This is a genomic window from Enterococcus sp. AZ156, assembly GCF_051714165.1.
In the GTDB taxonomy this organism is placed as follows: Bacteria; Bacillota; Bacilli; order Lactobacillales; family Enterococcaceae; genus Enterococcus_B; species Enterococcus_B pernyi.
Genome location: NZ_JBIORI010000001.1, coordinates 1,049,043 through 1,164,385, shown reverse-complemented (window position 1 = coordinate 1,164,385; position 115,343 = coordinate 1,049,043). Strand labels below are relative to the sequence as shown.

Below are 115,343 nucleotides of genomic sequence, written 5' to 3'. Positions count from 1 at the left end.
GAAGCGTATGACGAACAGCATGATTGAAACCAATAAAATGATCATTAGCAACAAACTATTCGAATACAGTCCATCTCCCCAAACTGGTGTAAAGACTTGTGTCAGTTCAATTCCTAAAAATATAAATACCAGCGCATTCAATGTGAAAGCAATCGTTGTCCATGTACTATTCGATAAAGTTGACAACTCCGCATCAAAGACTGAGATTTTTTTAAATCCTGAGGCTTGTAATACCCCTGCAACCACTGCTGCAATAATTCCTGAAACATGAAAGACTTCGGCTAAAACATACGCTAAGAAAGGCAACAACAATTCAATCAATAAGTAGCCTGTTACGTCACGTGCCGATGCTTTCTCGATCAAACCAATGATTTTTCTTTTTACCCAGACAAGCAAAAAGCCGACTACTGCCCCGCCAATACTTGATAAAATCAGTGTAACGCCTGCGTTTACCGCAGAGAACGTCCCAGTGATCAAAGCAGCTAAGGCAAATTGGAAGGCTGTTACGCCAGAAGCATCATTCAGTAACCCTTCACCTTCTAAAATATGCATGGCTTTTTTCGGAATGTTCACACGATTGGAAAGCGAACTGACTGCCACCGCATCTGTCGGACCTAGTGCTGCACCAAAAGCGAAACACGCGGCTAAAGGGACACTGGGCAACAGAAATGATAACGTTGCTCCAACGCCAATCAAAGTCAAGATCACCCCACCAAAAGCGAGAAACAATATCGTATCGAAATTTTTCAGGATCGAGGCGATATCCGCTTTTTCTCCTTCTCTAAAAAGCAAGGGGGCGATGATCATCACTAAAAATAATTCAGGTTCAAAATTGATGGATTCACCCCATTCGGTCAATCCTAAAACCACGCCAAGAAATATTTGGATCAGTGGTGCAGGGATCATTGGCAAGATACGACTTGCTATGTTGGATAGCGTGATCGTGACTGCAAAAACAATCACTAACTCTGCAAATTCCATGCTTGATCCCCTTTATTTTTTATTTTGTGCAAGAACTTTCAAATATTGCTCTTTTTTCTTTAAAATTTTGTTTTCAACAATTTCCGCTTGGGTCACCCGACCATCTAACTCACATTGCACACGTTTTGATTCTAAACGGAGCAATTCGTGTTTCAAGCGTCCTAATTGACGATACATCAAGATATTCCTTTTACGCAACTTACATAAGATCTGGCGACGATCTTCCATTGAAAAAGTACCATAGTGATCAACCAGTCGTTTCTTTTGTTCTTCAAAACTCTCTCTCATTTTCAAGATCTCCTATATTCAAACTGCACCAATTATAGCAAAAAGTTTTTAGAATGCAACTAAAACCTTTTTACTTTTAGGATGAAGTATTCGTTTCAATTCCAGAAACTCATTCTAGTCCAATCACTATAAAATATCAACTGTAATCGTAAAATAAAGACAAAAGAAAAACACATGCAAAACCTATTCAAAAGTTTTGCATGTGCTATTTTTAAACGTCATTCGCTCTTATTCGAAATATTCGCCATAAACATCGTCAACACGTTGTTCTGGGTTGATCACAATGTATAAGTTACCAGTTTTTTCACTGATTTTTGTTGATTGATATTGATTATCTAATCCCTCTGTTCCTTTGTCCAAGTAAGGGAAGTATACTAGATCAGGTGTACCATTGCGATACAAGATTTCCATACGTTCAATATCTTCATATTTCAAAGCACGATTGAACATACCCATTTCCAAACCACCTAGATTGATATCATGAGTAGCTACTGAATCTCCCTCATGGAAGATTTCGATTTTAAAACCGGCACATGGATGGATCTCAATAAATTCACTCCCATTGATACGACCAAAACTTGTCGTGATTTGTTTGATCCAAAGGTCGCCGATGTGACGACGATTGATCGTCCATGTTTCGCCGTTACGGAAATAAAATTTTAGCGCTGTCATTTCTTTGCTCATTAAAAAAATCTCCTTTTTTGACGCATTATATTCTGTTTCATTACTAGTTTAGCATAAAACAACAAAAGCGGTCATCTCTCATGTTTGCTTTTCTGTCAGCTTTTTTGATAACAATCCTCCTCTAAAAGAGAAAAGGGACATGAGAAACATCCTACAAAAAAGCTAAACGCTTCTATAGATAACTCTCATGCCCTTACTTTAGCCATGTCAGTATATGATTAGCCCGCCAAACAGACGTAATTAGTGATTGTCACGATTTCGTTGACTAACCTTGTTGCTCTTTCAGATAGGTTAATAATGCAGCTTGTTCATTCTGTACCAGTCCGTTCACTACCGCTGACTCCGCAAGTGCTAACGCTTCACTGACCCATTTACCTGGTTTTTTTTCACTCGTAGCTAATAACACCTTGCCATCAATCGCCAACTCACCCATTGTCTTGATAGGAAGTGCATGATAGATGTCTAGCACAGTTGTTGTGTCAGGGGTTTGTTGGAAGTAAATCATCAATTCTTCCACATCCAACGATGCGTCTTTTCCAAGATGATAAATCTCCAATGGTGTTAATCGTCGTTCTTGTCGCTTCGCCAATCCTTTGACCAAACGTTGGACTTCTCGAATCATTTGGTTGGAACATTTCCATGCTTTTAAGAAAGGTGCCACCTCTTGCTCAGATCGACCGAGTTGATTGAGTAATAATGCCCAAGCTTGACTTTCTTTTTTTAATGGAATAGATGGTAAATCGGCAAATCTTAATAACGCCTCACCATCTTCTTTTAATTGTGGACAATAGATGTAACATTTTGTTTCGACAAATGCGGCCAAGCCATGATTACGAAAATCCCCTAAAAGCATTTTGATAAATTCAACATTCATTCGCTCAACAGAGATTTTGTCCAATAACGCATGGTTGTCTTCGATCGCCTTGGCCGTTTCTTCTTCCAATTTGAACCCTAACTGACTCACAAAACGAAGCCCACGCATCATTCGTAAAGCATCTTCATGAAATCGCTCGAAAGGTCGTCCAACTGCTCGTAAGACGTGATTTTCTAAATCAGTTAACCCGTCGAATAAATCAATGATCTCACCATCTTCTTTCAAAGCAAAAGCATTGATCGTAAAGTCTCTGCGCTTTAGATCCTCTTCTAGTGTACGAACAAATGAAACACTATCAGGACGCCGATAATCTTGATAAGTCGATTCCGTACGAAATGTCGTGATCTCATATTGCTCCTCTTCATGGAAGACGAGAACCGTTCCATGTTCGATCCCGATATCGATCGTTTTTGGAAACAACTGCTTGATTTCTTCTGGAAACGCACTAGTAGCAATATCTACATCATGAATTTTTTGTCCGAGTAACGTGTCCCGCACACTACCACCAACAAAGTACGCCTCAAATCCAGCTGCCTCAATTTTTCTTATTACTGGAATTGCTTTTTTATATTCGATCGGTAATTCATTTAGTCTCATTTTTACTCCTTCTATCCTCTCACTGTTCCTCATCTTTTCGGGCAAAACGATGATGGTCCCTTCGATTGAACTTCTCCATATTTTTTTCAAATACCGTCGTCAAATCAATTCCTAACGAGTTTGCCATGATCATTGTTACAAATAGAACATCGCCTAATTCTTCTGCCACTGAATTACTAGGTTCTGTTGCTTTTTTACTTTTTTCGCCATATGAATGATTGACCTCTCGTGCCAATTCACCTACTTCTTCGGTCAGACGTGCCATTTGCGCCAATGGCGAAAAATACCCAACTTTAAATTGTTGGATGTACGCATCGACCTCTTCTTGCATACTTTTTAGTGAACGCTCTTCTTTCATTAAGAACCCTCCAATCATCTCTTCCTAAAAAACTTTACAGCAAAACCGCAAGAAGTGCAATTGTGAAAACAAAGAATACATGCTACATTATGTTAGGTATACTTAATAAATTCTTAGCAACAAGCCAACTTGGTCTATTCTATAACTATAAAAATGAAGAACCAGTGTCCTAATCCCTAGGTCTATATCTAGGATATACCGCTTGTTGCACAATGAATCATATCATATAGTAGAAAGTGGGGATTCGATGACATCATTGAAAACAATGAAAGAAGTTTTTTTTATTATTTTAGGAACAAGTATTTATGCTTTTGGACTAGTCTATTTGAATATCGCAAACCAGCTAGCCGAGGGTGGAGTTTCAGGTATTACCTTGATTTTGCGTGCTCTTTTTCATATCGACCCAGCTTATTCTACTTTATTGATTAATATTCCATTGATCCTACTAGGCGGAAAAATCTTAGGAAAACGCGCGCTCGCGTATACTGTCTTAGGCACTGTCTCGCTTTCTGCCTTCTTATGGATTTGGCAAAGGATTCCCTTACAAATCAACTTAGAGCATGATTTACTGATCGTCTCTTTACTTGCAGGACTGATTGCCGGAGTCGGCAGCGGGATCGTTTATCGTATGGGAGGTACTACAGGAGGAAGTGACATCATCGCTCGGATACTTGAAAAAAATCATGGAATCTCTATGGGACGTTCCCTTTTAGCTTTTGATGTCATCGTTTTACTTGCTTCATTAACTTATATCGATTTGAAGCGGATGATGTACACGTTAATCGCTTCCTATGTATTTAGTCGTGTCATCGATTTTATCCTTGATGGTGGTTACTCTGCCAAAGGGATTCTGGTAGTCTCAAATAAAAGTGAGGAAATTGCACCTTTATTGATGACCGGCTTACAACGTGGTGTCACATTCTTGCATGGAGAAGGTGGCTTTTCTGGTGTCGATAAAAAAATGATCTATATGGTGGTAAGTGCCAGGGAATTAAACGAAGTAAAACGGATCATTCATGAAATTGACGAACATGCCTTTCTTTCAATTCTAAATGTCCATGAAGTAGAAGGAGAAGGCTTTACCTATCTTAAACCACAAACGAGGCGATTTAAAAAAATAACAGAATGATTTTGAATCAATCAACCTGATACTGAAGCTTTCTACGTATATAGAATAACGTAGTTCTGCGTACTTCATGATCAAGGAGTTGCACATGTCTACTTAGAGATATTCTCAGTTCATTCAGAAGTACCTGGGCGATTAGGCCTTTTGTACTTCCTAAAACCGAATATATGGTGCTCCACAAGCTTACCTTCATAAATAAGCGTGAAAAACGAAAATGGCTCTTCAAATTTTTGGGATTCACGCTTATTTCCCATAGCTGGATACTTATGTCACATCTTTTTTTGATCAGTAGCTTTATCGTTTCATATTTTTTTGCACAGAATGAAAGATAGATGCACTATTTAAAATATAACTGATAATATTTAAGAGAGCCTATATTACTATCTGAAAATATCACTGGAATCAAATATGTATACATTTCTAACAGATCAACGCACCTTCCAAAAATCTAGAATATGTAAAGATCTCTGGACATTTCGTTCATACGGATCAACCAAAGGAATTTAGGGAAGCGACCAGAGATATTCTGGAACAAATTTGATTATAATAAGCTTTTTAAGAAATTTTGTTATTGAAATCCATTTTTTGTTGACCAAAAAACTTAATAAAAACTAGGCTTCCTTTACGAATATTACTCGGAAGGAAGCCTAGACTTTATTATATATATTTTCACTATAGTTACTTACTTATCATAATGTTACTTTTCCCTGGTCAGCTTTCCCCACACTCAGCTCTTACTCTTCTGTGGCGCTTGAAGAATCATGCGGTTCACTTCATCAGATAGTTCAAGAAACGCATCTTTATCGCCTTCTTCTAATGCCTGATCGATCTGTTGGTAAAGCATGTTTAGTTTAGCTGCTTGCTCTTTTTCTTGGAAATAATGCTCGATTAATTCTGTTGATTCTTCGCTGATTGCATCTTCCCATGAGGCTAACGGATTATCTTCGATGATTTCTAAATATTCTTTCGTTTGCCACGCATTTTCAAAAAGGCATTCGACATAGAGTGGATTTTTCCAATTCAGACGGATTTCGTGGAAGATCTGATCAGTGTCAGTAAATTCCTTTCCATCTAAAAATAGCTTCATCGGCTCACCTTCATAGGAAAGATCGGTGATCTGTAAACCACGTCTTGTTAAGTTTGCACCTTCAACAAAACGCACATTGTGTAAGATTGCTTCATGATTTGCCAGATAGTTCAAAATCCAAAATACTTCTCTACGACTGAAAGAGACATGGTTAACCATCCAAGTTAAGAAATTCTTCTTTTCTTTAACATCAATCAACATATTCATCACCTCTCTGTTAAATCATCTAATAGCGACAATACCTCCATATCCCCTGGTTCATAAGTTAAATATTGTTCCAATAATTCTCGTGTTTTTGCTAATTGGCCCTCTTCACGTAAGAATAAAGCATATTCTTTCAAGAAATCTGGCTCATGATCTAATTCGTGGGCTGCTTGTTCATAGTGGACTGCTGCTACCGCAAAATCTTCTAATTGATTATAGGCATGAGCGAGGTTCCATTCTGCATATGGATTAGCAACTTCTTCCATTTGGTTGACTGTTTGAACAACGTCTTCATAACGTTCTTGATCCAAGTAAAGATTACTCAACGTCAACAACGTTTCATCTTGTTTGTCGCCGACGTTCAAGGCATCAAGTAGTAACTTCTCTGCTTTTTCTTTGTCATGTAGACGAAAGGCATTTTCCGAAGCTAGGTGATAAAGTTCTACTTGGAATGGATTCTCTTTGATACCATCTTCTAAGACTTGTTGTGCTTCTTCGATCATCTCTTCTTCTTGAAGGGCCTGACCTAGATAAAGGTATAAGGATTGATACTGTGGATTCAATTCCCGTAACTCTTGCAAATAATTGATAGCTTTTTCGTTCTCATGTAATTGTAGATTCGTGAACGCTAATTGGAACAAACGATCATCTGTCCGCTCTTCGGCTAAAGCTGCTTCCAGTGGTGGGATTGCTGCTTCAAAATCCCCTTGCATACTCAACGATTGTCCTAAGCGTTCTTGCATGGAAATACTAGAAATTTCTTCTATACCATTTGCTAACAACATTTCGTAAAGTGCGGAAGCTTCATTGAAACGGTCAACTGAATAATACAATTCAGCCAATGCAAATTGAATCAATGGTTCTTCTGGTAATAGCTTCGCTGCTTCTTTCAATTTTGCTTCACTTACTTCAGGAATACCGATTACTTGGTACAAGTCAGCGATTGCTAATAGTGCTTGTGGATAGTACTCACTATCTTGCTGGATTTTTTCTAAATAGTCAAATGCCTGATCGATCTCATTGTCTTCGATAGCGATCTCTGCCAACGGAATATTCCATTCATCATTTTCAGGCGATACAGTTAGCAGATGTTCAAAAATTGCTTTTGCTTCTTCTAAAAAACCGATGGCTAATAATTCTTCTCCTAACTCATGTAACACATCAGCCGGATCTTCTTGGAGCGCCTTTGCCAAATATTCATTTGCTTCTGTCAAATTTTCGTCTGCTAATGCTTGTAGCATTTTTTCACTATTTGTCATCATCTAAATCCCTCTAATCTCTTGAACGATCCTTTCATAGGACGCCATTGTTTTCAATAGTTCTTGCTCGTTTGGCAATTGATATCCATCTATTATACCAATTTTTTTGCTCTTTTCTGCTAAAACCAGCACATTTTCTAGATAATCCATTTTTGATATCTCTTCAGGCCAAATAATTGGATAACCTAGATGCTGCAGCCAGATAAAAAAATTCTTCAATTGGAAAGAAAGCGACTTGATTTCTGAATTCCAGATAAGTTGCATCAAGATACCTAAAAATTTTTTCATACTGGCGGAAAGCAAATGACTATTTTCAGTCAGATAAAAAGCTTGCTCAAATAGTTTACCATAATTTGCCACTTGTTCAGCGTCTTCTTGATAAAAATAAATGATTTCTTCTAGCATGCCAGCAAAAGGACGATTGAATAATTTTTCGCGATTCGGATAATTTTTGTAAAGATTTTGAAGAAACGGATGATCACAGACTAACCCACAACAGATAAAAATCAACAAATCGATTTGTTTCCCTTCGATTTGTTTTTCACTGATCGTCCGATCATAAATGATCCGTTCTGGAAGGTTCGTCGTTTGAAGAGCCGATTCGTTCGACCCATGTAAAATCTCGCATTGAGGATTAAGTGCCCGTGCCATGGAGCGGATCGAGACGGGGATCAACCAAAGTGTAGTCTGAAGATACGTATGTTTTTGAAAGAAGCCCGCCAACTCCATAATTCCCTCATTGCCAAAACCTATTACTAAAAGCGGTCGATTTTCAGGATAGCGTCTCGCATAGGACAAGAGGCTATGCAATTCAGATAATTGATTACACTGCGTATTGCCACAAATATACCAATCAATCGCTAACTTGTTCGTGAATGACTGTGTCATTTTCTCAGCGTATAGATCATAATAACGTTGGTTCGTTAAAAAAAGAATCGCTTGATCAATCGATTCATTTTTCAACTGAGTGACAAATGTTTCCCCATAAAAGATTGTTGTTTCTTCTTGTTGGTAGCGATAGGATAACTCCATGTTGCCCTCCCCTTTTCTTTTATTTTACCATTAGTAAGTAAAATAAAAAAAGAATAAGAAAAACGAGTGAATGAACCCATGCCTTTTTTGATCAACTCTATTCTTTTATTTGGTATGTAACGAGTTCCATTTGGTTGCTGAACTATTTGGTTGTTGCCTTTCTACTGCTTTCCGCCTCTTTTATCCATCTATATAAAAAATAAAGCGCCTGTAGCCGTAGCCACAAGCGCTTTTTCAACTGTCTTATTTAACAGCGTCTTTCAATGCTTTACCTGGTTTAAATGCAGGTACTTTGCTAGCTGGGATTTCGATTTCTTCACCAGTTTGTGGGTTACGTCCTTTACGAGCCGCGCGTTCGCGTACTTCAAAGTTACCAAAACCGATTAATTGAACTTTTTCGCCGTTAGCTAAAGCATCTTGGATAGTTGAAAATACAGCGTCAACTGCTGCAGTTGCGTCTTTTTTAGTTAAATCTGTAGCTGAAGCAACTTTTTCGATTAATTCTGCTTTATTTGCCATGGATAGATTCACCTCCTCCAACAAGAGATATGATAGGAACATCATTTTAGTTTAAAAACTTTCTGAGTGGTCCAGAAGTTTATAAGAAATATTGATGAAGTTTCAATATTCTGTTATCACGATATCATATGAATCGCTTAATAGCAAGGTTTTTGGCATTATTTAACCGCTTTTTTTAGTCATAAAAACGTAATACAAAAATATGCTTATTTTTTTTGAAAAAAACGGACTACTATGGTAAAATGCCTATTTTCTTCGACGTGGAATAATTCGGATCGAAGTTCCTTCAAACGTAAATGCTTTTCTGATTTGATTTTCCAAAAAACGTTCATAAGAGAAATGCATCAATTCTTCTTCATTAACAAAAACAACAAAGGTTGGCGGTTTAACTGCAACTTGTGTGGCATAGAAAATCTTTAATCGTTTACCTTTATCTGTCGGTGTCGGGTTGATCGCTACGGCATCCATGATCACATCATTCAAGACTGCTGAAGAAACACGTAAGTTTTGGTTCATACTCACTTCTTCGATCATTTCAGGCAAACGTTCTAATCGTTGCTTAGTCACAGCTGAAACAAACAGAATCGGCGCATAGTCTAAGTAACGGAATTCTTCACGGATCTCTTGTTCGAAGTCACGCATCGTATTCGTTTCTTTTTTTACTAGATCCCATTTATTGACAACGATGATCACACCACGGCCAGCTTCATGCGCATAGCCAGCTACTCGTTTATCTTGTTCACGGATGCCTTCTTCTGCGTTCAAGACCATTAACACGATGTCTGAACGGTCAATCGCACGCATGGCACGCATCACGCTGTATTTTTCTGTGGTTTCATAAACTTTCCCACGTTTTCTCATTCCAGCTGTATCGATCATCATGAATTTTTGACCGTCTTCTGAGACGAAGTGCGTATCGATAGCATCACGCGTCGTTCCTTCGATGTCCGAAACAATCACTCGGTCTTCACCTAGGATCGCATTGATCAAGGAAGATTTCCCTACATTCGGGCGACCGATCAAACTGAATTTGATGGTATCATCCTCTTCTTCTTCTGCTTCTTCATCAAAGAATTTCACTGCCTCATCTAAGATGTCGCCGATCCCTAATCCATGACTTCCAGATACAGGGTAAGGATCACCTAGACCTAGTGCATAAAATTCATAGATATCGTTTCTCATTTCAGGATTGTCGACTTTATTAACGGCTAAGATCACCGGTTTATTGCTGCGATATAAAATTTTTGCTACGACTTCATCTGCATCAGTGATGCCTTCACGGCCACTGACGACACAGACGATTACGTCTGCTTCATCGATTGCGATTTCTGCTTGGTGCTTGATTTGATCCATAAATGGTTCATCGCCTAAGTCGATCCCACCAGTATCAATAATACTGAAATCACGACCTAACCATTCCCCTTTAGCATAAATACGATCACGAGTAACTCCTGGAGTATCTTCGACAATCGAAATACGCTCACCGGCGATACGGTTAAAAATCGTCGACTTACCGACGTTTGGGCGACCAACGATTGCAATTGTTGGATTTGCCATATTTTTTCCTCCTCACATGTTTCCAATCTCACTTAGTGTACCGAATACTTCGCGAACTTTCAAGCTTAGATCGGTGAACATTCAAGTATTTTTCTGGATCACTGCCTATTACAAAAGAAAATGGTCTGGGGCGTAATCCCCAGACCACTTGTTTTACACATGTACAACTTCCCTTGATGCTGTAAATTCGCGCTTCGGGAACGATCATTCATTTATTTTTCAGAATCATCTGTTGCTGTTTCTTCTACTTCCCCTTTTAAGGCTTCGCCTAAGATGTCACCCATTGTAAATCCTGTATTTTCTTCAGGTAACTCATAAGACTCAACTTCTTTTGGTTCTTTATCAGAAGCAGGTTTTTCTTCTAATGCTTTGATACTTAATGCAATCCGATGCTCTTCTGGATTGACTTCTAAAACTTTCACTTGGACATCATCGCCCTCATGCAACACTTCATGTGGTGTCGCGATGTGTTTATGTGAGATTTGTGAGATGTGGACAAGCCCTTCCACTGTTGGGAATACTTCAACAAAGGCACCAAAGCTAGTTAATCGTTTCACTTTACCTTCAAGTACAGCGCCTACTGGAGCTTTTGTTTCGATATCTGTCCAAGGTCCAGGCAATGTGTCTTTGATCGATAATGAGATACGTCCTTGTTCTGGATTGATTGAAAGAACTTTGACTTTCACTTCATCGCCAACAGCTAAAACATCACCGGGTTTAGCAACATGTCCGTGAGAAATCTCAGAAACGTGTACTAATCCATCGATGCCGCCTAAATCAACAAACGCACCAAAATCTGTGATACGAGCAACGCGTCCTTCGATCACGTCATTTTCTTGGATAGTTGATAGTAATTCTTTTTTCTGTGCTTCTTTTTCTGTTTCAACGACTGCTTTGTGTGAAAGGATCAAGCGATTTTCTGATGGTTCGATTTCAACGATTTTGAATGTCATCGTTTTTCCTTTGTATTCAGAAAAATCAGCGACAAAATGATCTTCTACCATTGATGCCGGAACAAATCCACGAACACCGACATCGACAACTAAACCACCTTTAACTACATTTGTCACTGGTGCTTCGATGATGTTTCCAGCTTGGAAATCTTTTTCGATATCCTCCCAAACTTTTTTCGCATCTAAGCGTCGTTTTGATAAAAGGTAACTTCCGTTTTCTTTGTCTTTACCAATCGTGCTGATCACGACTAGATCTAACGTATCGCCAACCTTTACCACTTCGTTGATATCTTCAACCGGTAAAGTAGATAATTCTTTTGCAGGAACTACGCCTTCAACACCCGTTCCTTCGATTCCAACGATGGCTTGTTTGTCTTCAATAACTAAAACTTCTCCTTTGACGACATCGCCAACGCTCACTTCTTGAACGCTATTCATTGCATCTTCCATAGATTGGTTGTTATCTGTCTGATTTTGTTCAAATTCTGTCATAACACTTGTCCTCCTAACCAACATTCTGCCGTTAACTACGGTACTGCCTATAGTTTAATTGATTATTTAAAAAAAATAAAGCGATTTCGTTTGTTTTCCATTAAAATGGTCGGATTCTTCGCTTTTTTTCTATTTAGTCAAGAAAATATCCTTTTTGTTGAATCACTTCTTTGATCGCTTGGACAACTTCTTGAATCGTTTTACCGGTTGTATCGATCCGTATCGCATCTTCTGCTTGCTTCAGGGGTGAAACTTTTCTAGTAGAGTCATATTCATCACGTGCTTGTATTTCTTTTGTCAATTCTTCTAAGTCTGTTGGAATATTTTTTTCAAGGTTTTCTTTGTGTCGTCTTTGTGCCCGTTCAGATACGCTGGCTACCAAGAAAATCTTCACTTCGGCTTTTGGTAAAACAGCGGTACCGATATCTCGACCATCCATGACGACACCACCATCTTCACCGATTTTTTTCTGGATCGCAACAAGAGCTTCGCGTACTTTTGAATGCGCAGCTACTTCAGAGACCGCTCGTGTAACGTCTGGTTGTCGAATATCTGAAGTAACGTCTTGCCCAGCTACAAAGACATGTTGTCCATCCGCCATTTGCTCAAATGAAATCGGGTGTTTGTTGATCAAATCGACTAACTCTGTTTCATCTGAAAAAGCAATGTGATGTTTGATTGCCAAGTAAGTGACTGCACGATACATCGCGCCCGTATCTGTATAAATATAGTTCAATTCATTTGCGATGATTTTAGCTACCGTACTTTTGCCTGAAGAGGCAGGACCGTCAATTGCGATACTAATTCGTGTCATTTTTCATAAACTCCCTTTTCTCAAAAAAAAGGGGCTGTGGCTCAAGCCACTGCTCCTTATTTAATTACATTTTATGAAGATACTCTGAGGAAAAACAACTCTTCAGTATTATCTTTTTAACTCCATTTATTGGACTCTAAGTTCTTGTCCTGGATATAACATGTAGTTGTTTGGATCGATTCCGTTCAATTGGAACAATTGGTCGACTGTAATGCCTGCGCGTTCTGCTACTTGTCTAGGACCTTCACCCGCTTGAACGACTGTGGTTGAGCCTGAAACACCTGTGCCTGCCTCTGGTGTTGAAGTAGGTGTTGTTTCTTGTGGAGCCACACTGCTTGGTGTTGTTTGTTCTGGCTCTGTTACTGTTGAAGATGGTGTTGTTTCTGGTGTCACAGCACTCGTGGGTGTTGTTTCTCCAGCAACTGATTGTGTATCAGAAGTTGGTTCACTAGAAACTGTCGTCGATTCTACAGTTGATTCTACAGTCGAACTTTCTACGATCGATGAAGTCGTAGAGGAAGAAGATGCAGCGGTCGCACTATTACTTGATCCGTTTCTGATCCAGAAGTAAGCTCCTGCCGGAATGGCAATACATAAAACTAATAAAATCAAAAATAGCGATAAGAACAGGGTGTTCCCTTTCTTTTGCTGTCTTTGCGTACTTCTTGAAGATGCTTCATCCTCTGTATCGTAAATTGGTTGCTCCCATGGTTCTTGTGTTTCGTTATTTTCTGATGATTGATGTCTATCTTTTCTACTCACCTTATTGACCTCCTAAATTCTTTCCTAGTTATTATACCATAGGATAATCTTGATTGTACGAAAAAAATACCTCACACCATTTTTTTAAAATAAATTTAGTAAAATGGTTTGCCAGTCTGTTGCTTCTACGGTTGGACTAGTATGTCCAGTTTCAGAAAGAAATAAGGACGCACCATCTCGATCACAACATTTTTCAGGTTTTTCTTTGAGGGTTTCACCGAAATAATCCATCAGACGTTCTCGTCTACATGATGTTGTATGGATATAAGCAAGCATCTGCTGTAGTTGCTTGATTTTCACTTGTTCTTGTTTTTTTAATTGCAGAAGCCATGTATCAGGACTTTGCATTTCATTTACCAGCATCAGCCATTTTTGCTGGATCTCATCGAACTGGGGCGCCTCTGTTTGCCCAGTTGACAGATGTTCTTCGAAAATCTGACGTTGTTCTTTAGATAATTGTTGGAAAAAGTAATGGATCCCTTCGTCCCCTGGTTGATAAAGTAAGATAGCGCTACTTGGTTGTTGATCTCTGCCTGCTCGACCAATTTCTTGCATATAATTTTCCAGGCTATCTGGTAGATCGTAATGGATGACATACCGAATGTCTGCTTTATCGATTCCCATACCAAATGCATTCGTCGCAATCAAAAATTGCAGTTGATTTTGACTGAATTGTTGTTGAAGTTGGCGGCGTTGTGAGGCATCTAGCCCTCCATGATAATACCCCACAGCATAGTCTTTGCGAAGCAGTTGATAAAGACGTTCGACTTCTTTTTTAGTCGCGCAATAAATGATCATTGCTCCGTCTGCTTGTGCCATCAACTGACGTAATTGCTGGTCTTTTTCATCTGTATGAAAGACAAATAATGAGATGTTTTCTCGATTAACTGAATGTTTGACGAGGGCAGGTTGTGTGCGAAAGAGAATGTGTTCGATCTCTTCTTGTACCGGTCGCGTGGCTGTTGCCGTCAAAGCTAAAGTAGTTGGTGATCCTAATTCTTTTGCGACTCTTCCGAGAGATTGATACTCAGGTCGAAAATCAATGCCCCACTGTGACACGCAATGAGCTTCATCGACTACGTACAACGAGATTTTTTGTTGCTTCAGGGCATGAAGCACTTCCGGTTGCTGCAACATCTCGGGACTGACAAAGACAAATTTATATTCGGATAAATGAGCTAACACATACTGTTTCTCACTTCTAGTGAGTAAGCTATTATAGGCAACCACCCTTTTCTCCCCTCGTTTTTGCAATTGCCCTACTTGATCTTCCATCAAAGAGAGTAACGGAGAAACGATCAATACCATCCCATCTTGCAAATAGCCAGTCAACTGATAACATAAACTTTTGCCATTACCAGTTGGCAGGATCGCTAAAACATCTTTCTGATTCAATAAGGTGGAAATGATCTCTTCCTGTCCTTGGCGAAAAGAGGTAAAACCAAAGTACTGTTTCAATGGATCAAGCAAATCCATTTTTATCCCCTCCTTTAAATGCCTCGATTTGTGCCAAACGAAATTCTCCGTAATCGATCGTTTGTCCTTCAAGATCTTTATATCTGAGCGTAAGAAGTGGTCGATCCAACGAAGCTAAAGATCTTCTTGTCTCGGAGTGGATCAGGCGTTCAAAAGGAAAATCATCAAAAAAGATGGCCCACTCAATCAAATGGTCATTGATCGTGCCTTTCTTCAGTCCTCGTTTCACCATCACTTGCTCCACCGAATCCCCAGATAAAATCAATGCTCTCGTCGTCAACATGCTTTGATTATAATTTTGTCTAAGCAACGGTGCAAGCAAATCGTATAATAAGAAATCTGAATGCTGTTCGATAATCGCTAATAAGCGATGGATACACTGATCTTGGAATAATTGCTGAGCTGTGCCATCTTCAAGGGTAGTCAGTTGGTACGCGAGTAAGCCTGTTTGCTTTTTACCAGAAAATTGGTTCGCTAAGAAGTTCGCTTGTTCGTCTGGCATCAGAGTAAAAATAGTAGAAAGTTCCTTTGATACTTGAGCAACCAGCTCCGTTTTGGTACACGTTGCTTCTTTCAACCATCTCTTAACTTGGTAAGCATAAAAAGGACCCGTCTCTACTGGTAAATAAGCTGTTTCATTGGCGGATAAGTGAGAGACGACTTGTACATAGAATTTCAGCAAACGCCAACTAACAGTAGCTGTACGTCCATACTTATCATAGTGTAGTCCAAGGAGGGATTTATTTTTTCTTCGCATTTCCCCTTTTTTCGTCAGTTGCAACTCTCGGTCTTCCCACTTTAATAATCCCTCATCTATCATCTGTTGGATCTGCGTATCAAACGTTGCTTGTTCAAGTGAAGGAAAACAACCATGAACAACTAATAATCGCTGAAAAAAGCCAAAAAGTAGTACCGAGGATGTACGCTTGCCACTTAATAATTGATAGAGTGAGCTTGCTCGTAACTTGTCACTTGAAGAAAATAAAGATAAAATAAACTCAGTCATAGTAATCCCCTTACGTTAGGATGGTGAATATGTCATTATTATGTAAATTAGTTCCTGAACGTTGTATCGCATGTGGTCTATGTCAAATCGAGGCGCCTGATATCTTTGATTATGATGAAGAAGGAATCGTCTTATTTGCACAAGAACCAGAAGCACATCAACAATTCGTTCAGCCTTTAGAAGAAGCCAACGTAACCAAAGCTTATCAAAAATGTCCGGTTCGAGCAATCTTATTGGAAAAAGAAAATTGACCGCTCTCTTACAACTAACTTTTAGCAGGACTGTCCGATGATCTACTTGTTTTTCTATGTTACAAAAATAGATGAGGTAATCGTATTCCCCTCAAGTGATAAGGCGTCATCCACGAAAATGATTCTTAAATTTTTTTGTGGATGACGCCTTATTTTTCTAGGAGCTTCCTTTGAGACGTCTGTATCCGCCGATCAGCTTGTGAAATTTTCAATTATAAACGGATCATTTCTTTTCGCCGGTCCGAAAAGTGACGCTCTTACTTGATTTGATTCAGCCAATTCATCATGGTCGTGACGATTGCTGTTTGTTGGTCTTCATTACTGATTGTTGCTTCACCATCACCTTTTTGATGACCATAACTACCAAATCCGCCATGGTTCCCTCCAGCGATGGAAACAAATTCTGTTTGTTCAGGTAAATAAGCTTTTGCTTCATCAGCTGCTTCTTGGTTCATGACTTCATCTTCACTTCCGGTGATACTGATGACCGGTAAATCAGTTTTTGCCAATGTCCCCTTTTCATCCGGATAACTTGCCATGAAATAAATACCTTTTAATCGTTCATCATCCAGATTTGCATTAGCATAACGACTTGCCATCACCCCACCTAAAGAATGTCCTCCAATCACAAAATCTTGATCTTTGAAATTCTCTCTGATTTTGTCTGCTTTGTTGCCACTCAGGATCGCCAGTTCAAAAGGCATTTTAGCAATGGCTACCGTATAGCCATTTTCTGCTAGTTGCTCTGCCCATATACTATAACTTTCTGGTTCGACGAGCGCACCAGGATAAAAAATCACCATTGGATGTTTCGCCGATTTTTGCGATTCGAATAATAAATAATCCTCTTTATCTATTCCTTGCTTAAATGATTGCTCTGCTTGAGTCGATGGTTCGTACACACTTTGTTGCCAATAAAAATAACCTCCAATAGCACCTAATCCCAGTACGAGCACTAATCCTATCAGGACTCTTTTGAATATTTTCAAAAACATCACCTTCCGTCATCTTTCATTTGATACTCTTATACACTAAATAAAATACGGTAAAATTGCAAATGATTTTATGTAAGATGTTATTATTGGATATCTTTGTAAGGAGGAACAACTGACAATGAAAAACCACCCCTATTTTGAGGAACTTTGTCAAAATAGGGGTGGTTACTTTTATGACTCTTATTCGTTTCTTAACTAACTATTGGTTTACTTCCCACACAAGCGATAAACCGCTTCTGCGTAGATTTCCATCGCTTTGTACATACTGCTTAATTCCCATCGTTCATTGGCTTGGTGCATGAAGTCTGGTGTATCAGGGAACATTGCACCGAAAGCGACACATTGGTTCATCGTACGAGCAAAGGTTGCTCCACCAGAAACAAATGGCTCAGTCATATCCCCTGTGATATCACGGTACGTTGCTAATAAGTTTTGGATCAATTCACTCTCCAAAGGAACGTATAATGAATCCAAGAAATCAAATTCTTCATATGATAAATCGTATGCTTTGATTTTTTCTGTCAGTTTTTCGACAAGTTCATCTTTTTTGAAGGTGACAGGGATACGCATGTCCACCCCGATTTTTGTTTGCTCAGGTGTGATTTCTAAACTAGCGAAGTTCATCGTCAACTCACCAGATTGTTCGTCAACAGTCTTTCCGACTACTTTTTCACCAGTCGCATTTTCTTGGACTAATTCTCCTAAAAACTTGATTGGCGCAAAATCAAAAACTTCAGACAAAGCGATCGCTAAACGAGAAATCGCATTGACACCTTCTGCGGCATCCTTTGCATGGATACTTTTTCCTAGCACTGTGATCGAGTCACCTTGATCTTCAAAATCGAAGTTGTGTTTCGTTAACGCTGCTTTCACTTCTGCCAATTTTTCACCTGAATAAGGTGCTGAATCCGGCACTACGTTTAGTGCCCCACCAGCATTTACAGAGAATTCATTTGTGCCAGGACCGGTCAAGTAAGCTTGTAGCAAACCTTTTTCTGCATAGATCAAAGGAAACTCTGCATCTGGCGCAAAGCCTTGTGTGATTCCTTCTTCTTTTTCATTGTATTTATCTAAACAACGCCAAAGATTTTCTTCGTCCGTTCCGAAGATGAAACGAATGCGCGTATTAAATTCTACCCCTGCATCCATCAATGCTTTCACTGCGTACATTGCAGCAATCGAAGGTCCTTTATCGTCTTGGGAGCCACGGCCAACTAACCAGCCATCTTTGATCGTTGGCTCAAAAGGTTTAGATTCCCAGTTTTTTTCATCGCCTCCAGGGACAACGTCCATATGGCATAAGACACCAAATAACTCGTCTCCTGAGCCTACTTCTGCATAACCATAGTAGCCTTCGGGATCTTTAAATGTTTTGAAACCTAATCCTTCACTGATTTCTAACACTTTATCTAAAGCTTCTACAACTTTTTTCCCAAAAGGATGTCCCTCTCCAGAATCAGATTCATCCAACACAGAAGGAATTCTAATCAACTCACTTAATGATTCTAATGCTTGTTCATGATGTTGTTCTGTTACAAATTGTTTCATCAACTTTGCCTCCTCATTATTTTAAAAAAAAGATGACGGCAGAAAATACTACTTTGATCCACATGTACATCTGCTCGAGTGCAATAGGACACTATTCACGAAATTTTCTGTGAAAAAGCCAACGCCTTCGGAAATAAGCGACAAAACCCAAAATCCAAGTTTCGGGTTTTGTCGCTTATTTCTTGGCGCTGGATTCTTCAGTCACCATTTCATCAACAGAGTAACTCGTTTTTTCAAAGGTCTTGTTTCTACCGACGATCTCTTACATACAAGTGATACATCGTACTTGGTGAATAAAGGATTCATGTCTCTTTATTCAGTCAATAGATATTGTTTCTTCATTTATCATAGAACTTTGGCTGTCATTTGTCTAGAATTAGAACATTGCTGCTACACCTAAGATCACACAGATAGCAACAAATAAGATGGCAATCAACTTCCCAGTGAATTTCCACCAAACGGAAATATCAAAGCGAGCAATGGCGATTGCACCCATTACGATAGCAGAAGTTGGCGTGATCAAGTTCACTAATCCAGATGCTGATTGGTAAGCAGTGATTACTAGATCTTTACCGACACCAGCAAATTCTCCCATTGGTCCCATGATGCCCATTGTAGCAGCTGCTAAGCCAGAAGTTGATGGAATCAAGAATGACATAGGGATATAGAAGATAAATGTAAGGATCAAGAAGACACTTGATGATAATGAGCTTAATCCTTGTTCTCCCCAATGTAAGATCGTATCTGTGATCAAACCGTTGTTCATCACTACTTGGATCCCACGAGCAACAGCAACAACGATTGCTACACCAATCAAGTCTGAAGCACCTGCTAAGAATTCTTTGACAAAATCAGATTCTTTCATACCAAAAGTGATTGCCACAACGATTGACATTACTAAGAATAACATTGTGATTTCAGGGAAATACCAATCACCTAGAGGCAACATGTTTTTACCTAAAACAGTTCCAATTACAGGTAGGCCAGTTAACCAATTTGTCAATGACTCAAAAATAGTGAAGTTTTCATTCAATGTTGTCCATGGAATCAAACTAATGATCATGATACCAAAAGTAAGGAAGAACAATACATTGACATGTTTTTGTTTCTTCGTGATCATTTCTTGACGATTGATTGCTTCGATATCAAAGTGTTTCATGTCTTCTTCGCGCTGATTATATACTAAAGATTTGGTTGGATCTTTTTCGATCTTCGACGCATAGCGATACACATAAATAATAGAGATTGCTAGTAAGACAACGAACATAAAGAAACGTAACCCGATTCCTTCACCCATTGAAATACCAACAGCTTGTGATGCAACTCCTGTCGCAAATGGGTTAACTGTTGATGCCAAACAACCCACTTGAGATCCGACCAACACGATGGCTACTGCTGTGACAGTATCAAAACCGACGGCCATCATAACAGGAATCAATAATGCGTAAAATGGAATCGTTTCTTCCGCCATTCCATAAGTTGAACCACCTAAAGCGAATAAAAGCATCAATACAGGGATCAACATTTTTTCTTTTCCTTTGAAGCGTTTCACAACAGTTGCGATCCCAGCATCTAATGCGCCAGTTTTATTGATGATTCCTAAGAAACCACCAACAATTAAGATAAAGAAGGAAATTGGAATTGCCGCAGGTGTTTCTTTCGTTAACTCACCCGCTGGTACACCCAACATCCCGTTGACTGGAGCCATAAAGATATCCCAAAGTCCTTGTGGATTTTGTTGGACTCTTTCGTAAGACCCTGCAATGATATTACCGGCTTCATCCACACTGTAGTGTCCTGCTGGGATAAACCATGTAAGTACAGCGATAATGGCAATAATAATGAATAAGACCGAGTACGCTGAAGGCATTTGAAATTTCTTCTTCGTTGTTTGTTCCATTTTCTTCTTCCTTTCTTGTTTCAAAAATCTTTGACACATCGGTATTTTATCAAAAAGATGATAAGAACAAAAATAATAACTAGTAGATTCGATAAATTTTATTCAAAACCCTCGTTTATTGTCCCTCCTTTGATTATTTAATTGAAATGCTTTATTCATACTAATTGTAGCGTTTCCGTCGTCTATTATATCAGGTCCATCTAACAAACAAAAGGAGAATAATTTCACATCAAAACGTATAAAATACATTTTTATACAAAAAGGCAAAAAATACTCAGACACGGTTTATAAAACGCTTACACAATGTCGGTTATTGAATTTTTTTTCATAACAAAATATTAAGAAAAACTTTAAAAAAATAAGTGTTAGCTATGCGAATACCTATGATTGGTCATTTGTTCCCCTCCCATATAACCTATCTAGTCTCTATATAAATAACTGAAAATGCTCTTTTTCATAAAAAAAACTTGAAAGTAGGAATTCCTACTTTCAAGTTTACTTGTATTCTTTGTATTATATGCTATCCTAGTCTTTTTTTTTTAAAAGAGTCATTTACTTTTATTTTACAACGCTATGCCGTTTTTCTAACTGGTGTTGTTTTCTGCTCAACCAAGGCAGTAGTTTGGCGTGTAAGACAAGGAATGCCACACTAACGATAAATCCTTTGATCAAGTTAAAAGGTACAATACCGATCAAAATGTAATTTGCCAGTGGCATACCTAACATTTGGGTTGCGTTTAGGCCTAAAAATGTTAAATAAAGAGGTGTGATTACAAAATAGTTCGCAATACTCATGAAAATGGTGAGTGCAAGTGTTCCACTGATCACGCCTAAAATTTGATTTTTTCCTTTTTGGTATTTGTTTCTTTTGAAGATGTAGAAAATCGGTAAAGTAAAGACCGCTGTTGAAAAGAAACTAGCGACGTCGCCAACTAGATTCTCGGGACTAAAACCGGTCATGATCAAATGTAAGATCGAACGTAAAAACGCGGTAACGATCCCCGCTAACGGGCCAAATAAAAACATGCTGATCAAAACTGGGATATCACTAAAATCGATTTTCAAAAAACTAAATGTTGGCATGATTGGAAATGAGAAAAATTGCAAAACCAATCCGATTGCAGCAAATAATGCGACCGCAACCATTTTTTGTACTCGGGTGTTCTTCATGTTGAAATCCTCCTGTTGGGATTCCTCTTCAGCGAACTATTCAACCACGTAAACACAAACAAAAAAACTCTATTTTCGCAGGGGAAAATAGAGTTAGAGTCATTTGTACATACGTATGCCAAATAAGCTCTATCTTCTTTATCCAGACTTTACTGTCGGTATCGGAATTTCACCGATTCAGCTACTCGCAAAAGTAGGTCGTGGACTATAACCACCGGTCGGGAATTTCACCCTGCCCCTGAAGACGAACCATATCTAATTTTTGTTTACCATTTTATTATACTTATTTCATAACAAAAAAGCAAGGTATTTAGCCTTACAAAAAGTAAGGTATTTATTTTGATTGATTCAATAACTGACTGATTTCTTTTTTATTCAGCTCACGATACTCACCAGGACGTAAACCTTGCAAGGTCAATTCGCCATATTTTTCTCGTTTTAATTTTTGCACAGGTAACCCGACGGCTTGTAGCATGTTTTTTACTTGGTGGTTACGGCCTTCATGGATCGTTAATTCTACGATACTATGATTCGTATGAGGATCAACAGATAAAATGGCATACTTTGCAGGTGACGTTTTCTTTCCTTCAATTTTGATTCCTTTTGTCAATGGGTTCAGCGCTGACTTAGTGGCGATTCCTTTGACTTTGGCAACATATACTTTATCAACTTCATGCTTGGGATGCGTCAATCGTTGCGCAAAATCACCATCATTCGTCAATAAAAGTATGCCAGAAGTATCATAATCTAGTCGTCCAACTGGATAGATACGCTCTTTGACCATTGGTAATAGGTCTGTCACTACTTTCCGGCCCTTGTCATCTGCTACAGCAGAAATGACCCCTTTTGGCTTATAAAGTAAATAATAGCCATATTCTTCTTGATAGATCGGCACTTGGTCGACTTCCACTGTATCGTGTTTGCCAACTTTTACGCCAAGTTCTTTGACGACTTGACCATTTACTTTTACTCGACCAGCCAAAATATATTCCTCGGCTTTACGGCGAGAGGTAATTCCTGCGTGAGCAATTACTTTTTGTAATCTTTCCATTATATGTTTTCTCCTTCATGCACGCCATCAAAAAATAAATCAAGGGGTGCGTCTTCTTCCAGTGAACGTTCGATATCTTGAATATCGGGTAACTCATTTAGCGATCTCAGACCAAAATAATCTAAAAAATGACTTGTGGTCCCGTAAAGGATCGGGCGACCTGGTCCATCGACTCGCCCTTTTTCTTCGATCAGTTGGTGTGCAGTCAAGCGTTGAATCGCGCCAGAAACTTGAACACCACGAATCAACTCGACCTCACTTCTAGTGATCGGTTGTTTATATGCAATGATTGCTAGTGTTTCGACTGCCGCTTGTGACAAGGTATTCGATGTCCCTTGCGCGTATCTTTTGACGATCGGCGCTAACTCCTTTTTGGTAGTCAGCACGAGTTGTTTTTCTGTTTCAAAAAGATGTAACGCTGTGTTGTCATTCGCTTCATAACTAGCTGCCAACTCTGCCACTAAAGCAGTCGTTTCTTCTCGTGTATAGGTCAGTAAGGCACTCAATTCTTCGATTGTCGTTCCTTCTTCTCCTACTATAAATAAGATTGCTTCAAGTTCACTTAATTTCGTCATGTTGTGTATCTCCTACTGCTGGATAAAGCATGATTGATTCATAATTTTTTTCTTGCTGAGCCACGATCTGTCCATTTTTCATCAATTCGAGGATCGCCAAAAATGTTGTGACGACTTCGTTTCTAGAAGGCGTTTCAAAAAAAGATTCGAACAAACAGCCATTTTTTTGAGAGACGATGCGCTGTTGGATAAATGTCATTCGTTCTTCGATTGTCGCATCATCAGGTGCGATCGTTTTTTCTTCTTTTTGAGCAAATTTCTTTCGTTCTAAAATTTTCTGCATGGCTTGAAATAAATCGATTTTTTTCACTTGTCCACGCTTCAATGGTTTTTCTTGCCCCAATAACTCATCGATTGCAGAAGGTTCTTTTGTGAAATACAAACTACGTTCTTCTGCCTTTTCAGTAAGCTTCTCTGCTGCATACTTGAATTTGCGGTATTCTAACAGCTGATTGACTAATTCGTCACGCGGATCTTCTTCCCAAAATTCTTCTTCGTCATTGCTTACTTCTTGGATAGGCAATAATGTCTTACTTTTGATTGCCATCAGTGTTGCTGCCATGACAAGGTACTCTCCTGCCACAGCTAACTCAAGCGTCTTCATCGTATGGATATAGTTCATGTATTGTTCCGTGATAGTGGCGATCGGGATATCGTAAATATCGATCGACATATCTTGGATCAGATGAAGGAGTAAATCTAATGGACCTTCAAAGACATCTAATTTGATATTGATTTCTGACACATCATTCACTCTTCCTTATTTTCATTGATCCATCTACTTAAATAAGCTTCTGTGATATCCGTTGGATGGATCAACACATCGGGGTATTTTGCTTGCAATTCATTCAACATTTGAAACCCGATATTCTCCCCCCGGTAGGAAGGATTCAACGAAATATCGTGAATCGTCATCTGATCTTTATCATTCCAATGCACACCAATGATTCCTTGGATATTTGTAGAATCTTCTGGCGTATAGAAAAAAAGTTCATAATCCTCAGCAGATTCATAGGTATCGATCTCTTTTAGTAAACTTGATTCTGCATTTAACTTTTTATGAAAGCTCAATAGTCCCATCGCGATTTTTCGGTTTTCTTTTCGATAATGTGTTAACATTTTCTCACCATCCTATAAACTAAGCCCTTGGGAAATGCTGCTTGTAGACATCTGTCATTCTTTTTTTCGTGATATGTGTATAGATCTGTGTCGTTGAAATATCTGCATGACCTAATAGTTCTTGAACGGTACGTAAATCCGCCCCATTCTCTAGTAAATGTGTCGCAAAACTATGCCTCAATGTATGAGGGGTCACGTCTTTGTAGATCCCTGCTTCTCGAACAAGTTGTTTTAAATTTTTCCATATTCCTTGTCGAGAGAGACTTGAACCATGATGATTCAAAAAAACGTGGTTTTCAGATGGATTTTTGACTAGTAAAGGACGAACCTCATCCAAATAACGTTCTAACCATTGGATCGCATAATCGCCTAAAGGAATGATTCGTTCTTTATCTCCTTTACCTAAGGTTTGAACCAGCCCTAAAGACAAGTGCAAATCGCCTAACTTCAGTCCGACTAACTCACTCACACGCATCCCTGTTGCATACATGACTTCTAAAATAGCGCGATCTCTGATCCCTAAACTTTTCGATGTATCAGGTGTTTCGATCAGCCGTTCTACTTCCTTTAAAGACAATGTACTTGGCAACTTTTGGGCTTTCTTCGGTGTCTCGATGTGTTGCATTGGATCTTGTTCTGTATACCGTTCTTGTCGCAAAAATTGATGGAATTTTCTTAAACTTGTAATCATACGTGTAATCGTTGCAGAAGCCTTATTTTCCGCATGCAACGTTTCTAAATATTGGATGACGACAAATCGATCAATTGTTTGCCAAGAGGTTATCTCGTGTTCTTTTAGATAGTGCAAGTATTGATTCAAGTCTCGTTCATAACTTTTTCGAGTATTGAACGATAATCCACGCTCGATACTTAAATAGCGAAGATATTCATTGATTTCTTCTTCCATCCTTCTCACCTCATGCTTCTTTATCATATCAGATAGCCTTTGGTTTCGGTAGTCTATTTTTCAGTAGACACTTCAAAGAAAAAGCCGTCTATCAATTCAGACGGTCTTTCTTTCTTTTTTCTTATTATAGCATTCTTGGCAGATACCATGAAAGGTCAAACGATGATCTTTGACAAAAAAGTGGTAACGCTGTTCGATCACTTGTTCAACTTCACTTAGCAGATCTTCTTCGACTTCCTCGATCGTTCCACAATCTAAGCACAGGAGATGATGATGAAAATGTTTGGCTCCTTCTTTTCGCAGATCATACCGAGCCACACCATCATTGAAGCTAACTTTGTCGATGACTTTTAGATCCGTTAGAATCTCCAACGTCCGATAAACGGTGGCCAAACCGATCTCTGAGTTTTTCTTTTTGACTAGAAAGAAAACTTCTTCTGCTGACAAGTGTTCTTTTTCGTTCTCTAAGAGGACGAGCAAGGTTGCTTCTCGTTGTGGGGTCAGTTTAAACCCAGATTCATGTAGCTGTTGTTTTGTTTTTTTCATTACTGACATTGTATTCATGCCCATTTTCTCAACCCCAACAATTTATAATGATTATAATTAAGATATCTAATCAACCGTTCTAGATTAAAATTATTATAAGCTAGACGAGAAAAACATGCAAGTCATTCTCAATTAGATTTTTTCGCTAGTTTCGTCACGCCATCCTCTTGTTTGATCAATCCTTGTTTCAATAAATTACCAATTGCTCGCTTAAATGCCCCTTTACTGATCCCAAAGGCACGCATGATCTCATCTGGATCTGATTTGTCAGTGAATGCGATTTGTTGATCTGCTGAACGTTCTAAAATCGTTAAGATCATTTGTGCATCATCAGAAATCGCTTCGTGTGCACGTGGTTTCAAAGAGATATTCAACACACCATCAGGTCTAGCCCCAACTACGCGTCCTTCTAATTTTTCACCTAAACGTGGTTCGCGGTAACGTTCTGAAGGATGGATGAACCCAATATAAAAATCATCCGTCAGCAAATACGTGCCAGTCAGCTTCAAACGATAAGCGATTCCTGAGATGTTTTTATTTTTCAATTCTTCTGAACCATGCTTACTTAGTGATTTGAAGATTCTTTCTTCTGCTAGGCTTCCCCAAATGCGATCTTTCGCGTCAACGCGCAAAGCGATCATCAACTGATCCCCTTTTTTGGGCCACAACTCAGTCATTGTAGGTAACTCATCCAGTGAAACAACAAAATCTTTATCCGGTAAACCAATATCAATAAAGACACCTAGATCTTTTCTTGAAGAAGTGACTGTTCCAAAAGCATAATGACCAATGCGACTCTTCGGGATCACCGTTGTAAAACGATTCTCTTGTTTTTGATTCTGATAACCAAAACCTTCGACTGCTTCGCCGATCGTATGCTCTCCCTCCTCTTTGCTCAAACGGAAAGTTTGTCCATTTTTTTGGACAAAATAATTTTTTTCATTTTCGTCAATCACCATTGCGGTAAAGACATTTGCTAATAATTCGTTCATCTTTTTCTCCTTTTCTAAAAGGCCTTTGTATTCCAACATTTCTTTGCTATCATAACATAACGCCATGTTTATAGATAGAGATTCTCCATAAAAGCTTAAGCCGTCAGTGTTCGACTGAAATAGGCCATAAAACCCGAAAATATCCTCATATTTTTGGATTCTAAGGCCTATTTTTGACGCTATGATAGAAAGAAAAATTGCTTCTGGACCATTGTTGTTTTGCTTTGTAGGAATAGCAAATCAGGCTGATAGAACTATACTCTAGCTAACTACCACTGATCTAGTTACTACCGTTCCCACCAAACCAACCAGTTTTACAATTGATTGTGACAATATAAAATGGTAGAGCACTTTCACCGATACCATTCATCAAAGATGATTTAGTAGAAGTCGCATAAAGGTTGTAGTATCCTTCACCGTTTTCGATGCGAGCTTTCTCTAATCGATAGCCGCCCTCTACGATGTAGCCTCGTGCAATACTTGTTGCGATCACACTTTCTTTAACTCCTGGTGCCCAATTCCAAGCAGGATTAGAAGCATCTGCGACATCACTGGCTCTTGTTTCCATGATTGGACGGTTTGCGGAGTTAGTCGCTGGCGTTGTTTGTGTCGCCTCAGTTTGTTGAGCAGCTGCCTCAGCTTGTGCTTGTGCTTCAGCCTGCGCTTGTTTCGCTTCTTCAGCTTTCTTTGCTTCTTCGGCTTTCTTCGCTTCTTCTTTTTTCGTCAAAGCTTCATCGACTTTGTCCAATTCGGTCACAAGTGCTTTGACTAATTCTGTATTTTTTACTTTCGCCACTTCTGCTTTTGCTGTGTCGTACTGCTCTTTCGTTGCTGAATCTTTTACTTGACCATCTGCATAGATCACAGCAGTTTTTTCTTTTGCTGTTTGAAGTTGTTGATACTGTTTAGTTGCTTCATCTGTCGCTTTGTCGATCAATTGACCAAATGCTGTATCTTCTGTTTCAAAACTTTGGATCGCTTGGTTAGCTTTCAATTTGGGTTCTGCGATCAGTTGATCATCTGCGATAACTGGTGTAACAAACCATTCATTGACCGTTTGGATCTGTTTGATCTTTGATTGGATATCTTCAAAGGTTTTTTCCAGATCTGCATACCCTTTTTCATCTTTGACCTCATTCAATGATGCCCTTAATTTTGATAAGTCTTGATTGATCATACTTGTACGAATGAACTGTTCATCATCATCTGAATAAAACGCAGCTAAATCTGATTGTAAATCAGCCATTTTATCTTGTTTACGTTGGGTTTCGGCAGCGATTTCTGCTTGGACTTTTTGCTGATGATCATAATACATCCAACCCCCTGCACCAAGTAAAAGCACTGCCGCACTCGTCAGGTATAATCTTTTTTTGGATTTCTTTGATCCTCGATCATTTGGCAATTCTTCTTTTTTGATGGACGCATTGCTTGTTTCTTGTTCCTCAACCTTTGTCTGTTCCGGCTGTGTTTCCACCAGTTCAGTTGTTTCAGGAGCTTCTTTTGGTTGCGGTGCATCTGTTGAAGCAGCTTTCGTACTCTCAACCTTAGAACTTTCCTCTTCGATCGGTTCAGTCGTCTCTACAGGTTCTTCCGTAGAAACTGGGGCAGTTTCTTCTATATTTGTAATTACGTCTACTTGTTCTTCTGTACTTGTTGAAGAATCTTCGACCACAGTATCTTCAATGATCGTTTCTTCTGTTGGTTCTTCCATTGGTGGCTCTTTTATTGCATCCTCTTGAGATTTTTCAGGAGAAACTTGCTCCGTTGTATTTTCCGACAAGCGAATGTCGACTGAATCCTCACCCGTTGCTGCCGCCGTTTCGATCATTCGAAGCAGCTCTTTTGCGTGTTCTTCAGTCGTATCTTCACGATGCGCCTTGATGTAAGCAGCTAGAATGGAATTTTCTTCTTCATTGTTTACTGCTTCTTTTAATTCAGCTACTCGTTTTTTCTGCTGCGCTTTTTCTCTTTGCTCAGAGGTAGCAGAGTGATCTGTCTCTGTTTTTTCTTTGCCAAGATTGGTATTTTCTTTTTTATCTACTTGATCATCCTTTGACTCAGTGCTCGTGTCACTTGAGTCAAACAACTCCATGACAGACTCCAACGGTAGATCTTTTAGTTCTGACCACTCGATTGGATCATTTACGATACTGTCTGGATAAACTTCCTCAGCTGTTTCGTCTAACGATTGATTTCCATCTGTTTGGGGTAATTGTGTCAGTTCATCTTGTTGTGGTTCAAAGTCACATTCTGGACATTTTGATTGATCTTTGATTTTTTCTGATCCACATTTTGGACATTTTTTTATCACTTAGCGATCGGCTCCTTTACTAGGTTTTCGCTACCATTAAATCTACCATAATCTAATCCACACGCCAATAGGATATCCTAAGGATTTTATAAAAAAACAAATAAGTCTTTCAGTAAAAAATAAATAACGACCGTAATGAGCTACTTTGTTTAAACGGACCTTTGTTGAAAGTTAGTCGAATTGTTTGATAAAAAACAAACCCTCAATAGCTGGAGAGATCTCCTACTTTGAGGGTTTTCTATCATTCAAGAAAAATGATCTGTTTTTTTGTTAAAAAAATTATTTCTTGATTATTCCAAGAAATCTTTCAATTGTTTTGAGCGTGATGGGTGGCGAAGTTTTCTTAATGCTTTTGCTTCGATTTGTCGAATACGTTCACGAGTCACGCCGAAGACTTTACCTACTTCTTCCAACGTACGTGTACGGCCATCATCTAAGCCAAAACGCAAACGTAAGACGTTTTCTTCACGATCTGTCAAAGTATCTAAGACATCTTCTAATTGTTCTTTCAATAATTCATACGCTGCATGTTCCGCAGGACTAGTTGCTTCTTGGTCCTCGATAAAATCACCTAAATGTGAATCATCTTCTTCACCGATTGGTGTTTCTAATGAGACAGGTTCTTGAGCGATTTTTAAGATTTCGCGTACTTTTTCTGTAGGAAGATCCATTTCAGCACCGATTTCTTCAGGCGTTGGTTCTCTTCCTAAGTCTTGTAGTAATTGACGTTGGATACGGATCAATTTATTGATGGTTTCCACCATATGCACTGGAATACGAATCGTACGGGCTTGGTCAGCAATCGCACGTGTGATCGCTTGACGGATCCACCAAGTTGCGTAGGTAGAAAATTTGAACCCTTTACGGTAGTCAAATTTTTCAACAGCTTTCATCAATCCCATATTTCCTTCTTGGATCAAATCTAAAAATTGCATCCCACGACCCACATATCTTTTGGCAATACTTACAACTAAACGAAGGTTAGCTTCAGCTAAGCGTTGTTTCGCTTCCTGGTCGCCTTCTTCGATCTTCAATGCTAATGCTACTTCTTCTTCTGCAGTTAAAAGGGAGACGCGGCCAATTTCTTTGAGGTACATCCGAACAGGATCATTGATTTTGACGCCTGTCGGTGCAGAAAGATCTTCTGTTTTCGCTTGTTCTGCTTTTTTCTCAGCACTTTTCAGACTATGGATCGATGGTTCACCATTTTCGTCAACGACGCTGATACCTGCGTCCTCTACTTTTTGGATCAACTTATCCATTTCATCTGCATTTAAAGTGAATGGTGTCGCAAGTTTATTTGATAGATCATCATAAATCACTTGCCCGTTTGGTTTATTTTCTTTAATGAACGCTGCCACTGCTGCTTCATATTTTTTAACATCTGTTCCATTTGCCATAAAAGAAGGCCCCCTTTAAGTAGCTATTCGGCTTGTTTTAACTGTTTCGTTAAATTGATGATCTCAATCGTCAATTCCAATTCTAACTGTTTGTTCCCAGTACGTCGTGCTTCTTGCTGCATCTGTTTTTTTGTTATGATTTCTTCAGCTAAGCCCGATTTACTGATCACTCTCAGTAAGTCTTGGATCTCACGTGGCGTACTTTCTTCAGCCATTCGCATATATTCGATCTCGACCACTATCCGCCTTAAATTTTCATCTTGCAAGAAGTCTAAAAACTCCGCAAGTTTGAATTCTCCATTTTGAGATACAAACGCATCAAATAAAAAATAGATTTCTGCATAAGTATCATGAATAAATTGAACGCCTTGTTCCTTGAGTAGATTACGCACAGCAAGTTCTTTGAACGCTCGATACAATAGCATTTGTTCTGCTTTTTCAACCTGAGATAGTGGGCGTTTTTGTCTGATCGTTCCAGATTTTACGGACACCTGCTCTGTCGTTGGTTGAGCTTGTTCTTGCTTGGTTGGTTGATTCTTTCGGCGCAGATCACGTATTTGTTTTTGCATCGTTTCTCGACTCAGCTGAAATTCTGCTGATAACTGCGTTAGATACATGTCTTGTTCGATTGGCGAAACAACTTTACTCAATTCACTTAGTACCGCTTCAAGATATTCAATTTTATCTTTTTCATTTTCCAGATTTTTTTCTTGCTTCAAATAACGCGATTTAAAAGCAAAAATGGTTTCTCGTCCGTGTAAAACTAATTCTTGAAAAGCCTCTTCCCCATACTTTCTCAAGTACTCATCTGGATCGAGTTTTTCTGGGATCGCTACGACAGATAATTGCATTCGACTATTTTGACGCAGTAGTTCGATGCCTCGGTTCGTAGCTTCTACACCCGCACGGTCACCATCATAACAAAACACTAATTCTTTTGTCAGTTTTTCCATCTGCTGGATCTGTTGAGTCGTCAGACTTGTTCCCATGGAGGCTAAACCAGTCTTGAGACCCGCTTGCCATGCAGCGATAACATCCATAAATCCTTCGAATAGTAAGATTTCACCCGACTTGCGGATCTCACTACGTGCTTTGTCTAAGTTGAATAAGACTTGTCTTTTGTTGAATAGATCCGTTTCAGGACTGTTCAAATATTTTGGTTGATCTTTTGCATCGTGTTCACTAGCCAAGTAACGACCAGAAAACCCGATCGTCCGACCTTGACCATTACGAAGAGGAAACATGATCCGTTGATAAAAACGATCCGACATCCGTCCATCATCATGTGTCACAAACAAGCCGGACTGCTTGAATACTTCCTCAGAATAGTCTTCATTTTGGAACACTTGTTGTAAAAATGAGCGTTCATTTGGCGCAAAACCGATCTTGAATTCTTCGATCAACTCGGTGGTCAGACCACGTTCGAGTAAATAATTTAACGCTGTCTCACCTACTTTTGTGTGCAACAACATGTGATGATAAACTTCTACTGCTTTTTCATGAGCCGCGATCAATTTACCAGTAGCTGAATCTCCGGTTTGAGTAGTCAGCGTTTGTTGTCGCCACTGATCTTCGAGTTGGATCTGTTCTAAATCAGCGACCTTGACCACTGCTTCTGGAAAAGACAGACCTTCCAATTCTTGAAGAAACGTAAAGACATTCCCACCTTTTCCACAACCAAAGCAATGGAAAATCTGCTTATCTTCCGCAACCGAAAATGAAGGAGTACGTTCTTCATGGAAAGGGCAGAGACCTAAATAATTCTTCCCAGATTTTTTCAACTGGACGTATTGCCCAATCACCTCAACGATATTCGTTTGATTACGAATCGTCTCAATGGTCTCTTGAGGGATCCTTTGAGCCATATTCTCACCCCCTGCATTAGTTGATATCTCATACTCATCGACAAGACATTTCAGGAGAATAACCGGTAAAAAATCGCACTAACGAAAATCAGTGCGATTTTAAAGGACACAATTATACATGTTTCATTGTACCATATTCCTATACTTTTTCAAGTGATAGATACTGGATTATATGACATTTTCTTCCACTTGAGTATGATGAGTTTTATTTGCATTTACTTTATTCAATAATTTGTTTTGTATGCCTAATTTCCAATATCCTAAACGTAATAACACATTCAAAACCATAAAGCCAACAAAATATGGCCAAGTATTTCCTAACCCAAGATTGACTTCTAATATATGATGGAAAAGCATCGCAGCAACATAAATACCGACCACTGTGGTGACTGCTAAGAAAATCCGTAATAGATTGAATGGCAAGCAGGCTTTGATCACTGCCAGACAGCTGATCCCAATCAATAAATAATACATCAATGTCGTTGTTTCACCAGATGTCCAACCTTGGTTGTGACCGATCAGGTAAATCGCCACAGTATTGAAAGCAACAAGCAATGCATTAGGTAATGCATTGACTAGCGCAGTAGGCAGATAGCGATAATCGACTTTTCGTTTATCATTCTCAAATGATAAGAAGAAAGATGGATACCCTTCGATAGCAAGATCGATCAACGTAATCTGGATCGGAATAAATGGGAATCCGATAGCCGTCACTGCACATAAAATCGATAAGATAAATGAATAGATTGTCTTAATAAAGAAAATACCTGAAACTTTCGTTACGTTATTCACGACTCGGCGTCCCTCAAACAATACCTCGGGCAATGTCGTAAAATCAGAATCTAACAAGACAAGATTAGCAATTTGTCGTGTCGCTCCGTCTCCTTCTGCCATCGCAATACTACAATCGGCTTCACGTAAAGCCAATACATCGTTTACGCCATCTCCAGTCATTGCAACTGTTCGTCCACTTGCTTTCAGTTCGTTGACTAAGAGTTTCTTTTGTTGCGGACTCACTCGCCCAAAAACTGTATATTGATGCGCCGCTTTTCTGACTTCTGCTTCTTCTGTCAAATCAGATAGATCAACATACGATTGATAGTTGGGCAAATCAGCACGTCGCGCAATATTTGACACCGTAAAAGGATTGTCTCCAGAAATCACTTTCAAGTCTACCCCTTCTTCGTGTAGATAAGCTAAGGTTTCTTGCGCGTTTTTACGGATAGGATCATCGATTTCAAACAAAGCAATCGGTTCAACCCCTTGAGGATCGCCTGAAGACAACGTTTGATTGGGAGCAAGACCTAACATCAATACACGAAACCCGTTGGCCTGGGCTTCCACTAAACTTTCCGGCAACTGATCGTCTGCCACTAACCGTTCCGGAGCCCCGACATAGACTACACCTAGTTCAGGAAATTCCATTGCGCCCCATTTGCGGTCAGATGAAAAGGCTAATTTTTCTCCGACATCGTAACGATTAGAAATCTCGAAATACTCTCTCAACGCACGCATTGTGACATTGTTATCGCTACTTTCAGCTAAATATGTCCCCATAATGGTTGGAATCATTTTTTCATAGGTTTTATTTAAGGGTTCGACTCGTTGGATGCTCATTTTTCCTTCGGTGATCGTCCCTGTTTTATCAAGACATAATGTATCTACATGTGCCAATGTTTCGATCGAATACATATCTTGGACTAAGATTCGTTTCTTCGCTAGTTTAGTTACACCAGTCGTCAATGCGATACTGATCAATAACACTAATCCTTTTGGTAACATTCCCAGTAAGGCCGCCGCAGAAGCAACGACTGATAGTTGGATCGACGCATTTCGAATGAACAAAGCTTCCAAGAATAAGATGATCCCTAAAGGAATGATCACAAAACTTGTAAACTTAGATACTTTGCGGATCGATTCCACAAGTTCCGAATGAATTTCCTTGTGTGTTTTTGCTTCGTTGGTCAAGCGGACAGCATAATTATCTGCCCCAACACGGATAACTGTAGCAAAGACAGAGCCACTAGTCAGGTAACTACCAGAAAGTAATTCTGCTCCTGACTCTTTGACGATCAAATCAGATTCACCGGTCAGTAAAGCTTCATTTGCCTCTGCCCGACCACTGATCACTTGCAAGTCTGAAGGAATCTGTTCACCCGCACCGATTTTTACAAGATCGCCTAAAACTAGTTCTTTCGTTGCAATCATCTGTTCTTTCCCATCACGAATGACGGTTACTTCCGCCTGTGAGACGATTGATAATCGGCGCACAAGATTACGCGCATGGATTTCCTGATAGATCCCCATGGTGATATTTACAAAAATAATTGCTAAGTAAGCCATGTTTGAATAGGCTCCAACTAGTAATAAGCATAGTCCTATTCCTAAGTTCAAAAAATTGAATAATGTTAAAATATTATCGCTGAAAATTTGTTTCGTACTTTTTGTAGCATCCTCTTGGTAATCATTCTGTTGACCAGAGGCACGTCTTTGGCTCACTTCATTTTCTGTAAGTCCCTTTAATTCTTTCATTTCCATATCACGCCAACTTTCAAAAATAATCACTTCAATTAGTCTAGCTGTTTCTACGATTAAAAACAACTCGTTTTTTTAATTTTAAAAAAAGATAGAAAAATCAAAAAACAGCGGATCTGTTTTCTATTTTTCTATCTCACCATATACTTCACCTAGAAAAATCACAGAAGAGAATCGTTTCTTCGAACCATCTATCAAGAACTTGGCTGATTGAATACAACGATCACGTGACTTTTCTTCTTGTGCTTCTTCTACTTATACTGCTCTTCTAAACGGCTCATCCACCAGCCTAGTGCAGCACCAGCAATGAATAACACTAGACATGCCAAGATACCTAAAATGCCAAGTCCACTATAATTTGTAGGAATGATCATGATCGTGGATGCAAAAACAATGCCTAGAATAAAATGGAATAATTTGCTATAAGCTTTTGAGAAAATAAAATCCATTACTTTGGAAAGACCTAGTACACACACGATTCCGCCGATTGCAATAGGAATGATCACTTCTAAACGCACTTCTTTAAATCCATCAGCCATCGCTTTATACAGTCCCATGTAAACTAAAAAATTCGATGGACTTAATCCAGGAACGATCATTCCGAGACCAATCAAACCGCCTGCCATCATCCAGGTATAGACATTTTGTTCTACTTGCCCATCAAATAAACGGGCACCATATAACAAGAAAAGATAACCTAAAATAAATGTCACAACCATAATAATGAGATCTGTATTGTTTCGGCCTTTTTTCCCTGACTCTTTCCATAAAGCGGGCACCGTTCCAGCAATACATCCCACAAAGAACCACAAAATCGTTGTTTCATAGGCCCCTAGTAAAAAACTGACTAAAAAAGACAGCAAGAATACGCCAGTGACACCACCTAAGCCGACTGGTAAAAAGAATAAGACGTTTTCTTTAAAGTTTCTAGTGATATGTGCTAAGAATGAAATCAGCCGCTCATACATTCCAAATACTGCTGCTAAAGCTCCTCCGCTCACTCCCGGCAAGATAAATCCTGAGCCGATAAACATTCCTTTGAAAAATCTTAATCCCCAATCTTTCGTTGTATTCTCTCTTTTCTCCATTACTTTTTGATTTTCTTCCACTCGTCCAAGCACTCCTTCTTTCCATTCATTGTATTCATTATTCGTCTTGCTTTGATTTGCAGTTGGTTCGATCCAACAGGCTTAAAAAATATTTTCATACCATTCAAGAAACTGTTGGTTCATCTTCACTACATCTGCATAAAACATATTACCACCATTATGGTATAAATACCCACCATTATACAATAATGACTGGATTCGCCAATAGCGATAGGTTTTTTTGTTGTCATTGCCTAAAAGCGGACTCAACACATCCCTAGAATACTCTTCGGCTAAACGGACCGTGTTCTTCCCGCCTCTTTCGTTGACGTAAGCAATATAGTCTTTGCCAAAATTGTACGCTTGGATCGCTGTCGCCAGATCGCAACCTAATGCTTTCGCCTCAGCTATCATCTCTGAGAGGTATTTGACTCCTTGGTCAATACTTCCTTCTTGTGTCGTGATCGCCTCCATCTGTCCATAGGCACTTTCCGAACTTTGCATCAAATCGACACCATTTCCTCTTGATTCAGTAAGTATGATTGCCTTCACTAGATTCTCATGTTCTTGCATTTGATACTTTTCTAATGCTGACGAAATCTCTGGCTGATAATTTTCTACACGCTTGATCGATTGATATGTTCTACCGAATAGAAAAAGAATCGTTGCCAGAATCGTGAAGACAAATAGACCTACGATCATACGGAAGATTGATTTTCTTTTTTTCTTCATTCAAACCCACCTAGCTATTTGACATCTTTTTTTATCTTACTATTTCTTTTCATTCTTGGCTATTTTTTCTCTGTTTTTTCTTATTTAATTTAATAAAAAATGAATGTTTCATTTTCCCTTTCATCTTACGAAAATGATCGTTCGTTTTATAGAGTTTCGATTTCTAAAATAGATAAAGAGCGTTATAATTCAAAATAGTAGGTGATAAATGTGAAAAGAGAAAAGAAATTTGCAAAAATGGCAGATGGTACTGACATCTATTATGAAAAAAGTGGACATGGATTTCCCCTCTTGCTACTTCATGGAAATGACGGGAGCGGTGATTTCTTTTCAGAACAAGTGCCCGTTTTAGAACAATACTTTACGATCTATCTCATCGATAGTCGCGGGCATGGACAATCGACAAATCAAGCAGGAACATTGAATTTTCGTTTGATGGCAGATGATTTATTGACAGTCATGCTGCTGGAACAAATCTCACAAGCGAATATCTTGGGATTTAGTGATGGAGCCAATCTTGCCTTAGTTTTTTCAAGCAATTATCCAGATAGGGTCAATCGCTTGATTTTAAATTCGGGTAATACACGGTTGAATGGGGTTCTCTGGTCCTCACGACTACTCAGTGCTTTTCACTATTTCTTTGTTTGGTTGCGCGCACTGTTCCAGCCACATTTACGTCAGCATTTATTGGTCATCGATTTATTGCTTCATGATATTGGCCTCACGACAGAACATTTAGAAAAAATCAATTGCCCAACACTGATCATCGTCGGTAAAAAAGATGTCATCAAACTGAAACATTCGCTTTATTTAGCGAAAACGATCCCTAATGCTTCATTTGTTCTCGTCACAGGACAAGGACACCAATTAGCTCGCCAAAACCCAGAACGCTTCAATCAAGAAGTTTTAGACTTCTTGACAAAATAAATTTGAAAATAGTAGGTGATTTTTTGTTCAAGCCAATCATTCAGTGGTTCAAAAGCCACTTGAGACTTATCAAAACGATTTTTTTGATTTCTGTATTAGTGATTATTATTCGTGAATTGATGACAATCAGTACTTTGTTATCTGCGGACCAACTAGCTCAAACATTTTCCACGATCCCACTCTGGAAAATTGGTGTCATGTTTTTGATTGGGTTGATTTCTATTCTACCCATGATTGGATATGATTTGATTTTCAACAAGTTACTAAATCAAAAGCAAAAGCCATTATATTTATTTGAAACAAGTTGGATGATCAATACCATTAATAACATTGCTGGATTTGGTGGCTTTGTCAGTATCGGTTTACGATCCGAACTCTACGGTCAAAGAAAAGATAGCAAACAAGTCATGCAAGCTTTATCCAAAGTATTTTTATTTTTGATGGCGGGTTTATCTCTGTATAGTTTAGTCTCGTTTTTTTTGGTCTTCTTTACTCCTGTCGCTCCGTTTCTTAAACAGTATTGGATTTGGTTGATTGCCGGTGGTTTGTATTTCCCCATCGTTTTTATTTTTACCACGATCAAAAAAGAAGGCTATGTTGGTGGTCTTTCAATTAAATCCCAAGGGCAATTGTTACTCGTTTCCTTATTGGAATGGACGGGTGTCTTAGGAACCTTTCTTGCAGTCGGCTATTTGATGGAGATCCCCATCGATCTATGGCAAACAATCCCTCTATTTATCGCTGCTTCAGTTATCGGGATCATCTCAATGATCCCAGGAGAAATCGGTAGTTTTGATGTGATGATGATCTTTGGTTTATCAGCTCTAGGTATCCCTAAAGAAACCGTTGTGATCTGGATCTTGCTTTATCGGATCTTCTATTACTTTATTCCATTTTTCATTGGATTAGTTTTCTTCTTTAAAAATGTCGGTGTATCGATCGACCAACGATACTCTGGTATTCCAAAGCAATTAGCGACCCAGATTGCCCGGAAGATCCTGGTGATCTTAATGTATTTTTCTGGCATCATGTTGGTTCTTTCAGCAACGATCCCGCAAGCATTTACTGAGTTTCGTTGGTTGCATCATATCAATCCTATAAAGATGCATTTTATTATGCAATTCCCAAGCATATTGTTAGGCTTCTTGTTTGTTATTATGGGACGAGGCATCGCAGCCAGAGTCAAGCGTGTCTACTGGCCAACCATTTTTTTGATCCTTGTTTCATTAATTTATGTTGGACTGAATGATCTAAGCACTACTGGCATTATTTTCTTACTATTGCTATTAGGTATCGTGATCGCTTCACGTAATGAATTGTTCAGAGATCAATTTATCTACTCGTGGGAATGGTTGACGATCGATGGGTTGATCATAGGTGCATTGACCGTTTTATATATCGTGATCGGTGTTTATAATATGCCCACTTTCCCACATCGTAATCATCGGTTTATTTCATTTTTTCTATTTCCATCAGAAAAAATTTGGTTGTCTGGTTTTCTAGCAATTTTAGCAGTAGCCTTTATCATGATTTTATTTGTCCACTATCTCCAAGGTAAAAAATCACAAGTTGGACAAGAGTTAGATGAAGCGGTCGCCACCACGATTTTAGAAACTTACGGCGGTAATTCAGATAGTCAACTGATTTTTTTGAAAGATAAACGGATGTTTACCTATGAAAAAGACGGGGAAGCAACCGTCTTGTTACAATTTGCTAGTTATAACAATAAGTGTGTGGTGATGGGCGATCCCTCAGGCAAAAAAGAAGATTTTCCAGAAGCGATCGAAGCCTTTATCGCAGAAACAGATCGCTTATGCTACTTGCCAGTCTTTTATGAAACGAGCGAAGAACTGGTTATGATCCTTCATGAATTTGGCTATGATTTTATCAAAATGGGCGAAGAAGGCCATGTTTCGTTAGCCGACTTCACGACTTCTGGGAAAAAAATGAAAGGCACACGTGCGATACTGAATCGCATCGAACGAGAAGGATTCACGTTTGAGGTACTTCAGCCCCCATATTCATCCCAACAAATGGCTGAGCTTAAAACCATTTCTGATCGTTGGCTAGGCAGTCGCAAAGAAAAAGGCTTCTCATTAGGTTTCTTCTCAGAAGACTATTTACAGCGAGCACCGATTGCAGTCGTCAAAAACGATCAAGATGAGTTGGTCGCTTTCGCTTCGATCATGCCGACTTATACGAATGATAAGATCGGAACGATTGATTTGATGCGCTATGATCCAGATACTGCCCCTTCCGGCAGCATGGACTATTTATTCATCCATCTTTTTGAATATATGAAGGAGGAAAATATCCGATGGTTCAATTTGGGTATGGCTCCTTTGTCTAATGTTGGGACTTCAAGAAAAAGTTTCATTCAAGAACGGATTGCTTATCTAGTCTATGAATTTGGCTCACATTTCTATTCTTTTCAAGGGTTGAGAGAATACAAAGATAAATATGCCACCAACTGGAAATCTCGCTATACACTTTATTCAAGAGATAGTTGGATCGCTTATGTAATGATCACGTTATTGATCATTGACAATGCGCCCGTTGATCAAAAAACAAAACCTTTGAATGGCTTAAAAAAATGGTTCCGTAAATAAAAAAACGCCTGATTTTGCTGTTTTAGTCAAAATCAGGCGTACTTTGTTTATTCATAAAACATTTTTTCCTTCTGTTATAAATCATCAATCGTATATTCAGAGTAACCTTCATAAAAATAACTCACATCGATCCCTTTCATATACAGTTCACGATCGGAAATCTTATCTGTCAACGCGTTAGAAATCAAATAGCTGATTTCTAAGTCATTGATCGGACTACGTTCCATTGCAGATAAATAATCCGACTTGTCAATTAGATTCCAGTCAACCACTTTCTGTATCTCCGATTTCAAAATGAGATCTAACCAAATTCTAGTACTCCTACCGTTCTCTTCACGAAAAGGATGAGCGATGTTCATCTCTACATTTTTTTTGATGATTTCTTCAAAAGTAGACTGTGGCATTTGGTCAATATGTTTTAGAGAATACTCTAAATACATGACCGGCGCAAACCGAAAATTTCCCTTTGCACTATTTACTGAGCGAATTTCCCCAATAAAATCATCGATTTCAGAAAACAAATAGTCATGGATTTCGCTCAACCCTTTGAACGTTCAAATTTCTAATTCATCTATTCTTCCAGAATCTCATAAAATGTTGTTCGAAGATTCCCCCCACAAAAAAAAGCGAGAAACCCAAAAATTCAAAGAAATTTTCGAGTTTGCTCGCTTTTTTATCGGTGATTAACACTTCTATTACAACCATTGGACAAGATATTCAAGTAAATACCTTGTCCACAGGTTTTATATTTTTTTTATATAAATACTTACGCTTCGATTTCTGTTACCATTCCTGAACCGACAGTTCGACCACCTTCACGAATAGAGAAAGTCGTTCCTTGTTCGATTGCCACTGGATGGATCAATTCTACGTCGATGGTTACGTTGTCACCAGGCATAACCATTTCTGTTCCTTCTGGCAACACGATCGTACCTGTTACGTCTGTTGTGCGGAAATAAAATTGTGGGCGGTAGTTATTGAAGAACGGTGTATGACGTCCGCCTTCTTCTTTCGTCAATACATAAACTTCCGCTTTAAATTTTGTATGTGGTGTGATTGAACCAGGTTTCGCAATTACTTGACCACGTTCAATATCTTCTCTTTGAATACCACGTAACAAGATTCCGACGTTATCTCCAGCTTCGCCATAATCTAACGTTTTACGGAACATCTCTACCCCTGTCACAACCGCTTTTTTCGTTTCAGGTTTGATTCCGATGATCTCGATTTCATCACCGACACGAACAGCTCCACGGTCGATCCGACCAGATGCTACCGTTCCGCGACCAGTGATTGAGAAAACATCTTCAACTGGTAAAAGCAATGGTTTGTCGGTATCACGTTCTGGTGTTGGGATATAGTCATCCACTGTTTCCATCAATTCATTGATCGCAGCTTCTGCTTCTGGGTCACCTTGCAATGCTTTCAATGCAGAGCCTTTGATGACAGGTGTGTCATCACCTGGGAAACCATATTCATTCAATAATTCACGAACTTCCATTTCTACAAGATCGATCAATTCTTCATCATCGACCAAATCAACTTTATTCAAAAATACAATCAAATATTTTACACCAACTTGACGTGACAAAAGGATATGCTCGCGAGTTTGAGGCATTGGTCCGTCTGTCGCAGAAACAACTAAGATCGCACCATCCATTTGAGCGGCACCTGTGATCATGTTCTTCACATAATCCGCATGTCCTGGTGCATCGATATGTGCATAGTGACGTTTATCAGTTTCATATTCTACGTGTGCTGTGTTGATGGTGATCCCACGTTCACGTTCTTCTGGAGCTGCATCAATGCTTGCATAATCTTGAGGATTTGCTAAGCCTTTTTTCCCTAATACTGTCGTGATTGCAGCAGTCAATGTGGTCTTCCCATGGTCAACGTGCCCAATGGTTCCGATGTTTACGTGTGGTTTACTTCTATCAAAATGTTCTTTTGCCATAATTAACAAACCTCCTAAATAGTCTTATGCACTGAATGATTTCAGCTCATCGTCCATAACAGTTTTTTCAGTATAAACTCAAAAAAATCATCTACACTTACTTTTTGTAAGTTATGAACAAACCCTATTATACGTCAAAATTGGTCAAAGTCAATTAAAGTGTTTCGATACACTATTTCAATAAAAAGTGAGTGGGACATTAGTCTTCACGCATATTCTAAAAGGGAATATACAGCGGGGACAGAAGTAAACTCTTCGGAAATAAGACGGCAGCCACAAAAATTTGAAGAACAATTTACGTAGCTGTCGTCTTATTTCTCGAGCCTAAATACTTCTGTGCCGACCTCTGTCATAACGCTATTGTTATTATTGACAGCGTTCGTTTTCTATTAGTAATAGTCATACTCTCAACTTTGTAAAGTATCGGTTTCCATATCGAATTCTAATTGTTTTGCTGCATTCAACTGATCACTGTAGTAACTTGCAAGTTCTTCTGCAGAAGCTTGTGTCAAATTGTTAAATGAGAAAGTCGCATATCTCCCATGATTTTCTTTACATATCGAATTGATTCTAAGTCCAGTTTTCTCATCCATAAATAAATAAGCTTTCCCAGGTGTAAAAGTGGGAGTAACTAATTTTTTGGAACGAAGTCTAAATCCGTTATAACTCATTTGATACATCTCAAATGATTGGGATAGATAACTTAGTTGTTTCTTTGTTACAATGCTCAATGCTTCACTGTCGCTTTCAATTGTTCGATTTTTACCAATCAAAATCGCATAGAATAATCCATAGAGGTTATACACTGACCATAGAAGTGTCACAATATAGCCTGTTTCATATCCTTCTCCTCGATAAAGTCGGTACAATGCAACGATAGAGGCGAAAGCGATCCAACCAAATAGTAACATGTGAGGAAAAACTGTTCGCCAATCAAATGATTGACTGTCAACAAGTTCCTTTTTTGTCACTTTGAATTTTTTTTCCGAATGAAAGAACTCTTTGATCAATGCTCTAGTATGGATCGGCGCGACAAAACAATCATAGATATGCGAAGTAGTAAGATTCCTGATTTTAGGAACATACAACCGAAACGAAAGAGAAATCATGACAAACGGTGGTAAAAAGAACAATAATAACTGATTGTTGTTACTTCGAACAATAAATATATCAAAGACCATAAAAAGAGTTGGTGCTAATAAAAAAATGATTTTTTGAAATGAAGTAAACCAGTACAAATAAGAATTATAGTAACACAATTTTTGCATACGAGATAACCCTTTAAATTTACGTGGTTTAAAATGGTCAAATATTTGCTTTGTACCTTGGGCCCAACGTGTCCGTTGAGAGGACAGCTCTCGAGCTGTATAAGGCGTGATTCCCAAAGCATAAGCTTTATTTATGAAAATCGTTTCATAACCAGCATTTTGCAATAACATCCCTGTTGCCATATCTTCAGTAATGCTTTTTGTTGGGACGCCACCTATCTCCTCTAAAGCACTGCGTCGAATGATAGCGTTGGTCCCGATATGGATCAACGCATTTTCACGTGAAAGAGCTGGTTCTAAAAAACGCATAAATAATTCCTGTTCATTGTAAAATGATTTTCTCAATAATTGGAAGGGATCTTTATTATAAAAAGTTTGAGGATATTGAATTAACGCAACCTTTGGATTTCTAAAATAATCGATAGCCTCGTAAATAATATTTTTCTTAACGATGAAATCAGCATCTAAAAGCAAAATCAAGTCGCTACTTGTTTGTGAAAGTGCATAGTTGATATTTCCTGCCTTTGCGTTCTCGTTACCTTCTCTTGTCAGATAACCAATATGGTATTTTTCTGCAAGTTCTTTCAATTCCTCACGATGACCATCATCACAAATATATATTTTCTTATTTGGATAACGTAACGCTTTGACAGCCAAAGCAGTCGCAATCACTAATTTATTATCCTCATTATACGTACATATAAACGCTGCTACACTTGGTTGAAATGGCTCCTCATCGTAATGAACTCTCATGGACTCTTTCGACAACTTATTAGAAAACAAGTAAATAAAAAAACCATACACAAATAAACCAATAAATTCTGCCACATATAAAATAAGACCGAAAGTTAATGATATCACGCCATCATTTGGGATCGTGTAGAAAAGACGCCAGATCAAGTATACAACCAAAAATGCTAAAGTTAATTTGGAAAAGAATGGTTTTATCTTATTGTTTCTTTTTGCTAACACATAAAGTCCAAAAATTATACCAAACAAACCAACTAAATAATACAGTTCCATTTTAATACCACCTTTCATAACATTATTATATAATTTGTGTTTTTTTAAGCAAAGCAACTAGCTCTCCTAAAATTCGATTATCGTAAGCTCAACTTTGAAAAATGTTCTCACAGAAAACTTAAGTATTTTATACATAAAACGGCGAATATGCCATTATTATATATAAATACGATAAATTTTGGACTTTCGATAGACGAATAATAGATTTTGTTGAATAATAGTATCCGAGGTGAAAAAAATGATAAAAAAATTGATAGCATTATTGATTGTATTGGGAATTTTCCTAGGAGGAAGCTTTATCGCTTATGATTATTTCTATGGCGGTGAAACTTATTATACAAAAATCACCACTAACGGAGAAAAAGAAGTTGACTCAGCAGACAATGACATGGACGTTTCTATTTATGTATACGACCAAAATGCTTACAACGCACAAGGAGAAGAAAAAGCAGTCACTTTACGTGAAGCGAGAGAACGTCCTTTAAAAATGGATGCTTATTTAAAACTAAAAGTCAATTCACGTAAAGGCGTCATCAGTTGGGAAGAAGTAACAGCTTCTCAAGTGCCGGACAAAGCGTTAGATCAATTAGATCAATGAACCAGTTTACAATAAACAACACAAAAAAGGCAGTCAACACCCACAAGACTTGAAAAACGATCTTCGTGGATATTGACTGCTTTTTTACTATTCACTTTTATTTGGTTTCTTTGATTCATCTAAAAGAAACTATAGACGATTCAATACTTCATCCACATTTTTAATCATGACAGAGATCGTACCATCAGGATTATTGACAAATTCAATCAAATCCGGGTTACGATAAACGTCTACTGGTACAATCAATTCAATGCCATTTGATAAACGGAATTTTTGCTTTCCGAATTTTTTCTCTGAGATTTCTTGTACTTCTTTCACTGGTGGTGCTTCTGGAATAAAGCCTTGTTCTTTGACTTCTTCTTGGAATGCTAACTTGGCAGTGATATTTTCTTTGAATACTTTCTCCGCGATCATTTCATGATCCAATCTACCTTTTTCTTCGATCGTATCATACACAGCTTCTTTTAAGTCCGCCATGATATCGAATTCTTCTGCTTCAAACTTCTTGCCTAGCTGCTTCGCCACTTTTTTTATCACTTTGACGTTGTCTTCCAAAGAAGGTGCCGGGACGCTCTCAATCACTTTTCCCGAAAAGTACCATTCTTTTTTACCAGAGAACTCATAGCGTTTTTCAATCAACTCATACGTCAGATCTGTCAGATTGACTGCTAAGGCTTCATCTGCTTTTTGAGATTTTGAGCCAAGGATCGCTCGGTTCAAAATCAAACGGTTGTCAATACCGGCTTCATCTGCTTCCACATAGTGAGTATAAGCATCACGATAATTCACTTTCAATAAAGCTAAATACATCACAGTGTCTACTTCATACAAGACAACGAAAACATCTGCACTAGGTGCTTCCTCACTTTCTGCATAGATGTCAAACCACCGTTGGACTAAACGCTCACTTTCTTCGACAAAATTTTCTTGACACTGTTTCAAGTTTTGAGAAAATAGGCTTTCTTCAGTGAGTTGCCCTGTTTTAGTTTGTGCAGAAGAGATTTTTTGGATCTTCTTTTGTAGAAAGTCCCTGACAAAATCTTTCGTAAGATCCAGTTCTTGTTGTGAAAATACAGGAGATCCTGTTTCTCGATCAATAATATGCAAGATTGCTTTTTTTAAATAGATATCCATCGTTTCATTCCTTTCTGCTCTAGTTTACGGAAAATCAAACAAAAATACCAGAGACAAAATGGAACGAACAAAAAAATATTTTATAACAAACAAAATACATTTCTTTTTTTAGAAAATAAGCTACACTTAAAGTGTACTAAAATCAAAGGAGCTGAAAGTATGAATTCACTAACATCTACTTACCGTTTATCAAATGGCTATGAAATCCCTGTTGTCGGTTTCGGTACTTGGCAAACCCCTGACGGAGACGTTGCTGTTTCCTCAGTTAAAGAAGCATTAGCTGCCGGTTATCGTCATATTGATACCGCTCAAGGGTACAAAAACGAAGAAAGTGTCGGACAAGCAATCAAAGAAAGTGGTGTTCCAAGAGAAGAGATTTTCTTAACGACTAAACTTTGGAACGAAAACCATAGCTACGATCTAGCAATGTCCTCTTTCGAAGAGTCCTTAAAAAAATTACAAACAGACTATGTGGATCTTTTCTTGATCCATTGGCCTAATCCAGTTTCTTTCCGCGAAAATTGGCAAGAAGCGAATGCCGAAACATGGCGTGCTTTTGAAGAGTTATACGAAGCTGGCAAAATCAAAGCGATCGGTGTCAGCAACTTCTTACCGCATCACTTAGATGAACTTGCAAAAACAGCAAAAATCATGCCAATGGTCAATCAAGTATTTCTTGCTCCAGGCGAATTGCAACCACCTGTTGTTGAGTACGCGAAAAAACATGATATGGTCCTTGAAGCATATAGCCCTCTTGGCACTGGTAAAATCTTCGACGTCACAGAAATGCAAGAGATTGCCAACACACACAATAAGAGCGTTGCCCAAGTAGCGCTACGTTGGTCATTACAACACGGTTTCTTACCATTACCAAAATCTGTTACACCAAGCAGAATCAAGGAGAACACTGAATTATTTGATTTTGAGCTATCAGAAGAAGAAATGAAGACGATCGACCAATTAGATGGTGTCGTTGGCAAAGCAAAAGATCCAGATACTACACAATTTTAAAGGTAAAGGATAGTGATATTCTATGAACCCCGTGGACCGCTTAGATCGTTTATCTGAAAAAGTGACTCAGACATTTGATCCAGATTTTATCTTTTTGATCCGTCCAGAAAAAATCCAGCATTTTCCTGCTCGAAACTGGTCAAGGGATGAAAAACTTGCGGAAATAAAAAAACGCTTGGATCATTCATTGATGACGATGCAATGGCAAGGACATGAGGTCATCTATTCACCTGAACTAGTCACCTTTGCCTTATTGCCAAAAAAATAACTAGATGAGGGAGCATTAGTCTGTGGACTTTTGCTCCCCTTTTTGAGAGATTGGAACAGAAGTATTTAACCTCGAGAAATAAGGCGATATCTACGAAATTGTTCATCAAATTTCTGTGGATGTCGCCTTATTTCCGAGAAGTTTACTGCTGTTTCCACCGTTTATTCAGTTTTAGCATATGTGAGAGGTCGATTATCCCACTCAATTTTGTTTTTCCATCGAAGTAATAAAAGTTTTTTCTTGATAAACCTTTTCATTTGCTCGTTTTTTTCTTATAATCGAAAGGGTATGAATGAAGGAGAGTATCTATGAAGAAAAAACAAAAACAAAAATTATTAAAACAATTCCGTCCTTCTTTAGATGGAATTCGCACACAATTATTCCGTTCATTGGAAGAAGAAAGTTTACGCCGTTATGGTCTGCCATTGCAAGTCATGCTTGATCCTAAAAACCGTCAAGTCTTAATCATTGGCTTAGCAGGACAAGCAAATGAAGATACACGCATCAATGTACCAATCGACGATAACTTTACTGCTGTCTTGAAACGTATTCGTTCTGGTGAAGCAACGATTTTTGAACGTTTCCGTGACAACCTATTGATTGAGATTGTTTCTTACTGGAATGATCAACGCATGAAAAAAGATCAACCAACGGCTCAACCTGTAGCGACACCAGTCACTAATGACGCGTCCGTAAAAGAAACACCAACAAAAGAAGTTGAAAAAGTTGAGACAACTTCTCAATCAGTCAGTAAAAAAGCAACAACTGACAAGAAAACAAGTGATGAAAAAGTTGAGACAGATTCTTTGACTTTCGATGATTTTGCCAAACAAGTAGCAGAATATCCGAAGTTCACTGCTGAAAAAACAGCAGATGCTGTAGTGATCAATGAAACAGTCAAAGACGACACACGAAAATTAGCAGAGATCTCTATGTCTGCTGTCAATGAATTTACGATCGAAAAAGCTTTAGAACGTAAATACAAAGTGAAATTAACATTAGTGCCATTGATCGAACAATTTGCCACTACACCGATCAACGAAAGATAAACGCAAGCAAATAGATTGCGTGATGATTTTTACCTAAAAAAGCAGCTGAAATGACGATCATCGTTCATTTCAACTGCTTTTTTTATCATTTATAAATGTAAAAAAGAGAATATCGATTGTTCCTATTGTTGCGCTGCGTTCTTCCCTGTTGTTTCTAATTGCTCTTGCACCAACTGCATCACTCTCATCCGTTCCTCATCGGGTATCTTCTCATAGTAGATCCCTGCTTCTCCCAAGATGCCATCACCAATATATTGTTCACCTTTCAACTGATGGTTCGTGATATTGGATAATGCCGAATGGTATTCATTCATCATTCCGAGCATTTCATCTAAGGACATATCCGTTGTCCCATTTTCACCGACTACCTCTAAAAGCTGGCGATAATTGAATAAACTTTTCACAGATAAGAACTCATTGACTAAAATATTGACGACTTCCCTTTGCCTTTTCTGTCGCCCATAGTCATCCTCAGGATCTTCTGCTCGCATGCGCGCATACTGTAATCCTTCCCAACCATTTAATTCTAGCGTTCCTTCTGGATAATGGATGTCTTCTGCTGTAAACTCAAACGCATTATTTACAGTGATTCCTCCCACAGCATCGATCAACGCTTCTAATCCATCCATATTCAACGATACATAGTGATGAATCGGTATATCAAGATATTGTTCAACCGTATCCACCATCATGTCGATACCACCGTAAGAATGAGCATGGTTGATTTTATCAACCAGTCCATCCATATTGGCAATTTCTACGAAAGAATCTCGAGGAATACTCGTGATCGTCGTTGTTTTCTTTTGATTATTCAATGTCACCAACATGATCGTATTTGCACGATAGTCCGTTTTTCTAATTGAATTATTGGCGATACCTAAAACTAAAATGCTGACTGGCGTATCCTTTTCCCGCTGAACGGTTTCTCTTTGTAACGGTTGTTGCATCGAAGTCACGGTCTGTCTGGCATCGTAGTAAAAGCGAACACCATACGCAACTGCAGAACCTACTAATAGGAAAAGAAATGCCATAATAGACAATAAAACTTTTTGTTTTCTAGTGAATATTCGTTTTTGTTGGTGCTTTTTTCTTACTGTTTTTTCAGTGATAAAAGAGAAAAACAGACTATAGCATAAGAAAACAACTGAAAAACTCAGTAAAAAACCTGCCAAGATATCGCTAGGATAATGTACTCTCAAATAAATTCTAGAACTAGCAATCAATAATGGATATAGAGCCCCCACCCATACTAGTTTATTTACCCTTTTCTCGCGATAAATAATGTACATGGTGATCAAAAATACTAAGAATAGCGTCATAGACAAAATCGAATGACCACTTGGAAAAGAGTAAGAAGATCTAGGAATCAATTGCTCCACATCAGGTCGTGTCCGCTGGATAGCTTGTTTCATCACGTAGCCAATCAAACTAACTGTCAAAACCATTAAGACTTGCCAAATGGCTAATTTGTGGTACTGTTTCCGCCAACTAAAAATTGCAAGCAACCCTGTGAAAAATAAAGTAGGAATAATCGTTGCTAGTTTTGCAAAATAACTAAAAAATGTTGTTAATATTGGGAATTCGATTAATCGCTCCTGTTGATAAATGGCTAAATCAAGTTGGTTGAATAAGGTGTTTTCTGTCATAACTAGTGTGGTCAAAGTCGTCAATAAGACGAGTGATACGAATGCTACCACCAATGTTCCTTTTGGCATCTGTTTCATAATAACTTCCCTTCTACTTCTCATTCATACTTTTTAAATCCTAAAATAATGCCTAAACCACAGCCAATAACCAAGAGGGAAGTTCCTCCTTGACTTAAAAATGGTAAAGGAATCCCTGTTAATGGGAGTAGACCGATCGCAGCTCCAATATTTTCAAACACTTGGAATAACAAACCAAATACGAAGACAATCGCAAAATACACATTTCCTTTATTATTTGTTTCGATTGCGCTATAAATGATTTGGTAAAAAAGATAAAAATATAAAAAGAGCACAGAAACGCTTCCTAAAAAGCCAAATGTTTCAGCAATCACTGTAAAGACCATATCTGATTCACGAACGGGCACATAGATAGGATTGATTGCTTCGGCCCTGCCACTAAACCCACCTGCCCCGATAGAAAGTAAACTTTGTGATTGTTGATAACCAATCGATTGGCTATATGCAAATGGATCAACCCATGCGCGTACTCGATCTAACTGATAAGTCTTAAAATTCAGACGATATAAAATCTGGTGTCCGTATTCAGTAAAAACTAAAGCAATCAAAATGGCCCCGAGAATAACTAGAATCGAGGTTATTGCCGTCATGATCTTCCAATGTACCCCAGCGATCATGAATAATGCCCCCAAGCATATGACAAAAACCAAACTTGTTCCAAAATCTTTTTGCATGTACATCAATAAAAAGGTCGGTAAACTAACCAGTAATATCTTTCCTACATAAAATAAATCAGTTTTAACGGTTCGTTGCTTCACCTTTTGCTCATAGATCAAGGTCAAATAAACAACCACTAAGATAAAGGTGAGTTTCACTAATTCAGAAGGTTGAAATGAAAAGCTGCCGATCCTAAGCCAACGTTTGGTGCCTGTGAGTTGAAACATCACCGGATCATAAAACTGATACAACAGGCCCATCACAAAAAGTGAAAAGCCATAAAGATAAGGAGAATATCTTAACAATACGACTGTTTTCACTCGTTGTGTTAGAAACAACAGCCCGACCGACATCAAACAAAACACGATTTGTCGAAGCACGACTCCTCGGACTGGAACTTGGTCATAAACAGCTGCCCCATATTGCACACCGACACTTAATAAATATAAAAGAAAGATTGGTAAAAATAATGCATAGTTGAATTCATTTATTTTAAATTTCATTTTGCTTACCTCGTGAGGACAGTTTCAGGCAAACACCCAAAAGCATGGATAAAATCAAATAGCTTGATCCTCCATAACTAATAAAAGGAAGCGGAATACCTGTCATTGGGATCATGCCACTGATACTTGCAATATTGATACTTGTCTGTAGCAATAACAACATCCCTGTTCCCAAATAAATCAACCCGATCTGCTGATTTGGTTCATTCGCACTCAAGACAAATAAGCGCAAAATAATCGAAAATAACATTGCTAGAATCAGTAAGCCTACGATCAGGCCTAACTCTTCTAAAATAATCGAAAAAATAAAATCAGTCTCGGCTACTGGTAAATAGCCCTTTTTGGTAATACTATTTCCCAGTCCTAATCCAAAAAGCCCACCGTTGTACATGGCATAATAAGATTGACTCATCTGAAATCCTTTTCCATAAGGATCTAAAAAAGGATTAAAAGCAATGCTCAAGCGATCATAAGTATGAGCAAAAATACTTGGTAATAGGTCATTTTGCCCTAGTAAATAAATAATGCCGCCAAGGAGCAAAAAGAGACTGAACAGTCCTGCAAAAAACAATAAAATATAGCGAACTGGTAATTGAACCGTCGTGATCATGATTGCAGCTAAGATGATCAACAAGATCGCACCAGCTACTTTTGGTTGGAATAAAATCAGCAGAGAACATAAAGCGATGATAAAAAAGGGTTTTTTTAATTCATTCAATGATTGCTTGGGTTTTCTAAAATAATAAGCTAAATAAAAAATCATACCGACATTGACAATTTCAGCAGGTTGAAATTGAAAACCTGCAATTGAGATCCATCGTTGCGCACCACTGATATTGACACCAATCCCAGGTACCTTTGTCAAGATCAGCCCCACGATACCGATCCCCATCATTATTTTTACGATTCGATGATTGAGTATAAATGCAGGTTTCACTCGGTAAATGAAAAAAATCATTGCCCAACTAAGTGCTACAAATACCATTTGTCGAACTAAAAGTTGATTTGTACTTTGATCGAATGACATCAAACGGAACGTACTCGCACTATAGATCATCAATAATCCTATTACACTGATCAACAGATATGGTACGAGCAAATACAAATCTATTTTTCTTATGTCTTTTACACCCATCCTATATTTCTCCTTTGTGTTACAGCGGAGATACGTCACTTACCCATCTTGAATAAAAAAAGCCAAACGAAAAAAACGATTGGCTTTTCAGTCTCATCGTGTGAGTTTTGACACTAAACAACGTAAAGATTTCTCTTAGCTATCTTATGAAGAGCCTTAATCCGACAATTCCTGTTTTACACATTGGCGTCTTTCGACGTTTCTGCGCAATAGCCTATGTTTGTTTAGGAGTCTCGCCTAACAAGTTATTCTATTTGAGGAAAAGTATACCTGTTAGATTATTTATTCACAAGAGAACCTCAAATAAGCTTAAAAAACTTTAGCTTTTTTTAATGTTATATAAATTATTTTTAAAATTTAATAATATATGTTCTATATTTTTTAGATCAGAGTATGTAAAAAAACGTAACAGAAAACCTTTAATCGACAAGGTCTGTTACGTTTTGTTTGATATTATACAACCTCAAAAAAATGAAAATAGCATAAAAAGACGTGATGGCCTCTTATGAAAAAAATAAATTTCAGATTATAGATTCTTCATACTTAGCATAGGTATTTTTTTATGTGTTTTTAGAGGCACGTTATAATAATGAAAATTATTTGTCATTTTTCCTCAGCTACTACGCCCATTTCGCAAATTATTCCTAGTTTTTGCTCGCCTGGATAGCTTCTAAGGCAGCTAGTGCGCTTTGTTGGTTGATCGTTCCTGACTCCCTAAGCTTTGCGGCAACTCTCTCGATTTCGTCCCCTTTGGCACCAACTGTGATTGCTAATGCTCTCGCTTGTAAGGACATATGTCCTTTTTGGATACCGTCACTAACAAGTGCACGCAGTGCCGCCAGGTTTTGTGCTAAACCAACAGCTGCAATCACTTGTGCCAATTCTTGTGCAGAATCAATTGCTAACATATCTAAAGAAGCTTTCGCTTTCGGTAAAACTCGGGAAGCGCCCCCTACTGTCGCAACAGCTAAAGGAACCGTCAATTTCCCTACCAAATGATCTTCCTTGATTTGCCAGTCAGTCAACCCTTGGTAACTACCATTTCGAGCAGCATAGGCATGAATAGCCGCTGCGGCTGCTCGTGTATCATTTCCTGTGGCTAAGATGACCGCTTCGATACCATTCATGATTCCTTTGTTGTGGGTCGTTGCCCGATAAGGATCCAATTTTGCGTATTCACTCGCTTGACGAATCTTTTCAGCAATCAGTTGACCCGTTTCTTTGTCCTTTGCCAATCGCTCAAAAGGAATCATACAAGTCGCGATTGCTAAAGATTCCGTCGCCAGATTACTTAAGATACTGAACAAGATTTCTTGTTCAGGGAACCATTCTTTGATACGAACCGCAACTCCCTCCAAAATCGAGTTGATGATATTCGCACCCATCGCATCTTTGACATCCACTAAAAAATCAAGTGAAAGATAGGCATGCTCGCTCCCCATAAATTCTCGAGTAGAAATTTCTCGGACACCTCCACCACGCTTGACAATCGAAGGATAGCTTTCGTTTGCACAAGTGACCAATTCTGGTTTTCTTGCTTCAATGACTTCTTTGATTTTTCGATAATCACAACGACCAGTTAAGACGATCTGCCCACGCATCAATCGTTGGGGTATCTGAACGCTGATATCGCCACATATTTTTGCGCCATTGCTCGCTGCAGCAATTACAGAAGGTTCTTCCGTTGCCATAGGAATCCATTTTTTTTGACCGTTCACTTGAAAATTCAATGCGACACCTAATGGGATCTCTACTTGGCTGATTTGATTTTCAATCAAATGGTTGGCGATATCTTCTGTTAAAACAGATTCTTTAAAACCTGTTGCTTCTGCTTGGGAAATCACTTTTTCTTGAACTAATCGCTGTCTACGTTGTTCTGGCGTTAGTTCATAAAACTTTTTTTTTTTGTTATCACCAGTTTCTTGCAAATTAGCTTCCAAAAGAACAGCTAATCCAAGACCGCCACCAATACATAATGAAGCTACTCCGTATCGTTGGTGCTGCCTTCTTAACGCATAGCCTAAAGTAGTCAAGATACGAGCGCCACTAGCACCAATCGGATGGCCTAACGCAATCGCACCACCATAAATATTGACTTTCTCTGATGGGAGATTCAATTCACGATTCACAACGATCGATGACGCAGCAAACGCTTCGTTAATTTCAAATAGATCGATGTCGTCCAAGGAAAGCTCTGTTTTCTCCATCAAGGTATTGATTGCTTTGATTGGAGCTACCCCCATGATACTGGGATCGATCCCAACTTCAGAGACTCCTTTGATCGTAGCTAAATACGGTAAGCCATGAGCAATCGCATAGTCTTTAGACGCTAAGATCAGTACAGAGCCACCATCGTTCAAAGGTGAAGCATTTCCAGCAGTAACTGTGCCGTCCTCCGCAAAAACCGTCCGTAAGGTGCTTAATTTTTCTAATGTACTATTTCCTCGCACTGCTTCATCTGTTGCAAATACTTCTTCATTACGGGAAATTGGAATGATTTCTTCCTTGAAGACCCCTGACTCGCTGGCTTGTCCTGCTTTTAATTGTGAAGCCAGTGCATATTGATCTTGCTCTGCTCTCGTCACAGAAAATTGTTTTGCCACATTTTCTGCTGTCAGTCCCATATGAGTATTGGAAAATGCATCGGTTAATCCATCATTGACCATACTTGAGATTTCTTCGATTTTCTCGTTTTCTGGATCGCTCACTTGGATCATCGGCGCTCTAGTCATGCTTTCAACACCACCGGCTATGATCAGGTCCGCTTCGCCTAGTTGGATTTGTTGACGCGCAAGGATCACTGATTTCATCCCAGATCCACAAACTTCATTGATTGTCATTGCCGGAACACTAACGGGGATTCCGCTATTGATCGCAATTTGTCGTGCAACATTTTGCCCATTCCCTGCTTGAAGCACATTTCCAAAAATGACTTGATTGATTGCTTCTTTGTTTATCCCTGTTCGTTCAAGGATTTCTGTTGTAATGAATGTTCCCAACTCAACAGCAGAATAACTGCTTAAGCTACCACGATACTTTCCAATCGGTGTTCGTGCAGCATCTATAATAACGACTTCCTTCAAGTTAAGCCACCCGTTGCCAAAGCCTATAAATTTACTTATCCACGTATTATATAAAACGCGACAGATTTATAGGTGTTACAATCTTTTGCGCAAACGGATTCCCTCCTTATTTCTCATATATTTGCGAACAACGTCACGCTGTAACCGACGAGACATTCTTCAAAATGTTTGTCTATATCAAATGGATAGAACAATGTGAATGGTTTCGTAAAAATTAAAATACACTTCTTATTAAATTGTATAAAAGATGGACAGTTGATTATTTTCTAACTGTCAAGTATCTCCTACAAAAATATACCATTCTTTACCGGAAATACAAATATAACATACACCTTTTAAAAAAAGCGCTATATTTTTTTACAAATCCTTAAAAATTAGCTTTTTTGTATTTCTTTTAGCGATTTTGTGATACTTTAATAAAGTAAGTTTTTTATCATGAGTAAAGAGGTGTTGAAATGAAAATAGGGATTGATCGTCTTTCCTTTTTTATTCCTAATTTATTTTTAGATATGACTGAATTAGCAAACAGACGTGGAGATGATCCTGCCAAATACCATATCGGGATCGGTCAAGATCAGATGGCTGTCAATCAAGTTTATGAAGACATCGTCACGCTAGGAGCAAATGCAGCGAGTAAAATCGTCACAGAAGAAGATCGTGAGAAAATCGATATGGTCATTGTAGGTACCGAATCAGGCATCGACCAATCAAAGGCAAGTGCTGTGATCATCCATCATTTGTTAAAAATTCAACCTTTTGCTCGTTCATTCGAAGTAAAAGAAGCTTGTTACGGGGGAACAGCAGCTTTGCACATGGCAAAAGAATATGTCAAAAATCATCCAGATCGTAAAGTCTTAGTGATTGCGAGCGATATTGCTCGCTACGGTTTAGCAAGTGGTGGTGAAGTGACTCAAGGTGTAGGTGCGGTCGCTATGATGATCACACAAAACCCTCGGATTCTTTCTCTTGAAGACCACAGCGTCTTTTTAACAGAAGATATTTATGACTTTTGGCGTCCAAATTATAGTCAATATCCTGTAGTAGATGGCCCTTTGTCCAACTCTACTTATATTGAGTCTTTCCAAAAAGTCTGGAATAGATATAAAGAAACAACAGGTCGAACACTTGCTGATTATGATGCGCTTACCTTCCATATTCCTTACACAAAAATGGGGAAAAAAGCGTTACAAAGTGTGATCGAAGAAACAGATGAGGCAACGCAAAAACGTTTGATGGCTCGTTATGAAGAAGGCATCACCTATAGTCGACGAATAGGAAATCTATACACTGGGTCCCTTTATTTGGGATTGATTTCTTTATTAGAAAACTCTCAAGCGTTGAAATCGGGTGCCCGTATCGGATTATTCAGCTATGGTTCTGGTGCTGTGAGTGAATTTTTCACTGGATATTTAGAAGAAGGCTATCAAAACTTCTTATCCAAAGAAGACAATCAAGCGATGTTAGATAACCGTGAAGCATTGACGGTTGATCAATATGAAAAGATCTTCAATGAAACATTACCGGGAAATGGTGAAACAGCTGAATATCATTCAGATCTACCTTACTCGATCTATAAAGTTGAAAATGATATTCGTTTTTACAAAGAAAAATAATGAATGCAAAAAACTGACCTCGATCGTTGACTAATAGATAGTCAATAATCGATAGGTCAGTTTATTTGTACTCTGAATTGTCTCACTGTTTTTAAATAATTCTTGGAGAGCTGACTGGAAACGTGGATCATCTTGCATTTCTTCATAATAAGCCCGCAAAAATGAAGGCGTGACTTCTTCCTGTGAATCATAAGTGAATTCAGTTCTCTTATAAGAAAGGTGTTTCTTTGATAAATACGTCTCAAACCGATCCATAATAGTTGACGAGGTGTTAGGGTCAGATTCCTCGATCCCTAAATACCTTTCAAGGGGTACGAAGACACTATCTTCTGAGGAGACTACTCTTAGGATCAAACAAGCTCTCATCGCTTTCCCACGCAGTTTTTCCAATTGTTCACAAGAAACCAAGGCGGGATTTGCTGCCGAAAAAACAAGTTCATAGGTCTTCTCTTCTTGTAAAAAATTAGTAAAATCTTTCAAAATGAATTGACAGTTATTTAGCCCCAGTATTTGTGCTTCATGTTCAGCATATACAAGCATTTCTTCTGAAAAATCAATCAACTCATATTGTTCTATTTCTTTTGCTAACGGCAGATAACGCCCTGCACCACCGGCAACATCTGCGAATGAGCCAGCTGGTAATAAATCCTCGCTTTTTAGATAAGCAACGACATCCTCTACGATCGTCGTACTAGATTCTTTTTGTGATTCGTAATAGTCTTTCGCAAAGGTATTCCATTCTTCTTTGTCCATTTGGATATTTCTCCTTTTATCTTCACTTTTCGGAATAAATATTTTATCAGAAAAACGATGAGCTTTGTTTCTTAGTATAAATCAAAATCCACGAAAATCGAAGAAACGATTCTCGTGGATTTCTTTTTGATTCGAAAGGCTAAAAACTATCACATTTCATCGTTATTCGTAAGTGATAGATGAACTATTTTTTCTTTGATGATTATTTGTTTCCTTGTACACGTACCAAAATCATTTTAGTGATTTCCATCAACACAACCGTTACAAGCGCGATTCCGATACAAGTGAAGACTTCAGTCAACCCAAATGCCGCTGGGATCGAGAAGACTTCTTTTAGTCCTGGGATCATTGCAATACAGTAAAGCGCACTACATACAGCAACTGCTAATAGAACACTGCGGTTTGAGAAGAAACCAGCTTGAATCGCTGTTTGGGTATTTGAACGGGCTGGGAATGTTTGCAATGTACGACACCAGATCAACGTTGTGAAGGACATCGCTACGCCAAATTCAGGTGAATGTTGCATCCCTAACCATTGAGCAAAAATAACTGCAATACCGATCAATACGCCACGATACGTCACAGAGATCAATGTTTTGTCCGTAAAGATACCTGAATTTGGATCTCTTGGTGGACGTTTCATTGTCGCTGGCTCTGCTTTTTCAGTTCCTAACGCGATTGCTGGTAATGAGTCGTTGACTAAGTTGATGAACAATAATTGTAAGGCTGTAAATGGATTTGACCAATCTGCAACTAAGGCAAAGATGATCGCGATGATCGCACCTAGGTTTCCTGAAAACAAGTAAGAGATGGCCTTTTTGATATTATCAAAGACATTACGTCCTACTTCCACTGCACTGACGATCGATGCGAAATTATCATCTGTCAGAACCATTGCTGCAGCATCTTTGGCTACGTCAGTACCTGTACCCATTGCAATACCAATATCTGCTTGTTTCAAGGCAGGAGCATCATTTACTCCGTCACCAGTCATCGCAGAGATATGACCTTTTGTTTGCCAAGCACGCACGATACGGATTTTATTTTCCGGAGATACACGCGCATAAACCGTTACTTTTTCCAATACTTCATTCAATTGATCTTCTGATAGCTCATCTAATTCTGTACCAGTCAAGGCTTGATCACCTTCAGCAAAAATACCGATTTCTTTTGCAATAGCAACTGCAGTTGTTTTATGGTCACCAGTGATCATGATCGTTTTGATCCCAGCACTTTTTGCTTCTTTGACCGCTTGAGTTACTTCATCTCTTGGCGGATCGATCATTGCCATGATCCCAACTAAGATCAAATCATCTTCATCATCAAATGACAATTCTAGGCTATTAATTGGACGATAAGCAAAGGCTAATACACGCAACGCGCGTTTTGAGAATGCTTCGTTTTGTTCTTGGAATTTTTTTCTTAACTCATCTGTCATTGGCACGACTTCACCATTTACTAATGCTTTTGTACTGCGGCCAAACACGATATCTGGTCCACCTTTGACAAATAAGAATTGTTGATTGTCGATTTCATGTGCTGTTGACATCAATTTTCGATCCGAGTCAAATGGTAATTCTGCTTGTCTTGGATACGTTTGGCGGATCTCGCGATAAGGTTGGTTCATTTTTTCACTGAAGTCAACAAAAGCGACTTCTGTTGGATCACCTAGTTTTGAACCATCTTCACTGATCGACGCATCATTTGCCAAGACACTGATCTCAATTAAACGACGTTCGTCTACAGACCAGTTTTTTGGATCATTTGAAAAATCACCAGTTGCCCCATTCGCTAAATAATAATCAACAACCGTCATTTTGTTTTGTGTCAATGTACCAGTTTTATCCGTACAAATGATACTCGTTGAGCCTAATGTTTCTACAGCTGGTAGTTTACGGATGATAGCATGTCGTTTGGCCATTTTATTGGTTCCCAGTGACAAGACGATCGTTACAATCGACTGCAATGCTTCAGGGATCGCTGCTACGGCAACCGCGACTGCAAACATGATGGCACTAACGATATCTGCTGTCATATCTCCTGTTCCGCCACCCATATAGATACGGAATAACTGGATACCTAAAATCACCAATGATAAGCCTAAAATGGCTAAACTTAACTTCTTACTGAATTTATCTAATCCACGTTGTAATGGTGTCACTTGTTCCGTTGTTGATTCTAATAAACCAGCAACTTCACCGATTTCTGTATTGTTTCCTGTAGCAGTTACTAAGAATTTCCCACGACCGTAAGTAATGATTGTACCACTAAAGACCATGTTCAAGCGATCACCGATCGGCACAGTCTGAGTGATTTCTACTACTTCTTTTTCTGCTGATGTCGACTCACCTGTCAACATTCCTTCGTCAACTTTTAATGAACCAGCTTCTAACAAACGTCCATCTGCCGGTACATAATCACCTGCATCAAGTAAAACGATATCCCCAACCACTAATTCATTCGCCGGAATCGTCATTTCTTTTCCGTCACGAATCACTTTTGCATCTGGTGCAGAAAGGTTTTTCAATGCTTCAAGTGAACCTTCTGCTTTTTTCGTTTGGATCACACTAATCACTGAGTTCAACATCAACACGGCAAAGATAACGAAAAATTCGATATAGTCACCCATCACCATTTGAATCAATGCAACAACTAATAACACAATTACCATAGCGTCTTTAAAAGTTTCGAGAAACAGTTTCCAAGTTGGCTTCTTCGGTGCTTCCTTCAGTTGGTTCAAGCCGTCTCTTTCTAATTTTTCTTTTGCTTGCGTACTACTCAACCCATCTGGTGAGCTTTGCGTTTGTTGCATCAACGTGTCGATCGATTCTTTGTAGACCGTTGATTGTGCGTGTTCCTTGTTTTCCAAATTTCATCCCCCATTTTAGTTATTGTTTCCGCTATCGCCTGAAAAAAAAGAGACCTAAGACAAATACGGATTTGTCTTAGGTCTCACCATTTCATACAATACCAGAAAACCATTTGGTTAACTTACTGTTGATATTATCACAACAAATGTTGTCGGTTACTCCCCTAAGGAGATATTCAACTGTACATTTATCCTACATGATTTGTTTTTAAATTGCAACAACTTTCGCTTATCCTCTTGATATTTTCAAAATATTTCCACCTTTGTTTTCTTGTGAATATGCTTCTCCCCTTTCTCATGCTATACTAGTGTTATTATATAAAGGAGGATTCACTCGTGGTAGGAAGCATTATTACTTTTTTATATGTATTGAACGCACTTATTGCTCTTGTAACTATCTTGATCAAACCTCGTGACGTCGCAGCAATCTGGGCATGGTTACTTGTTTTATTTGCTTTACCTGGTTTTGGTTTTATTCTCTACCTTTTCTTTGGCCGTGGTTTGACCGACAAGAAAAAATTCTATCTGCGTCAGAGTGATTTAACAGAACTGGAAAATTTCCAGGATTTCAAGGGGGATACCTTGGAACATTATGATCCCATCATCCAAAATGAAGATCATCAGCATTTCGTTGATTTCTTTTCATCCTTGAATCAAATGCCACTCACACGAAAAAATGCCGTCACTTTACTGACAGACGGTCAAGAAAAATTAACAGCCGTCCTGAAAGATATCGAAGCAGCTGAGCATTCGATCCATATCGAATATTATGCCTTCGTTACTGACAACATCGGCCAACAAATCTTGAAAGTATTGGAAAAAAAAGCAGCGGAAGGTGTCGAAGTCCGTTTACTCTATGATGCCTTTGGCTCCCATGGCACAAAAACAAAAGATTTTAAAAAGTTAGTCGAAAATGGTGGTCATGTCCACACGTTCATCACTTCCCAGCGGGCACTTCTACGCTTTCGTCTGAATTATCATGATCATCGAAAAATCATTGTTGTTGATGGCAAGATTGGATACACAGGTGGTTTCAACATCGCCGATCAATATGTCAACCACACCAAAAAATTTGGCTATTGGCGAGATACGCATATTCGTATTTATGGGGCCGCTGCCTCTTTATTACAGCTTCGCTTTTTGATGGATTGGAATGTCTCTGTTCCAGATCAAAAAAAAGTCGGCTATCATTTAGATTATTTCTTTAAAGCAGAGAAAGAAGATCAGGATCAACTATACCAAACATCGATCCAACTTGTATCTAGCGGACCGAACAATGAACGGGAACAGATAAAGTTATCCTTTATCAAGCTGATCAGTTCAGCAAAAAAACGTGTATGGATCCAAACACCTTATTTAGTACCTGATGAGAGTGTGATTGCTGCGTTAAAAATCGCTGCCGCTTCTGGCGTAGAGGTGAAAATCATGATCCCTAACAAACCAGATCATCCTTTCATCTACCGAGCAACTCAGTACTACGCTCGCCAATTGATCAAAGAAAATGTACAGATCTTAGTTTATGAAAATGGCTTTTTACATGCGAAAACATTGATCATGGACGACGAAATCTGCATAGTCGGATCAGCTAACCAAGATATTCGTAGCTATCGTTTGAATTTTGAAAGTAGTGCAATCATTTATGATCCAGCTTTCTTGCAACAACTAGCCGACCAATTTGTACTTGATGAACAAGCAAGCAATCCGATGACTACTGAAACAGTCAAAGAAATGTCAAATTGGTTGTTGTTCAAACAACAAATCTCCAGACTATTCTCACCGATTTTGTAACCCAAAATTGTTAGAAGAACAATAAATGATAAGCTGGCTTACTCAAACTATTTTGAGCAAGCCAGCTTATTTTTTTAGTCCATAGTATGAATCGTTCAAACAGGTATGGCGTTCTTAGTCGATCGTACTTGCCGCCCAATGATTGATTGGGCCATATTTATGTCCAATAAAAAGTTCTTCTTTGATTGCTTGATTGACATATTGTTTCGCAATACGGATGGCTGCTTCCACCGTTTCTCCTTTTGCTAATTCAGCAGCAATACACGCAGATAAAGAATCACCTGTTCCATTGATGCGATCTGTTGCATAAAATGGTGCTTCTAACCAAAATGTTTTTCCTGAAGCTAAACGAACATAATCCCTCACTGTTTGTTGATTGGAATCACTAGTATGATGTCCTTTGATCAAAACATTTTTGGGTCCCAGCTCTTGGAGGATCTTAGCCGCTTTTTCATAATCTTCTTCTGTTCTCAATTTGAGACCAGTCAGTTTTTCTGCTTCATAAAAATTAGGAGTCACTACTTCTGCCAATGGCAGTAATGCTGTTTTTAATGTAGTCAATGCTTCTTCTTCCAATAATTGATTGCCATGTTTCGTCATGATGACTGGATCAACTACCAAGGGACCGAAATCATACCTTTGAATATTTTTGACCACGGTATTGATCAATGTCGCATCTGCTAGCATCCCAGTCTTTGCTGCTTTGACTTGGTAATCATCTGCAAGCAGTTCAAATTCTTTATCGATAAAATCCGTAGGTAACGGAACACTTGCACCGATTCCATAAGAATTTCCAGCGACACAAGCAGTCAAAACAGATACCCCATAGACCTTTCTTGTAAAAAACGTATGCAAGTCTGCTTGCATCCCTGCACTTCCATCGCTATCTGATCCAGCGATCGTCATTACTTGGACATATTGTTGTTCCATTTCATCCATCTCCTATTTGAAATACGTTTGTCTTGTTTATCCTACCGCATTTTCTGCTGAAAAACAAAAAAGGATGCGCAATGAATCATGCAGCATCCTCAAAAACGGATAAATTATATGTTAAAAGTAAATAGTTCGAACAACATCTTCTATTTTACTACTAATACATTGCATTTCGCGTGATTTACCACATAAGAAGTCGTTGAACCAACCAATGCACGTTCAACGGCGTTTAACCCAGTCGCCCCCATGACGATCAAGTCAATTGGCTCTTCTGACTCGTTGAAGTTTGCGATCAATGTTTTAGGATAACCGTATAACACATATGTTTTAATATCCGTCAAACCTTTTTCGATCGCTAGATTTTGATGTTCCTTCATTTGTTTGTCTGCCACTTCATCTAACTCTTCTTGTAAACTTGTTGTGACAAAAGCAAAGTCACCAAAATAATTCCCTGACACCTCATTTACATACAAGATGTGTAATTTTGCTTGATTTCGTTTTGCTGTTGCGATTGCTTCAATAAATGCTTTTTCTGATTTTTCTGAACCGTCGATTGCTACTAAAATATTTTTATACGTGTCTACCATTGAAACCGCCTCCTTCTTTTCTTTTAGTGTAGCACGATTAGAAACGAAGAACAATTCTTATGGATATGGTTCAAAAGCCCATGGCTCCAACAGAAAAAATAAGGCAGAAAATCTAATTTTTAGATTCACCGCCTTATTTCAAAATAATTTATCCCATTCATTTAGTTATAAAATACTTGTTTTTTAAGCCATTAATTAAGCGTCAAAACCATTATTTGTTGCTACTTCTTTAAACCAGTGTCCTGATTTTTTGATCGTCCGTTTCCCATCTTGATCTAGATCGACTGCGATAAAGCCATAACGGTTTTTATACGCATTTGTCCATGACCAGTTATCCATACATGTCCACATATGATACCCTAAACAATTTGTTCCTTCTTGAATGGCTTGATGCACATATTTCAAATGATCTGTCACAAACTCGATACGATAATCATCTTCGATCATGCCTTGTTCATTTACGTAGCGCTCTTCCCCTTCGACACCCATGCCATTTTCAGAGATAAAGCATTTGATATTGCCATAATTTTCTCTCGTATTCGTCAAGATATCATAGATACCTTTCTCATAAATTTCCCAACCACGATAAGGATTCATTTTTTTATTCGGCATATCGTAGTTATCGAAATAATCATCTGGTAACGGCGCACGATCTTTGTCGATCGGTGTTTCTTTCGCTTTGATCCGTCGTGGTTGATAGTAATTGATTCCTAATAGATCCACTTTATTTTCTTGGATGATCGTCAAATCGCCTTCTTCCATAACAGGCATGATATCCAATTCTTTGACGATATCGATCAACTCTTGTGGAAATTCACCTTTTATTGCTGGATCAAGGAATGAGCGATTGAAAAAGGCGTCCGCAATCGCCGCAGCTTTCACATCGGCCGCATTATTTTCGTCACGTGGATAACTTGGAGTCAAATTCAGGATAATACCGATCTCCCCATCTTGTCCTGTTTCATGGTAGATCTGAATCGCCTTCGCACTTGCCAAGTTTTCGTGGAAACCCACTTGAACTGCTTCTTTGAAGTCCACATGATTTGGATAGTGGAACTGATAAAGATAGCCACCTTCTACAGGAACGATCGGCTCATTGTGCGTAAACCATTTCTTCACAAGATCTCCGAATAGCTCAAAACATGTTTTGGCATACTCAGCATAAGCATCAACAGTCTCTCTTGCTAACCAGCCACCTTTTTCTTGTAAAGGCATCGGCATATCAAAATGGAAGAGATTGACGAAGGGTTCAATACCATTTTCAATCAATTCTTCAAAATACGTACGATAGAAAGTGACTGCTTGCTCATTTACTTTCCCTGTACCATTAGGAAGCAAACGACTCCACTGGATCGATGTTCGGAACGTATTATGACCAGTAGCTTTCATCAATGCGACATCCTCTTTATACTTCGTGTAGACTTGAGAAGTCTTGCTTGGTCCTACTTGATTGAAAAACTTCTCAGGCTCCAAGTCGTACCAATGATCCCAAATATTTTCTCCTTTTCCATCTCCTGCTACACGTCCTTCTGTTTGTGGTCCACTAGCAGCTGAACCCCACCAAAAATTTTCTGGAAATACATAGTTTGTCATGTTTAGTCCCTCACTTATTTTTCTTTTGATAACGTAATCATACCAAACCTTAAAAATAAATCAATACTTTTTAAATAAATGACTAGACATTTAACTAAAATGAAGTTATACTCATTTTGTAATCGATTGCAAATTTAAATAGAGGTGAATAGAATGAACGGTTTTATGGATAAACTTGCTCAGAAAATCATGCCTTTAGCGAACCTACTAGGGCAAAATCGTTACTTGACAGTGTTACGGGATGCATTTATGTTGTCGTTTCCTTTAACAATGTTCGGATCGATTGTTGTCGTTTTCAATAACTTACCTTTCTTTAGTGATGCGACTAAAGGAACGTTGTCTAGCTTATTTGGAAATGGACAAAATGCAACAATGAGTATCATGTCTGTCTTTGTTACTTTTGGTATTGGCTATTATTTATCTAAATCATATGATGTAGAAGGTATTTTTGGAGGGGCTGTCTCATTCGCCAGCTTCTTGATCTTAACACCTTTCGTCATGACAACTGTTGGTGGCGAAGAAGTATCAGGTGTGTTGACTCTTGATCGCTTAGGTGCAAAAGGAATGTTCATCGGTATGATCGCAGCTTTCATCGCAGGTGAAATCTATTGCCGAATCACTAAACGTGGTTGGCAAATCAAAATGCCTGCAAGCGTACCACCAGCTGTGACGAAATCATTTGCTGCGTTGATCCCAGCAGTGGTTACTTTAACTGTCTTCTTGATCATCAATGCAGTGATGACTGGTGTCTTCCACGCAAACTTGCATGATGTGGTTTACGAAGTTATCCAAAAACCATTGACTGGTTTAGGAAGTAGTTTACCTGCAACTTTAATTGCTTTGTTCTTTGTACAATTCTTATGGTTCTTTGGTCTTCATGGTCAAATCATTGTCAACTCTGTGATGGACCCGATTTGGAACACACTAATGCTTGATAACTTAGAGGCATATCAAAATGGTCAAGAATTGCCACACATCATCACAAAACCATTTATGGAAACATTCACTGTCGGAATCGGTGGCTCAGGTATGACTTTAGCAGTTGTACTATTGATGGCCTTTGTTTTGAAGAAAAAACAATATCGTGATGTCGGTCGTTTAGCTCTTGCACCAGGAATCTTCAACGTGAATGAACCAGCAATTTTTGGTTTACCGATCGTATTGAACGCAACTATTTTGATTCCTTGGGTTGTCGCACCATTAGTTGTAACAACGTTCAACTACCTTGTAATGGCAGCAGGTATCGTACCAGCGCCAACTGGTGTCTCCGTTCCATGGACAGTGCCAATCATCGCGAGTGGTGTCTTAGCCACAAACTCATGGTTAGGTGGCTTACTCCAAGTGATCGATTTTGTGATCGTTGCAGTTATCTGGTATCCATTCTTGATGATCTTAGATAAACAACCTGATTTGGATGTTGTTTGATCCTATACTAAAGGAATGTAGTATTTGAAGTTGAAATAAACATATTCACGAACAATAATCAAAGAAGCATCCACGAAAATTTGCTCGTTGCATTTTCATGGGTGCTTCTTTAAGTTTTGAAACATACATAAATTGGTATTTTATTGATCGCAATGAGCAACTGTCCTCTATAAAACATCAGTCAGCTATTTCCTGTACCAAAATTAAAAAGTAAATTCTCTGATAAAGCTATCCGCGCTTCTCATGCTTTTATTGGTTGTCGGCGCTATGATCTTTCGTTATACTCAAAGTGAGGTGAAAAACGTGCCAAAATATGAAGAAATCGCAAATGTCCTAAGAGATCGAATTCGTTCAAAAAAATATCCACCAAATAGTTTTTTACCAAATCAGGTGGATCTAGTCGAAGAATTCAACGCTAGTCGAATGACGATCAAAAAAGCCATCAACATCTTAGCCATGGAAGGACTCGTTTATTCCCAAAGAGGGTCTGGAACTAAGATTTTAAGCCATCCTTATTTAAACAAAGATACTTCTCCAGCTAATGAATACGAAGGATTAAGTTTACAAATGAAACGCCGACAACGCTCGCTGACAAGTCAGATCATTCAATTCGATGTTGAGTTTCCTAATGCTTTTATTCAAGAACGCTTGATGATCGATGCGGAACAGCCTGTGTATAATATTCATCGCCTACGTATCTTAGATGATGAACCGTATATTCTAGAACATACTTTTATGCCAGTTCAACTTGTTCCAGGATTAAAGAAAGAGCATCTCCTATCATCGATCTATGATTATTTGCACAAAGAACTCAATGTCCATTTTGCCGGAGCCTATCGCGCGATCTCAGCAGATAAAAGCTCTGCATTTGATCAACAATATTTGAATTGTGCAGAGACCGATCCAGTTCTTGAAGTCCAGCAAGTAGTCTATCTAAAAGATGGTCAACCCATCGAGTATTCCTCAAGCCGCAATCGCTTTGATGTCCGCAATTATTCACTGTTGGATGTCCGTGGAAATCAATAAGCATTCTGACTTTTCCTATCGTCATTTCATCTAAGCAACGTCTACGATCTTACTATCGTGAGCGTTGCTTTTTTATATCGTCTTAGCTGACTACACCTCTTCCTCTCATTAAATCGAGTGAACAATATTCCAGAAGCAACCTCTCTTTCAACTAGCAAGACATATTTATTGCAAAATTTTTGGTGACGCCCTATACTAACTTTAATAACATTCACTTACTTTTTGTAAGTTAAAAGAAAAGAGGATAAATTATGGATACAACAATCAGAGGCGTCCACCATGTGACAGCAATGACATCTAGCGCAACAAAAATCTATCGCTTCTTTACAGACATTTTAGGCATGCGTTTGATCAAAAAGACAGTGAATCAAGATGATATTGAAACTTACCACTTATATTTCACCGACGAACATGGCTCTGCCGGTACAGATATGACCTTTTTTGATTTTCCCAACCAGCCAAAAGGAACGAAAGGAACGGATACGATCGCACGTACGTCTTTTCGTGTCCCTTCCGATACAGCATTAGAGTATTGGTTGGCTCGCTTTGAAAAATACCAAATCACTCATTCTGAGATCAAAGAACGTTTTGGTAAGAAATATCTTGAATTTGAAGATTTCGATGAACAAGCGTATCAATTGATTTCGGATGAAAAAAATAGCGGCGTTCCTGCGGGTGTTCCTTGGAAAAACAGTAGTATACCGACAGACGTGGCAATCACTGGACTTGGTCCGGTCATCGTACGTGTGAGTGATCTTGAGCCGATCCGAACAGTATTGCTGGCCTTACTCGGTTTTAAAGAAACCGAACAAGTGGATGATTTTTATTTGTTTGAAGTTAGTGCTGGTGGAAACGGCGCTAGTATCATCGTCGAACATCGTGCCGATCTACCCAAGGCCATCGAAGGGTACGGCAATGTCCATCACCTCGCTTTACGTGTCGCTGATCATGAAGCACTACAGTTTTGGATCAATAAAATTAGTCAAACGTCCCTCCCTAGCTCTGGATTTGTTGATCGCTTTTACTTTGAATCTGAGTATTTCTTAGCTTCTACTCATGTCTTATTTGAATTAGCCACCGATGGCCCTGGATTCTTTGGAGATGAACCCGCTGAAACAGCTGGAGAGATCCTTGCTTTGCCACCATTATTAGAAGCAAAAAGAAAAGAAATCGAAGCGTATGTTCGACCTTTTGACACGCGTGATGCAAACCAAAAACGGGTAGATTAACGACGACAGGAGTGAGTCATTTGAAGTATCTTTATAGACAAGGAAAAGCAACACAAAAAAAATTAATTCTACTTCATGGAACTGGCGGCGACGAACACTCACTTTTGGAAATTGCAGAGTTTCTTGCACCTGAAAGTACGCTTTTATCCTTTAGGGGGAATATCAACGAGCAAGGCTTGAATCGTTTTTTCAAAAGAAACGGCTTGAACCAATTCGACTATGACAGTTTAGCTGAAGAATCTACAAAACTATATAATAAAATCAAGGAAATCAGTCACTTACAGGATATCCCATTAACTGATTGGATCGTTGTTGGTTTTTCAAACGGAGCAAATATTGCCGCTCATATCATGTTGGCTCAACAGACAGAACTAAAAAAAGGGCTCTTCTTTCACCCGATGTCCTTAGATGACTATCAGGAAAAATCAGAACTCCCTGACACTTCTGTCTGGTTATCCTTTGGCGAAGGAGATCCAATCGTTTCTAATACTTCATTTAGTTATTTAGTTCGCGAATTTGATTCACGAGGCGCCAAAGTAACAACACAAATCACAGATCAAGGACATCAATTGACAATGGATGAGTTGACCCATGCCAAGCAATGGCTTGATACTTTAGACTAATGCATAGCGTGTTTTTTGAAACGAAATCCATCATCCAACATCGAAAAAGAACTTGGGAAAACAAATCGTTTTCTCAAGTTCTTTTTTACATTTTAACTCCACTTGTTGGACGAGGTAGCTTGCAGTTCGGATAAATCAATTATAAAAAGAAACACAGAGTGAACAGCCCGCCAAACTAACACTTATTATTCTCATGATAACACTGATTTATTCAAACACTTTCAATTCTTTTTCTTGTTCATCGAATACTTCTATTACCTTTTTGGCAAATCCTCCTTTTAAAGAATTTTCTAACTGATCACGACTACTAGAAAATGAATTTTCCGCTTCCTTTACCGCATCCTTATGGGTTTTATCCGTCGTTTTCTTTTCTGCCGCTAAATTTCCCTGCATGGCAATTCCCACAGTTTGGACATTCCATCGCTCTAAAGTTTTTCTTAATTCATTTAACAAATCTTCTAATTCATCCATGACTTCTCGTTGCCAAAAATCTATAATTAGTTCCTCAAGATAAAGTTATCTAACATCTAATTTATAGAGATTATATATTTTGACAAACTAGTTTCCTCCTTATCTACCTCTTATTTTTGAGAGACTTTACGCTATAACCAACGAAAGCGCTCCTCAATCATTCTTAAATTCCTCTTTTGATTGATACATTTTTATAGACTAATCTATATGAGACAATTGCCAAATATAGAAAATTCGAATTTCAAAACTCCACTTTCATTGAGTAAAGCAGAATGAACTTTTAGTATAATTTCTCCTCAACCACAAGCTACGCATTATTGATCCATTTAAAATGACATGTGGGTATGTTTTTATGTAATTATTGCTCTTTTATCACTGATTTAACTTTCGATAAGCCGCTTGATACTCTCGTTCTAAATCATCAAATCGTTGATGTAACTGACGTCGTTCTGAATTTAATGCTGTCTTATATTGTTCTTCTGCAATTTGATATTGTTTCCTTGCTCTCATCAGTGGTTCGTTATCACGGGCTAAACCATTTAGACTTCGCCTTAACAGTTGTTCAGATTGTTCAACTACTTCTTCTCCTTTTCGGTTGAAATATCGCAACAAGTCTTCCTCTTCTTCTAGTTTGATTCGTTTTCTCTGATAGTCTGCTTGCAACTCTTCAATCGTCATTTTCTTCCCTCATCCCTTTAGTTGATTGGCTAATTCTTGATCTCGTGCGACTAAATCATCGATTTTATTTTTGATTTCTTTCGCCAATTCGTCATAGCGTTCGCCTTTTCGTCTGGCCTTTTCGTCTGGCTTTTTGGATTCTTTGTTGACACTTTTCCTTTGGCGTCATTACGTGTGTTTCCCATGTCACGCCAACAGATGCCAATGTTTCTTTTACTTCCCAAGCAGTCAAAGAAGGTGCAGCATGTTCCGCTCTTCGTAGCTCTTCTGCCCAATTCATTTCGATTCGTTCAATACTACTCTGATTGATTCGAATGACTTTTTCCATTGCACTTTTAGTCTTTCGTCCCATTGTTTCTACAACTACCTTTGTTTGACTATGATTCAAATAAATTCGCTCATTCGCTGATAAATGTCCTCCACTCGCAGTAAACTTCTCACGCCATTTTTTCAACGTTCCCAAATGACTTGAGAAATCACTCATTGCTTTATGTTTTTCCTGTTGTATACTTGCTTTCGTATTATAGTCGTTCTCTGGAATGATCAGATTTCCGTATTTATCAAACCTCCAAATATCTAAACCATGATAATCAAACGGATTCATTAACCCCATTTCCATGCTTATTTTTATTTCTGCGCCTGTTCCATCTCCCATGAGATTGCCAAGCAATTCATCCCCACGATTACGATAATTCGTCAACATCCCCGGATTTTCCTTTATCCATTTTTTGGATTCTGGAGATAATAGTTCGTAAGGATCTGGTCCATTGAACCCAACATTTTTCCATTGGTTTTCAGCTGCGACATACAAGGCTAGATACTGTCCTAATGAATGTCCAGTTGTAGAAATTTCGGCATCTTTATACTCATTCTTTACCTCTTTCGCAAACTCAGTAGCTGACGTCAATTGCCCTGAAACACGTGCTTGACTAGGTGTCATAGAAAAACCCGGACTAACTGTTTTATCAAAAAAACCACCAATCGTTCGTATATCTGTTTCTATATCCTTAAAATCTGATGTATTTGTTCCTGCATAAGAAATCACTACTTGGGAAGTATCAACATTCCCTTTTTCATCCAGCGGAGCAACTGCCATAGCTTGCATGCCATCTGTTTTAGAGTTTTCTTTAAGTTTTAGTATTTTGAATGTAGTCCCGCTAAATTTCCGTATTTCTCCTTCTTTTAAAGTAGGATCATAGTAAAGATGGTTAGGGTCTATTCTATACACTACTTCATTTAATTTGTTATAATTTTTATCTGTAATTTTCATACATAGTCCACCTTACCATTTGAATGAATTATTTTGACTTTATTTTTTGTAATTCCTTCAATCTGTACACTGCTATTTTCTATTCCGTAATCCCCCATTTTTCGGCTATGCTTTCCAAATCCATACGAAAAATAAACAGATTGGTCTTTGATATTCTTCATAGTCACAAGCATTCTATATGAACCTGTCATATTGTTATAAGCTGTATCCTCAATTTTCACTTCTACAATATCCGCAAATGTATTTTTCAAAGCTTGGACCGATTCTTTTTCTGCGATCAATAATTCTTGTGCTTTTCTTTCTTCTCTCTTATCCATATATACTTTCCCTCCAATTACGATTATTACCAAACTGATTATTACTGTGATACCTATTAACAGTTGTTTATTCATTCGTTTTTTCATTTTCTATATCCTTAATATCTGATGTATTTGTTCCTGCATAAGAAATCACTAATTGGGAAGTATCAACGTTCCCTTTTTCATCCAACGAAGCGACTGCCATAGCTTGCATGCCATCTGTTTTAGAGTTTTCTTTGAGTTTTAGTATTTTGAATTTATAACCTTCAACAACTTTTATAGAACCTTCTTTATATGTGGAATCATATTTCTTTTTATCATTCGGATCTATCCAATAAACTCTATCATTAAAATTTTATATTGTTCATCTGTATTGCTCAAAGTATTTCCTCCTCTCCATTTGTATAAATTATTTTGATTTTTTCATTAGTTATCCCTACTTTTTGAACCTCTTCATTTTCTAATCCATAATCCCCTATATCATCATTTTCTTTCCAAAAACCATATGAAAAATAAACTGATTGTCCTTTGGTGTTTTTCATTGTTACAAACAATCCATAAGAACCCGTCATATCATTTTTAGCAGAACGTTCAAATTTAACCTCTGCAATATCCGCAAATGTATTTTTTAATACTTGGACCGATTGCTTCTCGACTGCTAACAATTCTTGCGCTTTTCGTTCTTCTCTCTTATCCATATATACTTTCCCTCCAATTACAATTATTACCAAACTAAGCATTACTGTGATACTTATTAACAGTTGTTTATTCGTTCGTTTTTTCATTTTCTATATCCTTAATATCTGATGTATTTGTTCCTGCATAAGAAATCACTAATTGGGAAGTATCAACGTTCCCTTTTTCGTCCAACGGAGCAACTGCCACAGCTTGCATGCCATCTGTTTTAGAGTTTTCTTTGAGTTTTAGTATTTTGAATTCGGTACCATTAAAGTCGCGTATAGCTCCTTCTTTTAAGCTAGAATCATATTTCTTTTTATTGTTAGGATCTGTCCAATAAACGACATCACTATAAGTTTGATAATCTTGGTCTGTAATTGTCAAATCTCTTCTTCCTCCTCACTAGTATAAATCACCCTTATTTTATTTTTAGTAATACCTTTTATTTGTATTGCTCTATCCTCGACACCAAGTTCCCCTAACTTATTAGATTCTTTCCAAAATCCATACGAAAAATAAACTGATTGTCCTTTTAGATTTTTCATTGTTACAAATAATCTATACGAACCAGTCATGTCATTTTTAGCAGAACCTTCAAATTTTATCTCTGCAATATCCGCAAATGTATTTTTTAATACTCGTACCGATTGTTTCTCTACTGCTAACAATTCTTGCGCTTTTCTTTCTTCCCTGTTATCCATGTATACTTTCCCGCCGATTCCAATCATTACCAAACTGATCAGCACTGCCATACCTATTACAAGTTGTTTGTTTGTTCGGTTTCTCATCTATCCCTCTTTTCCTTTCAAAAATAAAGTTTCGCTTCTCTATTTAATAGATACGTCAAAGACAATCAAAAAACGAAAAACTGAGAAACATCCTCTAAACAATTTATCAGCTACTTCTCCATCAAAATAAATCGTTATTTAATAGTTGCTCATTTTTGGGAAATCCAAAATCAATGCGGTTGATTCATCTTTATATTTAAGGATTAAATTTCACTACTATCTCTTAGATCAATTTATTACGCAACTCATCCTATCATTTTTACATTGTTATTTATTACATTCCTAATAAAAGATCTTTTTAGTATCATAATCGTATGCATAAATACTTCCCTCCTATTTGTTCTTTACAAATTTTTTTAGATATGATAAATTCGTGACAGCAATTAGGACACATTCTCCGAAAAACCCTTTTGGGCATATAAATTGTTAAACACATGATTTATATCAAAAGGGAGAGAATACAAATGTCAAAAATTATTTATGATGAAAAGAATTGGAAAACGAACATAGCATACTTACTAACATCGCAAGCCATCTCAATGATCGGAACGATGTTGGTACAGTATGCTATTATTTGGCATGTCACATTATCAACCCAATCAGGAACGATGGTTGGTTTGATGAACGCTATTGGCATCTTACCAATGGTGCTGGTCATGCCTTTTGCAGGAGCACTTGCTGATCATTACGACCGAAAAAAAATCGCTATTTTATCTGATAGCTGCGTTGCACTTGCTTCTTTGTTCATGGCGATTTTATTGATGATAAACAAAGAAATGGAGCATAATCTTTTCTTATTATTGGGACTGATATTCATTCGCTCTGTAGGTCAAGGATTTCAAACGCCTGCTGTCTCTTCGCTCATTCCACAAATTGCCAAAGAAAAGCACTTAGTACGGATCAACGGCATTGATCAAACGATCCAAGCTGTGATGATGCTTGCAAGTCCTGCATTAGCAGCAACATTACTGACAGTTTTACCTTTAGAGATGATATTGATGATCGACTTTGTGACAGCGGTTATCGGTGTGACTATGCTGTTTTTTCGAGTAACAGTTTCTCCAATGAAATCTCAAGAAACAAATAAAATAAACATGTTATCCGAAATAAACTCAGGTATCAAATACCTCCGTACTCATAAAATCCTGCTCGCACTGATCCTTGTTGGTTTTATGGGCAGTATATTTTCTACACCTACTGCAAATTTAGCGCCTTTACAAATCACTCGTAATTTTCATGACGGACTATGGCAGCTATCAGCCATTGAGATTGGTTTTGCTGCTGGGATGTTAGTTGGAGGATCTGTGATGAGTACTTGGGGAGGTTTCAAAAATAAAATCAAAACGATTGCTTTAGGCTATTCATTATTGATCCTTCCTTTTTTTATATTAGGTATCACATCAAGTTTTTGGTTGTATTTCGTCATGATGGTAGCAATTGGTTTTATTGTGCCCATCTCACGAACTGCTATGGTTTCATTCTTTCAAGCAAAAACGGATAACGCACATATGGGGCGTGTTATGAGCTTAGTAACGATGGCGATCAGTAGTGCTTCTCCAGCTACGATGTTGATCCTAGGTCCATTAGCAGATATGCTTTCAATCGATTGGATCATGATAGCAAGTGGGCTTATGCTGATACCACTTGTCCTATGGCTATTGGTCGGAAAAAGCTTTCGATTTTAGGATCTATTGACCTTTTTTCGAAATCTTCCAGCCACCGATAAATGAATACTATTTGAAATGATTAGCCCCCAAAAGTTAGATTTTTTGGTCTAACCTTTGGGGGCCTATTCGTTTTCATTTTTTATGTGTTAACAGCTACTTATTTTGATTTAGATAGCGATACGTCTGCTTGCAGTTCAAATAAATCAAACCTAAAAATAAGCAGGGTGTGACCAAGAAACCAAATTGGGGCTTAACGACCATCACGACCAACAAAAGAAACACCAACACAGTATTCAATAAACTAATGTACCATTTTCTCACTACATAATAGAAAGAGACATGGTAGATTTTTCGTATGGAGATTTCTGGATTTTTCACTTGGAGATAAAAATTATTGATCATCAGATTAATGGCCAAGATAATGAATATAAAAAAGAAAGGAATGAGCCATTTTCCGATTGGTTGGTCCATGAAAAACAGGATATCGACAAAAGAAATCACGATTACAAGATATCCTGGACCACCTAAGTACATACTTTTTTTCCATAACGAGCGATACAATTGAAAAAAAGTTTTGACTGGTACTTCATTTTCTTGGATTCCCTCGACAAACCAGGCAAAAGTTGTCATGGTGGCAGGTAAGAAAAAAAACAGACTTCCTAAGAAAAAGAGGCTATTCCTGATATCGATTGCAGTAGTTACTACGACTAAAAAAAATGGGAGATTCACAAGTAATAAGCATAAATTACCCGCCAGAAAACTATATGCTAAACGAAACAGCTTCATGTAAACATTCGTTTCAAATGTTTGCTTTTTAAACATAGCCTTTCCTTTCTATCCTTTGACCCCAGAAGAAGCAATACCTTCAACAAAATATTTTTGCATGGCTAAAAAGACGATCGCAACTGGTAAAACAGACAACACAGACGCTGCCATGATCAAGGCATATTCCGTATCATACAATCCGACGAACATTTTTAATCCTAATTGGATCGTTTTATTTTCTGTAGATGACAGATAAATAAAAGGTCCCATGTAGTCATTCCATGTATTGACAAAAGTGATGATCGTCAAACTAGCCAAAGCTGGTTTAGTCAATGGTAAGATGATCCTGCGATAGATGCCCCATTCGGATAATCCATCGATTCTTGCACTTTCGCAAAGTGAATCCGGAATACTACTATAGTATTGTTTCAATAAAAATACGCCAAACGCACTAAATGCTTGTAACAAAATCAAAGAAAGTAACGTATCAGATAATCCTAATTGCCGCATCATGATAAATTGTGGGATCATATAGGATTGCCATGGAACAGCGATCGTACCAATATATGCAAGAAAAAGGAGGTTTCTTCCTTTAAAGTGCATTTTGGAAAATCCATAAGCAGCAAAGCTTGATGTAAATAACTGGATCAGCGTAATCACGATACTTAAAATAGCTGTATTTTTGAAAAAGGTCAATAATGGAATGCGTGTCCAAATGACCGAATAGTTTTCTGGATGCCAGGTTTTAGGTATCCATTGGATCGGAACCGAAAAGACATCATTGTTTGCTTTGAATGACGCAGAGATCATCCAGATAAAAGGGATCAAAGTGAGCAGTGAAAAAATTAGAAGTAACGTAAATACTAAAATTTTATGAAATGATTTTTTTTCTGATCGATTATTCATCCGTTTTCCTCCTTTACACTTTCTCTCGAATCTGATTCCATTTAAACTGGATGACTGTAATCACAAGGACGATGACAAACAAGACCATAGCAATCGCTGAAGCATAGCCGAAATTGAATTTTACGAACGCTTCACTATAAACTTGATAAACTAACACATTGGTCGCACGCCCCGGTCCTCCATCAGTCATCACTTGAACAAGGTCAAAAATCTTGAAGCAGTTGATAACCAACATGATCGTCACAAAAAAGGTTGTTGGGCGCAATGCAGGCACGGTGATGTGGATGAATTGTTTCCATTTATTCGCACCATCCATTGCAGCTGCTTCGTACAATTCTTTCGAGATCCCTTGTAAGCCAGCTAAGTATAAAATCATGTAGTACCCCATTCCTCGCCAGACACTAACGATAATGATCGCTGTCAATGCCCAATCTGAACTAGACAACCAACCAGGGGGATTTTCGATAACCACACGTAAAAACTGGTTAATCGGTCCCATAGTAGGATGGAACAACATACTCCACACCACTGCGATTGCCACTAATGATGTGACATACGGAAAGAAAAAAGCTGTCCGAAAAAATTTGACTCCTTTGATTTTCTGATTCAATAAAATGGCCAAGCCCAATGAACATACCAATGTCAACGGAACCACACCGATCGTATACAAAAAGGTGTTTTTAAGAGAGAGCCAAAATGTATCATCCGATAACATGCGAGTGAAATTTTGCAGACCAACAAATTCGGGTGTACTAAAGGAATCCCATTTCATAAAGGCTAAAATCAATGAAAAAACAACAGGTACTAAAGTAAAAATCAAAAATCCAATAAAATTTGGCGCAATAAATGACCAAGCAATCAATGTATTTTTACTTTTTAGTTTACGTGAAGCTGACTTCGTTACTTCCATAGCTTGATGTTAAAAGAACCAATTGGTTCTTTTAACGCTCCCCCTTTCATTAAAGGCAATAACAGGTATTCCTGTTAGCTATACACTGAAGGCGCAGAGAAAGCTCCTTCAGCATATAGTTGACAAGATAGCGGAGGAAAATCATTTATCCCCCTTATTTATTTGATATGAAAATGAAAGAAATCTTACACCTTCAAGACAAAATTGCCACACACCTTTTTATTCACTTTCTTGTTTTACTCGTTTTTCCATATTACCAATTGCTTCTTTTGGTGTTTCGTCTCCTACTAAAATCAGTTCATGTTCTTCTTGTAAAATCTTATCGATAGCTGGTCCGTTTTCATCCACTGGAAACTCAATAGCGATTTTCTCCGGCTTGAAAGCTGTTTGTGAGACTTCGTCATTTGGCATTCCGTTGTGGCTAAAGTACAACTCATTGATCGCATCTGTTCGATAAGAAGGTACTACACCTACTTCTGCTAATACTTTAGCTCCCGCTTCACCCGAACAAAAATCAAGGAATTTTTGCGCTAGTTCTTGTTCTTTCGAGTTCTTATTGATTGCAAAGGCTGTTGGTGACCCAAATGTTTGGATTTCCTTTCCTTTTTCATTTTGTGGCATTTGAGAAATCCCCCACTCCACATCTGTTGTTCCAGCATCGATATTAGTCAACAAAGCGCCCATGTACCAAGAGCCCATATACATCATGCCTGCCTTGGAGTTTTCAAATTGAGATTGATAGGTCACATTCGTCGACTTGGCCGTACCAAAATCCATCTGTGCTTGGTCTTCTTGCATCCGCAATACACGGTCATAGTACTCACCTAAAAATCCATAATCTGGCTCCACCAGATTTTTATTATTTTGCGCAGCAGCAATCGCTTGAACAGTCGAACGCCACGTATGTTGGTATGCACCGTATACTTGCTCTTCTGGTTTTGAAAGTTCTTTCGCTAATTCTTCGTATTCTTCCCAAGTCAAATTATCTGGATAAGGCAATCCTGCCTCATCAAATAAATTTTTATTATAATAAAGCACCCAAAAGTCTGTACGATACGGTTGCGCATAGGTTTTTCCATCAATATCATACATCTCGTAGCTTTCCATTGCAGGGTCTGTGTCTAAATCTTTGATGTGTGAAGATAGATCGACTAATTGATCTCTTAATGCATAGTTTGAATAAGACAAGAGATTTTTCATCGTCAACACGTCTGTCGAATCTCCGCTAGCTAACATCGTGGTCAATTTCGTATCATAATCATCTGAAGCAATATCTACTGGTTTCACTGTTACCCCAGGATTTTCCTTTTCAAATGCCCGAAAAAGTTTGTCAAATTCTGGCGTAGTATCATAATTCCATGTACTGACTGTCAACACCGTTCCGTCCGTTTGATCTTGTGCTTGGTTTTCATTTCCGCAGGCCCCCAACCATAGCCCTCCACTAACAAGTAATCCAGTAACTAAACTTTTTTTCCAAAACTTCATATTCCAATTCCCTCCATTTCTTTCATCTTAGTTTTTTACCAGTAACTGTACCAAACTTTTTTCAGTCTTATCATGGCTTCTACATAGTAGTAATCCCCCCAGATCATGCACTCCTTCACTCCTTTATTTGATTTTTTGTCATAGACTCCTTCAAGTAACAAGCCGTTCGATTGTGGCGAATCCACACTTGTATAATTAGTTGATAACGTTTTCATAATTGTGATAGCAACAGTCTGATAATATTCTTTTTTCGGATCGCTTAATGGCAGTTGCTTCGCCAGTTCCAATAAACCACACACCGCGATTGCCGCAGCGGAAGTGTCTCTTTCTTCACCACTGCCATCATGAAATACTAAATCCCAATAACAGATAGTGTCTTCTGGTAAGCAGTCGATGAAATAGTTAGCCAGTTTTTTGGCTGTTTCTAAAAACGTGTAATCACCTGTATGATTATAACTCAGTGTAAAGCCATAGATTCCCCATGCTTGCCCACGCGCCCAACAAGAATCATCTGAAAACCCTTGTTGTGTCTTACCACCGATTGCTTTGCCAGTTTTCGGATCAAAATAATACGTATGATATGTCGTAAAATTATCACGAACGATGTAACGTTGTGTTTGTTTGGCATGGGCATAGGCAGCTTCTTTATAACTGCTCTCTCCCGTCATATTAGATGCAAAATACAGAAGCGGTAAGTTCATCAGACAATCGATGATCATACGCCCACGTTGGTGCTCATCCTTTAAATCTCCCCAAGCTTGAATGATCTGTGTATTAACGTCATAACGCTTCATCAGCCGATCCGCTGCTTGAATTGCTAATTCTTTTGAAGATTCCCGTCGGTTCACTTGATAATCAGCTACTGCTGAGAGTGTGTACAAAAAACCGATATCGTGCGTTTCAAGCGCAATGTCATTTTCAAGGCGTTGACGAAAAGATGCCAATTGTTTTTCGATCGTTGCATCAACCGCTTGGTCATTCGTCAGTTCTTTTACTAGGAAGAGCATCCCTATCCAAAAACTAGCTGTCCAATCCGTGTTTTCCTCTGGAACGTAGACAAGGTCTACGCTCGTAGCAGGTGGTACGGTATCTTGAAAAAGTGTCAGATTTTTTTTGACTTTATTAGTTACAAAATCAATTTCATGTGTCAACCAATCAAATTGTGTCATTCCTACCTCCATTATCTAATCGTTAGTTCGATCGTTTGATTCTTTTGTTGGATCAGTAATTTTTGTCCTTTTTGCTCAATAACTGGCTGGATCACTGTTTCACCAGGTAAAGTCCCTGAAACAAGGGATACAAGCAAGTGTTTGCCTGAGGAGATCTCAGCTGAGACAAAAGGTATCATCGTACGTGGGTAAAAGAGATTCGTATTTGGTTCCGTTCGCACAACATCCGCTTTTTCATACCCGATGATGCCCTCGATCTTTGAGATTCCGATACTTGTTTTTGCTTCGATACTTAACGTGTCTGCTTTTGGCAAAGTCTGTTCGAGAGGGACACTAAAACCTCCGTCATAGGCATGTATAGAATCTGTTGTTTCAATTTCATGAACTCTGACATGACAGTTTTCCAGTGGAACGATCGTGGAATGAATTTTGACGTCTTCCCACGGAGACCACTCATGGATGATACGATCAGGTAGAACAGAAAAATCTAGGTCTAACCCTTTCGGACGGAAATAATGACCATCTTTTGCCAAAGCTAACGTACTGTCGTAAGCACCTTCGTAATACCTATAATCAGATTTTGGGACACTGAAACCGAAGCGTGTCGAATAGACGAATTTACTATATTTGGCATGTGGGAAGCTTTGCTGATTGACAAACTGCCCAGCTGGGAAAGCTTGAAGATGCGTCAATGACTGATTGTATTGGTAAAAATTTTTACTTTCCGGCAATGCTAGCGTCTTTTCTTCAATTTGTAGTGGACATATTTCTGCTTGCCAATACGGATGATCATCAGGTACAGCCAATAAGAGAAAACTCTTCATTGCCCAATAAGGAGAACCCGGTCCGTTATACCCTTCTCCAAACACTAGATTTTGATAATGATATCCAACAGTTAGAAGCCCATCTGTCGAGAAAATCTCTTTATCCATCCAGTTTTCTAAATGACGACTAAGCAACCCTTTGATCTCACCCCAAGGGAGTGCTTCCACATCCGCGAACACCAAGGCACTGAAAAAGCTCGCTTGGGCAAAGCGGTATGTCAAGCTACGACCAAAAGGTAATGCTTCGCCATTAGCATCAAACCAATATTTAAATGTTTGAGCAAAAAGAACGGCCCGCTCTTTGATCCGTTTTGTGCGGACTGGATCTTCCTCTGCCATAAAACGGGCATATACTAAGCTGTAATAATGGATCGCAAATGAGACGTAGTAATCATATTGCGTATCTGCCCCGTCAAAATACCAACCATTGTCATTGTAAAAATGCTCGATCACTTCAAAATCTTGATCGATTTGTTGCTGTGAATAGGATTTGCCACATTTTTTCAATGCGATATTCACCAAGATACGGAAAAAATACCAATTATTTTTAGGTATTTTATGCGAATTGACTGTGAATAACCATTCTGCCAAGTTCGTCTGTTCCATCGAAGTTAAACGTCCCCAGATTTTTTCAGGATTCAAAAGCAACGTCGTACTTATTGAAGCCATCTCGACAATCAACTGGTCATAGTCTGTTACTGTCCCCCAATACTCATCACTCTGTGGATCAGTCCCTGCAATGATTCCTTTCAGATAATCAGATGCTAATTCAGCATCATCTTCGTCGACCAGATAAGGACCAAATCCCCAGAGTGGTCGTAAAAATGCTTCAACTTCTCTTGTTGCCTCTGAATAGACGGTGCCATGTGTTCCTAGTTTTAATTTACCCGGTTGATTTTTGTAATAAGGACGTAACGGTGCCATTAACTGGCGAAAATTTTCTTGCCATTGTTTTTTTGTACGAAATTGTTGCATGTATATTCTCCCTTTCAATTAAAAATCCTTTGATAAACCCATAATATTCTCCGTAAACGATCACTTCATCGCCCACATTGATTGATGCTGCTTGTTCATTGAATACTTGGTAATCACTGGAACCACTTCTCAGAATAAAGCGATCGCCTTTTTCTATTTGTTCTTTACCATCTGATCGTATAATTTTTCCTTCGATTTTTACCCACTGATGCAATGGAACCTTTGCTGACTGATATTCTTTTTCAGTAAAAACATGCGCCTTTTGCTGGATTTCTTCTTTGATTTGATTTTCAAAAGCCTTCTCTTGTTGTCGGCTATTTGTTTGACATCCTGTACAAAAACTAACGATAAAAATGAATTGTAATCCGAAGAGAAATCGTTTGATTTGGCTCCCCTCCTAATGAAATTGTTTTCTTTTACTAAATTTTACCTAAAATTAGTAAAAAGTCAACATTTTTTTGGTAAAAAAATAAACATTTTTACTTGCCTTTTTACTGAAATTACCTATACTATAATTAATAAAGTCTATTATCCGGAGGTAGCTTATGGCGACGATCACCGACATCGCAAAGGAAGCAGGCGTATCGATTTCTACTGTTTCACGCGTTTTAAATTATGATGATACACTCTCAGCAACAGAAGAAACCAAACGTAAAGTTTTCGAAATTGCAGAAAAGCTGAACTACACTAAATATAAAAAGAAGGCAAAAAAAAATGGCAATTCCCACTCAGCAAATGGACTGTTGAAAAAAAAAGGTGTCCTTGGTTTGATTACTTGGCGCACGAGTGACGAAGAACTAGAAGATATTTATTACATGTCCATTCGTTTAGCTGCCGAAAAACGTGCAGTAGAACTTGGCTATCACGTCATTAACTTTTCCCAAAACGAACAACATCAAATCCAAGCAGTCGATGGCATCTTAGCAATCGGTAAATTCACGCAAGAAAAAATTGATGAATTAAATACTACTGCGCCAAATCTATGCGTCGTCGGATCAAATTTTCCTTTTCACGATTATGACTGTGTCAATACTGATTTTGGTCAAGCCACTGAAGTCGCACTTACTCATCTCTTAGATTTAGGACATAAAAAGATTGCCTATATCGGTGCAGAAGAAAGTGCCAATCTCTACGGGTATCGAACCTACAAAACACCAACGACTAATACGTATATCGATATGATGAAACATCATCAGCTATTCGACGAAAAATATTTTTTCGTAAAAGAAAATAGTTCTCTTGACGTCAAAACGAGTGAATCACTGACAGAAAAAGCCTTAGTACAATGGCAAGACGATCTACCGACTGCCATTTTAGCCGCAAATGATGCTTTTGCTATCGGTATCATCCATACATTGAATGCTCATCAGATCCAAGTACCTAAACAGATCAGCGTGATGGGTATCAATGATTTATCAATTTCTCGCTACATCACGCCACCCCTTTCAACGGTCAGAGCTTTTACAGAGGAAATGGGCGAAACAGGCATCAATCTTTTACACGAACGTATCCACTCCCCTGGTATTGCGAAACGAATCCTATTAGATACAGAATTAATCGTCCGTGGCTCAACTACCCCACCAAATAAAAAGAACTCATGATTGATAGATGAACTTCCGATAAATAAGCTAGAAAACCCGAATTTTTAAAACTTTGGGGTTTTCTAGCTTATTTACGAAGGAATTGCTTCTGAAACACCATTTATTCAGTTGCGAGGATGTGTGTGTCACTACCTCATTCCATTAAACAAGTCCCACGCTTACCGCTGATAATCACGTGCCCTCATTTACTTTTGATCGCAATCTCGATCTGGATTGTTTCTTCTTTCAGCAACTGATAAGTCGCTTGGATCAGCGTAGCTTCATTTTTTTGGCCATAGTGATCGTAATAACTTTCTTTGATCAACTGCACAGGTTTTGAAAAATACATCTCACACTTTTCTTTTTCTCCTGTGATACATACCGTTTTCCCTATAACTTCCACTGGATTCGTCGTTATAAAATTTTCAATAACTAACTGATTTTCTTTTTCGAATGTAAATGCATCACTCAAAACAAGTTGTCGTTTCGAACGATCCACTTCTATTGTCCGATCCATCTGGCGTAGTCCTATCTGCGAAGGATACGTGGAAGCCAATTCTGTCTTGAAGACTCCACCAGTTCTCGTTGATTGAAAACTCGTATGTTCTGCCGCAACAGCTCCAGGTAATTGGTAACTGTTCGCAACGATAGGAATACTATGCCCAAGTGCGCTGTTCACTAAGAAAAGATAACGTGTTTTTTCATCAAAGTAATCTTTTGTATATTCTCCCGCTCCAAGATCGGTAAGAAATAAGTCTTCTCTCGTACCAAATACGAAATGACCAATATCTATATGATTATGGCTTTCATCATTTCGTCCTCCCTTTGCTGCAAACACCAAATTTTCTTTCGAAGATTGAAGAACGCCCCATGCTACATCCTCAAAATAATGAAGGACTTCTTTTTGATCATTCACAATATGTCTTTTTGACCAGAGTAAATTACGTAATAAAGGGGCAAAACGATAACAATGATCAAAATCTAAGTCATTGATTCTCACAACTTCAGGAATTGCGACATGGAACCTTTCCTGACAGAAACTCAATAATCCACTTGGTAAGTCCGCTGGGTGGTAGTCGGAAAACGGTATAGCCTCTGTTTCAGAGAGCATCACATCATTAGGGAAAGCCGCGATCTTTTTCACTTTATCACCCAACAGATAGCGGTCATCATCATAAACTTGTTGGTATTTTTCTGCAAAATAAATATAATAACCAAATCCATATGCCCAATAGCTGACGCCTTCCTCACATGCGCCATCCATCCCAAAACTTCGTAAATAAGAGGCCATACAACGATCTACTTTCCTCAATATCTCCGCTTGTGATTTACCGCCTTTTTCTTGTATATCCAAGGCAGCCATACCAATCGAACCACCTACAACCGCACTCCAATTGTTCTCAAATGATTCAAACGGCCATGTGTTTGTTACAAAAGGAACGAAGAGTCGTCGATCGATTTCCGACCGGATTCGAAACGTCAATAGTTCAGATAATTCTTTCTCAAACAAATTGACTATCTCTGCTAACATTTGTCCTGTCTCAGCTACAAATAAATCGATCCATGTCGGGGAATCCACACGAAAGTGATTCGCTTCAATTGGTAAATGAGCTGGTAAACTCCAACTATACTCATTGCAGATCCCCCACAAAACTTGTTCTAACCCTTCAACTACTTCGGCTTCTTTTTTTTGCAATAAGGACAACGCCAAGACAGTAGCATGTTTACGTCTTGCAAAGTACGCCTTCTCAAAAACCAATCGCTCTCCAGTCATCAAAAACTCTCTATACCCCGAGACTGGCAACTCAGGAACTACTTTATTCGTAAGATACTCTTTTTTGGCTTCTGACAGTTGCTTCAAAAAGTATTTTTTCATTGCTTATCCTTTCATCGGCTGATCATTCATGCCCCACAATTCAATTTGCGTCAATGCAGGAAACGGCGATGGGTCATTCGCTTGAATAAGATCACAAAAGCGAATAGTTTTGGTCTTTCTTGCACTAAATGAAAAATATTGTGGTTGAGCTGTTTTTTCGGTCGCAAACGTTTCACTAGTTCCATCGTCAAACTGAATCGTCACATTCGTCCAGTAACTATCATGCGGAAAGTCTGCTCGCCATGTAAAACCAACTTTATCCAATTGGACCTCTCGACCAAAACCAATCGTCAAAGCTGCATCAGCTTGCTGATTGATGCCCCAAGATTGAAATGGGTATGAACCATGAGAATGATTCGCGTATACGCCATCAATCGCATTACATGCAAAGAAAGTGGCATCATTTCTCGTTTCCACATTTGCACTCGCATGTGGATACGCACCAGTTTCTTCTTTTTGATCATGCGGATTCAACGCTAAATTACGATACATCTTCACTTCCTCTTCAGAAGCACAACGAACACTTAGATAATGTCGTCCCCCAGAAAAACGAGTCTCCGGTCTGGCTTTGATACGATTGGAATGAAATGATACTTCATAGGTCCATTTATTTCCCGGTAGATAGATCAGTGAACTTTCTAAAGTTTCATCTAGTTTGACCCATAGGTACCTCCCAGACTCATCCATTTCGACAGCAATTTGATCTCCTTCTTGGTACTCAAATTTTCTCATAGACAAATGCACAAAATTTTCTGCTGTCACAACCAAATCTTTTTCTATTTCTTCTTCTCCTTGAAAACTTTTTCTTGGAACTCTTTCTTTATCATAAATCGCTAATGTTAACTTCGTCATTTCACTACCCCCTAGTGATCATTTTTATCTATTATAACGTGACTGGCAAGAAAAGAAAACGATTTATTTTACTAAATATTTAGTAATTTAATTTTCGTTATTTAGTTAGAAATACTATTTCCATTTCTAATAAATTCAGATTCAAACTTGTTACTACTGCTAAAAATCATTGTTACCAACTGAATATCTCACTACATATTTATATCCATAAAATAAGTTTTTATTTAAAATAAGATTAGATTAAGTAAATAAATAACCTTGTATCCCTAACTAAAATTACACAAAATCAATTATATTCATTATTAAATTTAAGAAAAATGAGATTCAGCATAACGTTTTATCTATTTAAAATAATATTTCATCTAATTCACAAATGAAATTCACCGCTTAAAAATAAGTTTTATCAAAGATAATGCCAAAAAAAGTCGGGTAAATCATCGCTCATCGGAAATAGTTAAATAAAAATGTGAAAATAATGATAAAAAAATTGATCAAATTTTAAATAACTAATACACTATTAGTAATAACTATATTTTCATCTTCTAAAGTGTACTTATTATCAAATTCTACATTTGTCTTAAAGAAAGGTTTCTCTCATGAATAATTTACCTATGACATTACAATTAGATAATCAATTCAAACGACAGTATAACTTACTACAGTTTATACGTACGCACCAAAGTAAGAATTTAACCCTTAGTGATCTATCACAAAGGGTTAGGAATTTCAAAACCAACTTTACGAAAAGATATCGATATTATCAATCATTCCTTACCTACGATTGATTTTCAGATTACTTACAATGAACAAGGATTCTTACAAATAGACCCTCAAGAAATCTCTGTCGATTCAGTCATTACTATACTAGCTAAAGATACAACCATTTATCGTATGATGGATCTATTGCTTCATAACAAAACGTATAGTACAGAACAATTATCGGACTACTTGATGATCTCTCGTAGTTCAATTTTCAATATCATTCGTCATATGAATGAAGTACTGAAAGAGTATCGCATATCGAAAGCAACCGGTCCGCTCACTTTTATTGGCAAAGAAGAAGATATTCGTTTTTTACTCTTTTCTTTTTATTCAAGCTTTGGTGATAGTCAGATCATCGATTCTGATAGCAATCACCATGCGCAATCAATTATCGCTCATGGTCGAAAAAGTGGGATAACTTTTCTACATTTTAGCCATTTTCGTTTTTCGCTTTGGTTATCGATTGCTAAAGTTAGAGGGCAGTCTAAAAATTTTTGTCACTTTAACAATAGCACCGTTGCTTTAGTCAAAAAAAATCGAGGCAATCAGCTGATTGAACATCTGATTGCCTCCTACTATTCTTCACTCTTCAAGCTAACGATTCCTGAATCAGAATCGCTATGGCTGTATCTTGTTTTTTTACATTGTGTCTCTTATTCAAATTGGCAAGGATTAGATGAAGAACGAACCTACGCCTTTCGTTGTCAAGAAGGTGCAGTGGTGGTCGATGCAGTCCAACGTTTTTTATTACAGGTTTTTCCAAAACAGATGCTGGATAATGGTGCTTTAGATAAAATCGAAGCCTTCTTGATCAATACGAGATTACTCTCAAAGATGAGCCCTTCATATGAAATGACCTCTGTTGCTTTGATTGATTTAATGAAAAAAAAATACCCAGAGCTTTTTCACCTTTGGCTTCAGCATTTAGAGCGATTAAAAGTCCATCCGATGTTTGAGTTCACACATCTTGATCATTTAGCTGCTAGCCTGACCAAGTTCCATGCAACGATTTTAAGGATCAACTCACAACAACCTCTGAGGGTCATCGTAGCACTACAAAGTTGTCCCTCGATGGACGATTATATTATTCAAGAAGCAGAATTACTCTTCTTGCGACAAATCTCAGTCAAATTTTTGATTGAACAACCAGTGACAAAAAAAGAAATCAATGATCATCAAGCCAACCTGATCATCTGCAACTATGATCTACATGTAAACGAAGATTTCCCGTGTCCGATTCACCGTTTGCCTAATATTCCTACACAAGAGGATTGGACGCTTCTAATGGATAGAATCACTCATTTAAATTCAGCCACTTCCACAACAAACTATACAGGCTATTTTTAATCACTTAGATATTTTTCCTGGCGTATATTATCCGTTCGTATATATGTCTCAATGCCGATAACGTCAAACAAAGAAAAAAGCACCAACGTATAGACTACATTAGTGCCAAAATACCGGCGGCCGGGGTCGAACCGGCACGATCGTGAGATCACTGGATTTTGAGTCCAGCGCGTCTGCCAATTCCGCCACGCCGGCAAATAAATAGATAAAAACTGGGGTAGCTGGATTCGAACCAACGCATGAGGGAGTCAAAGTCCCTTGCCTTACCGCTTGGCTATACCCCAATAATAAAGGGCGAATGATGGGAATCGAACCCACGAGTGTCGGAGCCACAATCCGATGCGTTAACCACTTCGCCACATCCGCCATAATAAAATAATTTGTTATTTAATTTCCGAATAAAAAACTAAGATGTAGTCATCTTAGTTAATACCGGCGGCCGGGGTCGAACCGGCACGCCCTCAACGGGCACTGGATTTTGAGTCCAGCGCGTCTGCCAATTCCGCCACGCCGGCAATGTAATTAGTACTAAGGCGGTAACCGGATTTGAACCGGTGATGAAGGTTTTGCAGACCTCTGCCTTACCACTTGGCTATACCGCCATTATACTATTTTAAGCTATAAATTAATATTTATAGGACTGGGGTAGCTGGATTCGAACCAACGCATGAGGGAGTCAAAGTCCCTTGCCTTACCGCTTGGCTATACCCCAATGAAAAAAAAGGCGAATGATGGGAATCGAACCCACGAATGTCGGAGCCACAATCCGATGCGTTAACCACTTCGCCACATCCGCCATGGCAGGGGCAGCAGGAATTGAACCCACACTAACGGTTTTGGAGACCGCTGTTCTACCTTTAAACTATGCCCCTATAAAATGGAGGAGAGTGGATTCGAACCACTGAACCCTAAGGAACGGATTTACAGTCCGTCGCGTTTAGCCACTTCGCTACTCCTCCATGGTGGCGCGGGACAGAATCGAACTGCCGACACACGGAGCTTCAATCCGTTGCTCTACCAACTGAGCTACCGCGCCATAAAGAATAAATTATTTATTTTTTTAATTGAATAGAAATGACGGTCCCGACGGGAATCGAACCCGCGATCTCCTGCGTGACAGGCAGGCATGTTAACCCCTACACCACGGAACCAAATCATTATGGAGGTTAACGGGATCGAACCGCTGACCCTCTGCTTGTAAGGCAGATGCTCTCCCAGCTGAGCTAAACCTCCAATGTATCCAATTAAATGACCCGTACGGGATTCGAACCCGTGTTACCGCCGTGAAAGGGCGGTGTCTTAACCGCTTGACCAACGGGCCAGTAAAACATCAATTACGGAGAGTAAGGGATTCGAACCCTTGAGACAGTTTACACCATCTACATGATTTCCAATCATGCTCCTTCGGCCTCTCGGACAACTCTCCAGAGTGAAAGAAGCTCATTACTCTTCTCATAAATGAGAACTCCGGCAGTAGGACTCGAACCTACGACATCATGATTAACAGTCATGCGCTACTACCAACTGAGCTATGCCGGAATAATAATACCAGCGTGGCGGCGTCCTACTCTCACAAGGGGCAACCCCTCACTACAATCGGCGCTAAGAAGCTTAACTTCTGTGTTCGGCATGGTTACAGGTGTATCCTTCTCGCCATCGCCACCACACTTGGTGTTATCTATATTGAGTAAATCTTGTTCACTCAAAACTGGATTTGAAGTATCCGTAAGAAACTCTCCGAGTTTTTCATTTTATTTTGGTTAAGTCCTCGATCGATTAGTATCAGTCCGCTCCATACATCACTGTACTTCCACTCCTGACCTATCTACCTGATCATCTCTCAGGGATCTTACTTTCTTAAAGAAATGGGAAATCTCATCTTGAGGTGGGCTTCACACTTAGATGCTTTCAGCGTTTATCCCTTCCCTACATAGCTACCCAGCAATGCCCTTGGCAGAACAACTGGTACACCAGCGGTAAGTCCATCCCGGTCCTCTCGTACTAAGGACAGCTCCTCTCAAATTTCCAACGCCCGCGACGGATAGGGACCGAACTGTCTCACGACGTTCTGAACCCAGCTCGCGTGCCGCTTTAATGGGCGAACAGCCCAACCCTTGGGACCGACTACAGCCCCAGGATGCGACGAGCCGACATCGAGGTGCCAAACCTCCCCGTCGATGTGGACTCTTGGGGGAGATAAGCCTGTTATCCCCAGGGTAGCTTTTATCCGTTGAGCGATGGCCCTTCCATGCGGAACCACCGGATCACTAAGCCCGACTTTCGTCCCTGCTCGACTTGTAGGTCTCGCAGTCAAGCTCCCTTCTGCCTTTACACTCTTCGAATGATTTCCAACCATTCTGAGGGAACCTTTGGGCGCCTCCGTTACTCTTTAGGAGGCGACCGCCCCAGTCAAACTGCCCATCTGACACTGTCTCCCACCACGATTAGTGGTGCGGGTTAGAGTGGCCATAACGCAGGGGTAGTATCCCACCAGCGCCTCCATCGAAACTAGCGTTCCGACTTCTACGGCTCCTACCTATCCTGTACATGCGGTACAGACACTCAATATCAAACTACAGTAAAGCTCCATGGGGTCTTTCCGTCCTGTCGCGGGTAACCTGCATCTTCACAGGTACTAAAATTTCACCGAGTCTCTCGTTGAGACAGTGCCCAAATCGTTACGCCTTTCGTGCGGGTCGGAACTTACCCGACAAGGAATTTCGCTACCTTAGGACCGTTATAGTTACGGCCGCCGTTTACTGGGGCTTCAATTCGTACCTTCGCTTACGCTAAGCACTCCTCTTAACCTTCCAGCACCGGGCAGGCGTCAGCCCCTATACTTCATCTTACGATTTTGCAGAGACCTGTGTTTTTGATAAACAGTCGCTTGGGCCTATTCACTGCGGCTGATCTGACGATCAGCACCCCTTCTCCCGAAGTTACGGGGTCATTTTGCCGAGTTCCTTAACGAGAGTTCTCTCGCTCACCTTAGGATTCTCTCCTCGACTACCTGTGTCGGTTTGCGGTACGGGTCGTTGTTTTCTCACTAGAAGCTTTTCTCGGCAGTGTGACGTCAGGAACTTCGGTACTATTATTTCCCTCCCCATCACAGCTTGTCCTTAAAGTTAGAAGCATTTGACTCCTATCAAGACTTACTGCTTGGACAGACATTTCCGATCGTCTGCATTCCTTAGCCTCCTGCGTCCCTCCATTGCTCAAACAAAAACAACGAGTACAGGAATATCAACCTGTTGTCCATCGCCTACGCCTGTCGGCCTCGGCTTAGGTCCCGACTAACCCTGGGCGGACGAGCCTTCCCCAGGAAACCTTAGTCATTCGGTGGACAGGATTCTCACCTGTCTTTCGCTACTCATACCGGCATTCTCACTTCTAAGCGCTCCAGCAGTCCTCACGATCTACCTTCAACGCCCTTAGAACGCTCTCCTACCAATACACCTAAAGGTGTACTCCACAGCTTCGGTAATATGTTTAGCCCCGGTACATTTTCGGCGCAGGGTCACTCGACTAGTGAGCTATTACGCACTCTTTAAATGGTGGCTGCTTCTAAGCCAACATCCTAGTTGTCTGTGCAACCCCACATCCTTTTCCACTTAACATATATTTTGGGACCTTAGCTGGTGGTCTGGGCTGTTTCCCTTTCGACTATGGATCTTATCACTCACAGTCTGACTCCCGGATATGAATGAATGGCATTCGGAGTTTATCTGAATTCGGTAACCCGAGATGGGCCCCTAGTCCAAACAGTGCTCTACCTCCATCATTCTCAATTCCGAGGCTAGCCCTAAAGCTATTTCGGAGAGAACCAGCTATCTCCAAGTTCGTTTGGAATTTCTCCGCTACCCACACCTCATCCCCGCACTTTTCAACGTACGTGGGTTCGGTCCTCCAGTGCGTTTTACCGCACCTTCAACCTGGACATGGGTAGATCACATGGTTTCGGGTCTACGACTACATACTCAAACGCCCTATTCAGACTCGCTTTCGCTGCGGCTCCGTCTCTTCAACTTAACCTCGCATGCAATCGTAACTCGCCGGTTCATTCTACAAAAGGCACGCCATCACCCATGAACGGGCTTTGACTTGTTGTAGGCACACGGTTTCAGGTTCTATTTCACTCCCCTTCCGGGGTGCTTTTCACCTTTCCCTCACGGTACTGGTTCACTATCGGTCACTAGGGAGTATTTAGCCTTGGGAGATGGTCCTCCCGGATTCCGACGGAATTCCTCGTGTTCCGCCGTACTCAGGATCCTCCTAGGTGCCTTCCAAATTTCATCTACGGGGCTTTCACCCTCTCTGACTGACTTTTCCAAGTCATTCGACTATCTGAAAGAACTACCATATTGGAGTCCTACAACCCCAATGAGCAAGCTCATTGGTTTGGGCTTTTCCCGTTTCGCTCGCCGCTACTCAGGGAATCGAATTTTCTTTCTCTTCCTGCAGGTACTTAGATGTTTCAGTTCTCTGCGTCTACCTCGTATACGCTATGTATTCACGTATACGTAACATCCTATAAAAGATGCTGGGTTTCCCCATTCGGAAATCTCTGGATCATAGCTTACGTACAGCTCCCCAAAGCATATCGGTGTTAGTCCCGTCCTTCATCGGCTCCTAGTGCCAAGGCATCCACCGTGCGCCCTTATTCACTTAACCTTATCAACCTTACGGTTGGGTTTTGATCTTTCTTCTAGCGATAGAAGTCCAATCAAGAAAAATAAGCAATTGAACTTATTAAAAAACTCATTCAACGCGGTGTTCTCGGTTTGTATTACTTACATTTTTACTTCAATATCCAGTTTTCAATGAACAAAATTTTGAGAGTAGACCTCTCAAAACTGAACAAAGTATCGACAAACGTGTGTAGTCTCCGTAATATTCCTTAGAAAGGAGGTGATCCAGCCGCACCTTCCGATACGGCTACCTTGTTACGACTTCACCCCAATCATCTATCCCACCTTAGGCGGCTGGCTCCAAAAAGGTTACCTCACCGACTTCGGGTGTTACAAACTCTCGTGGTGTGACGGGCGGTGTGTACAAGGCCCGGGAACGTATTCACCGCGGCGTGCTGATCCGCGATTACTAGCGATTCCGGCTTCATGTAGGCGAGTTGCAGCCTACAATCCGAACTGAGAGAAGCTTTAAGAGATTAGCTTAGCCTCGCGACTTCGCGACTCGTTGTACTTCCCATTGTAGCACGTGTGTAGCCCAGGTCATAAGGGGCATGATGATTTGACGTCATCCCCACCTTCCTCCGGTTTGTCACCGGCAGTCTTGCTAGAGTGCCCAACTAAATGATGGCAACTAACAATAAGGGTTGCGCTCGTTGCGGGACTTAACCCAACATCTCACGACACGAGCTGACGACAACCATGCACCACCTGTCACTTTGCCCCCGAAGGGGAAGCTCTATCTCTAGAGTGGTCAAAGGATGTCAAGACCTGGTAAGGTTCTTCGCGTTGCTTCGAATTAAACCACATGCTCCACCGCTTGTGCGGGCCCCCGTCAATTCCTTTGAGTTTCAACCTTGCGGTCGTACTCCCCAGGCGGAGTGCTTAATGCGTTAGCTGCAGCACTGAAGGGCGGAAACCCTCCAACACTTAGCACTCATCGTTTACGGCGTGGACTACCAGGGTATCTAATCCTGTTTGCTCCCCACGCTTTCGAGCCTCAGCGTCAGTTACAGACCAGAGAGCCGCCTTCGCCACTGGTGTTCCTCCATATATCTACGCATTTCACCGCTACACATGGAATTCCACTCTCCTCTTCTGCACTCAAGTCTCCCAGTTTCCAATGACCCTCCCCGGTTGAGCCGGGGGCTTTCACATCAGACTTAAGAAACCGCCTGCGCTCGCTTTACGCCCAATAAATCCGGACAACGCTTGCCACCTACGTATTACCGCGGCTGCTGGCACGTAGTTAGCCGTGGCTTTCTGGTTAGATACCGTCAAGGGGTGAACAGTTACTCTCACCCTTGTTCTTCTCTAACAACAGAGTTTTACGATCCGAAAACCTTCTTCACTCACGCGGCGTTGCTCGGTCAGACTTTCGTCCATTGCCGAAGATTCCCTACTGCTGCCTCCCGTAGGAGTTTGGGCCGTGTCTCAGTCCCAATGTGGCCGATCACCCTCTCAGGTCGGCTATGCATCGTGGCCTTGGTGAGCCGTTACCTCACCAACTAGCTAATGCACCGCGGGTCCATCCATCAGCGGCACCGTAAAGCGCCTTTCAAAACGAAACCATGCGGTTTCGATTGTTATACGGTATTAGCACCTGTTTCCAAGTGTTATCCCCTTCTGATGGGCAGGTTACCCACGTGTTACTCACCCGTTCGCCACTCCTCTTTTCCCGGTGGAGCAAGCTCCGGTGGGAAAAGAAGCGTTCGACTTGCATGTATTAGGCACGCCGCCAGCGTTCGTCCTGAGCCAGGATCAAACTCTCATAATATGCTAGTTCCTCACAGCGAAAGCTGATGTGGAACTGTAGTTCGAAATTTACTTTCGAACATCATATAGTTCATTTGTTAAGCTCAATTGTTTGCTAGCATATTGCTTGCTTGTTAAAAATGTTTGTTGTCTTGAATTGAATCAAGACGCCCTACACATTTGGTTTGTCTTACTTTGTTCAGTTTTCAAAGGTCTATTCTTTCTTATTTAACAACTTTTATATCTTAACATTTCTTTAAGAAGTTGTCAATAAGTTTTTCTTTCTTAACTTAGAAAGTTGTTTGTCGTTGTTTCTTGGCGACTTCATTAATATATCATCTCAGTTGTTATTTGTCAACAACTTTTTTGTTGGTATATTAAGGTTTTTATCACCTTATTTTTAACGACTCCGTTATTATAACACAGCATCAAAACCTCGTCAACATTTAAATTCAACAATTTATCATGACGTTTCTTACTGCTTTGTCAGAACAAATAATAATATATCAAGGACTTAAAAAAATTGCAATAGAAAAAATGCTTTTTTCAACGATTATTTTCAAAGCCGAATATTCGTAGAAGATGTTTAAAAATCAACAGTTTTTTGATGTTATTTAATTGTATTATTCTAGTATTTCTCAATTAAAGTTCGTCTCTTTTTAAGGGGAAAGCTACGTAAGAACTTCTTAGAAATCAATAGCCTAGGGAAGTTTGTCGATAAACCCATAAAAAAAAACAAGCAAAGTCATCACTTTACTTGTCTTCTGTTCGTACAATTGGTACAAAAATTCTAAAAATCGTCCCTTGCCCTACTACACTCTCTGCTAATATTCTTCCTTTATAGCTTTCTACAAGTTGTTTGGCAATCGACAATCCTAAGCCATTTCCACCTTTTGTTCGTGCTCTTGCTTTATCTACACGATAAAAACGATTAAATATTTTCTTCAAGTCCTCTTCAGGTATTCCCTCACCAAAATCTTGGATCGCGATCTCAAATTCGCTAAGCGTGGATGAAATGGAGATATGGACTTCTTTTCTTGTCGTTGAATACTTTACCGCATTATCTAAAATGATGATAATCAATTGTTCAAAATGATTTCTAAAAATTTGTAGTGTTACTTCTTTAGGTAAGTCATCATCCAGTGTAATAACATAATCAGGATAAAGTAATTTAAAATTATTGAATACTTGGTAAGTCACTTCTTTTGCATTCGTCGTTTCGTTGGCATAATAAACATCCACTTGCTCTGCACGTGATAGATCTAGCATTTCTTGTACTAAGCTTTTCATCCGACTGATTTCTTGCATACTTGCAGTTAGGGATTCTTCTAAAATTTCGGGATCATCTTTCCCCCAGCGATTCAATAAGCTGAGATGCCCTTCAATAATTGCTACAGGTGTTCTTAATTCATGTGATACATCTTCCACAAATTGTTCTTGTTGTTCGATATACAGACGCATACGATCTAGCATTTCATTGAAGATCTCAGCAAGGTCTGCTAACTCATCATCTGTATCAATCTCTGGCATATGGATATCTGATTGTGGATCTTTACGGATCGTATCCATCGTATCTCGTAATACTTTTAACGGTTTTAAGAAGTAGGAAGATAGGAAGAAACCTAAGATACTACTTAGTATCAAGGAGACAATCTCTAGCACGATCAAAGTCAACAAAAGATTATTTCTTATATCATAGAAAGATGAAAGTTCATAAAACGTTTGAGTATAGCCGATTTTTTCTCTTGTTTGTTTAGAATAAATAGGTTGGATCGATAAAAAGCCAGTTTTCCCGTCTAAAGTAACGATCGTTGGGATCTTCCTGGTCGTTTGGATCAATGAACGACTTTTTTCGTGTGTTTTAAAAATCAATTTTTCATCCAGATCGTAAACATACAGATCCATCGATGCTTGACCAAGTTCGGAAATAAAGGAGTCGATTTTCATCAAGTTCCCTTCAATGACAGCAGTATCATCTCCAGTACCACCGGTTTGGTCAGCGTTCGTTAAGTTTCGATAGGCATTGATCAATGTCAACTCCTCATCTGAATTTGATAAACGAGAAGCCGCTTCAGAAATGGTATGTTCGACATTTGCTCTTTCCTTAGCTACGATCAGATTGATCGATGATTTATAGGTGATCACTGCAAAAATCGTAAAGACGACAAATATGAAGAAAGAACTTGCAAAGGCCCACTTGATCGTCAAGGATGGACCTTTAAGTTCTCTTTTTTCGGTTTGATTGTAATTGCTCACGAGCGCATCACGTAACCAGTCCCACGTACTGTTTGAATATAGCTTTCCTCACCAGGAACGTCGATTTTATTACGGAGATAACGAATATACACATCCACTACGTTTGTTTCCACTTCGGTTTCGTAGCCCCAAACTTTGTTTAATAAAACATCCCGTGCAAGTACCACGTTGACATTTTCCATCAAAGTAAGTAATAGTTCATATTCACGCTTCGTTAATTCAATGACTTCATTGCCACGACGTACGACTCTATTTTCTTTTTCGATCGTTAAGTCGCGATAAGTGATCGTTGTTTGTTTTGCCACATTTTTGTCTCCTTCGATGTCGATGCGGCGTAATAAAGCACGTAGACGCGCTAACAATTCTTCGATTGCAAATGGTTTGACGATATAATCATCTGCACCATGATCTAAACCAGAAACTCTATCAATGACAGAATCTCTCGCAGTCATCATGATAATTGGTGTATTTTTCGCTTGGCGTACGCGACGACAAACTTCAAGTCCGTTCAATTCAGGTAACATCAAGTCTAATAAAATTGCATCCCACTCATTATTCAAAGCAGCATCCAGACCTGTTCGTCCGTTGTAATGTACTTCAGCATTATACCCTTCATGTTTTAATTCTAACTCGACAAATCGGGCTAAGTTTTTCTCATCTTCAATGATTAGAATATTACTCATTCAATTTTGTCCTTTCTCTCCTAGGCTTCTAAACTCCATTATTATACCAATAGTTAATTTAAAATCTATAATCATTTTATCATGGAATACTATTTTAAAAAAGAGCTGAAGTCGCCCTCTATAAAATGACCTCAGCTCTTTCATTTATTACTTATTTGTTTAGCATGTTGAAGAATAAAGAAGCTGATTAATCTTCGTTATACCATGAGTAATGGAAGATTCCTTCTTTGTCAACACGTTCATACGTGTGTGCGCCAAAATAATCACGTTGTGCTTGGATGATATTTGCAGGCAAACGTTCGGCTCTGTATGAATCAAAGTAAGCAATCGCTGAAGAGAATGTTGGTACCGGTACGCCTGCTTGAACAGCTAATGCAACAACTTCTCGCACGGCTTGTTGGTATTTCTTAGTGATCTCAACAAAGTAGTCATCCAATAATAGATTTTCAATGTCAGGATTGTTTTCGTAGGCATCAGTGATTTTTTGTAAGAAACGAGCACGGATGATACAGCCGGCACGCCAGATTTTTGCAATTTCACCGAATGGTAAATCCCAGCCATAGTCTTTCGATGCGACACGTAGCTGTGCAAACCCTTGTGCATAGCTCATGATTTTGCTGAAGTATAACGCTTCACGAATTTTTTCGATAAATTCTTTTTTATCGCCGTTGAATTCAAAATCATTCGTATGTGTCAAGATTTTGCTTGCTTGTACACGTTCATCTTTGTATGCAGAGATATAACGGGCAAAGACAGACTCTGTGATCAATGGAAGTGGCACACCAAGGTCTAAAGCACTTTGACTTGTCCATTTCCCTGTTCCTTTATTCCCTGCAGCATCAAGGATCACGTCTACGATCGGTTGACCTGTACCTTCATCGTCTTTACGTGTCAAAATGTCCGCAGTGATTTCGATCAAGTAGCTATCTAATTCACCTTCGTTCCATTCTTTGAAGATATCAGCCATCTCATCGACAGATAAACCTAAAATATTTTTCATCAAGTCATAAGATTCAGCAATCAGTTGCATATCACCATACTCGATCCCATTGTGGACCATTTTGACATAATGACCTGCACCATTTGGACCAATGTAAGTTACACAAGGGGTGCCGTCTTCTGCTTTTGCAGAAATTTGTTCAAGGATCGGTGCAACTAATTCATACGCTTCTTTTTGTCCACCAGGCATGATCGAAGGTCCTTTCAACGCACCTTCTTCTCCACCTGAAACACCAGTCCCGATAAAATTGATACCAGAGTTGGCTAATTCTTCATTTCGACGAATCGTATCTTGGAAGAAGGTATTCCCGCCATCGATCAAAATATCACCTTTGTCTAAATGTGGTAATAATTCTTGGATCGTTGCATCTGTTGCTGGTCCTGCTTTGACCATCAAAAGAATACGACGTGGTTTTTCGATTGAATCAACAAATTCTTCGATCGTGTATGTTGCTTTGAAGTTTTTGTCTGGATGTTCTTCTACCACATCTGTTGTTTTTGCTCCTGTACGGTTGAATAGTGCAACAGAGTAGCCGCGGCTTTCAATGTTAAGGGCTAGATTTTTACCCATGACGGCCATTCCGACAACGCCGATTTGTTGTTTTGACATATAAACTCCTCCTACATATGGGATGTTCTCCCTAATCTCTCTAATTATAGCTTAACATAGCTTACTTGCAAACCAAATAAGTACGAATCGGTGATGTTTCTTACTTCTTATCATTCCGAATACAATTGTTATTTCAGAATCAAAAAAATAAACCTCAAGGCTCCATGGTTAGCCTTGAGGTTTTACATTTTCTAAATAAAATGTATTAAGCTTCTTTAGACATTACGTCCTTACCATCGTAGTAACCACAACTTGCACATACGTGATGGCTTTTTTTCATTTCACCACAGTTTGGACATTCGTTCAATCCTTTGATTGTCAATTTGTAATGAGTACGACGTTTTGCTTTTTTAGCTTTCGATGTTCTTCTAGCTGGTACTGCCATTTTGCTACACCTCCTTGTAAAGTCTCGTATCAATATTTGATACAATATATTCCAATCTTACGCGTTATCATCTTCTTCTGATGCTGAATCAAAAAATTCTGATAGTTTTGCAAGACGAGGATCTACTTTTGTCTCAGCTTCTTCCGTTTTGCGTTTTTCGTACTCTTCTTCGGATAGCACTTCCCAATCGTTCCCTTTCGGTAATTCAGTGGAATGCTCTTCTTCTTCTGTGAGTACACGCATCGGAATCGCCAATAAAATGTTGTCTTCGATCGACTCTGTCACATCTAGATGCGTTCCTTCGATTAAGAGGATCTCTTCTGAAGGTAACTGTACATCTCTACGTTGGTATTGCTCCATCGTCATAAACAATTCATCTACAGACAGTTTGATTGGTAATTCAACTGGTGTCAATGAACGAGTGGACGGAACAGTCAGTGTCGTCTGCGCAGTGTAATGAACGAGATAGCCTTTGTTATCTACTGAGACTAGACCTTCGACTTCCACAGGCGCAACATCTAAAATTGAATCGTCTCGCTTCATAAGAGCCTTTTTTACGTCAAGGGTCTCATGAAAAGTTAACGGTGTCTCTTGGTATTTTCTCAATTCCAATAAAGACCATTTCATAGTTTCATCACTCCTAAGCAACAAAAGCTATTATACAGGGCAAAAAGTCGGTTGTCAATGAAATTTTCTTGACACCTTACACTTCATAAAAAAACACAGAGCGTTTTTCTCATCTACGTGAGATTTATTCGCTCTGCGTTTACTTTGTCGCTAGCTATCACCGTTTGATCAGATATCAAATGTATTGGATCAATTGCATTAAAATAGGTACAACGAACACAAATAGTAAGGTACTCGTCGTGACAAGATTCGTTGCATACTTCACATCACCGTGTGCTTCATTTGCAAGGATTGGTAAGACAGCTAGCATAGGTGTAGCTGACTGTACGATCAACGTTTGTTTCAGTAGAGGGGCTAGTTCTGCACCAAAGGCATATTTACCTATTACCATCAGTCCAATCAATATAGCTGGTGCTAAGATAAATCGACCGATCAAAGCCACGATCGTATCCCGATCAAATCGAATACTTTTCAACCCTGCATCGTATAAAACAATTCCGATATAGATCAATGATAATGGCGTCACGATCCCGCCTACATAATTTAGTGTTGAATTGACAAAATCAGGTACAGGGATCTCTAACACCAAGAAGAAAAGCGCAAGGATAAAACCTAATAAAGGCGCTGGCAAAAGCTTTTTCCAATTCAGCTTCGTTTTCTTTTCTGTTCGATCTTTTGTCGGGTCATCATTAGCGATCAAAAACACACCAAATGCCCAGGTCGATACGGTATTTGTCACATAATAAATTAAAAAGTAAGGTAAAGAGGCTTCGCCAAAAAGGGCAATATTGAGTGGCAAGCCAATAAATATCGTATTGGCATTCACTACTGCATTCATAAAAATCCCCCGTCTACCTGGTTGTATCTTGAGTAATTTTGTTAGTACATAAGCAATCAAGTAGGAAATGATCACTGCAGCGATCGGATATATCAAACTTCCAGATAGTTCAATCAAACTGCTTTTAGTTAAATTCTTCATAACTGAAACAAAAATCGAGGCGGGTAAAGCTACTTTAGTGATCAAGGAAGAGATACTTCCCCCAAACTGTTCATCAAACCACCCCAAGCTTTTTAGTACATAGCCTAATCCAATCATCAAGATTATACTGATCACACTTTCAATTGATTGAAAAAATACCATTTCTTCCATCTCCTCAGTACCCATTTAGTGAAGCAATCTCTTTGTAGATATGAGCCAGCACTGCTCAAACATGTTGCTTCTTCTATTTTTTGTTTTAATCTAAAAGACGATTCGCGTGCCACTAGCCTAGCAGATTACTTATTTCTTTTTTAAGTGTAGTCTTTTAGGTTTGTTATAGTCAAAATTATCGATTACAATAAACATTATTTATATGTCAAGGGAGCGAATCGATTCATGAATACAAGAGATCTTGAATACTATGTTCAAATCGTCAAACAAAAAAACTTTACTAAGGTGGCTAAGTTTTTTGAGGTCAGTCAACCGACGATTACTTATGCCTTACAACGCCTAGAAAAAGAAATTGGTGCCACACTGATTACAAGAGATCGTTCCCATCATGAATTGATTATCACTCCTGCTGGTAAGCAATTATTGATCCATGCACAATCCGTCTTACAAGAAATTACACTTGCTAAGGCAGAGATTGCTCAGCTACAAAAGAAAAAATTGCGCTTTGGTATGCCACCTATCATTGGCAATGAATATTTCCCAAAATTATCGAGCTATTTTATCAAGCATCAATTAATGGGTCAAATCGATATCATCGACGGAGGTTCTCGTGATCTATATGGCATGATTCATCAAGGGCGGATTGATCTTGCGATTCTTGGATCAACGCAACCGATCGTTGATCAAAAGCTAGAAGTCGAGCCATTGTTGGATAAATGCTTCATGATCGTTGTGTCCCCTTCACACCCTCTAGCAGATCGTACAAGCGTTTCTTTTAAGGAGCTAGTCAACGATCAATTTGTTTTATTAAATGAACACTACGTCCATCCTGCTGCGTTTACAAAGCTTTCTAAGCAAACGCATATTGTACCTAAGATCGTTTATCAGAGTAATGACTTAACTATTTTGAAAAGCATGATCCGAGAAAATATCGGGATTGGCTTTCTCACCGAGATCGCGATTCATCCTGAAGATAATCTCGTAGCTATTCCTTTAGCAGATACTGCTCAACCACGTTTTTTGATTTCATTAGCCACTCGTGCACAGCAGTTACCAACGGTTTTACATGAAAACGTGATCGAAGTCATCCATGAATTTATGAAAACCCAAAAATGACTTGCTCAACTCACACACAATAAAAAACAAAAAAAGAGTGCTGAGATTTCTCTCAACACTCTTTTTGATTTTGATTTCAATTAGATAGCTGTTGTTTCTCCGCGATAAACGATACCACGACGAGCGTCAACAGTGATCAATTCACCATCTTTGATCGTTGAAGTTGCATCTTTCGCACCAACGATTACAGGAATATCTTGTGCAATTCCCACAACTGCTGCATGTGAAGTCAAACCGCCTTCTTCAACAACTACTGCTGCTGCTTTTTCGATTGCAGGCATGAATTCTTTGTCAGTTGAAGGAACAACTAATACCATACCATCTTTTGCTTTTTTGATTGCTTCTGCTGCTGATGAAGCAACTACAGCGTTCGCTACAACAGATTGTTGACCGATTCCTTGTGCTTCAAGCAATTTTGAACCAATCATTTGAATCTTCATTACGTTTGTTGTTCCACGTTCACCAACTGGTACACCAGCAGTGATCAAGATCAAGTCACCTTCTGAAGCGAAACCTAATTCGACTGCTTTTTTCGCAGCTAATTCAAACATTTCGTCTGTTGTTGTTGGTTTTTCTGCAACTGTTGGATATACACCCCAGTTAAGCATCAAACCACGTTTTGTGCGTTCGTCAAATGTGACAGCTAAGATATCAGCATCTGGACGGTATTTAGAGATCATTTTTGCTGTATAACCAGATTCAGTTGCAGCAACGATTGTTTTTACGCCTAAGTTTTTCGCAGCACGTGCCACTGATAGACCGATTGTTTCTGTTACATCAGTTTTGTCAAATTCATTTAATTGGAATGAACCTAATTCTGCTAATGCTAATTCAGCTTGTTGGTCGATACGAGCCATTGTTGCAACAGCTTCAACAGGATAGTCACCATTTGCTGATTCACCTGATAACATTGTTGCGTCTGTTCCGTCAAATACTGCATTGGCAACGTCAGATGCTTCCGCACGTGTTGGACGTGGGTTTTCTTGCATTGATTCTAACATTTGTGTTGCAGTGATTACTGGGATACCCGCAGCGTTACATTTTTTGATGATACGTTTTTGAACCATTGGTACTAATTCAGCAGGGATCTCAACACCCATGTCTCCACGAGCAATCATGATACCATCAGAAACTTTGATGATTTCATCAATGTTGTCGATACCTTCTTGAGATTCGATTTTAGGGAAGATTTGAACATGTGTCATGTCTTTTTCTTCTAAAATTTCACGAATATCTAATACGTCTTGTGCTTTACGAACAAAACTTGCAGCGATGAAGTCGATGTCGTTATCTAGTCCGAAGCGGATATCGTCTGCATCTTTTGGTGTAATACCTGGTAAGCTGATTGAAACGCCTGGTGCGTTAACACCTTTACGTGATCCCAGCATACCTGCATTTTTCACTTCTACTACTAATTCACGCGTTGCTTCATCTTTTTCAATGATTTCCATGTCGATCAAACCATCATCGAATAAGATATGTCCACCTACATGAACGTCTTCAAAAAGACCTGGATAAGTTACTGCGATTTTTTCTTTTGAACCTACATGTTCAGGGTCCATTGAGATGCGTGTTTTGTCGCCAACTTCAAATTTGATGTAGCCTGCACGGCCAAAATCTTCTTCAGTTGTGCCTTGAACTGTTGTACGGATTTCTGCACCTTTTGTATCTAAAAGGATGCCAACATCTTTACCAGTTTTCTTCACTGCTTCGCGAACCATTACCATACGTGATAATTGTTCTTCATGGTCACCATGTGAAAAGTTGAAGCGGAAGACATTTGCTCCAGATTCAATCAATTTAGAAATAGTTTCTACTGAATTACTGGCTGGTCCTAATGTACTAACGATTTTCGTTTTTTTCATTTTACAAAACTCTCCCATTCAAATTGTTTATTTAAAGCCATTCAAAGCTTAAATATCTGTTAGATATTGGGAAGACCTGCTTCCCACTCCCATATATATCTATTGATTTATCTGACTACTTTTCTTTATTAGAAAGAAAGTGAGTTGTTCAAGTCATATAATGATAAATCTGGTTGGTGTTTGTTATTTTCTAGTGTGTCGATGATATCAGCCTCAACGATATCGTTGTCGCGAATACCGATACACAAACCACCTTTACCTTGTTGCAATAGTTCAACAGCATGTGCACCAAATTTACTTGCTAATACACGGTCGCGTGCAGTTGGTGAACCACCACGTACAACGTGTCCTAAGATCGATACACGTGTATGATAATCGCCATATTCTGACAATTTTTCTGCAAATTCGTTTCCGCCCATTACGCCTTCTGCCAAAATGATCAAGCAATGTTTTTTGCCACGATCGCGGCCATCTTGGATTTTTTTGGCAACAACTGCCATATCAAAATCATGCTCAGGAATGATGATCTCATCCGCTCCACCAGCAACACCTGACCATAAAGCGATATCTCCAGCATTACGTCCCATCACTTCGATCACGAATGTACGAACGTGCGAAGTTGCTGTATCACGGATACGGTCGATTGATTCTAATACTGTGTTGATTGCTGTATCAAAACCGATCGTAAAATCAGTTCCTGGAATATCGTTATCGATCGTACCTGGTACACCCACTGCTGGGAAACCACGTTTAGTCAAAGCCATCGCGCCATGGTAAGAACCATCGCCACCGATCACAACAAGACCTTCGATACCGAATTTTTTCAATTGTTCGATTCCTTTTAATTGTCCTTCTTCTGTTGCAAATTCAGGATAACGTGCAGAGTATAAGAATGTACCTCCGCGTTGGATCTTATCACCGACATCTGCAACATCTAATCGACGGATATCTCCGGCAACTAGTCCAGCAAAACCATAATTGATCCCGTAAACTTCCAATCCTTCATATATACCTTTACGAACGACTGCACGAACTGCTGCATTCATCCCAGGAGCATCTCCACCACTAGTCAAAATTCCGATGCGTTTCATATTCATCTTCACCTCATTAAATTACTTTATCCTAAGCAAGACTTAGGTTTATAACCTTCTTTGTATTAACCACGACTAACATTCTAACATTATTTTGCTCACTTGTCTTGATTTCCTGATAAAAAAATGAAAAAAAATGAAAGCAAATAGTATCTTTTACCGTAAGTTATTTGAAAACAACATTTTCTTCTTTTAAAAGGTAAGCTAATTGCTTCTTGAGACTGTCTGAACCATCGAGCCAAAAGGCTTCAGATAACACAACTTTTCGTTGGTCTTTTTCATGATACATCACAACAGGAATATATCCTGGGAATTTTTTGAACAATTCTTGCAGTTGTTTCATCGTATCTGGTTGATCTGCCTCTTCTCTGATTCTCAAATAACACGTTTGTTCTGGATACTGCTGTTGCAATTCTTCAGGATCAGCGACTACTTCTGCAATCAGCTGCAATTCTTGATTGTATTTACTGATTTCTGAACGTCCTTGCACGAAAATCACTTGATTTTCTTTGAATAATGGACGCGCTTGTCGGTACAGCTCTGGAAAAACGGTAATAGCTATTTCTCCACTACTATCTGTTCCGCTGATAAAAGCCATCAACGCTCCTTTTTTCGTACGGATCTCTCTTACCTCTTTGACCATCACTAAAACATTTGTAGCTTGTTTAGGGACGATTTCTGTGACTAAATGGACTTTTTTTGCTAATTTAAGTCGCTCATACCCTTCTGTCGGATGACCAGATAAATAGACACCTAAATGCTCTTCTTCTAATTGAAGCTTCTCTTCGAGGCTATAATCTGCGACTTCTTCCTCTTTTAAAGCCATGATATCTAAAAGGTCTAAACTACCACCACTATATAAGATGTTTTGGATCTTACCTTCCAGATCCAACATCAATTGTCTGCGGTTTCCTACTAATTCATCAAAAACACCTGATGCAACTAACGTTTGTAGCAACTCCAATTTGAGCCAACGTTTATTGATACGAATCAGAAACTGATCAACCGAACGGAATGGCCCATTTTCTTTTCGTTCACGAATGATCTCCTCAACAAAATCTCGACGAACACCTTTGATTGCTGTCAATCCAAAACGAATGGTTCCTTTATCCGTCAGCTCAAAACCATAAAAACTTTGATTGATGGATGGAGGGGTCAGCTTTATTTTATACTTTTTTGCCTCAGCAATATACTCTTTTAACTTTGCCGTGTTGTGACGGACGGAATTCATCAAACTCATAAAAAATGCACCAGGGTGATGAACTTTGAGATAGGCCATTTGAAAGCCAACAAAGGAGTAAGCAAACGCGTGGGAACGATTGAACCCATAGTTAGCAAAGCGTTCGATATATTCGTACACTTCATTGGCCTTTTCCTTACTGTACCCTTGTTGGTTGGCACCTTGAACAAAATGATCTCTTTCTTGATCAATCACGTCTTTTTTCTTTTTACTGATTGCTCGCCTCAAAATATCCGCTTGTCCAAGAGAAAATCCAGCCATGGTTGAAGCAATCTGCATAATTTGTTCCTGATACACAATGACGCCATACGTATTTTTCAACATCGGTTGTAGTGAATCGTCGGGATAATGGATTCTTTCCTTCCCTTTCTTACGAGCGATAAATGTATCGATATTTTGCATTGGTCCAGGACGATACAAGGCGTTGACAGCGGCAATATCTTCAATGTTTTCTGGTCCTAATCTTCGCAAGACATTCCGAATCCCGGCAGATTCGAATTGAAAGACCCCTGTTGTTTCGCCACGTTGGAAAAGCTGTAAAGTTTTAGGATCATCTAATGGTATTTCTTTTAGTTCGATATCTTTGTTTTCGACACGTTTGATTGCTTTCACTGTGTAATCGATAATAGACAGATTTCTTAATCCAAGAAAATCCATTTTTAACAACCCAATAGCTTCGACATCATTCATTGTATACTGAGTCAAATATGCTTCATCTGATCCTTTTTGTAAAGGAACTAACTCTAGTAGATTCTTATCACTTAAAACGACACCAGCTGCATGAGTAGAAACGTGTCTTGGCAAACCTTCAAGTATTTTTGCAGTATGGAACAACAATTGATTTTTTTCACTCGCTTGTACTAATTCAACCAGCTTGTTAGAAGTTCGATAAGCCTCATTCAACGTCATTTTCAATTGATTAGGAATCGCTTTAGACCAACGATTTGCTTCGCTTTGTGAAAGGCCAAAGACACGTGCCACGTCTCTTAGTACCATTTTAGCTGCCATGGTCCCAAACGTGGCGATTTGTGCCATATGGTATTGACCATATTTCTCACGAACATAAATCAGCACTTCTTCTCTGCGATTATCAGGAATGTCTAGATCGATATCTGGCATCGTGTATCGTTCTGGATTCAAAAAACGTTCAAATAGCAAGTCGTACTCCAATGGATCTACATCTGTGATCTCCAACACATAGGCGACTAATGACCCCGCAGCTGAACCACGACCAGCACCAGTAACGATGTTGTTTTTATGAGCAAAAGCCATGACATCCCAAACGATCAAGAAATAATCATCAAATCCCATCTGGTGGATCACTGACAGTTCATAATCTAAGCGCTCTTGATAAGCTGCAGTGATCTTTTCTACACGCTTACCTAATTGCTTCTGACAAAGTTCCTGTAAATACTCTCCTGCACTTCGATTTTCTGGTACCGGATAATGTGGTAGTAATTTCTGATGGAACTGAAATTCAAAAGTTACTGTTTTAGCTAATTGCTGCGCATTGTTCAACGCTTCTTCCAATCCTGCGTTTATGAATCTTTGTCGTAATTCTGCTTCGGGAAGTAAAAAACCTGTGGCTGAATCACGAGTCGTTTGTCGCACTTCATCAAAAGAGAGTTGCGTTCCTTCACGCAGATGTTTCATTGTTTCCAAAGAAAAAAGTTCCTCTTGGTGCAAACTAGCAATCGGATGTACTGCACAAAGTTGAAATTGATTTGCTCGTAAATAAGCTAGCCATTCTGGAGCTTCTAGAGGCGTTTCTTCTGTGACACCTACATAAAGATGAGAAGATGCTATTTTTTCTTGCAAACTTTGCCAATGGCTATCAAATGATGCTGACACACCGTAGTCATCAGTAATCGATTTTTTGGTTGGTAAAACGACAAGCAAATGATCGAGTTCATCGATCTCGTGAAGCTCGATTTTTTCTCGGATCATTTTCTTGCTTGAGAGCTTGATCAATTGTTGGTAGCCGATCCTATCTTTTGCGTAGAGTAGTAACTCATAATGACGTTCTTGAAACTGGTAGGTCAAGTTCAGTCCAATAATTGGTTGTATTTTTTCACTCATACAGATGCGGTAAAATTCCGCTGCCCCAGATAGCACATCCTTATCTGTGATCGCTAATGTCTGATAGCCTAGTTTCTTTGCTTCTCGAACGTATTCGTTTATGCGAATCGTACTTTGCAACAAAGAATACGAGGTGATCGTATAAAGTTGTGGAAGAAACATTTTTACATACCACCTTTTCCATTCACTTTCTTTTTAGGGGAATATTCGTAACATCAGCTCGTTATCTTGTATGACTGGTTACGTGTATTCGTCTTTCATCATGCTTTTCCCATCCGATGAACGATCTATACTTTTTATACTATCCACTGACGTTGAATGCCTGTTTCTCCCTTTACATTCAAAAAAAATCTGGTAAACTGAACTTAGAAAAGAGGTGTTTGATATGCGATATATCGTCACATTATTTTGGGCAGTCATTTTAGGTCAAGTGGTTGGCTATATCGGTGGTGCATTGTCTAGTAGCCCATATGATTTTACCATGACGACTATTATTTCATTGGTTGCAGGATTGATCGTCATTTTGATCAGCGCTGTTGCAACACCTAAAAAAGAAACTTCGTCCGCTTCACATTCATAAAAGCCGAACAGATTGGAGAAATACTCCAATCTGTTTTTTTCTTGATCATAGTTTTTGATGAAGTACTTTTCTAAAATTAAATAGTGATAAAAGAATATTCGTCAGAACAAAGAGACTAGTCACAATAAACACTGTACTATAATTGTACGCATGAGCGACTGTCGAACCTAACATCGGTCCTAGTACTTGACCAAAGTTCGTAAACATTTGGTTATAGCTGTATACTCGACTGACACCTTCTTCTGGTGTGATCTTGCTGATCAATGTATTGATCGATGGCATCAACGCACCTGTCGAAAAACCTAATATAAAACGTAAGATCCCTAATTGTAAGGGCGTAGTCACAAATGCCATTGGTAAGTAACAACAAAACGAAAGTACCAAACCTGCTAACAGCACCTTCTGATTTCCGATCTTATCCCCTAATTTCCCCAGTCTTGGAGAAGAAAATACTGCTGAAACACCTGATACTGAAACAATCAATCCACTAACAAATAAGATATTTGATGTGTCACCACTCAATTCCCGAATGTACAATGTCAGGATTGGACTGATCGTGGTGATCCCTAACTGTAAGATCAGAGTAGTAACAAATAAACCGACTAACACAGAAAAGTGATCCATTTTAGCAAAAACTTCTTTGGTACTGATCATATCTTTTTTCTCTACCGGTTGGAAATCTTCTTTTACCATGAAAATCGTTAAGATCGTGGTGATCAGTAATAACCCTCCAGTAATCAAAAAAACATTTTCCATTCCGAACCATTGCGCCAAAGCGCCTCCCATTGACGGACCAATCAGCGTCCCTGCCACTGCCCCAGTAGAAAGCGTGCCTAACGCCCATCCACTTTTCTCTTTAGGCGCTTGTGAAGCAATCATCGCTGTCGCATTAGGTATGTATCCAGATAAAATCCCATTAAAGAAACGCATGACTAAAAGCCAATAAGCATTTGGGACAAAAGCTAGTGATCCCATAGTGATCGTCATACCTGCTGCTGCCCGGATCATCATCATTTTCCGTCCTTTTCGATCGGCTAGATTTCCCCAAATAGGCGCAACGATCGCCGCAGCAAAGGCTGTTACTGAAATCGCTAATCCTGAAAATAATTCAATTTGATCCTTAGGTGTACCTAGTTGTTCGACGTAAACTGGAATGAACGGCATGACTAAACTGATACTTGAACCAGTAAAAAAGCAGCCTATCCAAGCTACGAATAAATTTTTTCTCCATTGAACCTTCATCTATCACCCTTCTTTCGTCTCTATTATCATACCTATTTTTGTACGTGTGTGCAACGTATGTGCCAGTATCATTCATTTTTGTCAAAGAGGACATAGACCAAATAAAATAGGAGCAAAGAGTTAGCCTACTCTTCACTCCTAATTAAAAATGTCTTTTAAATGATTGCTAAAATGACGAAGTTGAGAATGAATAAAATATCAACAACCCACAAAGCAATTGAAATCTCGTTTGTTTTGCCTTTGATCACTTTCATGATCGTGTAGAAGATAAAACCAGCAGCGATTCCGTAAGAGATGCTGTAAGCTAATCCCATGAAGATCGAAGCAAAAAAGGCAGGTAATGCTTCTTCCATATCTAACCAATTGATATCAGCAAACGAAGCCATCATCATCACACCAACTAAGATCAATGCTGGTGCAGTTGCTTGTGCCGGTACAATAGCGATCAGTGGAGAAAATAAGCTACTTAAAGCAAATAATGCGGCTACGACAACTGAAGTCAAACCTGTACGACCACCAGCGCCAATACCAGCTGCTGATTCGACATAAGTCGTTGTATTCGATGTTCCGAAAATCGCACCGATCGATGTTGCGATTGCGTCAGCGAACAACGCTTTATCCATTTTAGTTTTGAATCCTCGTCCATCTTCCAAAGCTTCCTCATCTTCTTTAGAGAAAATACCTGTACGCCGTCCAGTACCGATGAACGTACCGATCGTATCAAATGTATCGGATAAACTAAAGGCAATGATCGTCATCAGGACTTGTGGGATCTTAGAGCTATCGCTGAATAAAGATTGCATCCCTTCCGCACCAAATGCTGCACCAAACGTCGTGCCTAGTTCATTGATTGAATTGCCTAAAGAATTTTGTTCCCAATCGATCGTTCCTAGATCAACAACACCCATCAAGATCCCGATGATCGTTGTTACTACGATACCGATCAAGATTGCACCACGAACATTTTTAACAACTAAGATCGATGTCAAAACTAATCCAATGACAGCTAGTAGGATCGGCGCATTATTAAAGTTTGCAAGTTCTGGAACGATGCCACCGTTGATCGTCACATTCGTCACTTGACCATTATCAACCACAGAACTAGTTATCGCTGATTGATCTGCAGAGAAAGACAAAAATCCAGCATTTTTGATCCCAACGTATGCAACAAAAATCCCAATACCACCGCCGATTGCATGTTGTAAACTCTCAGGAATAGCATGGATGATCATTTTCCGAATATTTGTTACTGTAATAAATACATTAATCAACCCACAAATAAAGACCATGGCTAATGCTTCTTGCCAAGAATAACCTAACCCAAAAACAACTGTAAATGTGAAGAAAGCATTCAAACCCATTCCTGGGGCTTGTGCATAAGGCACATTAGCAAATAATCCCATAACTAAAGTACCGATGATCGAAGCAATGATCGTCGCTAAAAAGACTGCCTGAAATGGCATGCCAGCAGCTGACAAGATCGTCGGATTAACAAATAATATATAACTCATGGCAAAAAACGTTGTTACACCAGCCATTATTTCTGTTGGTACATTTGTATTATTTTTCTTTAGTTGGAAAAACTTTTCCATAAAAATTTCCACTCCCTGATTTTTTCTAACGGACTATATAATATGTAAAAATAAATCCAAATATAATTTTCCGTCGAACATTTATAGATTATATAGACATTTCATTCGTTTTTCAACACAAAACTTTATGAAATGTCATTTTTATATTTTAATGTTCGTGTTTAGCTCAATTTGGTTTGATTCTTTTCTATTTTTGCTTTAAAGCATTTATTTTTCAGAAAGATCTGTACCTTGTTTATTCATTGAAATATGCTAGACTGAAACAAATCGTTGTTTGAAAGGAATGACAGCATTGAACAAAAAATTGATTGCGATCGACTTGGATGGAACAACGTTGAATCCTGAGTCGATCATTACTTCTAAAACCCAAGAGACATTGAGAAAAGCCATTGATGCTGGCCATCATGTCAGTATTGCAACCGGACGTCCTTATCGAATGAGTTATCAATATTATCAACAGTTAGAATTGACAACACCGATGGTCAACTTTAACGGTGCGCTTGTGCATATCCCAAACCAACAATGGGCTGGAGAACAAGAAACATTGATCAATAAAGAGATTGTTTTTGAGATCTTAGCGCAAAAAAATCAATTGAATCTAGATTTTATTGCTGCGGAGAATCGCGACACTTTCTTTATCGATACTTTTGATTTTTTTGACGCAAAATTCTTTGCTTCACCAAATCCTAAACCAGAAAACCTACTGTCTCCACGAAATCTAACAACTAACCCTACGTCCTTATTGGTACGTACAGAAAAACAATATGCTGAACAAGTTTCTGCCGAACTAACACGTCAATTTGGGAAGCATGTCGATGTAAGGACTTGGGGTGGACCAATGGCGATACTAGAGATTGTTTCAAAAGGGATCGAAAAAGCGAAAGGAATCCATCAAGTAGCGAATTATCTATCGATCGAACAAAAAGATGTGATTGCTTTTGGTGATGAACACAATGACTTAGAACTTCTTGAATATGCGGGCTGGGGTGTGGCAATGGCTAATGGGACTGAGCAACTAAAAGGCGTAGCCAACGATGTCACTGAACAAACAAATGAAGAAGACGGTTTGGCGAATTACCTTGAAAAATTACTTTCATTATAAAAAATCCGTCTGGGGCATTCGTCCTCTCGCACCACTTAAAACCAAATAAACAGAGGGAGCAGAAGTAAGCTCTTCGAAAATAAGGCGCCATCCACAAAATCTTCGTGGATGGCGCCTTATTTCTTGAGGCTAAATACTTCGGCTCTGACCTCTGTTATCTGTTTGCCATGAACATATCGTAATAAGCATTCATGATTTCTTTGGCTATGACCGAATTCATATGGTCTTTTTCATCTAGCAGGTTTGGTAAGACAACACTTACCGCAATCTCAGGATTTTCTGTTGGTCCATAAGCCACAATATTACTATTGACTGTTACGATATCGGGATGACCTTCAGCGACTGTTTCGGCTGTCCCTGTTTTAGCAGAAAGATCCATTTTTGCATCTGCTAATGATCGAGCAGTCGTGTAGTTATTTGTTCCATGGACTACTTGATGGAATCCTTCACGTAAAAGGGCCATCTCTTCAGGAGACACGTCTACTGTATTTTCGACAACTGGTTCCATCTCTTTTTTCACTTCACCTAAGTTACCATTCTCGTCGTTC

Annotated in this window: 91 protein-coding genes, 15 tRNA genes, 3 rRNA genes, 2 pseudogenes and 2 riboswitches (2 of these 113 cut by a window edge); of the genes and pseudogenes, 20 read left to right on the top strand and 91 right to left on the bottom strand. The window is 39.0% G+C overall.

Translation table 11 applies throughout. The annotated features are described in order from the left end of the window. The 5 genes from IGJ95_RS05590 to IGJ95_RS05570 all read right to left on the bottom strand — a co-directional run. Positions 1 to 981 carry the 5' portion of a cation:proton antiporter gene (locus IGJ95_RS05590; RefSeq protein WP_153830376.1) on the bottom strand. The gene continues 1,116 nt to the left of window position 1, outside the view, so the window shows 981 of its 2,097 coding nt (coding positions 1-981); the start codon lies at positions 979 to 981; its stop codon lies beyond the left edge, outside the window. 12 nt (positions 982 to 993) lie between these two features. Beyond that, positions 994 to 1,269 carry a hypothetical protein gene (locus IGJ95_RS05585; protein WP_010735760.1) on the bottom strand — a complete coding sequence of 92 codons (276 nt, stop codon included), beginning with the start codon at positions 1,267 to 1,269 and terminating at the stop codon, positions 994 to 996. 228 nt (positions 1,270 to 1,497) lie between these two features. After that, positions 1,498 to 1,953: a hypothetical protein gene (locus IGJ95_RS05580; RefSeq protein WP_010735761.1), complete on the bottom strand. Its 456-nt coding sequence runs from the start codon at positions 1,951 to 1,953 to the stop codon at positions 1,498 to 1,500. A gap of 265 nt (positions 1,954 to 2,218) precedes the next feature. Continuing rightward, on the bottom strand, positions 2,219 to 3,424 hold the full coding sequence (locus IGJ95_RS05575; protein WP_137072182.1) for a CCA tRNA nucleotidyltransferase: 1,206 nt from the start codon (positions 3,422 to 3,424) through the stop codon (positions 2,219 to 2,221). Between the two features lie 19 nt (positions 3,425 to 3,443). Beyond that, a complete protein-coding gene (locus IGJ95_RS05570; RefSeq protein ID WP_010735763.1) occupies positions 3,444 to 3,782 on the bottom strand; it encodes a nucleotide pyrophosphohydrolase in 339 nt (112 codons plus the stop codon). A 247-nt stretch (positions 3,783 to 4,029) separates the two neighbouring features. On the opposite strand from IGJ95_RS05570, the gene IGJ95_RS05565 reads away from it, so the two are divergent. Beyond that, the gene (locus IGJ95_RS05565) at positions 4,030 to 4,911 is read left to right on the top strand and encodes a YitT family protein (protein ID WP_153830375.1); all 882 of its coding nucleotides are present in this window, start codon (positions 4,030 to 4,032) and stop codon (positions 4,909 to 4,911) included. Between the two features lie 724 nt (positions 4,912 to 5,635). Here the strand turns inward: IGJ95_RS05565 and IGJ95_RS05560 are convergent. The 10 genes from IGJ95_RS05560 to IGJ95_RS05515 all read right to left on the bottom strand — a co-directional run bounded on the left by IGJ95_RS05560 (position 5,636) and on the right by IGJ95_RS05515 (position 16,069). Continuing rightward, a complete protein-coding gene (locus IGJ95_RS05560; RefSeq protein WP_023519477.1) occupies positions 5,636 to 6,196 on the bottom strand; it encodes a YpiB family protein in 561 nt (186 codons plus the stop codon). 5 nt (positions 6,197 to 6,201) lie between these two features. Beyond that, positions 6,202 to 7,461 (bottom strand): tetratricopeptide repeat protein, encoded by a 1,260-nt coding sequence (locus tag IGJ95_RS05555; protein ID WP_096081468.1) that lies wholly within the window; start codon positions 7,459 to 7,461, stop codon positions 6,202 to 6,204. Next, positions 7,462 to 8,490 carry a hypothetical protein gene (locus IGJ95_RS05550; protein WP_438761535.1) on the bottom strand — a complete coding sequence of 343 codons (1,029 nt, stop codon included), beginning with the start codon at positions 8,488 to 8,490 and terminating at the stop codon, positions 7,462 to 7,464. It abuts the gene before it with no gap. Between the two features lie 243 nt (positions 8,491 to 8,733). After that, positions 8,734 to 9,009, bottom strand: a complete 276-nt coding sequence (locus tag IGJ95_RS05545) for an HU family DNA-binding protein (protein WP_002290178.1) — start codon at positions 9,007 to 9,009, stop codon at positions 8,734 to 8,736. A 246-nt stretch (positions 9,010 to 9,255) separates the two neighbouring features. Further along, positions 9,256 to 10,566 carry a ribosome biogenesis GTPase Der gene (gene der, locus IGJ95_RS05540; protein WP_010735768.1) on the bottom strand — a complete coding sequence of 437 codons (1,311 nt, stop codon included), beginning with the start codon at positions 10,564 to 10,566 and terminating at the stop codon, positions 9,256 to 9,258. Positions 10,567 to 10,778: 212 nt separating this feature from the next. Beyond that, the gene (gene rpsA, locus IGJ95_RS05535) at positions 10,779 to 12,011 is read right to left on the bottom strand and encodes a 30S ribosomal protein S1 (RefSeq protein WP_010735769.1); all 1,233 of its coding nucleotides are present in this window, start codon (positions 12,009 to 12,011) and stop codon (positions 10,779 to 10,781) included. Between the two features lie 133 nt (positions 12,012 to 12,144). Beyond that, positions 12,145 to 12,825, bottom strand: a complete 681-nt coding sequence (cmk, locus tag IGJ95_RS05530) for a (d)CMP kinase (RefSeq protein WP_010735770.1) — start codon at positions 12,823 to 12,825, stop codon at positions 12,145 to 12,147. A 126-nt stretch (positions 12,826 to 12,951) separates the two neighbouring features. Beyond that, a complete protein-coding gene (locus IGJ95_RS05525) occupies positions 12,952 to 13,587 on the bottom strand; it encodes an SAG1386/EF1546 family surface-associated protein (RefSeq protein ID WP_010735771.1) in 636 nt (211 codons plus the stop codon). 84 nt (positions 13,588 to 13,671) lie between these two features. Then, positions 13,672 to 15,063: a RecQ family ATP-dependent DNA helicase gene (locus IGJ95_RS05520; protein ID WP_023519474.1), complete on the bottom strand. Its 1,392-nt coding sequence runs from the start codon at positions 15,061 to 15,063 to the stop codon at positions 13,672 to 13,674. Further along, positions 15,050 to 16,069 carry a helix-turn-helix domain-containing protein gene (locus IGJ95_RS05515; protein ID WP_010735773.1) on the bottom strand — a complete coding sequence of 340 codons (1,020 nt, stop codon included), beginning with the start codon at positions 16,067 to 16,069 and terminating at the stop codon, positions 15,050 to 15,052. Before IGJ95_RS05515 ends, IGJ95_RS05520 begins: the two co-directional genes overlap by 14 nt. A 29-nt stretch (positions 16,070 to 16,098) precedes the next feature. Here IGJ95_RS05515 and IGJ95_RS05510 point away from each other — a divergent pair, with 29 nt between their 5' ends. Beyond that, positions 16,099 to 16,320, top strand: a complete 222-nt coding sequence (locus IGJ95_RS05510) for a ferredoxin (protein ID WP_010735774.1) — start codon at positions 16,099 to 16,101, stop codon at positions 16,318 to 16,320. A gap of 257 nt (positions 16,321 to 16,577) precedes the next feature. Here the strand turns inward: IGJ95_RS05510 and IGJ95_RS05505 are convergent, their stop codons facing one another. The 17 genes from IGJ95_RS05505 to IGJ95_RS05425 form a co-directional block, all read right to left on the bottom strand. Next, positions 16,578 to 17,309, bottom strand: a complete 732-nt coding sequence (locus IGJ95_RS05505) for an alpha/beta hydrolase (protein ID WP_438761533.1) — start codon at positions 17,307 to 17,309, stop codon at positions 16,578 to 16,580. A 213-nt stretch (positions 17,310 to 17,522) separates the two neighbouring features. Further along, positions 17,523 to 18,863 (bottom strand): M20 family metallopeptidase, encoded by a 1,341-nt coding sequence (locus IGJ95_RS05500; protein ID WP_153830373.1) that lies wholly within the window; start codon positions 18,861 to 18,863, stop codon positions 17,523 to 17,525. A 376-nt stretch (positions 18,864 to 19,239) separates the two neighbouring features. Continuing rightward, positions 19,240 to 20,763 carry a YfcC family protein gene (locus tag IGJ95_RS05495; protein ID WP_010735777.1) on the bottom strand — a complete coding sequence of 508 codons (1,524 nt, stop codon included), beginning with the start codon at positions 20,761 to 20,763 and terminating at the stop codon, positions 19,240 to 19,242. Between the two features lie 558 nt (positions 20,764 to 21,321). Then, a complete protein-coding gene (locus IGJ95_RS05490) occupies positions 21,322 to 21,933 on the bottom strand; it encodes an ECF transporter S component (protein ID WP_019723230.1) in 612 nt (203 codons plus the stop codon). A 127-nt stretch (positions 21,934 to 22,060) separates the two neighbouring features. Further along, a riboswitch (FMN riboswitch) is annotated at positions 22,061 to 22,183 on the bottom strand. Between the two features lie 84 nt (positions 22,184 to 22,267). Further along, positions 22,268 to 22,984, bottom strand: coding sequence for a pseudouridine synthase (locus tag IGJ95_RS05485; RefSeq protein ID WP_010735779.1), 717 nt, complete (start codon positions 22,982 to 22,984; stop codon positions 22,268 to 22,270). Beyond that, the gene (gene scpB, locus IGJ95_RS05480; RefSeq protein ID WP_010735780.1) at positions 22,984 to 23,559 is read right to left on the bottom strand and encodes an SMC-Scp complex subunit ScpB; all 576 of its coding nucleotides are present in this window, start codon (positions 23,557 to 23,559) and stop codon (positions 22,984 to 22,986) included. The genes IGJ95_RS05485 and scpB overlap by 1 nt, the downstream gene beginning before the upstream one ends. Further along, entirely contained in the window at positions 23,543 to 24,313 is a 771-nt protein-coding gene (locus tag IGJ95_RS05475; protein ID WP_029594036.1) for a segregation/condensation protein A, read from the bottom strand. Before IGJ95_RS05475 ends, scpB begins: the two co-directional genes overlap by 17 nt. Continuing rightward, positions 24,310 to 24,678, bottom strand: a complete 369-nt coding sequence (locus IGJ95_RS05470; RefSeq protein ID WP_019723231.1) for a GNAT family N-acetyltransferase — start codon at positions 24,676 to 24,678, stop codon at positions 24,310 to 24,312. The genes IGJ95_RS05475 and IGJ95_RS05470 overlap by 4 nt, the downstream gene beginning before the upstream one ends. A gap of 19 nt (positions 24,679 to 24,697) precedes the next feature. Continuing rightward, complete coding sequence (gene xerD, locus IGJ95_RS05465) at positions 24,698 to 25,585, bottom strand: site-specific tyrosine recombinase XerD (protein ID WP_023519470.1); 888 nt, start codon at positions 25,583 to 25,585, stop codon at positions 24,698 to 24,700. 96 nt (positions 25,586 to 25,681) lie between these two features. Beyond that, a complete protein-coding gene (fur, locus tag IGJ95_RS05460; RefSeq protein WP_023519469.1) occupies positions 25,682 to 26,155 on the bottom strand; it encodes a ferric iron uptake transcriptional regulator in 474 nt (157 codons plus the stop codon). 104 nt (positions 26,156 to 26,259) lie between these two features. Beyond that, the gene (locus IGJ95_RS05455) at positions 26,260 to 27,123 is read right to left on the bottom strand and encodes a CvfB family protein (RefSeq protein ID WP_010735785.1); all 864 of its coding nucleotides are present in this window, start codon (positions 27,121 to 27,123) and stop codon (positions 26,260 to 26,262) included. A 280-nt stretch (positions 27,124 to 27,403) separates the two neighbouring features. Beyond that, complete coding sequence (locus tag IGJ95_RS05450) at positions 27,404 to 29,434, bottom strand: cell division site-positioning protein MapZ family protein (protein ID WP_438761531.1); 2,031 nt, start codon at positions 29,432 to 29,434, stop codon at positions 27,404 to 27,406. Between the two features lie 290 nt (positions 29,435 to 29,724). Then, complete coding sequence (gene rpoD, locus IGJ95_RS05445; protein ID WP_153830372.1) at positions 29,725 to 30,834, bottom strand: RNA polymerase sigma factor RpoD; 1,110 nt, start codon at positions 30,832 to 30,834, stop codon at positions 29,725 to 29,727. Between the two features lie 23 nt (positions 30,835 to 30,857). Beyond that, positions 30,858 to 32,699 (bottom strand): DNA primase, encoded by a 1,842-nt coding sequence (dnaG, locus tag IGJ95_RS05440; protein WP_153830371.1) that lies wholly within the window; start codon positions 32,697 to 32,699, stop codon positions 30,858 to 30,860. A gap of 168 nt (positions 32,700 to 32,867) precedes the next feature. Then, on the bottom strand, positions 32,868 to 35,237 hold the full coding sequence (locus IGJ95_RS05435; RefSeq protein WP_194179700.1) for a cation-translocating P-type ATPase: 2,370 nt from the start codon (positions 35,235 to 35,237) through the stop codon (positions 32,868 to 32,870). A 248-nt stretch (positions 35,238 to 35,485) separates the two neighbouring features. Then, the gene (locus tag IGJ95_RS05430) at positions 35,486 to 36,322 is read right to left on the bottom strand and encodes a DUF368 domain-containing protein (RefSeq protein WP_041684401.1); all 837 of its coding nucleotides are present in this window, start codon (positions 36,320 to 36,322) and stop codon (positions 35,486 to 35,488) included. A 102-nt stretch (positions 36,323 to 36,424) separates the two neighbouring features. Continuing rightward, a complete protein-coding gene (locus IGJ95_RS05425; RefSeq protein ID WP_010735791.1) occupies positions 36,425 to 37,054 on the bottom strand; it encodes a lysozyme family protein in 630 nt (209 codons plus the stop codon). 210 nt (positions 37,055 to 37,264) lie between these two features. On the opposite strand from IGJ95_RS05425, the gene IGJ95_RS05420 reads away from it, so the two are divergent. Continuing rightward, a complete protein-coding gene (locus IGJ95_RS05420; protein WP_010735792.1) occupies positions 37,265 to 37,981 on the top strand; it encodes an alpha/beta fold hydrolase in 717 nt (238 codons plus the stop codon). A gap of 23 nt (positions 37,982 to 38,004) precedes the next feature. Continuing rightward, the gene (mprF, locus tag IGJ95_RS05415; protein ID WP_194179699.1) at positions 38,005 to 40,590 is read left to right on the top strand and encodes a bifunctional lysylphosphatidylglycerol flippase/synthetase MprF; all 2,586 of its coding nucleotides are present in this window, start codon (positions 38,005 to 38,007) and stop codon (positions 40,588 to 40,590) included. Between the two features lie 74 nt (positions 40,591 to 40,664). Here mprF and fic read toward each other — a convergent pair. From fic to IGJ95_RS05400, 3 genes and pseudogenes are all read right to left on the bottom strand, one after another. Continuing rightward, positions 40,665 to 41,177: pseudogene (fic, locus tag IGJ95_RS05410) on the bottom strand (protein adenylyltransferase Fic); the annotation flags it as partial. A gap of 179 nt (positions 41,178 to 41,356) precedes the next feature. Continuing rightward, positions 41,357 to 42,544: an elongation factor Tu gene (gene tuf / locus IGJ95_RS05405; RefSeq protein ID WP_023519460.1), complete on the bottom strand. Its 1,188-nt coding sequence runs from the start codon at positions 42,542 to 42,544 to the stop codon at positions 41,357 to 41,359. A gap of 407 nt (positions 42,545 to 42,951) precedes the next feature. After that, positions 42,952 to 44,835, bottom strand: a complete 1,884-nt coding sequence (locus tag IGJ95_RS05400) for a glycosyltransferase family 2 protein (protein ID WP_023519459.1) — start codon at positions 44,833 to 44,835, stop codon at positions 42,952 to 42,954. A 241-nt stretch (positions 44,836 to 45,076) separates the two neighbouring features. Here IGJ95_RS05400 and IGJ95_RS05395 point away from each other — a divergent pair, with 241 nt between their 5' ends. Then, positions 45,077 to 45,433 (top strand): YxeA family protein, encoded by a 357-nt coding sequence (locus IGJ95_RS05395; protein ID WP_029594083.1) that lies wholly within the window; start codon positions 45,077 to 45,079, stop codon positions 45,431 to 45,433. 129 nt (positions 45,434 to 45,562) lie between these two features. Here IGJ95_RS05395 and IGJ95_RS05390 read toward each other — a convergent pair whose 3' ends face one another. Then, positions 45,563 to 46,567: a nucleoid-associated protein gene (locus IGJ95_RS05390; protein ID WP_019723512.1), complete on the bottom strand. Its 1,005-nt coding sequence runs from the start codon at positions 46,565 to 46,567 to the stop codon at positions 45,563 to 45,565. Positions 46,568 to 46,726: 159 nt separating this feature from the next. Between IGJ95_RS05390 and IGJ95_RS05385 the strand changes: the two genes are divergently transcribed. From IGJ95_RS05385 to IGJ95_RS05375, 3 genes are all read left to right on the top strand, one after another. Then, the gene (locus IGJ95_RS05385; protein WP_010735800.1) at positions 46,727 to 47,578 is read left to right on the top strand and encodes an aldo/keto reductase; all 852 of its coding nucleotides are present in this window, start codon (positions 46,727 to 46,729) and stop codon (positions 47,576 to 47,578) included. 22 nt (positions 47,579 to 47,600) lie between these two features. Continuing rightward, positions 47,601 to 47,846 (top strand): hypothetical protein, encoded by a 246-nt coding sequence (locus IGJ95_RS05380; RefSeq protein ID WP_010735801.1) that lies wholly within the window; start codon positions 47,601 to 47,603, stop codon positions 47,844 to 47,846. Between the two features lie 308 nt (positions 47,847 to 48,154). Beyond that, the gene (locus tag IGJ95_RS05375; RefSeq protein WP_023519456.1) at positions 48,155 to 48,895 is read left to right on the top strand and encodes a hypothetical protein; all 741 of its coding nucleotides are present in this window, start codon (positions 48,155 to 48,157) and stop codon (positions 48,893 to 48,895) included. Positions 48,896 to 49,017: 122 nt separating this feature from the next. Here IGJ95_RS05375 and IGJ95_RS05370 read toward each other — a convergent pair whose 3' ends face one another. The 4 genes from IGJ95_RS05370 to IGJ95_RS05355 form a co-directional block, all read right to left on the bottom strand. Next, positions 49,018 to 50,619: a phosphatase PAP2/LCP family protein gene (locus IGJ95_RS05370; RefSeq protein ID WP_023519455.1), complete on the bottom strand. Its 1,602-nt coding sequence runs from the start codon at positions 50,617 to 50,619 to the stop codon at positions 49,018 to 49,020. A gap of 20 nt (positions 50,620 to 50,639) precedes the next feature. Then, positions 50,640 to 51,779 carry an FtsW/RodA/SpoVE family cell cycle protein gene (locus IGJ95_RS05365; protein WP_010735804.1) on the bottom strand — a complete coding sequence of 380 codons (1,140 nt, stop codon included), beginning with the start codon at positions 51,777 to 51,779 and terminating at the stop codon, positions 50,640 to 50,642. Then, positions 51,769 to 52,914 carry an FtsW/RodA/SpoVE family cell cycle protein gene (locus IGJ95_RS05360; RefSeq protein WP_010735805.1) on the bottom strand — a complete coding sequence of 382 codons (1,146 nt, stop codon included), beginning with the start codon at positions 52,912 to 52,914 and terminating at the stop codon, positions 51,769 to 51,771. Before IGJ95_RS05360 ends, IGJ95_RS05365 begins: the two co-directional genes overlap by 11 nt. A gap of 84 nt (positions 52,915 to 52,998) precedes the next feature. Beyond that, positions 52,999 to 53,166: riboswitch (M-box (ykoK) riboswitch) on the bottom strand. A gap of 392 nt (positions 53,167 to 53,558) precedes the next feature. Further along, positions 53,559 to 55,997 carry a hydroxymethylglutaryl-CoA reductase, degradative gene (locus IGJ95_RS05355; protein WP_096081460.1) on the bottom strand — a complete coding sequence of 813 codons (2,439 nt, stop codon included), beginning with the start codon at positions 55,995 to 55,997 and terminating at the stop codon, positions 53,559 to 53,561. 455 nt (positions 55,998 to 56,452) lie between these two features. Here IGJ95_RS05355 and IGJ95_RS05350 point away from each other — a divergent pair, with 455 nt between their 5' ends. Beyond that, complete coding sequence (locus tag IGJ95_RS05350; RefSeq protein ID WP_010735808.1) at positions 56,453 to 57,610, top strand: hydroxymethylglutaryl-CoA synthase; 1,158 nt, start codon at positions 56,453 to 56,455, stop codon at positions 57,608 to 57,610. 30 nt (positions 57,611 to 57,640) lie between these two features. Here the strand turns inward: IGJ95_RS05350 and IGJ95_RS05345 are convergent, their stop codons facing one another. Continuing rightward, positions 57,641 to 58,363 carry a class I SAM-dependent methyltransferase gene (locus IGJ95_RS05345; RefSeq protein ID WP_010735809.1) on the bottom strand — a complete coding sequence of 241 codons (723 nt, stop codon included), beginning with the start codon at positions 58,361 to 58,363 and terminating at the stop codon, positions 57,641 to 57,643. 202 nt (positions 58,364 to 58,565) lie between these two features. Next, the gene (locus tag IGJ95_RS05340) at positions 58,566 to 61,232 is read right to left on the bottom strand and encodes a cation-translocating P-type ATPase (protein WP_010735810.1); all 2,667 of its coding nucleotides are present in this window, start codon (positions 61,230 to 61,232) and stop codon (positions 58,566 to 58,568) included. 336 nt (positions 61,233 to 61,568) lie between these two features. Between IGJ95_RS05340 and cls the strand changes: the two genes are divergently transcribed. Then, the gene (cls, locus tag IGJ95_RS05335) at positions 61,569 to 63,020 is read left to right on the top strand and encodes a cardiolipin synthase (protein WP_010735811.1); all 1,452 of its coding nucleotides are present in this window, start codon (positions 61,569 to 61,571) and stop codon (positions 63,018 to 63,020) included. Between the two features lie 114 nt (positions 63,021 to 63,134). Here cls and thiD read toward each other — a convergent pair whose 3' ends face one another. From thiD to IGJ95_RS05320, 3 genes are all read right to left on the bottom strand, one after another. Beyond that, positions 63,135 to 63,950, bottom strand: a complete 816-nt coding sequence (thiD, locus tag IGJ95_RS05330; RefSeq protein ID WP_062805421.1) for a bifunctional hydroxymethylpyrimidine kinase/phosphomethylpyrimidine kinase — start codon at positions 63,948 to 63,950, stop codon at positions 63,135 to 63,137. Positions 63,951 to 64,099: 149 nt separating this feature from the next. After that, the gene (locus IGJ95_RS05325) at positions 64,100 to 64,540 is read right to left on the bottom strand and encodes a universal stress protein (RefSeq protein WP_010735813.1); all 441 of its coding nucleotides are present in this window, start codon (positions 64,538 to 64,540) and stop codon (positions 64,100 to 64,102) included. 195 nt (positions 64,541 to 64,735) lie between these two features. Next, positions 64,736 to 66,133: a glycoside hydrolase family 1 protein gene (locus IGJ95_RS05320; RefSeq protein WP_023519448.1), complete on the bottom strand. Its 1,398-nt coding sequence runs from the start codon at positions 66,131 to 66,133 to the stop codon at positions 64,736 to 64,738. A 153-nt stretch (positions 66,134 to 66,286) separates the two neighbouring features. Between IGJ95_RS05320 and celB the strand changes: the two genes are divergently transcribed. From celB to IGJ95_RS05300, 4 genes are all read left to right on the top strand, one after another. Next, positions 66,287 to 67,558, top strand: coding sequence for a PTS cellobiose transporter subunit IIC (gene celB / locus IGJ95_RS05315; protein WP_010735815.1), 1,272 nt, complete (start codon positions 66,287 to 66,289; stop codon positions 67,556 to 67,558). A gap of 303 nt (positions 67,559 to 67,861) precedes the next feature. Further along, positions 67,862 to 68,584, top strand: coding sequence for a GntR family transcriptional regulator (locus IGJ95_RS05310; protein ID WP_023519447.1), 723 nt, complete (start codon positions 67,862 to 67,864; stop codon positions 68,582 to 68,584). 251 nt (positions 68,585 to 68,835) lie between these two features. Then, positions 68,836 to 69,813, top strand: coding sequence for a ring-cleaving dioxygenase (locus IGJ95_RS05305; RefSeq protein WP_023519446.1), 978 nt, complete (start codon positions 68,836 to 68,838; stop codon positions 69,811 to 69,813). 20 nt (positions 69,814 to 69,833) lie between these two features. Then, positions 69,834 to 70,436: an alpha/beta hydrolase gene (locus tag IGJ95_RS05300; RefSeq protein WP_153830369.1), complete on the top strand. Its 603-nt coding sequence runs from the start codon at positions 69,834 to 69,836 to the stop codon at positions 70,434 to 70,436. 207 nt (positions 70,437 to 70,643) lie between these two features. Here the strand turns inward: IGJ95_RS05300 and IGJ95_RS05295 are convergent, their stop codons facing one another. The 7 genes and pseudogenes from IGJ95_RS05295 to IGJ95_RS05265 form a co-directional block, all read right to left on the bottom strand. Continuing rightward, on the bottom strand, positions 70,644 to 70,907 hold the full coding sequence (locus tag IGJ95_RS05295; protein WP_010735819.1) for a hypothetical protein: 264 nt from the start codon (positions 70,905 to 70,907) through the stop codon (positions 70,644 to 70,646). 372 nt (positions 70,908 to 71,279) lie between these two features. After that, positions 71,280 to 71,585, bottom strand: coding sequence for a hypothetical protein (locus tag IGJ95_RS05290; protein ID WP_023519445.1), 306 nt, complete (start codon positions 71,583 to 71,585; stop codon positions 71,280 to 71,282). A gap of 9 nt (positions 71,586 to 71,594) precedes the next feature. Beyond that, positions 71,595 to 72,855: pseudogene (locus IGJ95_RS05285) on the bottom strand (lipase). Next, the gene (locus IGJ95_RS05280) at positions 72,852 to 73,259 is read right to left on the bottom strand and encodes a hypothetical protein (RefSeq protein ID WP_041684184.1); all 408 of its coding nucleotides are present in this window, start codon (positions 73,257 to 73,259) and stop codon (positions 72,852 to 72,854) included. The pseudogene IGJ95_RS05285 and the gene IGJ95_RS05280 overlap by 4 nt, the downstream one beginning before the upstream one ends. A gap of 272 nt (positions 73,260 to 73,531) precedes the next feature. Beyond that, positions 73,532 to 73,939: a hypothetical protein gene (locus tag IGJ95_RS05275; protein ID WP_096081458.1), complete on the bottom strand. Its 408-nt coding sequence runs from the start codon at positions 73,937 to 73,939 to the stop codon at positions 73,532 to 73,534. After that, on the bottom strand, positions 73,920 to 74,216 hold the full coding sequence (locus IGJ95_RS05270; protein WP_194928341.1) for a hypothetical protein: 297 nt from the start codon (positions 74,214 to 74,216) through the stop codon (positions 73,920 to 73,922). The genes IGJ95_RS05275 and IGJ95_RS05270 overlap by 20 nt, the downstream gene beginning before the upstream one ends. Continuing rightward, the gene (locus IGJ95_RS05265; RefSeq protein WP_096081457.1) at positions 74,213 to 74,620 is read right to left on the bottom strand and encodes a hypothetical protein; all 408 of its coding nucleotides are present in this window, start codon (positions 74,618 to 74,620) and stop codon (positions 74,213 to 74,215) included. Before IGJ95_RS05265 ends, IGJ95_RS05270 begins: the two co-directional genes overlap by 4 nt. 464 nt (positions 74,621 to 75,084) lie before the next feature. Between IGJ95_RS05265 and IGJ95_RS05260 the strand changes: the two genes are divergently transcribed. Further along, positions 75,085 to 76,305, top strand: coding sequence for an MFS transporter (locus IGJ95_RS05260; protein ID WP_438761527.1), 1,221 nt, complete (start codon positions 75,085 to 75,087; stop codon positions 76,303 to 76,305). A gap of 135 nt (positions 76,306 to 76,440) precedes the next feature. On the opposite strand, the gene IGJ95_RS05255 is transcribed toward IGJ95_RS05260, so the two are convergent. The 7 genes from IGJ95_RS05255 to IGJ95_RS05225 all read right to left on the bottom strand — a co-directional run bounded on the left by IGJ95_RS05255 (position 76,441) and on the right by IGJ95_RS05225 (position 83,535). After that, positions 76,441 to 77,109 carry a DUF624 domain-containing protein gene (locus IGJ95_RS05255; protein WP_062805430.1) on the bottom strand — a complete coding sequence of 223 codons (669 nt, stop codon included), beginning with the start codon at positions 77,107 to 77,109 and terminating at the stop codon, positions 76,441 to 76,443. A gap of 12 nt (positions 77,110 to 77,121) precedes the next feature. After that, positions 77,122 to 77,958, bottom strand: a complete 837-nt coding sequence (locus tag IGJ95_RS05250; RefSeq protein WP_019724157.1) for a carbohydrate ABC transporter permease — start codon at positions 77,956 to 77,958, stop codon at positions 77,122 to 77,124. A 13-nt stretch (positions 77,959 to 77,971) separates the two neighbouring features. Continuing rightward, positions 77,972 to 78,868, bottom strand: a complete 897-nt coding sequence (locus IGJ95_RS05245) for a carbohydrate ABC transporter permease (RefSeq protein WP_438761525.1) — start codon at positions 78,866 to 78,868, stop codon at positions 77,972 to 77,974. Between the two features lie 219 nt (positions 78,869 to 79,087). Continuing rightward, positions 79,088 to 80,353: an ABC transporter substrate-binding protein gene (locus IGJ95_RS05240; RefSeq protein WP_010735826.1), complete on the bottom strand. Its 1,266-nt coding sequence runs from the start codon at positions 80,351 to 80,353 to the stop codon at positions 79,088 to 79,090. 35 nt (positions 80,354 to 80,388) lie between these two features. Next, positions 80,389 to 81,522, bottom strand: coding sequence for a glycoside hydrolase family 88 protein (locus IGJ95_RS05235; RefSeq protein ID WP_153830366.1), 1,134 nt, complete (start codon positions 81,520 to 81,522; stop codon positions 80,389 to 80,391). Positions 81,523 to 81,533: 11 nt separating this feature from the next. Then, positions 81,534 to 83,321 (bottom strand): DUF2264 domain-containing protein, encoded by a 1,788-nt coding sequence (locus tag IGJ95_RS05230; RefSeq protein WP_153830365.1) that lies wholly within the window; start codon positions 83,319 to 83,321, stop codon positions 81,534 to 81,536. Beyond that, positions 83,230 to 83,535, bottom strand: coding sequence for a hypothetical protein (locus IGJ95_RS05225; protein WP_023519435.1), 306 nt, complete (start codon positions 83,533 to 83,535; stop codon positions 83,230 to 83,232). The genes IGJ95_RS05230 and IGJ95_RS05225 overlap by 92 nt, the downstream gene beginning before the upstream one ends. A gap of 331 nt (positions 83,536 to 83,866) precedes the next feature. On the opposite strand from IGJ95_RS05225, the gene IGJ95_RS05220 reads away from it, so the two are divergent. Continuing rightward, positions 83,867 to 84,922, top strand: a complete 1,056-nt coding sequence (locus tag IGJ95_RS05220) for a LacI family DNA-binding transcriptional regulator (RefSeq protein WP_153830364.1) — start codon at positions 83,867 to 83,869, stop codon at positions 84,920 to 84,922. A 181-nt stretch (positions 84,923 to 85,103) separates the two neighbouring features. Here IGJ95_RS05220 and IGJ95_RS05215 read toward each other — a convergent pair whose 3' ends face one another. Then, positions 85,104 to 86,777, bottom strand: a complete 1,674-nt coding sequence (locus IGJ95_RS05215; RefSeq protein WP_438761522.1) for a hypothetical protein — start codon at positions 86,775 to 86,777, stop codon at positions 85,104 to 85,106. A gap of 3 nt (positions 86,778 to 86,780) precedes the next feature. After that, positions 86,781 to 87,629, bottom strand: coding sequence for a hypothetical protein (locus IGJ95_RS05210; protein WP_137072144.1), 849 nt, complete (start codon positions 87,627 to 87,629; stop codon positions 86,781 to 86,783). Between the two features lie 699 nt (positions 87,630 to 88,328). On the opposite strand from IGJ95_RS05210, the gene IGJ95_RS05205 reads away from it, so the two are divergent. Then, positions 88,329 to 89,738 (top strand): helix-turn-helix domain-containing protein, encoded by a 1,410-nt coding sequence (locus IGJ95_RS05205; protein WP_322743846.1) that lies wholly within the window; start codon positions 88,329 to 88,331, stop codon positions 89,736 to 89,738. A 111-nt stretch (positions 89,739 to 89,849) separates the two neighbouring features. Here IGJ95_RS05205 and IGJ95_RS05200 read toward each other — a convergent pair. The 24 genes from IGJ95_RS05200 to IGJ95_RS05085 form a co-directional block, all read right to left on the bottom strand. Continuing rightward, positions 89,850 to 89,933, bottom strand: a tRNA-Leu gene (locus IGJ95_RS05200). A 17-nt stretch (positions 89,934 to 89,950) separates the two neighbouring features. Then, positions 89,951 to 90,022, bottom strand: a tRNA-Gln gene (locus IGJ95_RS05195). Positions 90,023 to 90,031: 9 nt separating this feature from the next. Then, positions 90,032 to 90,104 (bottom strand) — tRNA-His (locus IGJ95_RS05190). 64 nt (positions 90,105 to 90,168) lie between these two features. Beyond that, a tRNA-Leu gene (locus IGJ95_RS05185) sits at positions 90,169 to 90,253 on the bottom strand. 16 nt (positions 90,254 to 90,269) lie between these two features. Next, positions 90,270 to 90,340 (bottom strand) — tRNA-Cys (locus IGJ95_RS05180). Positions 90,341 to 90,378: 38 nt separating this feature from the next. Next, positions 90,379 to 90,450, bottom strand: a tRNA-Gln gene (locus IGJ95_RS05175). 11 nt (positions 90,451 to 90,461) lie between these two features. After that, positions 90,462 to 90,534: transfer RNA gene (locus tag IGJ95_RS05170), tRNA-His, on the bottom strand. Between the two features lie 2 nt (positions 90,535 to 90,536). Beyond that, positions 90,537 to 90,610, bottom strand: a tRNA-Trp gene (locus tag IGJ95_RS05165). A 6-nt stretch (positions 90,611 to 90,616) separates the two neighbouring features. Then, positions 90,617 to 90,697, bottom strand: a tRNA-Tyr gene (locus IGJ95_RS05160). A gap of 1 nt (position 90,698) precedes the next feature. Next, positions 90,699 to 90,774, bottom strand: a tRNA-Phe gene (locus tag IGJ95_RS05155). A 42-nt stretch (positions 90,775 to 90,816) separates the two neighbouring features. Beyond that, positions 90,817 to 90,889 (bottom strand) — tRNA-Asp (locus IGJ95_RS05150). A gap of 9 nt (positions 90,890 to 90,898) precedes the next feature. Next, positions 90,899 to 90,971, bottom strand: a tRNA-Val gene (locus IGJ95_RS05145). Between the two features lie 16 nt (positions 90,972 to 90,987). Continuing rightward, positions 90,988 to 91,059 (bottom strand) — tRNA-Glu (locus IGJ95_RS05140). Between the two features lie 16 nt (positions 91,060 to 91,075). After that, a tRNA-Ser gene (locus IGJ95_RS05135) sits at positions 91,076 to 91,164 on the bottom strand. Positions 91,165 to 91,203: 39 nt separating this feature from the next. After that, positions 91,204 to 91,277: transfer RNA gene (locus tag IGJ95_RS05130), tRNA-Asn, on the bottom strand. A 12-nt stretch (positions 91,278 to 91,289) separates the two neighbouring features. Continuing rightward, positions 91,290 to 91,405, bottom strand: a 5S ribosomal RNA gene (gene rrf / locus IGJ95_RS05125). Positions 91,406 to 91,494: 89 nt separating this feature from the next. Next, positions 91,495 to 94,409, bottom strand: a 23S ribosomal RNA gene (locus IGJ95_RS05120). A gap of 230 nt (positions 94,410 to 94,639) precedes the next feature. Then, a 16S ribosomal RNA gene (locus IGJ95_RS05115) occupies positions 94,640 to 96,200 on the bottom strand. Together the 16S, 23S and 5S rRNA genes with 15 tRNA genes alongside form the textbook arrangement of a ribosomal RNA operon. A gap of 731 nt (positions 96,201 to 96,931) precedes the next feature. Continuing rightward, the gene (locus IGJ95_RS05110) at positions 96,932 to 98,434 is read right to left on the bottom strand and encodes a HAMP domain-containing sensor histidine kinase (RefSeq protein WP_065096743.1); all 1,503 of its coding nucleotides are present in this window, start codon (positions 98,432 to 98,434) and stop codon (positions 96,932 to 96,934) included. Continuing rightward, positions 98,431 to 99,117 carry a response regulator transcription factor gene (locus tag IGJ95_RS05105; protein ID WP_010735834.1) on the bottom strand — a complete coding sequence of 229 codons (687 nt, stop codon included), beginning with the start codon at positions 99,115 to 99,117 and terminating at the stop codon, positions 98,431 to 98,433. Before IGJ95_RS05105 ends, IGJ95_RS05110 begins: the two co-directional genes overlap by 4 nt. Before the next feature lie 187 nt (positions 99,118 to 99,304). Continuing rightward, positions 99,305 to 100,726, bottom strand: coding sequence for an NADP-dependent phosphogluconate dehydrogenase (gene gndA, locus IGJ95_RS05100; protein WP_034688385.1), 1,422 nt, complete (start codon positions 100,724 to 100,726; stop codon positions 99,305 to 99,307). Positions 100,727 to 100,931: 205 nt separating this feature from the next. Beyond that, positions 100,932 to 101,111: a 50S ribosomal protein L32 gene (gene rpmF / locus IGJ95_RS05095; RefSeq protein ID WP_010735836.1), complete on the bottom strand. Its 180-nt coding sequence runs from the start codon at positions 101,109 to 101,111 to the stop codon at positions 100,932 to 100,934. A 57-nt stretch (positions 101,112 to 101,168) separates the two neighbouring features. Then, complete coding sequence (locus IGJ95_RS05090; RefSeq protein WP_010735837.1) at positions 101,169 to 101,738, bottom strand: YceD family protein; 570 nt, start codon at positions 101,736 to 101,738, stop codon at positions 101,169 to 101,171. A 175-nt stretch (positions 101,739 to 101,913) separates the two neighbouring features. After that, the gene (locus tag IGJ95_RS05085) at positions 101,914 to 102,879 is read right to left on the bottom strand and encodes an AEC family transporter (RefSeq protein ID WP_019723059.1); all 966 of its coding nucleotides are present in this window, start codon (positions 102,877 to 102,879) and stop codon (positions 101,914 to 101,916) included. Between the two features lie 234 nt (positions 102,880 to 103,113). Between IGJ95_RS05085 and IGJ95_RS05080 the strand changes: the two genes are divergently transcribed. Further along, complete coding sequence (locus IGJ95_RS05080) at positions 103,114 to 104,004, top strand: LysR substrate-binding domain-containing protein (RefSeq protein ID WP_019723060.1); 891 nt, start codon at positions 103,114 to 103,116, stop codon at positions 104,002 to 104,004. An 80-nt stretch (positions 104,005 to 104,084) separates the two neighbouring features. Here the strand turns inward: IGJ95_RS05080 and pyk are convergent, their stop codons facing one another. The 3 genes from pyk to dnaE all read right to left on the bottom strand — a co-directional run bounded on the left by pyk (position 104,085) and on the right by dnaE (position 110,441). Beyond that, a complete protein-coding gene (pyk, locus tag IGJ95_RS05075) occupies positions 104,085 to 105,869 on the bottom strand; it encodes a pyruvate kinase (RefSeq protein ID WP_010735840.1) in 1,785 nt (594 codons plus the stop codon). A gap of 128 nt (positions 105,870 to 105,997) precedes the next feature. Then, a complete protein-coding gene (pfkA, locus tag IGJ95_RS05070) occupies positions 105,998 to 106,960 on the bottom strand; it encodes a 6-phosphofructokinase (protein ID WP_034691339.1) in 963 nt (320 codons plus the stop codon). A gap of 166 nt (positions 106,961 to 107,126) precedes the next feature. Further along, the gene (gene dnaE / locus IGJ95_RS05065; protein ID WP_438761520.1) at positions 107,127 to 110,441 is read right to left on the bottom strand and encodes a DNA polymerase III subunit alpha; all 3,315 of its coding nucleotides are present in this window, start codon (positions 110,439 to 110,441) and stop codon (positions 107,127 to 107,129) included. Between the two features lie 223 nt (positions 110,442 to 110,664). Here dnaE and IGJ95_RS05060 point away from each other — a divergent pair, with 223 nt between their 5' ends. Continuing rightward, on the top strand, positions 110,665 to 110,859 hold the full coding sequence (locus IGJ95_RS05060; protein ID WP_010735843.1) for a YjzD family protein: 195 nt from the start codon (positions 110,665 to 110,667) through the stop codon (positions 110,857 to 110,859). Between the two features lie 45 nt (positions 110,860 to 110,904). On the opposite strand, the gene IGJ95_RS05055 is transcribed toward IGJ95_RS05060, so the two are convergent. Together IGJ95_RS05055 and IGJ95_RS05050 are read right to left on the bottom strand one after the other, a co-directional pair. Further along, positions 110,905 to 112,101 (bottom strand): multidrug efflux MFS transporter, encoded by a 1,197-nt coding sequence (locus IGJ95_RS05055; RefSeq protein ID WP_010735844.1) that lies wholly within the window; start codon positions 112,099 to 112,101, stop codon positions 110,905 to 110,907. A 155-nt stretch (positions 112,102 to 112,256) separates the two neighbouring features. Further along, positions 112,257 to 113,693: an NCS2 family permease gene (locus tag IGJ95_RS05050; protein WP_019723063.1), complete on the bottom strand. Its 1,437-nt coding sequence runs from the start codon at positions 113,691 to 113,693 to the stop codon at positions 112,257 to 112,259. 292 nt (positions 113,694 to 113,985) lie between these two features. Here IGJ95_RS05050 and IGJ95_RS05045 point away from each other — a divergent pair, with 292 nt between their 5' ends. Then, positions 113,986 to 114,795: a Cof-type HAD-IIB family hydrolase gene (locus tag IGJ95_RS05045; protein ID WP_010735846.1), complete on the top strand. Its 810-nt coding sequence runs from the start codon at positions 113,986 to 113,988 to the stop codon at positions 114,793 to 114,795. A gap of 154 nt (positions 114,796 to 114,949) precedes the next feature. Here the strand turns inward: IGJ95_RS05045 and IGJ95_RS05040 are convergent, their stop codons facing one another. Beyond that, positions 114,950 to 115,343: the 3' end of a peptidoglycan D,D-transpeptidase FtsI family protein gene (locus IGJ95_RS05040; RefSeq protein ID WP_041684181.1), read on the bottom strand. It continues 1,763 nt past the right edge of the window; 394 of the gene's 2,157 nt are visible here — the last part of the coding sequence; the start codon falls outside the window, past its right edge — the gene reads right to left on this strand; its stop codon occupies positions 114,950 to 114,952.

Excerpts from the sequence above, each read along its gene's own strand:
- IGJ95_RS05555 (WP_096081468.1), bottom strand. The coding sequence starts at position 7,461 with ATGATGACAAATAGTGAAAAAATGCTACAAGCATTAGCAGACGAAAAT.
- IGJ95_RS05520 (WP_023519474.1), bottom strand. The coding sequence starts at position 15,063 with ATGGATTTGCTTGATCCATTGAAACAGTACTTTGGTTTTACCTCTTTT.
- IGJ95_RS05305 (WP_023519446.1), top strand. The coding sequence starts at position 68,836 with ATGGATACAACAATCAGAGGCGTCCACCATGTGACAGCAATGACATCT.
- IGJ95_RS05580 (WP_010735761.1), bottom strand. The coding sequence starts at position 1,953 with ATGAGCAAAGAAATGACAGCGCTAAAATTTTATTTCCGTAACGGCGAA.
- xerD (WP_023519470.1), bottom strand. The coding sequence starts at position 25,585 with ATGGAAGAAGAAATCAATGAATATCTTCGCTATTTAAGTATCGAGCGT.
- IGJ95_RS05385 (WP_010735800.1), top strand. The coding sequence starts at position 46,727 with ATGAATTCACTAACATCTACTTACCGTTTATCAAATGGCTATGAAATC.
- IGJ95_RS05090 (WP_010735837.1), bottom strand. The coding sequence starts at position 101,738 with ATGAAATGGTCTTTATTGGAATTGAGAAAATACCAAGAGACACCGTTA.
- IGJ95_RS05260 (WP_438761527.1), top strand. The coding sequence starts at position 75,085 with ATGTCAAAAATTATTTATGATGAAAAGAATTGGAAAACGAACATAGCA.
- dnaE (WP_438761520.1), bottom strand. The coding sequence starts at position 110,441 with ATGTTTCTTCCACAACTTTATACGATCACCTCGTATTCTTTGTTGCAA.
- IGJ95_RS05245 (WP_438761525.1), bottom strand. The coding sequence starts at position 78,868 with ATGGAAGTAACGAAGTCAGCTTCACGTAAACTAAAAAGTAAAAATACA.
- IGJ95_RS05560 (WP_023519477.1), bottom strand. The coding sequence starts at position 6,196 with ATGTTGATTGATGTTAAAGAAAAGAAGAATTTCTTAACTTGGATGGTT.
- IGJ95_RS05325 (WP_010735813.1), bottom strand. The coding sequence starts at position 64,540 with ATGGTAGACACGTATAAAAATATTTTAGTAGCAATCGACGGTTCAGAA.
- fur (WP_023519469.1), bottom strand. The coding sequence starts at position 26,155 with ATGGGCATGAATACAATGTCAGTAATGAAAAAAACAAAACAACAGCTA.
- IGJ95_RS05105 (WP_010735834.1), bottom strand. The coding sequence starts at position 99,117 with ATGAGTAATATTCTAATCATTGAAGATGAGAAAAACTTAGCCCGATTT.
- dnaG (WP_153830371.1), bottom strand. The coding sequence starts at position 32,699 with ATGGCTCAAAGGATCCCTCAAGAGACCATTGAGACGATTCGTAATCAA.
- IGJ95_RS05210 (WP_137072144.1), bottom strand. The coding sequence starts at position 87,629 with ATGACGAAGTTAACATTAGCGATTTATGATAAAGAAAGAGTTCCAAGA.
- IGJ95_RS05550 (WP_438761535.1), bottom strand. The coding sequence starts at position 8,490 with ATGGAGTTATCCTATCGCTACCAACAAGAAGAAACAACAATCTTTTAT.
- IGJ95_RS05565 (WP_153830375.1), top strand. The coding sequence starts at position 4,030 with ATGACATCATTGAAAACAATGAAAGAAGTTTTTTTTATTATTTTAGGA.
- cmk (WP_010735770.1), bottom strand. The coding sequence starts at position 12,825 with ATGACACGAATTAGTATCGCAATTGACGGTCCTGCCTCTTCAGGCAAA.
- gndA (WP_034688385.1), bottom strand. The coding sequence starts at position 100,726 with ATGTCAAAACAACAAATCGGCGTTGTCGGAATGGCCGTCATGGGTAAA.
- IGJ95_RS05085 (WP_019723059.1), bottom strand. The coding sequence starts at position 102,879 with ATGGTATTTTTTCAATCAATTGAAAGTGTGATCAGTATAATCTTGATG.
- IGJ95_RS05570 (WP_010735763.1), bottom strand. The coding sequence starts at position 3,782 with ATGAAAGAAGAGCGTTCACTAAAAAGTATGCAAGAAGAGGTCGATGCG.
- IGJ95_RS05265 (WP_096081457.1), bottom strand. The coding sequence starts at position 74,620 with ATGAGAAACCGAACAAACAAACAACTTGTAATAGGTATGGCAGTGCTG.
- IGJ95_RS05060 (WP_010735843.1), top strand. The coding sequence starts at position 110,665 with ATGCGATATATCGTCACATTATTTTGGGCAGTCATTTTAGGTCAAGTG.
- rpmF (WP_010735836.1), bottom strand. The coding sequence starts at position 101,111 with ATGGCAGTACCAGCTAGAAGAACATCGAAAGCTAAAAAAGCAAAACGT.
- IGJ95_RS05360 (WP_010735805.1), bottom strand. The coding sequence starts at position 52,914 with ATGGGTGTAAAAGACATAAGAAAAATAGATTTGTATTTGCTCGTACCA.
- IGJ95_RS05515 (WP_010735773.1), bottom strand. The coding sequence starts at position 16,069 with ATGACTGAGTTTATTTTATCTTTATTTTCTTCAAGTGACAAGTTACGA.
- IGJ95_RS05220 (WP_153830364.1), top strand. The coding sequence starts at position 83,867 with ATGGCGACGATCACCGACATCGCAAAGGAAGCAGGCGTATCGATTTCT.
- IGJ95_RS05290 (WP_023519445.1), bottom strand. The coding sequence starts at position 71,585 with ATGACGATTGAAGAGTTGCAAGCAGACTATCAGAGAAAACGAATCAAA.
- IGJ95_RS05280 (WP_041684184.1), bottom strand. The coding sequence starts at position 73,259 with ATGAAAAAACGAATGAATAAACAACTGTTAATAGGTATCACAGTAATA.
- IGJ95_RS05400 (WP_023519459.1), bottom strand. The coding sequence starts at position 44,835 with ATGGAACTGTATTATTTAGTTGGTTTGTTTGGTATAATTTTTGGACTT.
- IGJ95_RS05390 (WP_019723512.1), bottom strand. The coding sequence starts at position 46,567 with ATGGATATCTATTTAAAAAAAGCAATCTTGCATATTATTGATCGAGAA.
- IGJ95_RS05585 (WP_010735760.1), bottom strand. The coding sequence starts at position 1,269 with ATGAGAGAGAGTTTTGAAGAACAAAAGAAACGACTGGTTGATCACTAT.
- IGJ95_RS05495 (WP_010735777.1), bottom strand. The coding sequence starts at position 20,763 with ATGGAACAAACAACGAAGAAGAAATTTCAAATGCCTTCAGCGTACTCG.
- IGJ95_RS05370 (WP_023519455.1), bottom strand. The coding sequence starts at position 50,619 with ATGAAACAGATGCCAAAAGGAACATTGGTGGTAGCATTCGTATCACTC.
- IGJ95_RS05500 (WP_153830373.1), bottom strand. The coding sequence starts at position 18,863 with ATGAAACAATTTGTAACAGAACAACATCATGAACAAGCATTAGAATCA.
- IGJ95_RS05235 (WP_153830366.1), bottom strand. The coding sequence starts at position 81,522 with ATGACACAATTTGATTGGTTGACACATGAAATTGATTTTGTAACTAAT.
- celB (WP_010735815.1), top strand. The coding sequence starts at position 66,287 with ATGAACGGTTTTATGGATAAACTTGCTCAGAAAATCATGCCTTTAGCG.
- der (WP_010735768.1), bottom strand. The coding sequence starts at position 10,566 with ATGGCAAATCCAACAATTGCAATCGTTGGTCGCCCAAACGTCGGTAAG.
- IGJ95_RS05240 (WP_010735826.1), bottom strand. The coding sequence starts at position 80,353 with ATGAAGTTTTGGAAAAAAAGTTTAGTTACTGGATTACTTGTTAGTGGA.
- IGJ95_RS05250 (WP_019724157.1), bottom strand. The coding sequence starts at position 77,958 with ATGAATAATCGATCAGAAAAAAAATCATTTCATAAAATTTTAGTATTT.
- IGJ95_RS05255 (WP_062805430.1), bottom strand. The coding sequence starts at position 77,109 with ATGTTTAAAAAGCAAACATTTGAAACGAATGTTTACATGAAGCTGTTT.
- IGJ95_RS05490 (WP_019723230.1), bottom strand. The coding sequence starts at position 21,933 with ATGAAGAACACCCGAGTACAAAAAATGGTTGCGGTCGCATTATTTGCT.
- scpB (WP_010735780.1), bottom strand. The coding sequence starts at position 23,559 with ATGACGAAATTAAGTGAACTTGAAGCAATCTTATTTATAGTAGGAGAA.
- rpsA (WP_010735769.1), bottom strand. The coding sequence starts at position 12,011 with ATGACAGAATTTGAACAAAATCAGACAGATAACAACCAATCTATGGAA.
- IGJ95_RS05430 (WP_041684401.1), bottom strand. The coding sequence starts at position 36,322 with ATGGAGAAAAGAGAGAATACAACGAAAGATTGGGGATTAAGATTTTTC.
- IGJ95_RS05215 (WP_438761522.1), bottom strand. The coding sequence starts at position 86,777 with ATGAAAAAATACTTTTTGAAGCAACTGTCAGAAGCCAAAAAAGAGTAT.
- IGJ95_RS05295 (WP_010735819.1), bottom strand. The coding sequence starts at position 70,907 with ATGGATGAATTAGAAGATTTGTTAAATGAATTAAGAAAAACTTTAGAG.
- IGJ95_RS05485 (WP_010735779.1), bottom strand. The coding sequence starts at position 22,984 with ATGGAAAGATTACAAAAAGTAATTGCTCACGCAGGAATTACCTCTCGC.
- IGJ95_RS05050 (WP_019723063.1), bottom strand. The coding sequence starts at position 113,693 with ATGGAAAAGTTTTTCCAACTAAAGAAAAATAATACAAATGTACCAACA.
- IGJ95_RS05380 (WP_010735801.1), top strand. The coding sequence starts at position 47,601 with ATGAACCCCGTGGACCGCTTAGATCGTTTATCTGAAAAAGTGACTCAG.
- pyk (WP_010735840.1), bottom strand. The coding sequence starts at position 105,869 with ATGAAAAAAACGAAAATCGTTAGTACATTAGGACCAGCCAGTAATTCA.
- IGJ95_RS05320 (WP_023519448.1), bottom strand. The coding sequence starts at position 66,133 with ATGACAAACTATGTATTTCCAGAAAATTTTTGGTGGGGTTCAGCTGCT.
- IGJ95_RS05575 (WP_137072182.1), bottom strand. The coding sequence starts at position 3,424 with ATGAGACTAAATGAATTACCGATCGAATATAAAAAAGCAATTCCAGTA.
- tuf (WP_023519460.1), bottom strand. The coding sequence starts at position 42,544 with ATGGCAAAAGAACATTTTGATAGAAGTAAACCACACGTAAACATCGGA.
- IGJ95_RS05435 (WP_194179700.1), bottom strand. The coding sequence starts at position 35,237 with ATGGAAATGAAAGAATTAAAGGGACTTACAGAAAATGAAGTGAGCCAA.
- IGJ95_RS05545 (WP_002290178.1), bottom strand. The coding sequence starts at position 9,009 with ATGGCAAATAAAGCAGAATTAATCGAAAAAGTTGCTTCAGCTACAGAT.
- IGJ95_RS05230 (WP_153830365.1), bottom strand. The coding sequence starts at position 83,321 with ATGCAACAATTTCGTACAAAAAAACAATGGCAAGAAAATTTTCGCCAG.
- IGJ95_RS05350 (WP_010735808.1), top strand. The coding sequence starts at position 56,453 with ATGAAAATAGGGATTGATCGTCTTTCCTTTTTTATTCCTAATTTATTT.
- IGJ95_RS05275 (WP_096081458.1), bottom strand. The coding sequence starts at position 73,939 with ATGAAAAAACGAACGAATAAACAACTGTTAATAAGTATCACAGTAATG.
- IGJ95_RS05055 (WP_010735844.1), bottom strand. The coding sequence starts at position 112,101 with ATGAAGGTTCAATGGAGAAAAAATTTATTCGTAGCTTGGATAGGCTGC.
- IGJ95_RS05345 (WP_010735809.1), bottom strand. The coding sequence starts at position 58,363 with ATGGACAAAGAAGAATGGAATACCTTTGCGAAAGACTATTACGAATCA.
- IGJ95_RS05375 (WP_023519456.1), top strand. The coding sequence starts at position 48,155 with ATGAAGAAAAAACAAAAACAAAAATTATTAAAACAATTCCGTCCTTCT.
- IGJ95_RS05425 (WP_010735791.1), bottom strand. The coding sequence starts at position 37,054 with ATGAAGAAAAAAAGAAAATCAATCTTCCGTATGATCGTAGGTCTATTT.
- IGJ95_RS05455 (WP_010735785.1), bottom strand. The coding sequence starts at position 27,123 with ATGAACGAATTATTAGCAAATGTCTTTACCGCAATGGTGATTGACGAA.
- IGJ95_RS05365 (WP_010735804.1), bottom strand. The coding sequence starts at position 51,779 with ATGAAATTTAAAATAAATGAATTCAACTATGCATTATTTTTACCAATC.
- IGJ95_RS05510 (WP_010735774.1), top strand. The coding sequence starts at position 16,099 with ATGTCATTATTATGTAAATTAGTTCCTGAACGTTGTATCGCATGTGGT.
- pfkA (WP_034691339.1), bottom strand. The coding sequence starts at position 106,960 with ATGAAACGCATCGGAATTTTGACTAGTGGTGGAGATGCTCCTGGGATG.
- thiD (WP_062805421.1), bottom strand. The coding sequence starts at position 63,950 with ATGGAACAACAATATGTCCAAGTAATGACGATCGCTGGATCAGATAGC.
- rpoD (WP_153830372.1), bottom strand. The coding sequence starts at position 30,834 with ATGGCAAATGGAACAGATGTTAAAAAATATGAAGCAGCAGTGGCAGCG.
- IGJ95_RS05470 (WP_019723231.1), bottom strand. The coding sequence starts at position 24,678 with ATGTTAACACATTATCGAAAAGAAAACCGAAAAATCGCGATGGGACTA.
- IGJ95_RS05080 (WP_019723060.1), top strand. The coding sequence starts at position 103,114 with ATGAATACAAGAGATCTTGAATACTATGTTCAAATCGTCAAACAAAAA.